The organism is Streptomyces violascens, from assembly GCF_014649955.1.
GTDB classification, from domain to species: Bacteria; Actinomycetota; Actinomycetes; order Streptomycetales; family Streptomycetaceae; genus Streptomyces; species Streptomyces violascens.
In genome coordinates, this window is sequence record NZ_BMUA01000008.1 from 1 (window position 1) to 111,225 (window position 111,225).

109 protein-coding genes, 1 tRNA gene and 9 pseudogenes (1 of these 119 only partly in view) are annotated in these 111,225 nt (G+C 70.2%); 48 read left to right on the forward strand and 71 right to left on the reverse strand.

Annotated elements, in window-relative coordinates; genetic code table 11:
* The first annotated feature begins 165 nt into the window (after nt 1-165).
* From IE206_RS17815 to IE206_RS17830, 4 genes are all read left to right on the forward strand, one after another.
* Nucleotides 166-477 (forward strand): pore-forming ESAT-6 family protein, encoded by a 312-nt coding sequence (locus IE206_RS17815; protein ID WP_189963151.1) that lies wholly within the window; start codon nt 166-168, stop codon nt 475-477.
* Between the two features lie 82 nt (nt 478-559).
* A complete protein-coding gene (locus tag IE206_RS17820; RefSeq protein ID WP_189963152.1) occupies nt 560-952 on the forward strand; it encodes a DUF6507 family protein in 393 nt (130 codons plus the stop codon).
* On the forward strand, nt 945-3,572 hold the full coding sequence (locus IE206_RS17825; protein WP_189963153.1) for a hypothetical protein: 2,628 nt from the start codon (nt 945-947) through the stop codon (nt 3,570-3,572). The genes IE206_RS17820 and IE206_RS17825 overlap by 8 nt, the downstream gene beginning before the upstream one ends.
* Before the next feature lie 26 nt (nt 3,573-3,598).
* Nucleotides 3,599-4,459 (forward strand): immunity 49 family protein, encoded by an 861-nt coding sequence (locus tag IE206_RS17830; protein ID WP_189963154.1) that lies wholly within the window; start codon nt 3,599-3,601, stop codon nt 4,457-4,459.
* Nucleotides 4,460-4,932: 473 nt separating this feature from the next.
* Here the strand turns inward: IE206_RS17830 and IE206_RS17835 are convergent.
* From IE206_RS17835 to IE206_RS17895, 13 genes and pseudogenes are all read right to left on the reverse strand, one after another.
* Nucleotides 4,933-5,460 (reverse strand): annotated as a pseudogene (locus IE206_RS17835) (IS3 family transposase); the annotation flags it as partial.
* 221 nt (nt 5,461-5,681) lie between these two features.
* Complete coding sequence (locus tag IE206_RS17840) at nt 5,682-5,849, reverse strand: hypothetical protein (protein ID WP_189963156.1); 168 nt, start codon at nt 5,847-5,849, stop codon at nt 5,682-5,684.
* A gap of 86 nt (nt 5,850-5,935) precedes the next feature.
* Nucleotides 5,936-6,394 carry a hypothetical protein gene (locus IE206_RS17845; protein ID WP_189963157.1) on the reverse strand — a complete coding sequence of 153 codons (459 nt, stop codon included), beginning with the start codon at nt 6,392-6,394 and terminating at the stop codon, nt 5,936-5,938.
* A gap of 72 nt (nt 6,395-6,466) precedes the next feature.
* Nucleotides 6,467-8,285 (reverse strand): annotated as a pseudogene (locus tag IE206_RS17850) (VWA domain-containing protein).
* The gene (locus IE206_RS17855) at nt 8,237-8,485 is read right to left on the reverse strand and encodes a pyridoxal-dependent decarboxylase (protein ID WP_226600003.1); all 249 of its coding nucleotides are present in this window, start codon (nt 8,483-8,485) and stop codon (nt 8,237-8,239) included. The pseudogene IE206_RS17850 and the gene IE206_RS17855 overlap by 49 nt, the downstream one beginning before the upstream one ends.
* 62 nt (nt 8,486-8,547) lie before the next feature.
* On the reverse strand, nt 8,548-8,934 hold the full coding sequence (locus tag IE206_RS17860; RefSeq protein WP_189963158.1) for a hypothetical protein: 387 nt from the start codon (nt 8,932-8,934) through the stop codon (nt 8,548-8,550).
* 83 nt (nt 8,935-9,017) lie between these two features.
* The gene (locus IE206_RS17865) at nt 9,018-9,458 is read right to left on the reverse strand and encodes a hypothetical protein (RefSeq protein ID WP_189963159.1); all 441 of its coding nucleotides are present in this window, start codon (nt 9,456-9,458) and stop codon (nt 9,018-9,020) included.
* The gene (locus IE206_RS17870) at nt 9,361-10,806 is read right to left on the reverse strand and encodes a golvesin C-terminal-like domain-containing protein (RefSeq protein WP_189963160.1); all 1,446 of its coding nucleotides are present in this window, start codon (nt 10,804-10,806) and stop codon (nt 9,361-9,363) included. The genes IE206_RS17865 and IE206_RS17870 overlap by 98 nt, the downstream gene beginning before the upstream one ends.
* A gap of 471 nt (nt 10,807-11,277) precedes the next feature.
* On the reverse strand, nt 11,278-11,973 hold the full coding sequence (locus tag IE206_RS17875; protein ID WP_189963161.1) for a hypothetical protein: 696 nt from the start codon (nt 11,971-11,973) through the stop codon (nt 11,278-11,280).
* Nucleotides 11,970-12,461, reverse strand: coding sequence for a hypothetical protein (locus tag IE206_RS17880; protein WP_189963162.1), 492 nt, complete (start codon nt 12,459-12,461; stop codon nt 11,970-11,972). The genes IE206_RS17875 and IE206_RS17880 overlap by 4 nt, the downstream gene beginning before the upstream one ends.
* Nucleotides 12,458-14,854, reverse strand: coding sequence for a glycoside hydrolase domain-containing protein (locus IE206_RS17885; RefSeq protein ID WP_226599699.1), 2,397 nt, complete (start codon nt 14,852-14,854; stop codon nt 12,458-12,460). Before IE206_RS17885 ends, IE206_RS17880 begins: the two co-directional genes overlap by 4 nt.
* A gap of 51 nt (nt 14,855-14,905) precedes the next feature.
* Nucleotides 14,906-15,106: an MbtH family protein gene (locus tag IE206_RS17890; protein ID WP_189963163.1), complete on the reverse strand. Its 201-nt coding sequence runs from the start codon at nt 15,104-15,106 to the stop codon at nt 14,906-14,908.
* A gap of 43 nt (nt 15,107-15,149) precedes the next feature.
* Complete coding sequence (locus tag IE206_RS17895; protein WP_189963164.1) at nt 15,150-19,097, reverse strand: non-ribosomal peptide synthetase; 3,948 nt, start codon at nt 19,095-19,097, stop codon at nt 15,150-15,152.
* 265 nt (nt 19,098-19,362) lie between these two features.
* On the opposite strand from IE206_RS17895, the gene IE206_RS17900 reads away from it, so the two are divergent.
* Nucleotides 19,363-20,136: an AfsR/SARP family transcriptional regulator gene (locus tag IE206_RS17900; RefSeq protein ID WP_226599700.1), complete on the forward strand. Its 774-nt coding sequence runs from the start codon at nt 19,363-19,365 to the stop codon at nt 20,134-20,136.
* A 965-nt stretch (nt 20,137-21,101) separates the two neighbouring features.
* The gene (locus tag IE206_RS17905) at nt 21,102-22,793 is read left to right on the forward strand and encodes a recombinase family protein (protein WP_226599701.1); all 1,692 of its coding nucleotides are present in this window, start codon (nt 21,102-21,104) and stop codon (nt 22,791-22,793) included.
* On the opposite strand, the gene IE206_RS17910 is transcribed toward IE206_RS17905, so the two are convergent.
* Together IE206_RS17910 and IE206_RS17915 are read right to left on the reverse strand one after the other, a co-directional pair.
* Nucleotides 22,758-22,842, reverse strand: a tRNA-Leu gene (locus IE206_RS17910). The two genes, IE206_RS17905 and IE206_RS17910, sit on opposite strands and share 36 nt — an antisense overlap.
* Nucleotides 22,843-22,941: 99 nt before the next feature.
* Nucleotides 22,942-23,409 carry a hypothetical protein gene (locus IE206_RS17915; protein WP_189963167.1) on the reverse strand — a complete coding sequence of 156 codons (468 nt, stop codon included), beginning with the start codon at nt 23,407-23,409 and terminating at the stop codon, nt 22,942-22,944.
* A gap of 165 nt (nt 23,410-23,574) precedes the next feature.
* Between IE206_RS17915 and IE206_RS17920 the strand changes: the two genes are divergently transcribed.
* The gene (locus IE206_RS17920) at nt 23,575-24,891 is read left to right on the forward strand and encodes a DUF2254 domain-containing protein (RefSeq protein ID WP_189963168.1); all 1,317 of its coding nucleotides are present in this window, start codon (nt 23,575-23,577) and stop codon (nt 24,889-24,891) included.
* Between the two features lie 132 nt (nt 24,892-25,023).
* On the opposite strand, the pseudogene IE206_RS17925 reads toward IE206_RS17920, so the two are convergent.
* A pseudogene (locus IE206_RS17925) lies at nt 25,024-26,064 on the reverse strand (aldehyde dehydrogenase family protein); the annotation flags it as partial.
* Between IE206_RS17925 and IE206_RS17930 the strand changes: the two are divergent.
* Nucleotides 26,021-26,227, forward strand: a complete 207-nt coding sequence (locus tag IE206_RS17930; RefSeq protein WP_189963646.1) for a thiamine pyrophosphate-dependent enzyme — start codon at nt 26,021-26,023, stop codon at nt 26,225-26,227. The pseudogene IE206_RS17925 and the gene IE206_RS17930 sit on opposite strands and share 44 nt — an antisense overlap.
* Nucleotides 26,228-26,241: 14 nt before the next feature.
* A complete protein-coding gene (frc, locus tag IE206_RS17935) occupies nt 26,242-27,486 on the forward strand; it encodes a formyl-CoA transferase (RefSeq protein WP_189963169.1) in 1,245 nt (414 codons plus the stop codon).
* Between the two features lie 341 nt (nt 27,487-27,827).
* Here the strand turns inward: frc and IE206_RS17940 are convergent, their stop codons facing one another.
* On the reverse strand, nt 27,828-28,508 hold the full coding sequence (locus tag IE206_RS17940) for a GntR family transcriptional regulator (protein WP_189963170.1): 681 nt from the start codon (nt 28,506-28,508) through the stop codon (nt 27,828-27,830).
* Nucleotides 28,509-28,795: 287 nt separating this feature from the next.
* The gene (locus tag IE206_RS17945) at nt 28,796-29,251 is read right to left on the reverse strand and encodes a hemerythrin domain-containing protein (protein ID WP_189963171.1); all 456 of its coding nucleotides are present in this window, start codon (nt 29,249-29,251) and stop codon (nt 28,796-28,798) included.
* A gap of 230 nt (nt 29,252-29,481) precedes the next feature.
* On the opposite strand from IE206_RS17945, the gene IE206_RS17950 reads away from it, so the two are divergent.
* Both IE206_RS17950 and IE206_RS17955 read left to right on the forward strand, forming a co-directional pair.
* Entirely contained in the window at nt 29,482-29,832 is a 351-nt protein-coding gene (locus tag IE206_RS17950) for a hypothetical protein (protein WP_189963172.1), read from the forward strand.
* A gap of 63 nt (nt 29,833-29,895) precedes the next feature.
* Entirely contained in the window at nt 29,896-30,816 is a 921-nt protein-coding gene (locus IE206_RS17955; protein WP_189963173.1) for a DUF6891 domain-containing protein, read from the forward strand.
* Between the two features lie 75 nt (nt 30,817-30,891).
* On the opposite strand, the gene IE206_RS17960 is transcribed toward IE206_RS17955, so the two are convergent.
* On the reverse strand, nt 30,892-31,830 hold the full coding sequence (locus tag IE206_RS17960) for a beta-ketoacyl-ACP synthase III (RefSeq protein WP_189963596.1): 939 nt from the start codon (nt 31,828-31,830) through the stop codon (nt 30,892-30,894).
* Between the two features lie 319 nt (nt 31,831-32,149).
* Here IE206_RS17960 and IE206_RS17965 point away from each other — a divergent pair.
* The 7 genes and pseudogenes from IE206_RS17965 to IE206_RS17995 all read left to right on the forward strand — a co-directional run.
* Nucleotides 32,150-32,734 (forward strand): annotated as a pseudogene (locus tag IE206_RS17965) (ketopantoate reductase family protein); the annotation flags it as partial.
* Nucleotide 32,735: 1 nt separating this feature from the next.
* A pseudogene (locus tag IE206_RS17970) lies at nt 32,736-33,101 on the forward strand (4Fe-4S binding protein); the annotation flags it as partial.
* A gap of 56 nt (nt 33,102-33,157) precedes the next feature.
* Nucleotides 33,158-33,997 carry a formate dehydrogenase accessory sulfurtransferase FdhD gene (gene fdhD / locus IE206_RS17975; protein WP_189963174.1) on the forward strand — a complete coding sequence of 280 codons (840 nt, stop codon included), beginning with the start codon at nt 33,158-33,160 and terminating at the stop codon, nt 33,995-33,997.
* A 197-nt stretch (nt 33,998-34,194) separates the two neighbouring features.
* Nucleotides 34,195-35,031, forward strand: coding sequence for a polysaccharide deacetylase family protein (locus IE206_RS17980; RefSeq protein WP_226599702.1), 837 nt, complete (start codon nt 34,195-34,197; stop codon nt 35,029-35,031).
* Nucleotides 35,032-35,166: 135 nt separating this feature from the next.
* A complete protein-coding gene (locus IE206_RS17985; RefSeq protein WP_189963176.1) occupies nt 35,167-36,786 on the forward strand; it encodes a purple acid phosphatase family protein in 1,620 nt (539 codons plus the stop codon).
* Nucleotides 36,787-37,246: 460 nt separating this feature from the next.
* Entirely contained in the window at nt 37,247-38,935 is a 1,689-nt protein-coding gene (locus tag IE206_RS17990) for a globin domain-containing protein (protein ID WP_189963177.1), read from the forward strand.
* A gap of 79 nt (nt 38,936-39,014) precedes the next feature.
* A complete protein-coding gene (locus IE206_RS17995; protein ID WP_189963178.1) occupies nt 39,015-39,623 on the forward strand; it encodes a pyridoxamine 5'-phosphate oxidase family protein in 609 nt (202 codons plus the stop codon).
* Nucleotides 39,624-39,680: 57 nt separating this feature from the next.
* Here the strand turns inward: IE206_RS17995 and IE206_RS18000 are convergent, their stop codons facing one another.
* The 3 genes from IE206_RS18000 to IE206_RS18010 form a co-directional block, all read right to left on the reverse strand.
* The gene (locus IE206_RS18000) at nt 39,681-40,085 is read right to left on the reverse strand and encodes a thioredoxin domain-containing protein (protein WP_189963598.1); all 405 of its coding nucleotides are present in this window, start codon (nt 40,083-40,085) and stop codon (nt 39,681-39,683) included.
* A gap of 4 nt (nt 40,086-40,089) precedes the next feature.
* On the reverse strand, nt 40,090-40,260 hold the full coding sequence (locus IE206_RS18005) for a cysteine hydrolase family protein (RefSeq protein WP_189963179.1): 171 nt from the start codon (nt 40,258-40,260) through the stop codon (nt 40,090-40,092).
* A 136-nt stretch (nt 40,261-40,396) separates the two neighbouring features.
* Nucleotides 40,397-40,804 carry a MarR family winged helix-turn-helix transcriptional regulator gene (locus tag IE206_RS18010; protein ID WP_226600004.1) on the reverse strand — a complete coding sequence of 136 codons (408 nt, stop codon included), beginning with the start codon at nt 40,802-40,804 and terminating at the stop codon, nt 40,397-40,399.
* Between the two features lie 250 nt (nt 40,805-41,054).
* Here IE206_RS18010 and IE206_RS18015 point away from each other — a divergent pair, with 250 nt between their 5' ends.
* From IE206_RS18015 to IE206_RS18025, 3 genes are all read left to right on the forward strand, one after another.
* Nucleotides 41,055-41,987, forward strand: coding sequence for a quinone oxidoreductase family protein (locus IE206_RS18015; protein WP_189963180.1), 933 nt, complete (start codon nt 41,055-41,057; stop codon nt 41,985-41,987).
* An 89-nt stretch (nt 41,988-42,076) separates the two neighbouring features.
* Nucleotides 42,077-42,298 carry a hypothetical protein gene (locus IE206_RS18020; protein WP_189963181.1) on the forward strand — a complete coding sequence of 74 codons (222 nt, stop codon included), beginning with the start codon at nt 42,077-42,079 and terminating at the stop codon, nt 42,296-42,298.
* A 229-nt stretch (nt 42,299-42,527) separates the two neighbouring features.
* Nucleotides 42,528-42,992: an asparagine synthase-related protein gene (locus tag IE206_RS18025; RefSeq protein ID WP_373300936.1), complete on the forward strand. Its 465-nt coding sequence runs from the start codon at nt 42,528-42,530 to the stop codon at nt 42,990-42,992.
* 103 nt (nt 42,993-43,095) lie between these two features.
* Here IE206_RS18025 and IE206_RS18030 read toward each other — a convergent pair whose 3' ends face one another.
* Nucleotides 43,096-43,437, reverse strand: a complete 342-nt coding sequence (locus IE206_RS18030) for an ArsR/SmtB family transcription factor (protein WP_189963183.1) — start codon at nt 43,435-43,437, stop codon at nt 43,096-43,098.
* Between the two features lie 143 nt (nt 43,438-43,580).
* On the opposite strand from IE206_RS18030, the gene IE206_RS18035 reads away from it, so the two are divergent.
* Complete coding sequence (locus IE206_RS18035; protein WP_226599704.1) at nt 43,581-44,789, forward strand: MFS transporter; 1,209 nt, start codon at nt 43,581-43,583, stop codon at nt 44,787-44,789.
* A gap of 195 nt (nt 44,790-44,984) precedes the next feature.
* Here the strand turns inward: IE206_RS18035 and IE206_RS18040 are convergent, their stop codons facing one another.
* Nucleotides 44,985-46,034 (reverse strand): bile acid:sodium symporter family protein, encoded by a 1,050-nt coding sequence (locus IE206_RS18040; RefSeq protein WP_189963185.1) that lies wholly within the window; start codon nt 46,032-46,034, stop codon nt 44,985-44,987.
* 151 nt (nt 46,035-46,185) lie between these two features.
* Between IE206_RS18040 and IE206_RS18045 the strand changes: the two genes are divergently transcribed.
* Entirely contained in the window at nt 46,186-47,061 is an 876-nt protein-coding gene (locus IE206_RS18045; RefSeq protein ID WP_189963602.1) for a LysR substrate-binding domain-containing protein, read from the forward strand.
* Nucleotides 47,062-47,206: 145 nt separating this feature from the next.
* Here the strand turns inward: IE206_RS18045 and IE206_RS43420 are convergent.
* Nucleotides 47,207-47,533, reverse strand: a pseudogene (locus IE206_RS43420) (Lrp/AsnC ligand binding domain-containing protein); the annotation flags it as partial.
* A gap of 144 nt (nt 47,534-47,677) precedes the next feature.
* On the opposite strand from IE206_RS43420, the gene IE206_RS18055 reads away from it, so the two are divergent.
* Both IE206_RS18055 and IE206_RS18060 read left to right on the forward strand, forming a co-directional pair.
* Nucleotides 47,678-47,896 (forward strand): hypothetical protein, encoded by a 219-nt coding sequence (locus IE206_RS18055; RefSeq protein ID WP_189963186.1) that lies wholly within the window; start codon nt 47,678-47,680, stop codon nt 47,894-47,896.
* Nucleotides 47,897-48,210: 314 nt separating this feature from the next.
* Nucleotides 48,211-50,010, forward strand: coding sequence for an AMP-dependent synthetase/ligase (locus IE206_RS18060; RefSeq protein ID WP_189963187.1), 1,800 nt, complete (start codon nt 48,211-48,213; stop codon nt 50,008-50,010).
* Nucleotides 50,011-50,074: 64 nt separating this feature from the next.
* Here the strand turns inward: IE206_RS18060 and IE206_RS18065 are convergent, their stop codons facing one another.
* A complete protein-coding gene (locus tag IE206_RS18065) occupies nt 50,075-50,221 on the reverse strand; it encodes a hypothetical protein (RefSeq protein ID WP_189963188.1) in 147 nt (48 codons plus the stop codon).
* Between the two features lie 156 nt (nt 50,222-50,377).
* A complete protein-coding gene (locus IE206_RS18070; protein WP_189963189.1) occupies nt 50,378-50,710 on the reverse strand; it encodes a hypothetical protein in 333 nt (110 codons plus the stop codon).
* Between the two features lie 331 nt (nt 50,711-51,041).
* Between IE206_RS18070 and IE206_RS18075 the strand changes: the two genes are divergently transcribed.
* Nucleotides 51,042-51,359, forward strand: a complete 318-nt coding sequence (locus IE206_RS18075) for a VOC family protein (RefSeq protein ID WP_189963190.1) — start codon at nt 51,042-51,044, stop codon at nt 51,357-51,359.
* A gap of 83 nt (nt 51,360-51,442) precedes the next feature.
* On the opposite strand, the gene IE206_RS18080 is transcribed toward IE206_RS18075, so the two are convergent.
* The 12 genes from IE206_RS18080 to pqqA all read right to left on the reverse strand — a co-directional run bounded on the left by IE206_RS18080 (nt 51,443) and on the right by pqqA (nt 64,894).
* The gene (locus IE206_RS18080) at nt 51,443-53,524 is read right to left on the reverse strand and encodes a PQQ-dependent sugar dehydrogenase (protein WP_189963191.1); all 2,082 of its coding nucleotides are present in this window, start codon (nt 53,522-53,524) and stop codon (nt 51,443-51,445) included.
* 11 nt (nt 53,525-53,535) lie between these two features.
* Nucleotides 53,536-54,819: a family 8 glycosyl hydrolase gene (locus tag IE206_RS18085; protein ID WP_189963192.1), complete on the reverse strand. Its 1,284-nt coding sequence runs from the start codon at nt 54,817-54,819 to the stop codon at nt 53,536-53,538.
* Between the two features lie 12 nt (nt 54,820-54,831).
* Nucleotides 54,832-55,848 carry a chitinase gene (locus IE206_RS18090; RefSeq protein WP_189963193.1) on the reverse strand — a complete coding sequence of 339 codons (1,017 nt, stop codon included), beginning with the start codon at nt 55,846-55,848 and terminating at the stop codon, nt 54,832-54,834.
* A gap of 256 nt (nt 55,849-56,104) precedes the next feature.
* Entirely contained in the window at nt 56,105-57,928 is a 1,824-nt protein-coding gene (locus IE206_RS18095) for a discoidin domain-containing protein (protein ID WP_189963194.1), read from the reverse strand.
* On the reverse strand, nt 57,925-59,544 hold the full coding sequence (locus IE206_RS18100) for a glycoside hydrolase family 28 protein (protein ID WP_226599706.1): 1,620 nt from the start codon (nt 59,542-59,544) through the stop codon (nt 57,925-57,927). The genes IE206_RS18095 and IE206_RS18100 overlap by 4 nt, the downstream gene beginning before the upstream one ends.
* Before the next feature lie 58 nt (nt 59,545-59,602).
* Complete coding sequence (locus tag IE206_RS18105) at nt 59,603-60,391, reverse strand: Tat pathway signal sequence domain protein (protein ID WP_189963196.1); 789 nt, start codon at nt 60,389-60,391, stop codon at nt 59,603-59,605.
* Nucleotides 60,392-60,398: 7 nt separating this feature from the next.
* Nucleotides 60,399-61,613 carry a glycoside hydrolase family 88/105 protein gene (locus IE206_RS18110; RefSeq protein WP_189963197.1) on the reverse strand — a complete coding sequence of 405 codons (1,215 nt, stop codon included), beginning with the start codon at nt 61,611-61,613 and terminating at the stop codon, nt 60,399-60,401.
* A gap of 58 nt (nt 61,614-61,671) precedes the next feature.
* Nucleotides 61,672-62,784 (reverse strand): pyrroloquinoline quinone biosynthesis protein PqqE, encoded by a 1,113-nt coding sequence (gene pqqE / locus IE206_RS18115; protein WP_189963198.1) that lies wholly within the window; start codon nt 62,782-62,784, stop codon nt 61,672-61,674.
* The gene (pqqD, locus tag IE206_RS18120) at nt 62,781-63,095 is read right to left on the reverse strand and encodes a pyrroloquinoline quinone biosynthesis peptide chaperone PqqD (protein ID WP_189963199.1); all 315 of its coding nucleotides are present in this window, start codon (nt 63,093-63,095) and stop codon (nt 62,781-62,783) included. Before pqqD ends, pqqE begins: the two co-directional genes overlap by 4 nt.
* Nucleotides 63,092-63,754 carry a pyrroloquinoline-quinone synthase PqqC gene (pqqC, locus tag IE206_RS18125; RefSeq protein ID WP_308433935.1) on the reverse strand — a complete coding sequence of 221 codons (663 nt, stop codon included), beginning with the start codon at nt 63,752-63,754 and terminating at the stop codon, nt 63,092-63,094. Before pqqC ends, pqqD begins: the two co-directional genes overlap by 4 nt.
* A gap of 53 nt (nt 63,755-63,807) precedes the next feature.
* Nucleotides 63,808-64,764, reverse strand: a complete 957-nt coding sequence (gene pqqB, locus IE206_RS18130; RefSeq protein WP_189963201.1) for a pyrroloquinoline quinone biosynthesis protein PqqB — start codon at nt 64,762-64,764, stop codon at nt 63,808-63,810.
* Between the two features lie 10 nt (nt 64,765-64,774).
* Nucleotides 64,775-64,894 (reverse strand): pyrroloquinoline quinone precursor peptide PqqA, encoded by a 120-nt coding sequence (pqqA, locus tag IE206_RS18135; protein WP_189963202.1) that lies wholly within the window; start codon nt 64,892-64,894, stop codon nt 64,775-64,777.
* Between the two features lie 350 nt (nt 64,895-65,244).
* On the opposite strand from pqqA, the gene IE206_RS18140 reads away from it, so the two are divergent.
* From IE206_RS18140 to IE206_RS18155, 4 genes and pseudogenes are all read left to right on the forward strand, one after another.
* A complete protein-coding gene (locus IE206_RS18140; protein WP_189963203.1) occupies nt 65,245-66,081 on the forward strand; it encodes an aldo/keto reductase in 837 nt (278 codons plus the stop codon).
* A gap of 237 nt (nt 66,082-66,318) precedes the next feature.
* Nucleotides 66,319-67,701 carry a S53 family peptidase gene (locus tag IE206_RS18145; protein WP_189963204.1) on the forward strand — a complete coding sequence of 461 codons (1,383 nt, stop codon included), beginning with the start codon at nt 66,319-66,321 and terminating at the stop codon, nt 67,699-67,701.
* An 81-nt stretch (nt 67,702-67,782) separates the two neighbouring features.
* A pseudogene (locus IE206_RS18150) lies at nt 67,783-68,252 on the forward strand (RICIN domain-containing protein).
* Nucleotides 68,253-68,275: 23 nt separating this feature from the next.
* A complete protein-coding gene (locus tag IE206_RS18155) occupies nt 68,276-68,974 on the forward strand; it encodes a hypothetical protein (protein ID WP_226599707.1) in 699 nt (232 codons plus the stop codon).
* A 37-nt stretch (nt 68,975-69,011) separates the two neighbouring features.
* Here the strand turns inward: IE206_RS18155 and IE206_RS18160 are convergent, their stop codons facing one another.
* Entirely contained in the window at nt 69,012-70,082 is a 1,071-nt protein-coding gene (locus IE206_RS18160) for a S1 family peptidase (RefSeq protein WP_444545509.1), read from the reverse strand.
* A 371-nt stretch (nt 70,083-70,453) separates the two neighbouring features.
* Nucleotides 70,454-71,395 (reverse strand): AraC family transcriptional regulator, encoded by a 942-nt coding sequence (locus IE206_RS18165; RefSeq protein WP_189963206.1) that lies wholly within the window; start codon nt 71,393-71,395, stop codon nt 70,454-70,456.
* A gap of 106 nt (nt 71,396-71,501) precedes the next feature.
* Here IE206_RS18165 and IE206_RS18170 point away from each other — a divergent pair, with 106 nt between their 5' ends.
* Nucleotides 71,502-72,365 (forward strand): NmrA family NAD(P)-binding protein, encoded by an 864-nt coding sequence (locus IE206_RS18170; protein WP_189963207.1) that lies wholly within the window; start codon nt 71,502-71,504, stop codon nt 72,363-72,365.
* 138 nt (nt 72,366-72,503) lie between these two features.
* Here the strand turns inward: IE206_RS18170 and IE206_RS18175 are convergent, their stop codons facing one another.
* The 3 genes from IE206_RS18175 to IE206_RS18185 form a co-directional block, all read right to left on the reverse strand.
* A complete protein-coding gene (locus IE206_RS18175) occupies nt 72,504-72,902 on the reverse strand; it encodes a hypothetical protein (protein WP_189963208.1) in 399 nt (132 codons plus the stop codon).
* Nucleotides 72,903-73,047: 145 nt separating this feature from the next.
* Nucleotides 73,048-73,779, reverse strand: a complete 732-nt coding sequence (locus IE206_RS18180; RefSeq protein ID WP_189963209.1) for a class I SAM-dependent methyltransferase — start codon at nt 73,777-73,779, stop codon at nt 73,048-73,050.
* A 22-nt stretch (nt 73,780-73,801) separates the two neighbouring features.
* Nucleotides 73,802-74,113: a 4a-hydroxytetrahydrobiopterin dehydratase gene (locus IE206_RS18185; protein ID WP_189963210.1), complete on the reverse strand. Its 312-nt coding sequence runs from the start codon at nt 74,111-74,113 to the stop codon at nt 73,802-73,804.
* Nucleotides 74,114-74,193: 80 nt separating this feature from the next.
* Between IE206_RS18185 and IE206_RS18190 the strand changes: the two genes are divergently transcribed.
* Nucleotides 74,194-75,189, forward strand: coding sequence for an NAD-dependent epimerase/dehydratase family protein (locus tag IE206_RS18190; RefSeq protein WP_189963211.1), 996 nt, complete (start codon nt 74,194-74,196; stop codon nt 75,187-75,189).
* Nucleotides 75,190-75,361: 172 nt separating this feature from the next.
* Here IE206_RS18190 and IE206_RS18195 read toward each other — a convergent pair whose 3' ends face one another.
* Nucleotides 75,362-76,474, reverse strand: coding sequence for a sensor histidine kinase (locus tag IE206_RS18195; protein ID WP_189963212.1), 1,113 nt, complete (start codon nt 76,472-76,474; stop codon nt 75,362-75,364).
* Between the two features lie 337 nt (nt 76,475-76,811).
* A pseudogene (locus IE206_RS18200) lies at nt 76,812-77,528 on the reverse strand (response regulator transcription factor); the annotation flags it as partial.
* A 247-nt stretch (nt 77,529-77,775) separates the two neighbouring features.
* Here IE206_RS18200 and IE206_RS18205 point away from each other — a divergent pair.
* The 3 genes from IE206_RS18205 to IE206_RS18215 are packed head-to-tail and all read left to right on the forward strand — an operon-like array spanning nt 77,776 to nt 79,819.
* Entirely contained in the window at nt 77,776-78,456 is a 681-nt protein-coding gene (locus IE206_RS18205) for a glycosyltransferase family 2 protein (RefSeq protein ID WP_189963606.1), read from the forward strand.
* Nucleotides 78,453-79,163: a TIGR04282 family arsenosugar biosynthesis glycosyltransferase gene (locus IE206_RS18210; protein WP_189963213.1), complete on the forward strand. Its 711-nt coding sequence runs from the start codon at nt 78,453-78,455 to the stop codon at nt 79,161-79,163. The genes IE206_RS18205 and IE206_RS18210 overlap by 4 nt, the downstream gene beginning before the upstream one ends.
* Nucleotides 79,157-79,819: a class I SAM-dependent methyltransferase gene (locus IE206_RS18215; RefSeq protein ID WP_189963214.1), complete on the forward strand. Its 663-nt coding sequence runs from the start codon at nt 79,157-79,159 to the stop codon at nt 79,817-79,819. The genes IE206_RS18210 and IE206_RS18215 overlap by 7 nt, the downstream gene beginning before the upstream one ends.
* 100 nt (nt 79,820-79,919) lie before the next feature.
* On the opposite strand, the gene IE206_RS18220 is transcribed toward IE206_RS18215, so the two are convergent.
* Nucleotides 79,920-81,917 (reverse strand): putative Ig domain-containing protein, encoded by a 1,998-nt coding sequence (locus tag IE206_RS18220; protein ID WP_226599708.1) that lies wholly within the window; start codon nt 81,915-81,917, stop codon nt 79,920-79,922.
* Between the two features lie 567 nt (nt 81,918-82,484).
* Here IE206_RS18220 and IE206_RS18225 point away from each other — a divergent pair.
* Nucleotides 82,485-83,306: a TrmB family transcriptional regulator gene (locus tag IE206_RS18225; protein WP_189963216.1), complete on the forward strand. Its 822-nt coding sequence runs from the start codon at nt 82,485-82,487 to the stop codon at nt 83,304-83,306.
* Between the two features lie 76 nt (nt 83,307-83,382).
* Here IE206_RS18225 and IE206_RS18230 read toward each other — a convergent pair whose 3' ends face one another.
* Complete coding sequence (locus IE206_RS18230) at nt 83,383-83,790, reverse strand: hypothetical protein (protein WP_189963217.1); 408 nt, start codon at nt 83,788-83,790, stop codon at nt 83,383-83,385.
* The gene (locus tag IE206_RS18235; RefSeq protein ID WP_373300937.1) at nt 83,790-84,941 is read right to left on the reverse strand and encodes a molybdopterin-dependent oxidoreductase; all 1,152 of its coding nucleotides are present in this window, start codon (nt 84,939-84,941) and stop codon (nt 83,790-83,792) included. Before IE206_RS18235 ends, IE206_RS18230 begins: the two co-directional genes overlap by 1 nt.
* A gap of 206 nt (nt 84,942-85,147) precedes the next feature.
* Between IE206_RS18235 and IE206_RS18240 the strand changes: the two genes are divergently transcribed.
* The 3 genes from IE206_RS18240 to IE206_RS18250 all read left to right on the forward strand — a co-directional run bounded on the left by IE206_RS18240 (nt 85,148) and on the right by IE206_RS18250 (nt 87,865).
* The gene (locus tag IE206_RS18240; RefSeq protein ID WP_189963219.1) at nt 85,148-85,537 is read left to right on the forward strand and encodes a VOC family protein; all 390 of its coding nucleotides are present in this window, start codon (nt 85,148-85,150) and stop codon (nt 85,535-85,537) included.
* 108 nt (nt 85,538-85,645) lie between these two features.
* Nucleotides 85,646-87,058 carry a glycosyltransferase family 87 protein gene (locus IE206_RS18245; RefSeq protein ID WP_189963220.1) on the forward strand — a complete coding sequence of 471 codons (1,413 nt, stop codon included), beginning with the start codon at nt 85,646-85,648 and terminating at the stop codon, nt 87,056-87,058.
* 3 nt (nt 87,059-87,061) lie between these two features.
* A complete protein-coding gene (locus IE206_RS18250; protein WP_189963221.1) occupies nt 87,062-87,865 on the forward strand; it encodes a helix-turn-helix domain-containing protein in 804 nt (267 codons plus the stop codon).
* Here IE206_RS18250 and IE206_RS18255 read toward each other — a convergent pair.
* The gene (locus IE206_RS18255; RefSeq protein ID WP_373300938.1) at nt 87,855-88,232 is read right to left on the reverse strand and encodes a nuclear transport factor 2 family protein; all 378 of its coding nucleotides are present in this window, start codon (nt 88,230-88,232) and stop codon (nt 87,855-87,857) included. The two genes, IE206_RS18250 and IE206_RS18255, sit on opposite strands and share 11 nt — an antisense overlap.
* Before the next feature lie 130 nt (nt 88,233-88,362).
* Here IE206_RS18255 and IE206_RS18260 point away from each other — a divergent pair, with 130 nt between their 5' ends.
* Both IE206_RS18260 and IE206_RS18265 read left to right on the forward strand, forming a co-directional pair.
* Nucleotides 88,363-89,022 carry a histone deacetylase gene (locus tag IE206_RS18260; protein ID WP_189963222.1) on the forward strand — a complete coding sequence of 220 codons (660 nt, stop codon included), beginning with the start codon at nt 88,363-88,365 and terminating at the stop codon, nt 89,020-89,022.
* A gap of 153 nt (nt 89,023-89,175) precedes the next feature.
* Entirely contained in the window at nt 89,176-89,730 is a 555-nt protein-coding gene (locus IE206_RS18265; RefSeq protein ID WP_189963223.1) for a GNAT family N-acetyltransferase, read from the forward strand.
* A gap of 50 nt (nt 89,731-89,780) precedes the next feature.
* On the opposite strand, the gene IE206_RS18270 is transcribed toward IE206_RS18265, so the two are convergent.
* Nucleotides 89,781-90,635, reverse strand: a complete 855-nt coding sequence (locus tag IE206_RS18270; protein ID WP_189963224.1) for an NAD-dependent epimerase/dehydratase family protein — start codon at nt 90,633-90,635, stop codon at nt 89,781-89,783.
* A gap of 139 nt (nt 90,636-90,774) precedes the next feature.
* Here IE206_RS18270 and IE206_RS18275 point away from each other — a divergent pair, with 139 nt between their 5' ends.
* A complete protein-coding gene (locus tag IE206_RS18275; RefSeq protein ID WP_189963225.1) occupies nt 90,775-91,632 on the forward strand; it encodes a helix-turn-helix transcriptional regulator in 858 nt (285 codons plus the stop codon).
* A 98-nt stretch (nt 91,633-91,730) separates the two neighbouring features.
* Here the strand turns inward: IE206_RS18275 and IE206_RS18280 are convergent, their stop codons facing one another.
* The 10 genes from IE206_RS18280 to IE206_RS43425 all read right to left on the reverse strand — a co-directional run bounded on the left by IE206_RS18280 (nt 91,731) and on the right by IE206_RS43425 (nt 99,445).
* A complete protein-coding gene (locus tag IE206_RS18280; protein ID WP_189963226.1) occupies nt 91,731-91,880 on the reverse strand; it encodes a hypothetical protein in 150 nt (49 codons plus the stop codon).
* A 59-nt stretch (nt 91,881-91,939) separates the two neighbouring features.
* Nucleotides 91,940-92,275: a hypothetical protein gene (locus IE206_RS18285; RefSeq protein ID WP_189963227.1), complete on the reverse strand. Its 336-nt coding sequence runs from the start codon at nt 92,273-92,275 to the stop codon at nt 91,940-91,942.
* A gap of 203 nt (nt 92,276-92,478) precedes the next feature.
* Nucleotides 92,479-92,673 (reverse strand): antitoxin, encoded by a 195-nt coding sequence (locus IE206_RS18290; RefSeq protein WP_189963228.1) that lies wholly within the window; start codon nt 92,671-92,673, stop codon nt 92,479-92,481.
* 96 nt (nt 92,674-92,769) lie between these two features.
* Nucleotides 92,770-92,937, reverse strand: coding sequence for a hypothetical protein (locus IE206_RS18295; protein WP_373300939.1), 168 nt, complete (start codon nt 92,935-92,937; stop codon nt 92,770-92,772).
* 105 nt (nt 92,938-93,042) lie between these two features.
* Nucleotides 93,043-93,840: an inositol monophosphatase family protein gene (locus IE206_RS18300; protein ID WP_189963229.1), complete on the reverse strand. Its 798-nt coding sequence runs from the start codon at nt 93,838-93,840 to the stop codon at nt 93,043-93,045.
* Nucleotides 93,841-93,873: 33 nt separating this feature from the next.
* A complete protein-coding gene (locus IE206_RS18305) occupies nt 93,874-95,145 on the reverse strand; it encodes an LmeA family phospholipid-binding protein (RefSeq protein ID WP_229853205.1) in 1,272 nt (423 codons plus the stop codon).
* Between the two features lie 122 nt (nt 95,146-95,267).
* The gene (locus tag IE206_RS18310) at nt 95,268-96,614 is read right to left on the reverse strand and encodes an amino acid permease (protein ID WP_189963230.1); all 1,347 of its coding nucleotides are present in this window, start codon (nt 96,612-96,614) and stop codon (nt 95,268-95,270) included.
* 69 nt (nt 96,615-96,683) lie between these two features.
* Nucleotides 96,684-98,807 carry a phage holin family protein gene (locus IE206_RS18315; protein ID WP_226599709.1) on the reverse strand — a complete coding sequence of 708 codons (2,124 nt, stop codon included), beginning with the start codon at nt 98,805-98,807 and terminating at the stop codon, nt 96,684-96,686.
* Nucleotides 98,808-98,891: 84 nt separating this feature from the next.
* Complete coding sequence (locus tag IE206_RS18320; protein ID WP_189963231.1) at nt 98,892-99,296, reverse strand: hypothetical protein; 405 nt, start codon at nt 99,294-99,296, stop codon at nt 98,892-98,894.
* Between the two features lie 44 nt (nt 99,297-99,340).
* Nucleotides 99,341-99,445 (reverse strand): NADH pyrophosphatase zinc ribbon domain-containing protein, encoded by a 105-nt coding sequence (locus IE206_RS43425; protein ID WP_308433936.1) that lies wholly within the window; start codon nt 99,443-99,445, stop codon nt 99,341-99,343.
* A gap of 106 nt (nt 99,446-99,551) precedes the next feature.
* On the opposite strand from IE206_RS43425, the gene IE206_RS18325 reads away from it, so the two are divergent.
* Both IE206_RS18325 and IE206_RS18330 read left to right on the forward strand, forming a co-directional pair.
* On the forward strand, nt 99,552-100,322 hold the full coding sequence (locus IE206_RS18325; RefSeq protein WP_189963232.1) for an MBL fold metallo-hydrolase: 771 nt from the start codon (nt 99,552-99,554) through the stop codon (nt 100,320-100,322).
* Nucleotides 100,323-100,351: 29 nt separating this feature from the next.
* On the forward strand, nt 100,352-100,987 hold the full coding sequence (locus tag IE206_RS18330; protein WP_189963614.1) for a DedA family protein: 636 nt from the start codon (nt 100,352-100,354) through the stop codon (nt 100,985-100,987).
* Between the two features lie 84 nt (nt 100,988-101,071).
* Here IE206_RS18330 and IE206_RS18335 read toward each other — a convergent pair whose 3' ends face one another.
* Both IE206_RS18335 and IE206_RS18340 read right to left on the reverse strand, forming a co-directional pair.
* Complete coding sequence (locus tag IE206_RS18335; protein WP_226599710.1) at nt 101,072-102,289, reverse strand: aminotransferase class I/II-fold pyridoxal phosphate-dependent enzyme; 1,218 nt, start codon at nt 102,287-102,289, stop codon at nt 101,072-101,074.
* Nucleotides 102,290-102,715: 426 nt separating this feature from the next.
* A complete protein-coding gene (locus IE206_RS18340; protein WP_189963234.1) occupies nt 102,716-103,423 on the reverse strand; it encodes an ANTAR domain-containing response regulator in 708 nt (235 codons plus the stop codon).
* A 93-nt stretch (nt 103,424-103,516) separates the two neighbouring features.
* Here IE206_RS18340 and IE206_RS18345 point away from each other — a divergent pair, with 93 nt between their 5' ends.
* Nucleotides 103,517-104,932 carry a PAS domain-containing protein gene (locus IE206_RS18345; protein ID WP_308433937.1) on the forward strand — a complete coding sequence of 472 codons (1,416 nt, stop codon included), beginning with the start codon at nt 103,517-103,519 and terminating at the stop codon, nt 104,930-104,932.
* Here IE206_RS18345 and IE206_RS18350 read toward each other — a convergent pair.
* A pseudogene (locus IE206_RS18350) lies at nt 104,889-105,677 on the reverse strand (RNA polymerase sigma factor SigF); the annotation flags it as partial. The gene IE206_RS18345 and the pseudogene IE206_RS18350 sit on opposite strands and share 44 nt — an antisense overlap.
* A gap of 311 nt (nt 105,678-105,988) precedes the next feature.
* Here IE206_RS18350 and IE206_RS18355 point away from each other — a divergent pair.
* The 3 genes from IE206_RS18355 to IE206_RS18365 all read left to right on the forward strand — a co-directional run bounded on the left by IE206_RS18355 (nt 105,989) and on the right by IE206_RS18365 (nt 108,344).
* Nucleotides 105,989-106,357, forward strand: a complete 369-nt coding sequence (locus IE206_RS18355) for a CBS domain-containing protein (protein WP_189963236.1) — start codon at nt 105,989-105,991, stop codon at nt 106,355-106,357.
* A 241-nt stretch (nt 106,358-106,598) separates the two neighbouring features.
* Entirely contained in the window at nt 106,599-108,071 is a 1,473-nt protein-coding gene (locus tag IE206_RS18360) for a bifunctional phosphatase PAP2/diacylglycerol kinase family protein (RefSeq protein WP_189963237.1), read from the forward strand.
* Nucleotides 108,072-108,176: 105 nt separating this feature from the next.
* On the forward strand, nt 108,177-108,344 hold the full coding sequence (locus tag IE206_RS18365; protein WP_053728731.1) for a hypothetical protein: 168 nt from the start codon (nt 108,177-108,179) through the stop codon (nt 108,342-108,344).
* A gap of 9 nt (nt 108,345-108,353) precedes the next feature.
* Here the strand turns inward: IE206_RS18365 and IE206_RS18370 are convergent, their stop codons facing one another.
* The 7 genes in view from IE206_RS18370 to IE206_RS18400 are tightly spaced (at most 4 nt apart) and all read right to left on the reverse strand, a layout consistent with a single transcriptional unit that may run on beyond the window.
* Entirely contained in the window at nt 108,354-108,710 is a 357-nt protein-coding gene (locus IE206_RS18370) for a gas vesicle protein K (protein WP_226599712.1), read from the reverse strand.
* Nucleotides 108,707-108,934, reverse strand: a complete 228-nt coding sequence (locus IE206_RS18375; RefSeq protein WP_189963238.1) for a gas vesicle protein — start codon at nt 108,932-108,934, stop codon at nt 108,707-108,709. Before IE206_RS18375 ends, IE206_RS18370 begins: the two co-directional genes overlap by 4 nt.
* Nucleotides 108,931-109,770, reverse strand: coding sequence for a GvpL/GvpF family gas vesicle protein (locus IE206_RS18380; RefSeq protein ID WP_189963239.1), 840 nt, complete (start codon nt 109,768-109,770; stop codon nt 108,931-108,933). The genes IE206_RS18375 and IE206_RS18380 overlap by 4 nt, the downstream gene beginning before the upstream one ends.
* Entirely contained in the window at nt 109,763-110,155 is a 393-nt protein-coding gene (locus tag IE206_RS18385) for a gas vesicle protein (protein ID WP_189963240.1), read from the reverse strand. The genes IE206_RS18380 and IE206_RS18385 overlap by 8 nt, the downstream gene beginning before the upstream one ends.
* On the reverse strand, nt 110,155-110,409 hold the full coding sequence (locus IE206_RS18390) for a gas vesicle protein GvpG (RefSeq protein ID WP_189963241.1): 255 nt from the start codon (nt 110,407-110,409) through the stop codon (nt 110,155-110,157). The genes IE206_RS18385 and IE206_RS18390 overlap by 1 nt, the downstream gene beginning before the upstream one ends.
* Nucleotides 110,410-110,413: 4 nt before the next feature.
* On the reverse strand, nt 110,414-111,130 hold the full coding sequence (locus IE206_RS18395) for a GvpL/GvpF family gas vesicle protein (RefSeq protein ID WP_189963242.1): 717 nt from the start codon (nt 111,128-111,130) through the stop codon (nt 110,414-110,416).
* On the reverse strand, nt 111,127-111,225 hold the end of the coding sequence (locus IE206_RS18400; protein WP_189963243.1) for a gas vesicle structural protein GvpA. The gene runs 321 nt beyond the window's last position; 99 of the gene's 420 nt are visible here — the last part of the coding sequence; its start codon lies off the right edge, out of view — the gene reads right to left on this strand; it ends in the stop codon at nt 111,127-111,129. The genes IE206_RS18395 and IE206_RS18400 overlap by 4 nt, the downstream gene beginning before the upstream one ends.

Sequence of the window (111,225 nt, forward strand, 5' to 3'; positions counted from 1 at the left end):
TCAACGGGTCGCTCCAGGACATCCTGGGCGGCCAGTCCGGGATGGACACGGCGTTCGGTACGGGTGATCACGAGCAGGAGTCCAACGCCCACCAGAACATGTCGGCGGCCAATTTCGACGCGGCCCGCTTCGGCGGACGCCACTAACCACGGGGGAGACACAGTCATGGGTCAGAATCTGGACCGGCTCAGCTACGACACCGGCGCCTCCACCGAGGTCCAGGGCGGTCTCGCCGGGATCGTCGGGCACCTGGAGCGCGTGCTGACCGACCGCGACCGCGCCGTGAAGGCCGCCATGGCCGAGTTCACCGCCGACGGCGTCTCGGACGAGTACCACGGCAAGGAACTGCGCTGGAACAAGGCCGCCCACGAGGTCCGCGAGATCATCCGCCTCGTCCGCGGCACCCTGGAACTCAACGACGGCACCGCCCAGTCCACCCTCTCCAAGGCCAAAGCCGCCGTCGACGCCATCGGCTGAGACGACACAAGCGACGTCTGTACAGATAGGACGGGCCTTTCGGGGCGCGGGGGTTGGGACAACAGGGAGCGGGGAGTTTGCGGTGACCGGGTGGGATGTCAGTCCGTCGGGTGTGCAGGGTGCGCTCAAGAAGACGGCGGTGTCGGCGGAGGATTTGTCGACGGCGGGGACGAATCTGAGTGACACGTTGCCGCGGACGGCGACGGCGGCGGGCACGGTGGCGTCGGGGTATACGGGGCCGGCGCTGGCGACGGGTCCGGTGGCTGCGGCGCTGGGTGAGTTCATGCAGCACTGGCAGAAAGATCTTCGGTACGTCGTGGAGCGCACGGGCAAGTCCTTGACCGGGGCGGCCGAGGCGACCACCGAGTACGCCAAGGGTGATCTGGCGATGGCCGCGCAGGCGCAGCACGCGGCCGCGCAGGAGCCGATACCGGCTCCGCCGGGGTTCTCGGGCAGGCGGCCCGAAGGTGAGTGAGCCCGAAGCGATTGTGCCCTCGGGTATCCCGCAGTTCACCGGTGACTTGGACAGTCTCGACCGCGACACGGCGCTCCTGAGTACGGAGGCCGGGGCGTTTCGCGATTCCGGGGCGGGGATCCACTCCAACTTCCAGGGTGTGGCGGCGTTCTACAAGGCGCCGGAGGCGGACCAGTTGTTCGCCACGACCGCGCCGGTAGCTGCGAAGACGGCATCGTTCGCGGGGCAGTTGGAGAAGGTGTCCGGTGCTTTGAGCGCGTACAGCCAGGAGGTGCGGCCGCTGGCGAAGAAGCTCGAAGACCTCCAGCGCCAGGCGTTCGCGTTCACCGCGAGCATCGAGGGCGACGACCACTGGCGGCGGGATGAGAAGAAGCGGGACCGCAATGACGGCCTGAAGGACGAGGTCCAGGCCACGTTGCAGGCGTTCTACGAAGCGGAGATCGCCTGCCACAACAAGATCACCGCGCTGGTGGGCGGCAGCACCCTGGTCCTGGGCAAGCTCAGCGGCGGGCAGATGCTGCCCAAGGGCACCAGCGCCTACGGGGCCGGCGCCGACGACCTCAACCACCTGGACAACGCCCCCTGGGGCAACTATGCGGAGCCCGAGTACACGGGTTTGAGCTGGCTGTACCACCAGGGCAAGAGCTTTGTGTGGGACGGCTTCATCGTCGACGGGATCTGGGGCACCGTCAAAGGCATCGACATCCTGCTCGGCTGCAATGGGTCGGACGCGGCGGGCGAGGCTTGGAAGGGGCTGGCCAAGGTCGTCACGGGCTTGGCCATCGCGATCACCCCGGGCGCCGGTGCCGTCTTCACAGCCGCCCCGGACAGCATGATGCCCGCCTGGTTCCGCGACTCCCGCACCGCGCTCAAGGAGACCGGCAAGGCGCTGATCGCCTACGACGAGTGGGGCAAGAACCCGTCCCGCGCCGCGGGCGGGGTCACGTTCAACGTGCTGACGACCGTGTTCACCGGCGGTGCCGGCGCGGCGGCCAAAGGCGGCGCAGTCGCCAAGACGGTTTCGGTCCTGGGCAAGGTGGGACGCGTCGTCGACCCGATGACGTACGTCTTTGAAGCGGGCAAGTTCGGCGTCGTCAAGGTCGGTGACCTGTTTGCCACTCTCAAGACCCTCAACTCGGGCGCCTACAACGACATCCTGTCCGGCGCCGGACACCTCCAGCCCGACGGCACTTACGTCAAATTCAGCGACGGGGTGCCCGTAGTCAAGGGCGACGTGATCGAGTGGCCGAACGGTAGTCGCCTCGACCTCAAGGAAGGCACGGTCACCCTGGCGGACGGCACGAAGTCCGCAGCTCGCATCGAGCTCTCGGTTGCCGACCGGGCTGCGCTGGAGAACGCGCTTCCTCGCCACGAGCCAGCGATGGCTGGTGGCCGCCCCGGGGACAGCGCGGCGGACCTTGTCGGCGGTCACTCACGGTCTGCGCCGAACGGCACGGGCAGCCATGCTTCCAGCGGCGCTGTCCGTGCCCATGGCCAAGGCTCTTCCCTGGGCTCCGATACCTCGTCAGCATCACGAGGGCCAGTCGTGTCCCACGGGGGCGATGCTGGCCATACGAACGGCCCGGTCTCGCATGACAGTGGGCATGGCACTAACGACGCGGGCAGTGGTGTACCGGATGGAATTCATCACCCGGACGGGGCGCATGGGAACGAGCGGCCACACAGCGGTGACACGTCATCGGATGGAGCGCCGCGTGAGCTAACCGGGCCGGAAGTCAAGGCGATCCAGGATGAGTTGGTCCGGAAGGCCAACGAAGATTCGAGCTGGCTACACGCGCACTATTACGAGTACACCGAAGGGGTATTCTATCGAAAGGATAAAGACTTCCTGGTCGACGGAGCTCCGCTTCCCGTTCTGAAGACTCTGCCGGATGGCAGTTTTATCAGCAAGAGCGATATGCCCGTTGCCCCAGGCGCCATAAAGGTGGACAGGGAAATCTATGGCATAGACACCGCACCGAAGCATGCCCTGCCGGATCTTCATAAGATCACTGCGGATCGCAATGCGGCGCACGTTGTAGAGATGGCTCAAAGGGCGGTGCGAGACAGCAAGTCTCCGGCCAATCTTGCTGCCTTGGAGGATGCGCTCGCCGCTTTCAGGGAGCAGGTCAGTGACAACCCCCGCCCGCCAAATAGTAAAGTGGCCGAAGAGATGGGTGAGCTGGCGGCCCGCCTTCACATAATGCCGACGGTGTACCCTGATGCCATTCCGGTCAAGCTTATGGAGACGGGGAATGGAGCCAATAGACTCGACAGCTTGTACGAGTACATGCGTGGAAATGAAGTCCACTACGTCGTAGTTGAAGAGAAAGGCCCCGGGGCTGACCTCGGATGGCGCGAGGGGAAGGCAGACCCGCCCGACCTCAGCAACCCTAAAGCCGGAGATAATGGCGGCGCCGAAGGTCTCATGGTCGAGCAGGGGACTCGAAAGTACCTGCGCACCATATTTGGTAAAATGGTGCTTCGTGGGGAGGATGTTCTCGCTGGGAAACTCAGGACGGCACTGGAGGAAGGCCGACTTGAATACATCCAGGTAAAAGCAAATATGCCCAATGGTGACAACTATGCGGGCGCCACGAAATGGCGATTCGTCACGTAGTGCTCGGTCGAAACGCAGGAGATGCAATGGTGACAATCAGCCGCCACTCTCTGACCTCGGAGGATTCCCCTCGCGAGTTCATGGAGAGGCTTTCAAGCCTCGCACAGAACACGCTTGACCGGATTGAGACCTCGGATTTTGAGCGTTTCGATGTGCTGACTTTTAATCTGGCGGTTGCGAAGGCTCGCTGCGGCCTCGACCCCAAGGTCTCCGATTTTTGGACTTGGGAGGCCTGGGTCAAGGCGATGCAGCTCGGTTCGGCGCTGTTCTCTGCCGGTGTAGCTCCCCAGGGGGAGTCGGTACATTTCCGTGTCGGTAGGGAGGAGAAGACGCTGCCCGCTCTCGGTCCGCGCGACTACCTCACCGCAGAAAACTGGCTGGACGCCTTCTACCTGACGGCCATCTGCCGGGAGAGCGACCGGATGCGGCAGTTGGCTTCGATCCCCATGTCGTTCCTGCGCGCAGAGGGAGCCGACGTCGAGGAATACCTCTTCTTGTGGGTGGAGGCATTGCAAAGCGGCGTCCATAGGGATAGCGAGAAAATGTGGGATTCTCTGCTTGCCGCCGCTAGGAAAAGTGCGCCCGAAGGGCTTCCCGAGCCTGAACGCACAAAAGCTCTGGAGCTCTTCTCTCCGCTGGTTGAGATGTTCCGGTACCTTATGGAGCGGGATGCCGACGGGTTCAACTCTGCCCTGGAGAGGGCCCTCAACTGGCACAAGGCGTACTGGTCGGAGAACGATCCAGCGAGTGTCGACGGTCTCGTCGCTCTGGCTCCACTCGCGCTCGCCTGCATCGCTCACGACGCCGGCATGGACATTGAGGTCGAGTCGGAATATATGCCGCAAGGCCTGCTGATCCCGGAATGGGTCGGCGAGATGGATACCTAAAAGAGGCGCCGTGGCTGGCCCCTCAGTGCACACCCAGGCCTTGGCTCTGGCTGTGGCCTGTGCGTGAAGGGCGCATATCTGGTGCTAACGGCCCCTTGTAGAAACTGCCTGATCGGGCCGACAAACACGAAAATTAGGTGAACGCCTCCTCTCCGTGCCGTGGAGACGCCGCCTAACATGATCTTGCGTTGCAGGTGTCAATAGCACGCTGGCGCCGAGCAAGGAAGGGACGCCTGGCGGTGGCGCAGCGACCGCATCGAGGTCGAGTCCGAGTACACACCAAAACATCCTTTAGGGCGCACGTGGGGCTGCGAGTGCGACAGGTGCCCCGTCTCCCCCACTCAGGCAGGGCATGTAAGGGAATACGGCTACGGTGGCGTCCACCGCATCGGCCCGTATGCCACCAAGTTCGACAACCCTGAGGACATGCTCCGGGCCCCGAACGGGCCTTGACCCCTGATCCTGAACACAGGTTATGCGGCTTCGGCCAGCGTAGTTGATGTTGTTCGGAGTTCTTGTTCGTAGACGATGGGGCTGAGGTGTCCGAGGCGGGAGTGGCGCAGGACGGTGTTGTGGCGGTGCAGCCAGCGGAAGAGGTCCAGGCGAGCCTCGCGCTCGTTGTTCCAGGCTCGGCGGCCCTGGAGGGTCTCTCGTTTGCAGGTCGCGTTGAACGACTCGGCGAGGGCGTTGTCCGCGCTGGTGCCCACCGCGCTCATGCTCTGGGTCACGCCTGCTGACCTGCAAGCTTCGGCAAAGGCCCGGCTGCAGTACTGGGCTCCGTGATCGGTGTGCATCACCGCGCCGGCGAGGCTGCCGCGGGTCCGCTCGGCCGCTTTGAGGGCGTCGACGACGAGGTCGGCGCGCATGTGGTCGGCGATCGTCCACCCGGCCAGGCGCCGTGAGCACAGGTCGATCACGGTCGCGCGATAGCGGAACTTCCCACCGGTCAGCGGGAGATATGTGATGTCGCCGACGTACTTCGTGTTCACCCTGTCCGCGGTGCGGGTCCCTTCGCCGAGCCCCGCATGGTCAACGGCTTCCGGTTACGGGTGCGGCGTGGTGGGTCAGCGGCGGTCTTCACCAGAGCGAGCAGTTCGGGCCGAGGCAGGCGGCGGCCAAGTTCGTCCAGGCGGCGTGGAAGGTCGTCGTCGAAGGGCAGGCTGAGCACGTCAGGGGGTGGCCAGGTTGAGCAGGCAGGCGGCAGCTACATCGGTGACATGGCTCAGCGAAGGCGGTGTGGCACAAGCTCATCGGTCTCACTGAGTTCGACAAGGAGCCGAGCGAGTTGCTCGTGCAGCCCTGCTGCGGGCGGCTCGAGTGCGGCTGCAACGAGACGGGTATAGAGCCCGGCCAACAGCAGCTGGACTGCGTGGCTGTAGTGCTCGTCCATGGTTATCGCTCCTGATTCGAGTGCGACGTTGGGGATGGGCGCTTGGGCCGTCCGCCCGAAGGCGGGCGACCCAAGGTTGTTGTGGGTCAGGCGGTTTCGCCGAAGCGGCAGGCGTTGGTGTGGCCGGGGTCGTGGGCGAAGGTGTCGGGGATGGGGCTGTTGCCGTGCAGGGTGGGGCCGGTGGCGAGGTGGGTGCCGAGGTCGGCGAGGTGGCGGATCTCTGCGACGGGTACGGTGCCGGTGCATTCGGGGCAGGGGCCGAGGAGTTCGAACGGCTCGTCGTCGTAGACGGGGTGGCGGGCGAGGAAGACGAACTTTTCGGCGGTGTCGGGGCAGGTGGCCGTGGCCAGGACGGGCTCGCCGGGGGTGGTGCGCCGTCGCAGCCAGTCAGGGGTGGTGATCTGATCCAGGCCGAGGCCGAGGGCAGCGAGTCGGATGGCAGTGCGGGCGTGTTCTTCGCCCCGGTAGGGGCCGTGCTGGCTGATGGCGGTGTGGTGGCGGATGTACACGGCGGCGGCGTGAGCGCGCTCAGCTAGCGATGCCATGGGATTCGGTCTCCTTCACTCCAAGGGGTGTGCGGGGGTACCGCCCCAGCTGAGAGCCGGGGCGGCGTGGGATCACAGATGGTGGGTGGTGGCCAGGGCTGCGATGGCGGCCTGGCCGATCGCGGTGGCCGCGTGGGCGGGGTCGGCGAGTTCGATCAGGGTGACACCGGGCAGGGGGCGGGGGTCGGGGGCGAAGGCGAGCCACAGCACCGCGCACCCGTCCGCGCGCAGGGCGGTGATGCGCTGGCTTGCCTGGGCGGCTTCATCGGGGCGGTAGCCGTCCGAGGCGATCACCAGCAGGCGGCCCGCCCCTGGCCGGTTAAGGTCTAGCGCGCCAGTCAGGGCGTCGATCGATTCGGCAAGGCTGTGGCCCCCGCCGCTGGCGGCGAACTGGGTTACGCGCGCGGGTGTCCGGCCGGGTGTGGTTATGGCGGTAACCGACCGGTCGTAGGTCACGGTGGCGCTGCGCGAGTCGGGGTCGGTGAGCGCGGTGGCTTTGGCCATGATCCAGGCGGCCGAGGCAATGGGGGCTGCGGCGATGTCCATGGAGCCGGAGACATCCACCGCGATGCCCACGCGCAGCGGCGGAGTGGGGTGGGGCCGGTAGGTGGTGCGAGTCCATGGGGTGGCGGTCGGGGTTGCGCCTGCGGCGAGCTGTGCCTGCCGGACGAGGGCCTGACGCATGTTCAGGCGCCCGGGCGGAGCCGCCGACGCAGTCATGATGGGGGTGCGTTCGCGGTAGGCAGCGGACCGTAGCGCCCTCGCCAGTTGCCCGGCCGCAGCCTTCTCTGCCGGGGTGGGCGGCCGGGTTCCGGACACCGGGGAACGGCGGCGCCCCGGGGCCGTTTTGCCCGGGGTGTGCGGGCGGGCGCCCGGTGCGAAGACCTTCTCGGCCAGCCGTGTGGCCTGACGTTGCCGCGCTGCGCGGCTGGCCCTGGCCCCGGCCCGCGCCTCGCGGGCGGCATCTACCCGGGCCTGGGCTGCGGCCTGCGCCCCCTCGTTCGCTCGCACCCGGCCCAGGACCGCACCTGCGGCCGCGGCCAACTCGCCTGCGTGCGGCCCTGGTTGGGGGTCCGGGGTGGGCTCGGGGGCTACGGGGTTGGCGTTGAGTGCCTGGCACCAGGCCTCGGCGTGGTTGAGCATGGCCTGTCCGTCGGTGTCGCCGGTGATGTGGGCGGCGGTCCAGATGGCGGTGAGGGTGGCCAGGAGGTCGGGGCCGAGGATCTGGGTGACGCTGTCGTGGACGGGTTCGGTTTCGTCGGGGTCGAGGATTCCGGCGTCCCGGCGGGTGAGGATCAGAGCAGCCGCCGTGGCCGCCACCGGTCACTGACGCTCTGAGTGCAGTCGGCCAGGATCAGGGTGTGGGCGGCGCTGCGCAGGAAGCGGCGGTCGCCCGGGCGGCGGTTGAGGTGGGCGTGTTCGGCGCGGGATTCCTCCAGCAACTGGGCCGCCGCGTCCAGGGCTGTACCGCGCGCTGCTCGGGTGGGGTGGTCCAGCGGCTGTGGGCGGCGTGCGCGGCCTCGTGGGTGAAGGCGCCCCAGGCCACCGGGTAGTTGTCCTCGTTGCCGGGCTGGGAGGGGTCGATGGTGTGCGGTTGCCGGGTGGCGAAGAGCGCGGTGTGGATTTCCAGCCGGGCCAGGGCTGGGTAGAAGGCGGCGGGGGCGCCGGAGCGGGTGGTCTGTTCGCAGGTGACGAGGACGTCCTCGCGGTCGGCTAGTTCGGGCAGCCGGTCGGTCAGGGCGGCCGCGATCCGCAGCCAGTGTCCGACCTGCGGGCCGGGGGGCGCCTCGTAGATGGGGCCGCCGTCGTCCTCCCAGCGGGCGTGGGCCCATTCGGCCTCGGTCAGGGCGGGCGGGGCGTACTGGACGTGGGCCTGGGTGTGTGCGGGCATGGCGGATAGCCGGCCGCCACTTGGGTGGGCGTCGCGCAGCCGGCACCGTCCCGGACGATCAGTGCGCCGGTTCCGAAGGGAGGGAACAAGGCCTTGTACGGGTCCAGCGTGATCGAGTCGGCCAGCTCGATGCTCGTGAAGAGTGCACGGCCGTACACAGTGAGCCGGAAGGGCCCGCCGTATGCCGCATCGACGTGCAGCCATACGTCGTGGGCACGCGCGGCCTCTCGATCTGGGCGATCGGGTCGACGGAACCGGTGTACTAGGCCTTATCGGGATCGCGCACCTCCATCATGAGGCGAGCGGCCGCGACGAGGGCGCCGGGGCCGAAGAGGAGCAGGTACAGGGCGATCATGTCGAGCTGGGTGGCGCTGAAGCCGGTGATGAGGGCGGCTTCCGCCAGGAAGACCGCGGCGAGCCACACGCGGCGCGCGGTCCGTGCTGTGGGAGCGAAGGGCGGCAGGGCCGCCAGGGCGACTCCGAACGCGCTGATGGCGAAGAAGCCGATGAGCGGACCGAGCACCATCATGAGGGCGAGGCAGGACAGCGCCACGATGGCGATGGTGCCGCCCAGGCGTCTGCGGGGGCCCTCGGCCCCTACAGCTGTGACAAGGCCGGCGATGGCGGCCAGCGCGATAAAGCTCAGCATGTGCTCTTCTCCTGGGGAAGGGTGAAATCCATGGGTGCCGCCCGCCCGCCGGGCAAACGGGCGGGCGGCACCGTCACAGCAGGTCAGCTGCTGTGCTCAGGATCGCTCTTGAGGTTTTTGTCCAGGCAGAAGTGCGCCTTGGAAGGATTGGTTCCGGCGTCGGCCGGCGGCAGGGAAGTGATGCTCCAGGGGTTGCCGCTCTTACCGGTGGCAGGGCCGCACGAGCCGAACGGGTTCGCCCACAGGGGGAAGTTCTCATTCGGGTCGGGAGCGCGGCTGAACCGCTCGAAGTCGCCCTTGTTGACCGGCTCCTTCGAGTTGCTGGGACGGCCCTCCAGGTCCATGGCCCGACCATTGTGGTACAGGTACTGGTCCGGCATGTGGCTGAACCGCAGCAGCGGGCGGTTGTTCTTCTGGATGGAGCCGTCAGCGCAGGCCTTGAAGTTCAGCTCCTGCCAGATCGGGGGCGCCTGGGTGAAGATCGACCCGGTGATCGGCGAGAGCGCGCCACCGGTGTTGAACAACGCCTTGAACGTCTCGGTCGCGACCTTGACCATGGCGTGCGGGATCTTCTTGTTGTCGTAGACCCGCTTCTGCCAGTCGTCCATCGCCTTGGACGCGGACTTGGCGCCGAGCATCGGCCGGTAGCCGATCGAGCCGCCGGAGGTATAGAGCGCGGCGACACAGCTGTTGTCGTCGGTCAGGGCCGCTGCCTTTCCGGCGTACGCGTAGGCGCGGCCGGGGAGGACACCGGTCTTGTTGGGACGGGGCGGTGGTCTTCTGTCCGTTGTGCTCGTTGAGATCCTGGGTGGTGTAGGTGAGGTCCGGCGGGGCGATGCCGTAGTCCTTCTGGAGTGCGTCGAAGGTCTCCATCAGGTAGCGCGGCAGATGCGTATTGCCGGTACGGTGCTCGTAGTTGACGTTCTCGCTGCCTTCGATGATCTTTCCGTCATCTCCGGTGACGAACGAGACGGCCGCCTTGGAGCGGATCTTGTACGACTCGTCGTCGGTGTCGAAGTGCGAGGGCTTGGTGGCACTGTTGGGCCGGTCCTTGTAGCTGTTGGCGAAGCCGATCCAGCGGGCCAGGCTATTGCCGTCGGGGTGCTTGACGGGGTCCGTACCGGCCTCGGTGATCTGGTTCTTCCAGCGCTGCATGGCCTGCTTGGACGCCTTGCCCAGGCAGGTCGGGTCATTGGCCGCGCCGGTGCACTCCTTGACACCGGCCGCGCCCGAGGCGAGCCCGTTGCCCCAGTCGTAGACCTTCTGACGGGTCTCGAAGGGCGAGTCGACGATCCAGGAGCTCGCGGTGTCGCCGTCGATGTTCTGGTTCTCGTCGAAGAGGGCGACCGCCTCGACGTTGTGCTCGGCGAACTTGCCCTTGATCGGGGCGACTGCGACGGCGTCGTAGGCGATGTCCTGGTCGCCGGTGCCGTCCGGGGTGATGCTGGAGAGCGTCACCTTCGGATTGCCCTCGAAGAGGAAGGCACCGAGCGAGACCCAGCGGTTCTTGCCGCTACCGCCCTGGTTCTTTTGGTCGATGATCCGGGTGCGCTTGCCCTTGGCCGTCTCGATCTCGTACTTGGCGAACTTGGTGTGTGCGCCGTGGTCGGGCAGATGGACCAGGACCTTGGCCGGGCCGGAGACCTTCTGGGAGAAGTTCCAGGTGCCGGTGACCTTCATCCGCTGGCCCTGGGCGTCGTCCTTACGGGTGTGGGTGAACCAGAAGTGGCTGCCGTAGCCCGCACCCAGTTGCTGGAAGTCGATCTTCGCGGAGTCGGAGGCGAAGCCCAGGCGGAAGGTTCCGCTGTTCTTCTTGGGCTGCGAGCAGCCCGGTCGGGCGATCGGGGTCCCGTCCGCGACGTCATCGACCACCAGGGCGTTGCCGGGCAGTCCGTCGGTGGTGCAGTTGGGCGGATAGGCGGTGCCGTCCGCCTCCTCCTTGTACGTGTCGTTGAAGCGGAACTCTGCGACAAGACACTCCTCGCAGTGCCGGGGACCTCTTCACGGGAAACCCGCTGACTGCGCTCTCTCATGCGCATGCTGCCGTGCCGGGAACTCGCACCAGCTCATCCTTCAGGCCACTCTGGGCCCTCTGCCCGGTGCGCGCCCCCGCGGAGAGCCCCGGGAAGCCGCCAGGTCTGTACGGCGACTATCGGGCATCTCGCCCGTTCAGGAATCTGCTCGCCTGCGGAATCGGTCTCGCAGGCCCTGGCGAGCCCATCGCCGACCGCTCACGGTCCGGTGGGCATGCATGCCGACGGGGTCGGCCGGGTTGCGGGCCGACCCCGTCGGCGTTGCCCGCACGGGGGTTGTGCGCGCAGTTACGGTGGTTGGGTAGGCGGGTCAGGCCGCCTGGGTTCGGGCGAGGGCGTCGGCGTCACGGCGGCGCTGGGGGGTGAAGGGGTCGATCGCACCCGCGCCGGCGCCGGGGGTGGTGTCCCAGGAGCGGATTTTCGCGGCGACCCGGGGCAGCTTCTTGTCGCCCGGCTTCACGTCGATCTGGAAGTGCGACTCCTTGGGAAGCTTTTCGTCGCCTCCCCAGCGCACGATGCCTTCGCAGTCCGCGAGGATGTCGCGGATCACCTGGATCTCCTGCGGGAAGAATCCGTCCTTGGCGCCGAGCGGGTAGGCCCCGGGGCGGATCGTGAGGGCCGTGCCGGAGAGCAGGTTGCTCTCGTACGCCGCGGCAACGGCGCGGTCGGTGGTGTGGCCGCTGATGTCCTCGGTCCGCAGCTCCGAGTCGAGCTCGTAGAAGAACCTGCGGGCCACATACAGCAGCACGGTCGCCGAGTCGCCACCGCGCAGCGAGACCGTGATCGGCGAGCCCTCGACCTTGTGGGGCGCGATGCCGTCGTGGTCGGTGACCGGCCAGCCGTTGGCCGAGGTGTCTTTGGACCAGGTCGAGGTCGCTTCGGAGGGCTGCGGCCGGTCGCCCGCATACGCGGTGCTGGGCAGGCCGGTGACCGCGAGGGCGCCGCCGACCAGACCGAGGCCGCCGGTGAGTATGCCGCGTCGGCTCGGGGTCTTGAACTTGCTCACTTCAACTGCTCGCCTTCTTCGGGGTGTTGGTTGGGGTTTTCCGGGCGCCCGCGCACCAGACGGCAGACGGCCAGGACAAGGCCGATGGCCATTCCGGCGAGGGCCGCGAAGATCACCACGTTCAGCCAGAGCGGTACCAGGTCGATATGAGTGCCATCACTCCAGCGGCACTCCCGGGACAGCGGGAACAACTGCTCCACGACGGTTGGTTCACCAGCGGGGCCCTCGTCCCGCATCGGGTTGCCCAGGGCCCGTACGCATGCCCCTGCGGTCCCGTTGGTGCCGAACCCGATCCACAGCCCCGGCACGTAGGCCGCGACCGCGACGCATACCGAGAGCACGGTCAGTTCCACCCCGGGGCGCGCTCCCCGGGGGGACAGCCAGACGCGGCGGGTGGCCAGGAGGTGCACCAGCTTGGCGCCGAGGAGGAAGACCGCCGGGAGTACCGCCACGTTCGCGACGATGAAGAGCGTGTCGGAGCTGATCACTTGGCGACCTTACGGGGATCGCCGTGGCGCATGGTGTAGGCGGCGCGCCGGCCTCCCTCGGCACCGACATGCGCCTGGAGCCGGTCCGCGAAGCCCAGCAGGAAGGCCTCCAGCTTGCTGTAGGCGAGCGCCCCGGGGGCGATGGTCGGGAAGCCGCCCGTGGAGTTGATCAGGTAGGTGATGCCCGCGATGATCACGCTGTCGTCCTGCTGGGCCAGCATGTTGTAGGCGACGTCGACGACGCCCTTGTTCGAGCCGTGGAAGCGCTCGCTGTAGTAGCGCTTGAACCGGGTCAGGTTTCCGCCGTTCACATAGTGGCCGCGGAAGGCGTCCACTATGTTCTTGCCGTCCTTGACGGCCTTGGCGATGAGATAGCCGTCAGCGTCCTCGATCAGGTCGCTGTAGCCGAAGGACGTCAGGACGTCGGGCTTGGCCAGACGGGCTTTGCAGTAGGCGCGGCCGTCGGGGTGCTTGTCGCTGTCCCGGCGCCACTCGCCGTAGAACGTCATCAAGTCGCCGCCCCAACCGCCCACGTCACCGCGGTTGGTGAGGTTGCCGCCCGGCTGGGCGATCCGGTAGTGGCCGCACATGGTCGCGAAAAGGTGCTCGGCGCCCAGCTCGGTGCCGGTGAAGCTGTCGATGAATAGCCCGCGCAGCTCCACCTTCTTGGAGCGTACGTAGTCGATGAAGCCCTGGTCGGCCGCGCCGAGAAGGGTCCGCCACGTGGTGTCGTTGTACTTCTTGTGTCGGATGAAGTCCATGACGAGAAGGTTGGGGTCGCCCTTGCCGTAGGCCTTGGCCAGTCCGTACAGGTTCTCGATGTAGGAGATGAAGCCGTCGGTGGGGGTGCCGCGGTCGTTGACCGAGTCGACGCCGAAGTCGGCGTCCTCCCGGTGCACCACACGGTCGAGGTCGAAGACGTCGCTGCCGTTCTCGAAGCGGAACTCTTTGATCTGGTTGAAGGCCCAGGCCTTCGGCAGCGGAAAGCCCAGGTTTCCGGAGAAGCCCCACGACATCCCCGAGACGAACGCCCAGCGCACATACGCCTCGCTGGTGACCCTGCCGCACACGTTCCGCGAGCCGTACACACCGGGTACGTAGTGCCCGCCCTGGGAGGCCAGCGCCGAACGCACACCGTAGAAGTAGGGAAGGATATTGCTGGTGATCTCCTCGTCCGTCGCGTCGTAGTCGACGGCGAAGTAGATCGTCGTGCCGCGGTTGAACCCGTAGTGCTTGGCACGCTCGTGCGCCTTCAGTCCGTGCTGGTAGCCGGAGCCGTAGGAGAAGTCGCCGAGCTTGCGGGCCCCGTACTGGAAGATCGGGAAGCAGCGCAGGCCGGCGGCGAAGATGTCCTTGAGCTCACCCGGCTTGATCGGCTTGTCGAGCGTGCCGCCCGGCTCCTCGTCCAGATAGCGGCCCACGCACTCGTACCCGGCCTTCTTCAGGGCCGCCGCACGGGACTTGGTGATGGTGAACCGGGTGTCGCAGGCCGTCGCCCCGCGATCCGGGTCGCCCATGGAGACGAGCAGCTGCGCCCACGTCTGGTAGTCGGCGTTGCCGGTCTTGAGCAGCGCGGAGAACTCCTGGAAGGCCCGGATGTAGGAGGCGAGTCCGGCATTGTACGAACTCGTGAAGGACGCCTCGCGCTTGGCGTCCTCGCCCGAGGTGGTGGTGTACCAGGCAGGGCCGTTGAATACGGCCGCCGCGGAGAGCAGCTGGACGAAGACGCCCGAGTCCCCCTGCATCAAGGGGTGCTGCTTCAGGCCGGCCTGGGTGGCTGGCCCGAAGTTGCCGGTGGCGTTGGCCTCGCCTACGCCGATCTCGTACTGGATGGCCTTCATCAGGGCTTTCTGCACGTCCCGGGAGAAGATCCCGTCGCAGGGGACGAGGTAGTAGGTGCCGTTGCCCCAGTACTTCTTGTTGAGCCACTGCTGGATGCCGCGGACCTTCTCCGTGCCGCCGGGGACGACGATGTACGCGTCCATGGTCAGCAGGCCCTTGACGACCTTGGGGGGAACGGCGCTGGTCTGCACGGGCAGCCCCATGTCCGCCTGCATTTTTCCGGACGCCTGCTGGGTGGGGATGCTGAAGGCGCCGTCGATGTCTCCGGCGTGGTAGCCCTTGCAGAAGAACGCCGACTGGACGATCTTGATGATGTTCTTGTTGCTCTCGGAGGTCTTGATGCCGCCGCGCTTCATGACCAGGCCGAGCGTGTTCGGGCCGAAGCTGTCGGACAGCGTGTCGAGGCCCAGTTCGATCTGGAGGGCGCGGGTGAGCGAGAACATCGTGGACCATCCGGTGCGTCCGTTCTCGGGGCACGCGTTGTAGCCGGAGCGGCCCTTGTATGTCGAGTTGACCCACTTCTGGGCCTTGAGCACCATCGCGTCAGCCATGACCGATGCCTTTCGGGAGTGTTGTGCGGGAAAGGAGGAACGAACCGGGGGCTAGGCCGCCGTGGCCGGACGGGGTCCGGGACAGCCGTCGCCGATGTGGTCCAGGCAGGCCTGACGGCCGGCCGGGCCATGCTCGACGGTCCAGCCAGCCGGTATGTCGGCGAAGGACGGCCACAGCGAGTGGTGGTCTTCGCCGTCGAACAGGACGTAGTAGCTGCCTTCGGCGTCGTCGAAGGGATTGATACGCGCCATGGAGAGGGGGCCTTTCAGCGGTGGTGCGGGCGTGGACGGCCGGTCAGCGAACCAGGGCAGCCGGGCGGTCCAGGAGGCGGTCGCAGAGGATCCGGGCCAGCTCGGGCGCCTGGTGCTTGACGAAGTAGTGGCCCGCGCCCGGGATGACGGACAGCTCCACTTGGGAGGTGAAGTGCTTCCAGTCCAGATGGCCGCTCTCATAGCCGACGGTGGCCGTGTCCGCGTCACCGATCACGACGTGGAACGGTGTCTGCAGCTGGGAGCCCCACTGGGTGCGGGCTTTGGTCTGGAAGCTTGCACCCTGCTGCATGTCGTGGCGTACGACGGCGAGCACGGTGCGCAGATCGGCGTCGTCGAGCGCGCCTTCGAAGCCGCCGAGCGAGCCGAGGAAGGCATGCAGCGAGTCGTCGGAACGAGTGTGGGCCGAGTCCAGGAGCGCCTGCGGGTCCGGGTCGGGGAAGGCGGCACCGGCGAAGACCGCCCTCGGCATCCTTCCCCGACGCTCCAACTCCCGTGCTACCAGAGCCGTCAGGGTGGATCCGGCGCAGTGTCCGTACAGGGCGAACGGCCCCCGCACCGACGTGGCGATCTCCTCGACGATGCGCTCGGCCGCCTCCTCCCAGGTCAACAGCTTCTCATCGGGTACGGACGGATCGTGTCCGGGCAGTGCGGCTGCCCACAATTCCAGCTCCGCGGGCAGATGGTCGGCGAGCGGCTGGTACGCCGTGGCGGCACCACCGCCGTAGGGGATGCAGACCAGGCAGAGCGCGGGGGCCACGCCGCGATCGGGCGTCAGGCGGTGCAGGACGGGCCGCTCTCCGCCGACCGCGCCGAGGTCGCGCAGCCGCTCGGCGAGCGCGCGGGGCGTCGGGCTCTTGAAGACATCGACGACCGACAAACCCCGGCCGATGCGCCGGGCGATCCTGACCGCCTTGAACGAATCACCGCCCAGGTCGAAGAAATTGTCGTCGATGCCGACCCCGGGCACTGCGAGAAATTCACCGAACGCAGCGACGACGCCCCGCTCCTCGACATCGCGCGGGGCCATGAGGAGGCTCGTGCGCTCCGGCGAGGGGGCAGGCAGCGCCCTGTGGTCCAGCTTTCCGTTGGCCGTCAGCGGGAGTGCGTCCAACGACACGAAGGCCGTGGGCACCATGTGGGCGGGCAGCCGCTCGGCGAGCGCCGCGCGTAGCCGCCCCGCATCCACCGCCTCGCCGGGTTTCGGGACTGCATAGCCCGTCAGCGCGGCATCACCGGCGGCGTCCTCGCGGACCACGACCCGGGCGTCACGCACCCCGTCGAGGTCCCTCAACTCGGCCTCGATCTCGCCCAGTTCGATACGGAAGCCGCGGATCTTCACCTGCTCGTCCGCGCGCCCCAGATATTCGAGCCGCCCCTCCGCCGTCCAGCGGGCCAGGTCGCCTGAGCGGTACATGCGCGAGCCCGCGGCCCCATAAGGGGCGGCGACGAACCGCTCAGCGGTCAGGCCCGGCCGGTTCAGATAGCCCCGGGCCACCTGTTCCCCCGCCACGTACATCTCACCGGTCACACCTACTGGAACCGGCTGGAGGCCGCTGTCCAGGACGTACACCCGCAGGCCCGGCAGACTGGTGCCGATCAGGCTGCCCGGCTCCCCGGCTGCCGTCGACGCGTCCAGCGCGCCATGGCTGACGTGGACCGTGGTCTCGGTGATGCCGTACATGTTCACCAGGACCGGCGCGTCGTCGGGATGGCGTGCGTACCACTCGGCGAGCCGGTCGAGATCGAGCGCCTCACCGCCGAACACCACGTAGCGCAGCGACAGCCGATCGCCGATCTCGGGGCGGTCCTGGTCTGCCCGCATCAACTGGTAGAAGGCGGAGGGCGTTTGACTGAGAACGGTCACGCCTTCGTCCGCCAGCAGGGCAAGAAAGTCCTCCGGTGACCGGCTGGTCGCGTAGGGAACCATCACCAGGCGCCCTCCGTGCAGCAGCGGGCCCCACAGTTCCCACACCGAGAAGTCGAAGGCGTACGAGTGGAACATGGTCCACACGTCGTCGGCGTGGAAACCGAACAGCGGGCGCGTGGAGGCCAACAAGGCGACGACGTTGCGGTGCGGCACCACGACGCCTTTGGGGCGGCCGGTGGAACCCGAGGTATAGATGACGTACGCCGGGTGCATGGCGGACAGCGGGGCGATGCGCTCGCCGTCCTGAAGGCCGGCATCGGACAGCGCATCCAGTTCCTCGCCGAGCCGGTGGTCGTCAAGAAGGACCGTGGGCACCCCGGAGACCGGGAGCCTTGCGCCGAGCTCGCTCGTGGTCACGAGCAGTTCGGGATCCGCGTCCCTGAGGATGTAGGCAATGCGACCGAGGGGATAGTCAGGATCGACCGGAACATATGCGGCACCCGACTTGATCACAGCCAGTACGGCCACGATCAGCTCGGCCGAACGCGGAAGCGCCACCGCCACGAACCGGTCGGGGCCGGCATCACGCGCGATCAGGTGGCGCGCCAGCCTGTTCACGCGTGCGTCGAGTTCACCGTACGTCAGCGAGGTGCCGTCCGAGGTGACGGCAACGGACTCGGGAGAGCGCCGGGCCTGCTCCTCGAAGCACATGGCCAGCGTGTGGTCCGGCACCGGCTCGGCCGGGTGGCAGTCGCCGCTCCACTCTCCGAGGAGGCGGGCACGTTCGGTGCTGTCCAGCATGTTGATCCGGCCCACCGGTCGGGTGGGATCGGCGACTGCCCGGCGCAGGAACCTTGCGAAATGCTCTCCGTGACGGTGGAGTTCGTCGGTGCGGTAGACGGCGGGGTTGGCGTCGATGTGCAGCCGCAGCCCGTCCGCGATCTCGTAGACCGCAAACATCAGGTCGTCGACCGGGCCGAGGGCGAGGTTGCGGAGCTCGGCCCGGTGTCCGCCGAACGACAGGTCGTAGTCGAAGCGAAGGACATTGACCTGCGGGCCGAACACGCGCCCGCCGTCCTCCAGCCTCCCGAGGTCGCGACGGAGGTCCTCGTATCGGTAGCGCTGGTGGCGCAGGACCTGCCCAGCCTCCTCGGCGACCTGCCGCACGAGATCGGCGAACCCGCGGTGAGGGCGGACCGACAGGCGCAGCGGGATAATGTTGGAAGCCATCCCCGGGGTCGCTCGCACGGTGGCCGCGCGGCGGCTCGGCACCGGCAATCCCAAGACGATGTCGTCGGCTCCAGTCATGCGGTGCACATAGGCGGCGACGACCGCGATGACTGCACGAGGCCAGTCGGTCCCCAAGGAATGCGCCAGTTCACGCAGCGCGTCGCGCTCGGCGGCGGGCACCTCGAAGGTCTCTCGCAGCAGCTCGTGCGCGACGGGGGCGACGCGCTCGCTCAGGGCGGGCACGTCCAGGAGGCCGGACATCCGCTCCAGCCAGAACGCCCGATCGGCGGCTCGATCGGGGGAGTCGCGGTAGTGACGGTCTTCGTCCACCAGCTCTTGGAGCCGCCCGAAGGGGCACGCGGGGACGGGCTCACCGGCGGCGAGCGCGGTGTAGACGGCGGCGGCCCGCTGCGCCACCAGCGAGGTGCTCAGTCCGTCGAAGACGAGGTGGTGCCAACGCTGGTACCACAGATGCAGGTCGTCGCCGAGAACAAGGATGGCCTGAGTGAACAGCGGACCGTCCGTCACATCCAGGGGCAGGCCCAGGTCCGCGCGCATCCACTCCTCGGCGGCGGCCCGCGGATCATCCGCACCCCGCAGATCGACCGTCGGGACGGGTACACAGTCGGCGGACCTCATCCTCTGCACGGGGCCGTCGCCGTCATCGCCACACCGTACGTGCACCGCCTCGGCCTCCGAGACCGCCCGCCGGACCGCTTCACCGAGCAGGGCGCGATCGATGCCTCCCTGGATCTCCAGGCAGTCTGCTAGGGCATAGACGGGGTTGCCCTGGGCGAATTCCTGTGCGTACCAGATGCCCGACTGTGCGGCGGTCAGGGGTAGTTCGTTGCCCGAAGTGCTGGTTGTTCCCATACGGATGAGCTTGCTCCAGCCCGCTCTCCACCCACTCTCGACGCGGTCTCCTCCCCCGAGATCCTCCATCACCTGCGAAAGGTAGTTACGTAGTACGTTTTACCTACGAAACATAGGAAATTGCACCGCAGTACACCGGAAGCTATTCTTCCGGCACAGGTAAAGAGACAGTCAAGAGATGTTGGCTGCGTATCGGTGGATCGGGGGGATCTCCATGAACAGGCATGCACCAAGCCATCAAGGGACGGACCATATACAGCTCTCCGTGCTGGGGCCCGTGACGGCGACCGTGGAACAACGGACCGCCGCGATCTCGGGGGCGCGGCAGCGCAAGACCCTGGCCTCCTTGGCGCTGTCCCTGGGGCAGGTCGTACCGGTCGACCAGCTCGTCCGTGACGTATGGGGTGAGAAGCCGCCGCGCACGGCCTCCGCGCAGCTGCAGACAAGCATCTGGATGGTGCGCCGCTCGCTGGCCGAGGCCGGTTCTGCGCCGCACGCCATGGTCTCCTACGCCTCCGGATACCAACTGGACCGCGCCTCCTGCGTGCTGGACGTCGACGAGTTCCGCTGCATGGTCCGCAACGCCAAGAAGGCCCACCAGGCGGACCGCCCTGCGGAGGCCTTGCACTCCTTGAACGAGGCGCTCATCCTCTGGCGCGGCCCGGCGCTCGCCGACGTCGACAGTTCCCCGCTGCGAGCCAGGGCGACCCGGCTGGAGGAGGAACGGCTTGCAGCCCTGGAACAACGGATCGCGCTGGAAATCGAGTTGTGCCACTTCGAGCAGGCGATCGGAGAACTCCTTGACCTGGTCGCCCAACACCCCTTCCGAGAAGGCTTCTACGCCAACCTGATGCTGGCGCTGTACTGGACCGGCAGGCAGTCGGAGGCGCTGGCCGTCTTCCGGGACGCGCGCACCACCCTGGCCACCGAGCTCGGCATTACCCCCGGGCCACGGCTGCGCGCGATGGAACAGGCCGTCCTCTGCCAGGACGGCGACACGCTGCGCGCGGCCATGGCGGGCGCGGGCATGGCGCACTGACGCCCAGCCGACGGCTCCCGTCCGACACAACTCGGCCAAGAAGTTGGTGGAGTTGCTGGCATCGGCCGGTTGCAGAAACGCGAAAGCGAAGGTCAGTGAGCCCCCGCCAGGCAGCCGCGAAGGGACGTCGTCGTGCGCCCAAAGGTGGGGCAGGGCGCCGATCGCCGTGCCTTGACCTCAGCAGCCGTTGCTCCCACGTAGGGGCTATTGAGATGATCCCGCAGGCGTTGCACAGCCATGTCGCTTGGCCGACTCTGCGGCAAAGGTGTTCAGAGCCTTGCGAACCACTGCGCTGTCGTTGGATACGGAGGTGAGCGCTTCGATGGTGTACAGCGCCTCACCCGTGCGGCAGGCCGCGAGAAGCGCTCATCCACCCAAGCACGGTCCTCCGCACCGCACCCGACTCCATCACATCCCCGTCCCCCATCACGCATCATCACCGGCTTCCAATGCTCTGCAGCCGGGAACCGACCCGGGCCGAAATCCGCTGACGGGCCGCCACCCAGCTTCGTGGCGCATTTCATGGTCCAAATTCTCCTTAGAGGGCAGCCATGCCCGTCTCTTGGAGATCACCGTGGACCAACCGATGCGCGCCTGCACTCCGAGACAGACCGGTCGGCAAGAAGAACCTGCAGAGCAGTGCTGCGATTGTCAGCCTGCTGCAGGGAAACACGCCGATGTCGCGTCCGGCTTCAAATCGGACGGGTCCAGGCTCCGCTGTCTGGCCACCGGTCAGGCAGGCCAGGTCGAAGTGGTACTCCCGCACGAGCCTCCCGCTCTCATGCCCGCGGCGGCGGCCGCACTCCTGCGCATTCTCGTGTCTGCGTACGAACACAGATCTCAAAGGGCCCCGCGCCTGCCCTGAGTCGCGCCTTGGTTCCAGCGGCCCCGAACTGGACCTTCTCGTCGACCAGAGGTACCACGGACGACCACCGGCCGCATCACTATCCCTGCGGGAGTACCACGTGACCCGATTCGCTTTCGCCGGACGCTGCTCTACCGAAGACCTCCAAGACCCCGAAGCCTCAAAGAACTGGCAACTCCTCCGCGCCAAAGGACTGATCGAACCAGTCGGCGGACAGATCGTGGCCGAGTACTTCGACTCCGGCCACTCACGCGCCCTGCCATGGAAGCGCCGGCCCCAAGCCGCCGCCCTCCTCCAGGACCTGCGCAACCCCCAGCGCGGCTTCGACGCCGTCGTCATCGGCGAGCCCCAGCGCACCTTCTACGGCAACCAGTTCGGAAACACCTTCCCCCTTTTCGTCCACTTCCACGTCCCCCTGTGGGTCCCCGAAGTCGGCGGGCCGATCGACCCCGACAACGAAGCCCACGAACTCGTCATGTCCGTCTTCGGCGGCATGAGCAAGGGTGAGCGCAACCGCATCAAGATCCGGGTGCGCACCGCCATGGCTGCCCAAGCCCAGCTCGAAGGCCGCTACCTTGGCGGACGCCCGCCCTACGGCTACACGCTGGAAGACGCGGGCCCGCATCCCAACCCGGCCAAAGCCGCCGACGGCAAACGGCTGCACCGACTCGTGCCCGACCACCCCGTGGCCGCGCCCGTCGTGCAGCGGATCTTCGCCGAGTACCTGCATGGCAGTGGATACCGGGCCATCGCCATCGGGCTCACCCACGACGGCATCCCCTCCTGCCCCTCCGCCCACGACCGGGCCCGCAACCCCCACCGTGCCGGCCTCGCCTGGTCCAATAGCGCCGTCGCCGCGATCCTCGCCAACCCCCGCTACACGGGCCATCAGGTATGGAACAAGCAGCGCAAGGACGAAGTGCTGCTCGACATCGACGACATCACCCTCGGCCACCGCACCAAACAGTCTTGGAACAAGCCCGACCAGTGGATCTGGTCCGCGCAACCGGTCCATGACCCCCTCGTCAGCCTGGACGACTTCAAGGCCGCCCAAGCCCAGCGCACCTCACGCCACGAGCGGCGCGACCACCCGCGGCCGCCGCGGACCACCACGCACCCCTACGTGCTGCGCGGGCGCATGCGCTGTTCAATCTGCCACCGCACCATGCAGGGCAGCTTTAACAACGGCCACCCCCACTACCGCTGTCGCTACACCACCGAATACGCCCGCACCACGGCCCTCGACCACCCGCCCACCATCTACGTCCGCGAGGACGCCGTACTCCCCCGGCTCGACGAATGGATCGCCCAGTCCTTCGCCCCTGCCCGGCTCGACCGGACCCTCCACGAGCTCCAGCGCAGCCAGGAAACCACCCTCACCACCGCACCCGCACTCGAAGTCGCCCGCATCACCATCGCCGACTGCGACCGCCGCATCGCCCACTACCGTGCAGCCCTCGACCGCGGCACTGACCCCGAACTCATCAGCGGCTGGATCACCCAGACCCAAGCCGAGAAAGCAGCCGCGCAACGCCAGCTCACCGAAACCGACCAGGCAGAGCGCACCGTGCTCACCGAGACCCAGATCCAGAATCTGATCGAACAACTCGGCGGCATCCACGCCGCCCTCGCAGCCGCCGCCCCCGAGGACAAACAGGAGCTCTACCTAGCCCTCGGTCTCGGGCTGACCTACTATGCAAAAGAGCGGATCGTGACCGTTGAGTCACAACCCGCTCTTCTATGTGCACATACTCTGTGTCCGAGGGGGGACTTGAACCCCCACGCCCGATAAAGGGCACTAGCACCTCAAGCTAGCGCGTCTGCCATTCCGCCACCCGGACTAGGTGTTGTCTTCGCGGTGTGTTCCCCGCGGCGACATAGAGAACTCTACCAGGGGTTTGAGGTGCTGTTCACCCGCATATTGCGTGGTCAGGCGAGCGTCAGGCCTTGTTCGCCTGGATCCAGTCGTCGTTCGCCTGCCAGGCGTACAGAGTGTTGCCCTCCATGTACGCGTAGTACAGGCCGCAGCGGGCCACCGCGCGCTGCTCGGCGTGCTGGGGGAACCAGGCCGACTTCATCGCCGGCGGTTTCGGGGCGGTGCCCGGCTTGTGCGGCGTGCACGCGGGCGGGAGGGTCGCCGACGGGAGGGTGGCCTTCAGGAGGCGGTCTCCGCCGGTCGTCTTCATCGCGTACTCGATGCGCTTCGCCTCGTCGGGGAGCCAGCGGGGTACGGAGACGCGGTCGCCCTTCGCCTCCTTGCCGGAGCTGTACGAGGCGGCCTCGTCGTGGCGGTTCTGGTACCAGTCCTTCGCGGCCGGCACCGCCACGACCGCGGCGAAGCCGAGGGCCACCGCCACCGAGAGGACGGTGAGGACGACGGTCCTGCTCCTGCTGCGGCCAGCGGACATGGCGTGCTCCCTTGGTCGGTTCGGATGCGTGCGCTTTCGTTGTCTTCCATTCTTCTGGCGCGGATGTACGGATTCGTACTCCGTGAGGACCAATGTGTGTACGACTGTGGGACCACACGGCGGCGTGGCGGCATCAGCACTGCGGCGCACGCCTAGCCTCGCCGGGTGAGCAAAGGCAAAGAATACCGGCGGCCGCGTGCGCTCTCGCCGTTGCGGGAGCACCTGCGGGACACCTTCTGGTTCGCGCCGACCGCGGCCATGGTGCTGGTCTTCGTGCTGTGGGTCGGGGCGAGCGAGGCCGACTCGGCCATCGTCCGGGTGCTCCAGGACCAGCAGGAGTTCGATGCGGTCGACGACCTCATCCGGATCGTCAACGACACCAAGCCCGTGATCAACACGGTGAGCTCGGCGATGATGACGTTCATCGGTGTCGTGTTCAGCATCTCGCTCGTGGCCGTGCAGATGGCGAGCGGGCAGTTCACGCCGCGGGTGGTCAGGATCTTCGTACGATCTCGGATCACCAAGCTGACCTTCGCCGTCTTCCTGGCCACGTTTACGCTGTCGCTGCTCGTCCTCACCTCCTTCGAGAGCGAGACCGACCCGCGCCTTGTGACCACCGTTCCCTTTGTGCAGAGCGTCCTCACACTGCTTCTGGTCGCGCTGAGCCTCTTCCTCTTCATCGCGTACGTGAACTCCACGCTGCGGCTCATGCGGGTGGGGCATGTCGTCGACCGGATCACCGGTGAGACCCTGCGGGTTGTGGACAGGATGCCTCGTGGGGATCTCGGCGGGACCGGCCTTGCTCCGGAGAGCGGGCGGGTCGGGTACAGCGGGGAGGCCGGCGTGCTGCGGGATGTCAATATCGCCCGGCTGGTGCGGGCAGCTCAGCGGCAGGGGGTCGTGCTGCGGCTCATTCCCCGGATCGGGGACTTCGTGGTGCCCGGTACTCCGCTGCTTTCGGTACACGGGAGCGATCAGGGCAAGGCGCCTTCGCGGGGCGCGCTGCGCTACACCGTTTCCGTGGGGGTGGAGCGTACGTTCCACCAGGACCTCGGGTTCGGGCTTCGGCAGCTGTCCGACATCGCCCTGCGAGCTCTTTCCCCGGCCGTCAACGACCCGACCACCGCCGTCCAGTGCCTCGACCGGATCGTGCAGCTGCTCACCGCGCTGGCGCACCGGCCGCTCGGGGCCGTGGGGCACCCGGACGGGAAGGGTGAGGTCCGGCTCGTCCAGGACGTGCCCGACTGGGCCGATCTCGTCGACCTCGGCTTCGCCGAGATCCGGCTCTGCGCGGTCGGAAACCCGCAGGTCACCCGCCGGATCATGGCGGGGCTCGACGATCTGCTCGGGCTCGTTCCCGAACCGCGCCGCGAGCCGCTGCTCCGGCACCGGGAACGCCTCGCCCAGGCCGTCGAACTCACGGTGCCGGAAGCCGCCGAGCGTACGTTCGCGTTGGAGCCGGACCGGCAGGGCATCGGGTGACACTGCCGTGCCAGTCCGGAGTGGTCGGCCCGGTCGCTACAGGATCAGCCCGGGCGATCGGGCCGGTCGTGACGGGATCAGCCCGGGCGATCGGGCCGGTCGTGACGGGAGCAGCCCGGGCGATCGGCCCGGTTACGGGATCAGTTGATACGCCGGGAAGTTGCCCGGGGCGCGCTCTCCCGCCGGGCCCTCCGTCACGGCGCGGACCAGGAGTTCGCCGCCCACGAACGCCCCGTGCCACGAGGCGCCGAAGCCGCCGAACAGCTCCTCGCGGTCGCCGCGCGAGCGGGGTTTGCCCCGGCCCACCTTGAACGCCCTTATGTGCGGGGCGAGTCGGTCGTACGTGTCCGGGTCGTCCGTCGACAGGGTGGCGACCAGCGCTCCGTTGGAGGCGTTCATCGCGGCGAGCAGCTCCGCCTCCGTGTCGACCAGGACGATCGTGTCGACCGGGCCGAACGGCTCCGCGTGGAAGAGGGGCGAGGACGGCGGCGGGTTCAGGAGGGTGACCGGGGGGAGGTAGGCGCTGGTGTCCTGGCCGGGCAGGAAGCGGCCGTCGGCCAGGGTCGCGCGATGCAGCGGGACCGCACCGCGGTCGATCGCCTCGACCACCTGGTCGCCGAGCTCCTTGGCCTTGGCCGCGTTGATGAGCGGGCCGAAGTCCAACGCGGGCAGGGCGTCTTCGGGGTGCTCCACGGCCAAGGGGTGGCCGGTGCGCACGGAGCGTACGGCCGGCAGGTAGGCGGCCAGGAACTGGTCGAACAGGGTGCGCTGGACGACGAACCGGGGTTAGGCGGTGCAGCGCTGCTTGCCGTAGTCGAAGAGTTTGGGGATGACGCAGGAGAGCGCGTCCCAGTCGGTGAAGTTCCAGACTCCCCAGGTGTTGAGGCCCTCCTGTTCCAGGATGTGCCGCTTGCCGAGGTCGGCGACGGCCGTGGCGATACGGGCGCCGGTGTCGCGGCCACCCACGAAGGACACGCAGCCGATTTCCGGGGAGCGGACGAGGGCCTCGGAGAGTTCGCCTCCGCTGCCGCTGACCAGCGTGATCGGGATTCCCTCGCGTACGGCGAGGGCGGCGGCCAGGGTGAGACAGGCGACGCCGCCGTCGGTCGGGGTCTTCGCGATCACCGCGTTGCCCGCGAGGGCCTGGACCAGCATCGCGTGGACCAGGACGTTCGCGCAGCTCCTCGGCGGCTACGGCGAGGAGGTCCGCGACCCCGCCGACATCGCGCCCGCGCTGCGACGCGCCCGCGAGTCGGGCAAGCTGTCGCTGATCAACGTGTGGGTCGCCCCGGATGCGTACGCCCCCGGAACCGTGAACCAGACCATGTACAAGTAGAGGAGCCCCCTGCCATGACAACGGCCCCTGCCACCAAGGCACTTGAGGGCGTGCGCGTCCTCGACATGACCCACGTCCAGTCCGGCCCCTCCGCCACCCAGCTGCTCGGCTGGCTCGGCGCGGACGTCGTCAAGCTGGAGGCACCCACCGGCGACATCACCCGCAAGCAGCTGCGCGATCTGCCCGACGTCGACTCCCTCTACTTCACGATGCTCAACTGCAACAAGCGGAGCATCACCCTCAACACCAAGACGCCGCGCGGCAAGGAGATCCTGACCGAGCTCATCCGCCGCTCCGATGTGATGGTCGAGAACTTCGGCCCCGGCGCGGTCGACCGCATGGGCTTCTCCTGGGAGCGGATCCAGGAGATAAACCCCCGGATCGTGTACGCCTCGATCAAGGGCTTCGGGGAAGGCCCGTACACCGACTTCAAGGCGTACGAGGTCGTCGCGCAGGCCATGGGCGGATCGATGGCCACCACCGGCTTCGAGGACGGGCCGCCGCTCGCGACCGTCGCGCAGATCGGTGACTCCGGAACCGGCATCCACGCGGTGGCCGGCATCCTGGCCGCGCTCTACCAGCGCGAGTCCACCGGGCGCGGCCAGCGCGTCCAGGTCGCCATGCAGCACGCGGTCCTCAACCTGTGCCGCGTCAAGCTGCGCGATCAGCAAAGGCTGGCGCACGGCCCGTTGCCGGAGTACCCCAATGACGACTTCGGCACGGAAGTTCCCCGTTCCGGCAACGCGTCCGGCGGCGGGCAGCCCGGCTGGGCCGTGAAGTGCGCGCCCGGCGGGCCCAACGACTACGTGTACGTGATCGTGCAGCCGGTCGGGTGGCAGCCGGTCACCGAGCTCATCGGCCGTCCCGAGCTCGCCACCGACCCCGAGTGGGCGACACCCGAGGCGCGCCTGCCCAAGCTGGGCAAGATGTTCCAGCTGATCGAGGAGTGGTCGTCGACTCTCTCCAAATGGGAGGCACTTGAGCGGCTGAACGCGCACAACATCCCGTGCGGACCGATCCTCTCCACCAGGGAAATCATCGAGGACGCGTCGCTGGCCGCCAACGAGATGGTCGTGGAGGTCGAGCACCCCGAGCGCGGCCGGTTCACCACCGTCGGCTCGCCGCTCAAGCTCTCCGACTCCCCTGTCGACATGGTCAACTCGCCGCTGCTCGGCGAGCACAACGAAGAGGTGTACGTCGGCGAACTGGGCCTCGGCGACGAGGAACTGCGGTTGCTCAAGACGAACGGAGTGATCTGAGCGATGGTGGGTGTCGAGGCACAGGGCCGCGAGGCGGTGCGGGCGCTGCTCGCCGCCGTACGGGCCGAGGGGCGCGACGCGCTCACTGCCCCGAGGGCAGGACGATCGCGGACGCGTACGGGATCGCCGTGCCGGGCGAGGTCCAGGTGCAGCAACTCCTTCCGCCGGGGCAGGAGGTGATCGTCGGGGGCCGCCAAGGCGCGCCGCGTGAGCCACCGCCTCGGGACATCACGGCCAACCCACAGCCCATCAGCCGGGAGGTGGTGTAGGCCCACATATCCGCGCGGCCGCCCCCGGAGCAGAGACAGTCCGGGGCGGCCGGCGCTGGTGGGCCGGGCGGGTCAGGCCCGCTCGGCGCGCTCGTGGTACGTCGTGCGCGTGTGCTCGGTGTGGGCGCGCATGACCTCCGTCGCCCGCTGCTCGTCGCGCGCCGAGATCGCCGCGATCAGATCCCGGTGCTCGATCCAGGACTGCTTGCCGCGCCGGCGGGCGACCGGCGAGTAGTACCAGCGCACCCGCCGGTCGACCTGGCCCGCGAGCTCGGCGAGCACCAGGTTCCCGGCGAGCTCCATGACCTTGGCGTGGAACGCGGCGTTGGTGGCCACGGCCAGGTCCACGTCGTCGTCCTCGACGGCCTGCTCACCCTTGGCGCACAGCTTCTCCAGGGCGGCCATCCCGGCCGAGCCGGAGTTGGCCGCGGCGAGCCGGGCCGCCTCGGCCTCCAGGAGCGTACGCACCGAGAGCAGCTGGTCGGCCTCCTCCTCGGTGGGCTCGTGGACGAACGCGCCCTGCGCGGGCCGCAGGTCGACCCAGCCCTCGGTGTTGAGCCGCTGGAGCGCCTCGCGCACGGGCTGCCGGGACACCCCGAGGTGCCCCGCGAGCTCGCTCTCGACCAGGTGCTGGCCGGGGCGCAGGGCCCGGGTGGTGATCAGCTCCAGGAGGGCCTCGTACACGCGCTCGCGCAGCGGCCCGGGCCGCTCCAGTTTGGGCACGGTTCCCTGCGGCAGTCCTGTGGACAACATCGGTTCCCCCTCCTGCACCACGGGCGGTCGGGCCGGTCATGGAAATTGGCTATCGTCTACAGTCTACCGAGCGCAATCCCTCCGTACGTTCCTCGTCCGAATTCGGTTGCACAGGTACGGGGAATTGGCCTGGATCCACCGCGAGGGCGGTCGCGGAGCCCACTTTTCCGCCGCTCTCGGCACGGCACCTCTCTTTGCGTCTCGGGTACTGGTCCCGCCGGCACGGTGGAGGGCTCCCGTCACCCCTCTCCGTCCGGTGGGCTGCCGAGGCCACGAGCCGGAGGCGGTCACTCTTCCGGATGGGACTCTCGCCAGGCGGCCATCGAGCGGTTCCACTCGTCGCCCGACAAGGCCGTCAGGGACGCCGGGAACAGGCCGTCCTCCTCACGGCTGATGTGCTGGTGAAGTTCCTGGACCATGACGTCGAACTCGTCCCGCCCCCCGGGCGTCTCCAGGTCCAGCGCGGGCAGTCTGGCGCTGTGATCCCGGTGCTCGTCCACCAGGACCGTGATGTAGTCCGCGTATTCGGGGTCCTCGCGCATCACGGCGAACAAGCCGTTCTCCTCGCCGCGCCAGTGGGAGTCCAGCTCCCGCACCATGAAGGCGATCAGCTCCCGGGCTCGCGCCGTGTCGCCCGCGGCGAGCGCCCGCTGAGCGTCCCCGGCCGCATCGGTGACGCGTTCGTGCTCGGCGATGAATTCCTTGATGAGCGGGATCTCGCGGCATCCGCAGTAGTGACACATGGGGTCATTTGTACGTCGATGGTGCCGGACACTCCCTGAGACAGCGCCGTCACCGCGGCCGGACCCATCGCGTCCACCCGATCAGCGCGACCCTCCTCAGGAGGGCGCCGGCGATGCCCCCCCCGGCGCTGGGCCCTGAAGGAGGTATGCAGCCCGGCAGTCGGGCAGTTGACGTGTTGGCCTTCTCCGCCGGGCGGAACTCGGACGGTCCGCTGATCGTCCTACAGCACATGCCTTCCACACTTGTTCTCGGTATCGACCCGCACACGGTCCCCGGCATGGACGGCGATGCCCTGCGCGCGGTTCTCGACAAGGAGCTGGCCCGCTTCGGCGAGCACGGCATCGACGCGTCGATGGCCCTGATAGCGCTGGACGATACGGCCGAGTCCACGGTGATCGGCGCGCTCACCGCGCATGCGTGGGACGTCGTCGTCATCGGGGGCGGGATCCGCAAGCCCGAGACGCTGCTCGTCTTCTTCGAGCTGGTCGTGAACCTGGTCCGCCGTCACGCCCCGGCGGCCGCGATCGCGTTCAACACCAGCGGGGGCGACAGCGTGGAGGCTGCCAGGCGCTGGCTCTGAACTCCCGGCCGCCCGACGCTTCGGCGGGAGGCACTGTCAGTGCCGCGTGCGACAGTGAACGGCATGCTTGCGATCACAGTGGAGACGGAGAACGGGCAGCGGCACACCAGGGCCACTGCCGGTCAACTGGCCGGGCTGGTGCGCCGGATCGGGGGTGAGGGCGACCGGTTCCTGGTGGTCCAGCGGATACCCGATCTGCCCGATGTGTTCGTCCAGGTGTGGCACGACGCGGGCGGCGCATACACGCTGGAGTACCGCGAAGGCGGGCCCGACCGGCACTTCGGGACGACACTGGAGGGGCCGGCCCCGGTGATCGCCGCCATGACCGGATGGGCCCGCGCGAGCGAGGACTGGAACGCCGGGCTCGACTGGGAGCGCCTGGATCTCGAACTCCCGGCGCCCGTCCCCCCGTTGGAGCTCGACGACGAGGATCGCGGGCTGCTCGAGGCACGGGTCCGTGAGGTGATCGTGGGCGGCTGTGCGACACGCGAAGAGCTGGCGGAGCTGGCCGAGGACTATCTCGTGACGGCCGGCTCCCGGCCCGTATCTCCCGAGCAGGCACGGGAGTTGACCGACCGGATGTGGCTGGAGCGTGTGGCGGAACAGGCCGCCTGGACAGAGGAGGAGACGGACCCGGAGCGGATCTCCCGGGCCTTCGCCGTTCTGGAGGCGGCCGGCCTCACGGCCCGGGAGCACTTCACCTGTTGCCGCTCCTGCGGCCAGTCGGAGATAGGCGGCGCGGGCGCGCCGGGCGCCCGCGGCTTCGTCTACTTCCACTCCCAGTCCACCGAGGCGGCAGCGGCCGGGCACGGACTGACGCTGCACTACGGCGGGTTCGACGGTTCACCGGACACCACCACGTCCGTGGGCCGGGAGGTCGTGGCAGCGCTGGAGCGGTGCGGCCTGTCGGTGGAGTGGGACGGCGACCCCGGTCAGGCCATCACCGTCACACCGCTGGACTGGCGCAAACGCCTCGTCGGCTGAGCCGAGTCGGCGAGGCCGGCCCTCGCGTCCCGGGCTCACCCTGGCGACCCGGCCCGCCCTCGCGCCCCGAGCCCGTCACGGGCAGCGTACGACCTGCCCCGCATACGAGAGGTTTCCGCCGAAGCCGAAGAGCAGGACGGGGTCGCCGGTGCTGATCTCGCCGCGTTCGACCAGCTTGGACAGGGCCATCGGGATGCTCGCCGCCGACGTGTTCCCGGATTCGACGACATCGCGGGCGATGACGGCGTTCACGGCGCCGATCTTGCGTGCGACGGGTTCGATGATGCGCAGATTGGCCTGGTGCAGCACCACCGCGGCCAGGTCCTCGGGGGTGAGTCCGGCGCGCTCGCACACCTCCCGGGCGATCGGCGGCAGCTGGGTGGTGGCCCAGCGGTAGACGGACTGACCCTCCTGCGCGAACACCGGCGGGGTGCCCTCGATACGTACGGCGTTCCCCATCTCGGGCACCGAACCCCACAACACCGGGCCGATCAGCGCCTCTTCGCTCGCCTCGACGACCGCGGCGCCGGCTCCGTCGCCGACCAGGACACAGGTGCTGCGGTCGGTCCAGTCGGTCACCGCCGTCATCTTGTCCGCGCCGATGACCAGCGCGCGCCTGGCGGTGCCGGTGCGCACCAGGCTGTCGGCGGTGGCGAGCGCGTGCGTGAACCCGGCGCAGACCACATTGAGGTCCATCACCGCGGGCGAGCCCATGCCGAGCCGGGCAGCGACCCGGGCAGCGGTGTTCGGCGAGCGGTCGACGGCCGTGGAGGTGGCGACCAGGACCAGGTCGATGTCGGCCGGGCCGAGCCCGGCACCCGCCAGCGCCTTCGCTCCGGCGTGCGCGGCCAGCTCGTCCACGGGCTCGTCCGGGCCCGCGACGTGGCGGGTGCGGATGCCGACCCGGCTGCTGATCCATTCGTCACTGGTGTCGACCAGCTCGGCGAGGTCGTCATTGGTGAGCACCTTGGCGGGCTGGTAGTGCCCGACGGCGACAACGCGCGAGCCTCGCATGCCGGTCATGACGGATCTCCTCGGTACGAGCATGGACGGTTGATCGGTACGGACAGGGACTGCTGACATCCGGAGCCATCCAGTCTTCGTGGCTACTGATGGGTACAGGGGCGCGAGACCCAACAGGATTCACTGCCGCACCTTTGGAGCCTTGTGTCAGCGTTTCGCCCGGGAGGAGCGGAACCGGAGTACGTCAGGCGTCTTGACCCCTCCGAAAGGCATACTGTAGACAATATTCTGTCGACGAATCCGGCTCCGAGTACCCGAGTTACCCGGCCTCCCTCCACCGACCCGGTCCCTCCACCGAACGGAGAGCCCCGTGAAAGTCGCAGTAGTCGGCACCGGAGCCATCGGCGCATATGTCGGGGCCGCGCTCCACCGCGCGGGCGCCGAGGTCCACCTCATCGCCCGCGGACCGCACCTGGCGGCCATGCGCCGCGACGGGGTGCGCGTCCTCAGCCCGCGCGGCGACTTCACCGCCCGCCCCGCCGCCACCGACGACCCGGGCGAGGTCGGCCCGGTGGCCTACGTACTGCTCGGCCTGAAAGCCAACTCCTATGCGGCGGCAGGTCCGTTGGTACACCCCCTGCTGCACGGGAGCACCGCCGTCGTCGCCGCCCAGAACGGCATCCCCTGGTGGTACTTCCACGGGCTGCCCGGTCCACACACCGGGCGCCGGATCGAGAGCGTCGACCCGGGCGGCGCGGTCAGCGCGACCCTGCCGCCCGCCCGCGCCATCGGCTGCGTGGTGTACGCGGCCACCGAGATCGAATCCCCGGGCGTCGTTCGGCACTTGGAGGGCACCCGGTTCTCCGTCGGCGAGCCCGACCTCACGATCTCACGGCGCTGTCTCGACTTCAGCGAGGCCATGCAGGCCGGCGGCCTCAAGTGCCCCGTCGAGCCTGTGGCAGAACACGTCCGCCATCGCGGTGGCCGGGCGGGGTTTCGGCGCCCGGATCTCGGCCGAGCACGACGCCCCGCTCACCGACTCGGCGTGCGTGTACTGCGGAAACTGCATCGAGGTCTGCCCGACGGGAGCGCTCTCCTTCAAGTCCGGGTTCGACATGCGCGCGGCGGGCACCTGGGACGAGGCGGCACAGACGGAGACGACCACCGTGTGCGCGTACTGCGGCGTCGGCTGCAACCTCACCCTCCATGTGCAGGACAATGAGATCGTCAAGGTCACCTCGCCGCACGACAACCCGGTGACCCACGGCAACCCGTGCATCAAGGGACGCTTCGGCTTCCAGCACGTACAGACACGAGACTGACCAGACAGGCAGACCGGACCGACGAGTCCGACGAGAGCGATCGAGGGACTGAGGACATGGGACGGGTCACCGAACGCCGCCGCGTCATTCGCATCCGGGACGGAGCGGTCTCGGCCCGCCCGGACACCCTGGTCGCCGAGGAGCCCCTGGAGATCCGGCTGAACGGCAGACCCCTCGCGATCACCATGCGCACGCCGGGCGACGACTTCGCGCTCGCGGCCGGGTTCCTGGTCAGCGAGGGCGTGCTCGGCGCCGCGTCCGAACTCCAGTCGATCGTGTACTGCGCGGGCGCCACGGCGGACGGGTACAACACGTACAACGTGGTCGACGTGAAGCTGGCGCCGGGCGTCGCGGTGCCGGACATCACCCTCGAACGCAACGTGTACACGACGTCGTCGTGCGGCCTGTGCGGCAAGGCCAGCCTGGACGCCGTCCGCACGCAGGCCCGCTTCCCGATCGCCGACACTCCCCCGGTCCGGTTGGAGCCCGAACTGCTCGCGAGCCTCCCCGACCGGCTGCGCGCGTCGCAGCGGGTGTTCGACCGGACCGGGGGTCTGCACGCGGCGGCGCTGTTCTCGCCGGAGGGCGAACTGCTCGACATACGTGAGGACGTGGGCCGCCACAACGCGGTCGACAAGCTGGTGGGCCGCGCTCTCCAGGACGACCGGCTTCCGCTGTCGCGCTGCATCCTGCTGGTGTCGGGCCGGGCCTCCTTCGAGCTCGCCCAGAAGGCGGTCATGGCGGGCATCCCGGTCCTCGCGGCCGTCTCGGCGCCGTCCTCGCTCGCCGTCGACCTGGCCGCCGAGTCCGGGCTCACCCTGGTGGGCTTCCTGCGCGGCAGCTCCATGAACGTGTACGCGGGGGACGAGCGCATAGCCCTGCGCTCGGGCGTCTGACCCGCCGCGACCGAGCGGCCCGGCCGGCGAGGAGCGCCCCCTGCGCCGGCCGGGCCTTCTGCCGCCCGCACCGATCCACGGCAGGGCCCGCCACGGCCCGTCGGACACGCCGCTTAGGCTGATCACGTGCGGCGAGCAGCGCTGCCTCGATCGGAGAAAGCGGCGCGATGAACGTGAGTCGGCGTACGGTGCTTGCGGTGGCGACGGGTGGACTCCTCACCGGCTGCTCAGGACCGGCGAAGCCCGCCCCGGCCACCCCCACTGCCACTGACTCGCCGTCCTCGTCGGCAACGCGTTCACCCGCCCCCTCCGCACCACCGGCCGGGCCGACCAGGGCCGAGATCGTCGCCCGCTACGGCACACACACGCCCACCAGCTGGGGGCTGACCGTGCCGGGAGCGCTCTCCCGGCTGCCGGCCGGCGGGAAGACGGTCGCGCTGACCTTCGACGCGTGCGGCGGCAAGGGCGGCAACGCGTACGACGAGGCGCTCATCGCGTTCCTGCGCCGGCGCTCGGTCCCCGCGACCCTGTTCATCAACTCCCGCTGGATCGACGAGAACCCGTCGGTCTTCAAGGAGCTCGCCGCCGACCCGCTCTTCGAGATGGCGAACCACGGCACCCGCCACCTCCCGCTCTCCGTCTCCGGGCGGTCCGCCTACCGGATACCCGGCACACGGAACGCGGGCGAGGTCTTCGACGAGGTCTCGGGCAACCGCGCCAAGCTCACCGGCCTGCTCGGCCACCCGCCGCGCTTCTTCCGCTCCGGCACGGCCTACTGCGACGACGTGGCCGCCAGGATCGTCACCGACCTCGGCGAGCGCTTCGCGAGTTTCGACGTCAACAGCGACGGCGGGGCGACCTTCACGCCCGCACAGGTGCACCAGGCCATGCAGGACGTACGCCCGGGCTCGGTCGTCATAGGCCACATGAACCATCCCCACGGCGGTACCGCCCGCGGGATGAGCGGCGCCGTGCCTCAACTCCTGGACCAGGGCTACGAGTTCGTGCGCCTTTCGGACGCCGTCAAGGCCTGAACGCGCTCGGAGCACCTATCTGCCGGGTTCCCGGAGCGACTGGTCGCGACCCTCCCCGAGCACCACGCGCTCACTCGGGGGAACGACGGCCTTAGGGTGCGGTTGGTCAACTTCCTTCCAGCCAAAGGGCGTTACATGCCGATCGCACGCAGATCAGTGCTGACGGGTTCGACCGCGGCCGCGGCCGCCACCGCCCTCGGCGCCGCAGGGCGCGCCGAGGCCGCCGACCCGTCGCAGCCCGCACCGCTCCCCTTGCTCCAGCGCACGCCGGGCCGTATCGGCGCGCCCGGCGTGGCGGGGCTGCACCTCCAGTTCGGCGCCGACCCCGCCACCGAGATGACCGTCTCCTGGATCAGCCCCCAGTCCGTGCACCGCCCGCAGGTGCGCCTCGGCTCCCCGGACGGCGGAACCGGCCGGGTGGTCGACGCCGAGACCCGCACCTACCGCGACGGGCTCTCCCGCGAAGAGGTGTACGTCCATCACGCCCGCCTCACCCGGCTTCGGCCGTACACCACCTATCTGTACTCGGCCGGGCACGACGGCGCCGCGCCGGAGACCGGCTCGTTCACGACGGCGCCACGCGGGCGCACCGCGTTCACCTTCACCAGCTTCGGCGACCAGGGCGCGCCCAATCTGCGCCGGGCCGTCAACTGGCCGACGGGCGGCGCCCCTTCGCCCTCGGGACGCTTCCCGCTCTACACCAGTAGCCAGGCCGGCACCGCGGCCTCCGCCGACATCGTGGCCGCGGTGGAACGGGTCGAGCCGCTGTTCAACCTGGTCAACGGCGACCTGTGCTACGCCTCCGCGGCCGGCGTCGTCGGCCAGAACCGCGTCGCGACGTGGGCGGACTGGTTCATCGGCAACAGCCGCTCGACGCGGCTGCGTCCGTGGATGCCCTGCGTCGGCAACGGGGAGAACGAGCAGGGCAACGGCCCCCTGGGCGTGACCGGCTACCAGACCTACTTCACGCTGCCCGGGTCGACGGCCTCCGCCGACCCGGAGACCCGGGGCCTGTGGTACGGCTTCACGGTCGGCGGAGTCCGGTTCATCAGCCTGGCCAACGACGACGTGGCGATCCAGGACACCGGCGACACGTATGTGCGGGGCTACTCGGACGGAGCCCAACACCGTTGGCTGGAAAGGGAGTTGAGGACGGCGCGCGCGGACGGCGGCATCGACTGGATCGTCGTCTTCATGCACCACCCGATGATCTCCAGCAGCCGCAGCGGAAGCGGCAGCGACCTCGGGATCAGACAGGCGTGGGGCCCGCTCTTCGACACGTACGGGGTCGACCTGGTGCTCAGCGGCCACGAGCACTACTACGAGCGCTCGCTGCCGGTCCGCGGCACCCTGCCGAACGAGGCCCGCACCCCGGTCCCGGTCTCCACGCGCACCGATGTCGCGGACACCGGCAAGGGCACCGTCCACATGATCATCGGGAACGGCGGCAACTTCGCGACCACCCAGGACGCCCTGTTCGAGGAGCCCAAGGGGCGCGTCGTCGTCGATCTCGGCAAGGAGACCGAGGGCCGCCATCGCAAGGCGGTCTTCGTCACCGAGGACGCCCCCTGGCGCGCCGTCCAGGACCGTGTCCACACCCACGGCTTCGCCGCCTTCGACGTCGACCCGGGCGACACCCGCACCGGCCGGACCCGTATCCGGGTCACGTACTACACCTTCGACGGCCCCTACGGAGACCTGACCCCCGTGGACACCTTCACCCTGGAACGGCCCCGCGGGGACGTACGGCACTGACGTACGAGGGCTCGGCCGACGAGGCGGACTCCGGCAGTGCGGGAAGTCACCCAAACGAGTGGGCGAATCGCCCCAGGTCCCAGCGATTTGCCCACGCGCCGATTTTTCATTTCCCACCCGCCATGGGACCGAATATGGGACATGTGCGACCCGGTTCGATTTCGGCAGGCCTGCCTGGAGTGTCCAAAGACCAGGGGTTGCGGTTTCAACCGCTGCCGGTATGGTCTAGTCCGACTCGGAGGAATGACCAACTCCGCAGTCCGGAAGGAAAGGTGGAACGGAAAGAACCGGGTGCCGACCACCAGCGAACGCAACGTTTGTCCACATGGGGGGATGCCGCTGACACCGCTGACACAGCGAGGCCTGTTCCAGAATTCAAAGGCAGCTCAAGGCAATCCAGAATTCCTTCCGCATCACGGAATGCGAAGACGACCGAAAGACGTGCGAGGCGAGGCAGATCATGGACGCTCCCACGACGACGGGCGACAACTGCTCTTCCGGCGGCAGCAATGGCGAGCGGGGTTGGTTCACTCCGCCGAACAAATCCTCTGCCGGTCCCAGCAGTCCCAGCAGGTTGCGGCAGGATGAACGCGAAGGTGGTGCGGGAAGTTCCGTTCATGTCGATACCGAGAACGGCCTGCCCCGCAGGACACCGAATCCCATTCGCCCGGTCGGCAACGCGGAAGAGCGAATACGCAGACCGGCGCCGCCCGAGCCACCTGCCGCGCCGACTCCCCTCTCCCGCCCCGAGGACGACCCGGGGTACGACGGGGACCGCGACCGCGCACAGGACGCGGACAACGCCGGTGAAGCCGGGCGGTCGCACGACGAGGCCGACCCCGTGGACGCGAGCCCGGACCTCGCTTCCGGCACCTGGCCCGCGGCAGCGGTTCACCCCACGCCGGTTCACCGCACACCGTCACCCGACACGACGGGCGCACCGGACCCCGACCCCCGTGGCGGCACGCAAGCCGGCCCCGAAGGCGGCGCCGACGCCGTGCCGAAGGCCGCCTCCCCCACCGCGGTCCTCATCCGGCGCACCATGGCGGAGATCGAGCCCGTGGCCGACAAGGTCACGTCCTACTTCTACGCGCTGCTCTTCGTCCGGCACCCCGATCTGCGCGCCCTGTTCCCCGTCGCGATGGACACCCAGCGCGACCGCCTCTTCAAGGCCCTGCTGACGGCCGCCGAGCACGTGGACGACGCCGACACCCTCGGCGACTACCTGTCCCACCTCGGCCGCGGCCACCGCAAGTACGGCACCCGGCCCGAGCACTACCCGGCTGTCGGTGAGTGCCTCCTCGGCGCGCTGGCCCGGTACGCGCCCGACACCTGGAACCCGGACACCGAGGCGGCCTGGATCCAGGCCTACACCGCCATCTCGCAGATCATGATCGACGCGGCAGCCGTGGACGAGGCCGCCTCCCCCGCCTGGTGGCACGCCGAGGTCGTCTCCCACGAGCTGCGGACCCCCGACATCGCGGTCGTGACCGTACGCCCCGACCAGCCCTACCCCTTCCTCGCCGGTCAGTACACGAGCCTGGAAACTCCCTGGTGGCCGCGCGTGTGGCGGCACTATTCGTTCGCGTCCGCACCCCGCTCCGACGGCCTGCTCTCCTTCCACGTCAAGGCAGTTCCGGCCGGCTGGGTGTCCAGGGCCCTCGTGCACCGCGCCCGCCCCGGCGACGTGATCCGCCTCGGTCCCCCAGCCGGTTCCATGACCGTGGACCACACCACGGACAACGGCCTGCTGTGCCTGGGCGGTGGCACCGGCATCGCCCCGATCAGGGCGCTGGTCGAGGACGTCGCCGAACACGGCCGCCGTCGCCTGGTGGACGTCTTCTACGGCGCGCGCAGCGGCAGCGACCTGTACGACATCGACCCGCTGCTGACCCTGGCACGCAAGCACCCGTGGCTGTCCGTGCGCCCGGTCGTCGCGACCGGCCCCACGGGCGGCCGGGCGAACAGCATCAGCGGTCAACTGCCGGACGCCGTACGGCAGTACGGGCCATGGCGGGCGTACGACGCGTATCTGTCGGGACCGGCGGCCATGGTGCGCAGCGGGGTGGACGCGCTGGTGGGAGCCGGCGTGCCGTCGAACCGCATACGGCACGACTTCATCGAAGAGCTGGTCATGGCGGGAGACTGAGGACTTGGCACCAGAGATCGAGCACGGCAGGGCCGCGGAGCATACAGGGGTACGGCCGGGGAGCGACGGCGAGCACCTGATGCAGCGTCACCTGGGTACCACCGAGCGGGCCGACCGCTTCTACGACGAGCAGGTCCTCGACCGGCTCAACCCGCACATGCGGGAGTTCGTGGCACGCCAGGAGATGTTTTTCCTGGCCAGCGCCGACCGCCGGGGCGAGTGCGACTCCACCTTCCGGGCCGGCCCGCCCGGGTTCGTCCGGGTCCTGGACGAACGCACCCTGATGTACCCGGAATACCGGGGCAACGGCGTCATGGCCTCGATGGGGAACATCGCGGAGAACCCCCAGGTGGGCATCCTGATGGTCGACTTCACCCGGGACCGCATCGGCCTGCACGTCAACGGCCGGGCCCGCCTCCTCCTGGACGAGGAGGTCCGCGCCCACCACCCCGAAATCCCCCCGGACCCGGCTCCCGGCCGCCGCGCCCGCCTCTGGGTGGAGGTAACCGTCCAGGAGGCCTACATCCACTGCGCCAAGCACATCCCGCACCTGCAGAAGGTCCCTCCGCAGCAACGCGCGGCCCGCGACTGGGGCACCGACGACTACCGCCGCAAGGGCGGAGACTTCTTCGGCGCGGCGGAACAGGCGGCCACGTCCGGCCGTGCCCGGCATGCCGACACCCCTTAGGTGTACTGACTCGGGCTCATGGGCGGCCGTCGGGGAGGAGCGTGGTTCGGCCACGCCTCAGCGGGCGCGCTTCCGTGTCTCGGAGGGGGGCGGGATCACCTGGAGGGCGAGCGTGGCCGGGGGTTCGGCGACGCCCGGGCCGCCTTGTTCCGCCCAGGCGAGGATGTCGTCGGTGGCGTCGTCGTCGAGGATCCAGCCGAGCCAGGTGGCGCGGGCGCCGCGCTGGCGGGCCCGGGACGAGGGCTGGACCACCATCACGTTGGCTTGGCCGCAGGGGCCCAGGCAGTCGGTGGTGCGCACCGCGATGCGGCCGTCCGAGGCGGCGGCCGCCGCCCGGAGCCGGGCGAGCTGACCGGCGTGGTCGGTGCCGGGGTTCTTGGCGGCGTCGCCGCAGCAGCAGCCCCGGCACACGACGAGGGTGCAGGGGCGTGAACCGGCTGCGGATATCGAGAACTTGGGCATGCGATCAGCCACCCACCGCACGGAAGGCGTCCGCCAACTCCCTTGCCACGTACGCTACTTGACGGCCGGAGCGCGGGGCGGGCGGCAGCGCCGCGATGCGGCTCATCGGATCGACGAGGACGAGCGCCGTGCGCGCGGGGTCGAGAGTGGCGGGCTCGCCTTCGAATGCGGTCATGTCGGCACCGTACCGGCCCTGATGATCTGGACCGTACGCCGGGGAGCTCTTCGGGCCACGAGCGGGCCACGAGTGGGCCCGGAAGCAGGTCGGGCGCGGGTCGAAAGCGGGCCACGACGGGTCGGAAACGGGTTCGTTATGCCTCGTGCAGGCGCGCCAGGAGGGCCATGAGGCGCCGGGCTTCAGCCGGGGCGAGCGGTGCGAGCAGCTGGGCGTTGGCCGTTTCGGCCGCGGCCGCGCAGCGTTCGACGAGGTCCCGGCCGGCCGGGGTGACGGTGACCGCGTTCTTGCGACGGTCCCTGGGGTCGGGCTCGCGGACGGTGAGGCCGTCGGCCTGGAGGTCATTGAGGATGCCGACCAGGTCCTTGGGGTCGATGGCCAGCCTGCGGCCGAGGTCGGCCTGCGCGATCGGGCCGAGTTCGGCCACCGCGGCCAGCACCGCGTGATGCATCATCTTCACGCCCTGCTCCGCCAGCGCCTCGGCGACCAGCCCCCGGCCGCGCGCCGCGACCCGGCCGATCAGCCAGCTCGGCAGCGACTGGATGCGCTGGAGCGGGGGGAGGTCCGGCTCGGGCCCGTCGGCAGAGGGCGCGGAAGGTGCCGCCTCAAGCCCCCCGTCATCGGCAGAGACGCCACTTGCCGGTACCGGATCGAGAGCACTCCCAGCCCTCCGAGTCCCACGAGTCATGCGAGCCATGTGCACAGCCTATCCCGAAAAAACATGGGACTTCCCAACGATTTGATTTACGTCTACCGTTGGAACTCCCAACGAATTGCCTACCCCGGAGGGTGCCATGCGTCGCGTCCGATACGAAGTCAACGGCGGCCCCGACGTCCTGTTCGTCGAGGACGTCGCAGCGCCCGAACCCGGGCCTGGCGAACTGCTGGTGGACGTCGAGGCGATCGGGGTGACCCTGCCGTGCGTCCGCAAGGTCCGCGAGGGCAGCGAACCGATTCCGCTGGGTGGCGAGATCGCCGGCACGGTGGCCGCGCTCGGCGAGGGCGCCACCGGGTTCGCCGTCGGCGACCGGGTGACCGGGCTCTGCTTCTCCTACGGCTATGCCGAACAGGCCGTCCTCCACCCGGCGATGACCTCGCGCATCCCCGCCCATGCCACCGCCGTGGACGCCATCGCCCTGGTCCGCAGCGGCCTGGTGGCACGCGGCGCCTACGAGTCGGCGCGCCCCGAGCCCGGCGAGTCGGTCCTGGTCACGGCCGCCGCGAGCGCAATCGGCACGATGGCTCTGCAGCTCGCGAAGGCGGGCGGGGCGAAACGGGTCGTGGCCGCCGTCAGTTCCGCCGAAAAGGCCGATTTCGCAAGGGAGTCGGGCGCCGATGAGGTCGTCCTGTACGGGGACGCGTCCTGGGGCGAGCCGGTCGACCTGGTGATCGACGCGGTCGGCGGCGAGCTGCTCACCCCGGCGGTGAGAGCGCTGTCACCGGGTGGGCGCCTCGTCGCCTTCAGTTCGGGCGGCGGCACCATCGAGGCGTACGACCTGCTCGTGGGCGGGAAGTCGGTCATCGGCTTCCAGATGGCCGTCATCGCCCGTAACAAGCCCGCGCTGTACGCCCGTTGGCTCGGCGAGCTGTGGGAGCTGCATTCTGCGGGGAAGCTGCGAACCCGCGTCGCGGCCGAGCTGCCGCTCGCCGACGCGGCCCGGGCCCACGAGCTGATCGAGTCCCGCCGCAACCTCGGGAAGGTGGTGCTGGTCACGGGGCGGGCTTGACGCCCAATGGAGCGATCTGTTTCTTGTCGAGGCGGCTTAACGACCCGTGCCATCTATGCACTTCCTGAATAACCGACACGAAGCGCGCCGTGAACAGCCCGCTCCCCTACTACGAATCCACAGCCCGGGCCCTGACCCGCGAGCACACCGACGACCTGCCCACGACCATCGACACCGTCCGCGGTCTGCTGGCGGCGAGAGAGGGGAACGGGTCGGCAGGACGGCGTCCGTGGCCCCGGAAGACGAAGTCGATCCCACGCGAGTGCGCCGCGGCCGAAATCCCCGACGATGAGGGCTACCTCGTATCGTGACTCGGAGTACACGGAGTTGTGTCGATTCGTTGCGTCGTTCAGGCGCGGGTCACCCGGCCGGGGAGTTGTGCTACGCCGCCGCCGTGTCGCCCCGCGCTCGATCTCCAGGAACGTGCGGTATCCGCCCTGCAGTTTGAGGGCTTCGATCTGTGCCGAGAGGACAGCTACGCCCAGGCGGTCTCGGAGACGCCGGACCGGCGAGGACGCCGTCAACCGGCGTATGCGGCAGATGAGTTATGTCAACCTGACCCGCTTCGTGCAGACCCTGCTGGACCGCAAGGACCGGATGAGCATGGCGGTCGGTCTTGAGGTCCGCGTCCCGTTCTGCGACCACCGGCTCGTCGAGTACGTCTTCAACACTCCCTGGGAGATGAAGTCGTTCGACGGGCGGGAGAAGAGCCTGCTGCGCGCCGCTACCAAGGACCTGCTGCCGGAGTCGATCGTCCAGCGGGTGAAGAGCCCCTACCCGACGACCCAGGACCCTGCGTACGAACTCGGCCTGCGTGCCTCGCTGCACGAGGTGCTCGCCGACCCGTCGTCCCCGGTGCTCCCGCTGCTCGACAACGCGGCGACCAGGGCTCTGCTGGAGCGCCCGGTCGGGGACATGAGCGCCCAGTACGACCGCTCGGGCCTGGAGATGGCGTTGGGGCTCAACTCCTGGCTCTCCGCGTACGACATCGAACTGAGCCTCTGAGCATCTGAGCCCCTCGGCCGCTCGGGCTCGGCAGCACCCTGCTGAAGGGCACCCGCCGGCCGGCGCCCAAGGACCCCGACGCCCGCTCCCGCGCAGTCCCCCGTCAGTCGCGGGAGCGGGCGTCGGCCGATGTGTAACCGCACTTCACGGCGAAGCCGAGGAGGTGGTCCAGCAGCCCGGGGAAGCGCTCCTGCAACTCCTCCAGACGCAGGGAGTTGTAGCAGCGCGTGCCCTCGGACCGCACGCGCAGCGCGCCTGCCTCGCGAAGGACCTTGAGGTGGTGGGTCATCGTCGACTTGGCGAGGGAACCGCCGAGTTCGCCCGCGGTGCGCTCCTTGCCGTCCGCGAGCGCGACGGCGATGCCCAGACGGGTGGCGTCGCTCAATGCGAACAGGACATCTGGCAGGCAGACGTCTTCGATCTCCGGATGGAAGTAGTGGCGCACCCGTCAAGAATCGCACAGCCGCTCAGCTCGCCTCCCGTTCCGCCCCCGCCGTGCGTGGCCTGAACGCATCGCTCCACTTGCCCCTGCCGCACCCGGCATCGCAATGTATTGATGTACCAGAACTATCGAACAATGGGGAATCAGTGAAACTCGTCTACCTGCTGGGCCTCGGAGCCTTCGCGCTCGGCCTCGACGCCTACGTCACGGCCGGCCTGCTGCCGTCCATCGCGGCCGACTTCGACGCGACCGTCTCCGCCACCGGCCAGATGGTCACCGCCTTCACCCTCGCGTACGCCATCGCTTCCCCGATCTTCGCCACCCTGCTCTCCGCGTCGCGGGTACGCACCGGGCTGCTGGCCTCCCTGGCCGTGTTCGCCCTCGCCAACGCAGGCTCCGCGCTTGCCACTTCGCTGCCCGTACTGCTGATCACCCGCGCCTTCGCCGGCGTCGGCGCCGGCCTCTACCTCGCCCTCGCCGCCTCGGCAGCCGCCTCGCTCGTCGACCGGGAACGCCGCGGCCGCGCGCTCGCCGTCATCATGGGCGGGATGAGCTCCGGCACCGTCCTCGGCGTGCCCGGGGGCGTCTACATCGCCCAGCACACCAGCTGGCGCGCCACACTGTGGCTGGTCTCCGGGATCGGCCTTGTTTCCCTCCTCGGCCTGCTGCTTCGCCTCCCGCAGCTCCCCGCCACCGAGACGATCAGTCTGCGCCGGCGCGCCCAGGTGGTGACCGACCCCCGCGTCGCCTCGGTCGTCGGCGTCTCCCTGCTCGCCGCCATTGCCAGCCTCGGTCTCTACACGTACTTCGTCCCCGTCATGGCCACCGGCGCGATGGGCGGCGTGGAGAACATCACCCCGTACCTCTGGGCCTGGGGCATCGGCGGCGTGGTCGGCAGCGTCCTCATCGGCTCCCTCGTCGACAAGGTGCGCCGCCCGGCCACCCTGGTCGTCGGCATTCTGATCATCCTGACCCTCTCTCTGCTGGCCTTCCGGCTCTTCGCCTCCTTCACCCCACTGCTGGCCCTGCTGCCCATCGCGGTGTGGGGCGCGGTCGGATGGGCGCTCCAAGTCCCGCAGCAGAACGACCTGTTGACCGCGCGCGGCGAGCGGGGCGGCCCGGTTGCCGTCGCCCTCAACGAGTCCGCCCTCTACCTGGGCAGCGCCATCGGCTCGGGCCTCGGCGGCGCCGCCTTCGCCTTCGGCTGGAGCGGCTCGGTCCTCCCCCTCTGGGCAGCCGGATTCGCCGCCGCCGCACTGCTCCTCCAGCTCACCGCCGTACGCGCCGCGGCCAAGAAGTCCTCCCCCGCCACCACGTCCAATGCCGTACCCGCGGCGACGTACGCGACGGACTGAGCGTCACGGCCGGTCCCGGGGACCCACGCGGTCCCCTGGACCGGCGGGCCCTGCAACCGGTGGACCCGCTCGGGTAGCGCGGCCCGCGAAGTCGCGCGCAAGCCGACCTTTCGCACGGCGACTCGCGCGCCACGTCGCCCGGTCCTGCTCGGTGACGCCCGGCTCGGCGCGGGCCGTGAACGGGAGGGCAGTCACTCAGCCCGCGACCCGCACACCCCGCTCGCCCCCGGCCCCCTCGCGGACCGCGCCCTCTCCCGGCTCCTGTTCGGCGAGCGGGTCGCGGGCCCGGCGCTTGGCGATCACCGCGCAGACCATCAGCTGCATCTGGTGGAACAGCATCAGCGGGAGCACCGCAAGCGAGGCCTGGGGGCCGAACAGGACGCTCGCCATGGGGAGGCCGGCGGCCAGGCTCTTCTTCGAGCCGGCGAACTGGATCGCGATCCGGTCGCCCCGGCCGAAGCCGAGCCGCTTCGCCCCGTACCAGGTCAGCGCGAGCATCCCGGCAAGGAGTACGGCCTCGACGGCGAGCAGCGCGCCGAGCCTGGCCACGCTCACCTGGTGCCAGATGCCGCGGACCATGCCCTCGCTGAACGCGCTGTAGACGACCAGCAGGATCGAGCCCCGGTCGACGTACGAGAGCACCTTCTTGTTCCGGACGAGGAACCCGCCGACCCAGCGCCGCAGGAACTGCCCGGCCAGGAACGGCACCAGGAGTTGCAGGACGATCTTCAGGAGCGAGTCCGCTGAGAAGCCGCCCCCGCTGTTGCCCAGCAGGCCGGCCGCAAGCAGCGGGGTGAGCAGGATTCCGGCGATGCTGGAGAAGGAGCCCGCGCAGATCGCGGCGGGTACGTTGCCGCGGGCGATCGAGGTGAACGCGATCGACGACTGGATCGTGGAGGGCACGAGGCACAGGAAGAGCAGACCGTTGTAGAGGTCCGGTGTCAGGACGAACGGGACGAGCCCCTTCGTCGCCAGGCCGAGCAGCGGGAACGCCACGAACGTGCAGGCCAGCACGGTCACGTGGAGTCGCCAGTGGCGCAGTCCGTCCATCGCCTCGCGGGTCGAGAGGCGGGCTCCGTACAGGAAGAACAGGAGCGCGACGGCTCCGGTCGAGGCGCCGCTCGCGACGTGGGCACCCGGCCCGGAGGCCGGGAGCAGGGCCGCGAGTCCCACCGTCCCGAGCAGCGCCAGTATGTACGGGTCGACCGGCAGCCAGGACGGCAGCTTCGGGGTGCGGCGGCTCATGTGCTCCACTTACGGTGCGTTTATGTGTCCGGCGGCGTGCGGACCCGGATCGTGCCCTCTCGATGGTGCTCCTCTTCCAGCCGATCGGGAATCCCGTACACCACTCTCACTGTCATCACGTTCCGCGATGAGCGGAGCTACCGTGGGCTCCATGTACGACGCGAACCAGCTCCGGACCTTCCTCGCCGTCGCCCAGACCCTCAATTTCACGCAGGCCGCGCGGAGGCTCGGGCTGCGGCAGTCGACGGTGAGCCAGCACGTGCGCCGCCTGGAGGACGCGGCCGGGCGGCAGCTGTTCAGCCGGGACACGCACAGCGTGCGGCTGACGGAGGACGGGGAGGCGATGCTCGGCTTCGCACGGACGATCCTGGCCGCGCACGAGCGGGCCGCGAACTACTTCACCGGGACGCGGCTGCGCGGCCGGCTGCGGTTCGGCGCCTCCGAGGACTTCGTCCTGACGAGGCTCCCGGAGATCCTCCAGTCGTTCCGCCGCGACCACCCCGAGGTCGACCTGGAGCTGACCGTCGAGCTGTCCGGCACCCTGCACCGGCGCCTTGAGGGGGGCCGCCTCGACCTGGTGCTCGCCAAGCGCCGGCCCGGTGACAGCCACGGCGAGCTGGTGTGGACGGACGAGCTGTGCTGGATCGGGGCGCCCGGGCTGCGCCTCGACTCCGAGCGGCCCGTCCCGCTGATCCTTTTCCCGCCGCCCGGCATCACCCGGGCGCGGGCACTCGAAGTCCTGGAGGAACACGGGCGTTCCTGGCGCATCGCCTGTACGAGCGGCAGCCTGAGCGGCTTGATCGCGGCGGCCCGAGCCGGCCTCGGCGTGATGGCCCACACCCGCGGCCTGATCCCGCCCGGCCTCGACCCTCTTCCGGCCCGAGCGGGTCTGCCGGAGCTCGGCGTGGTGGACTTCGTGCTGCTGCACAACCGGCGAGGCTCGGCCGCCCAGGAGGCGGCGGGCGCCCTGGCCTCGGCGATCCTGGCGGGCGGCGACCGGCTGCACGCGGGGCGCCGGAAGGGCTGAGCGCCTGTGTGTGCATGCCGTCCGCACGCCGGCGGGGTTCGGGCGCGGGCTCTGTGCCCTGGCGAATCGGCGCCGGAACGCTGAGCTGTTTGATGCGGCGCAGCCTCGTCGTCGTCTCGATGTGCTGGATGCCGTCGAGGGTGCCGAGCCGGCCGCTGAGGTAGGCGTAGAGCTCGGCCGTGCCGCGGGTCAGGACCGCCGCGACCAGGTCGGACGGGCCGGCGGAGGCCGCGACGAAGGCGACCTCCGGGTGGCGGGCGATGGCTTCGCCGACGCGGTGCAGGGCGGCGGGGGCGGCCGTGGTCCACAGGGTGGTGCCGACGGGGAAGCCGATGTCCTCGGGCCGGTACTCGACGTCGAGGTACAGGGCACGCGAGGCGAGCAGTGCGGCGAGCCTGCGTTTGACCGCCGACTCCGAGCGCCCGGTGGCGAGTTGGAGCTCGGGGTAGGTGGCGCGGCCGTCCCGTTCCAGCCTGGACGAGGGGCTCGTCGTCCGGTGTGACGCGGCCGGGGACGGCGGGCCGCGGCAGCTCCGTGTGCAGGGCGGCGGCCTGCGCCTCGCTGAGCGCGCCGGACTTCATGAGCCAGCCGTCGCTGCCCCCGAAGGCCCAACCACATGGTCTCCGAGCACATGGGGTCCGACCACACGGCGCTCGATCACATGGTGCGCGTCGCCTTCGCGTCCGGCTTGAACCTGGTGGCGGTGGTCGCGGAAACGGCCGGGATCGTGGCCGGCGTGCTGGTACTCGCGCTCGTACGCGCTCGGCGTGAGCCGCCCGCCGAAGACAGCCGGGACCTGGGGCGGGAGCACATGCCGGTGGCAGAAACCGTGTAGGCGCGGCACGCGTCGCCGGAGTGCGGTCCGGACCCGAACCCCGCACAGCCGTGGGCTGAGGGTGACCGGAGCGTACAGATTCCGTGGAGATTGCCTTCCGTAGAACCCGCCTTTGAGTCAGCAATGCGCCCGAGCGGTCCCCATGTGGGCCCGCTTCGGGCGCTGACCTGTGAAGACACCGTCCGTCTCGACTTGCAGGAGACCTCTGTCACCGAAACTCCCCGTGAGGTACGGTCACCGCGCTGTGCGGAGCGCCACCGGGGGTGGCCACCCCGGAGGGAGGCAGGTCATTGCGCGAGTTCACGGTCCCACCCATGGCGACGGCGCCTCAGGTCGGCGGGCTGGCGGACGCGGTCTTCGATCATGCCCTGGACGACCCCCACCGCGTATCCCTCTGCCGCAAGGACGACTCCGGCAAGTGGGAGGACGTGACCGCCTCCGCGTTCCGGGACCAAGTGTTCGCGCTGGCCAAGGGATTGATCGCGGACGGGGTGCGGTTCGGGGACCGGGTCGCCATCATGGCGCGCACCCGCTACGAGTGGACGCTGTTCGACTTCGCTCTGTGGACGATCGGGGCCCAGCCGGTGCCGATCTACCCGACGTCCTCCGCCGAGCAGGTCTTCTGGATGCTGCACGACTCCGAGGCCACCGCGTGTGTGGTGGAGCACGAGGACCATTCGATGACGATCGGCTCGGTCGTCGACCGCCTCCCCCACCTCAAACGCCTGTGGCAGCTGGACACCGGGGCGCTGGAAGAACTGCTCAGAATCGGTGGATCCATCGACGACGAGGTGGTCCATCGGCACCGGCGGGCCGTGACACCGGACTCGGTGGCGACCGTCATCTACACCTCGGGCACCACAGGACGCCCCAAAGGGTGTGTGATCACCCACGCCAACTTCATGTTCGAGACGGACATGCTGATCTCCCGCTGGGAGCCGGTGTTCCACTCCCGCCCCGGCGACGAGGCGTCCACGCTGCTGTTCCTGCCACTGGCCCATGTCTTCGGCCGCATGGTGGAGGTCGCCGCGATCCGGGGCCGGGTGAAGCTGGGCCACCAGCCCGCCCTCTCCGCGTCCGCGCTACTGCCCGACCTGCAGTCCTTCCGGCCCACCTTCATCCTCGCGGTCCCGTACATCTTCGAGAAGGTCTTCAACGCGGCCCGCCGCAGGGCCGAGGCGGACGGGAAGACGGGGCCGTTCGACAAGTCCGTCGACATCGCGGTCAAGTATGCGGAGGCCCTGGAACAGAAGGCCTTCGGCCTCGGGCCCGGCCCCTCGGCGGCGCTGCGGATGCAGCACCAGTTCTTCGAGAAAACGGTGTACGGCAAGGTCCGGGACGCGATGGGCGGGCGGGTGCGGCACGCCATGTCGGGCGGCTCCAGTATGGGCCGCCGGCTCGGCCTGTTCTTCGAGGGCGCGGGCGTCACGATCTTCGAGGGCTACGGCCTGACCGAGTCGACCGCCGCCGCGACCGCCAATCCCCCCGAGCGCACGCGGTACGGCACGGTCGGCCAGCCCATCCCCGGCACCACCGTGCACATCGCCGACGACGGAGAGGTGTGGATCCACGGCGGGCAGGTGTTCTCCGGCTACCTCAACGAGCCGAAGGCCACCGAGGCCGTGCTCCGCGAGGGCTGGCTGGCCACCGGGGACATCGGGGCGCTCGACGAGGACGGCTACCTCACCATCACCGGGCGCAAGAAGGAGATCCTGGTGACCTCGGGCGGCAAGAGTGTGTCGCCGGTCGCCCTGGAGGAACGGGTGCGAGCCCATCCCCTGGTCGCCCAGTGCATCGTGGTCGGCAACGACCGCCCGTACATCGCGGCCCTCGTCACCCTCGACCAGGAGGGCGTGGACCACTGGCTCGCCATGCGCGGCAAGCCCCCGCTCACCCCCTCCGAGCTCGTACGCGACCCGGATCTGGAGACCGAGGTACGCCGCGCGGTGGTCGCCGCCAACACCCTGGTGTCCCAGGCGGAGTCGATCCGCACGTTTCGGATACTGGCCCACCAGTTCACGGAGGAACACGGCCTCCTCACACCGTCCCTGAAGCTGAAGCGCCGGGCGATCGAGAACGCGTACGAGGTCGAGGTGGACGCGCTGTACGGGTGAGGGGGCGCCCGACCGGGAGTGAAGCCGGGCGCACTCGGCGCGGCAACAAGCCGATGTTTCGGCGCTACAAAATACCGATGTTGGTGAGCGGGATGTTCCAGTCGTTGCTCTCGGCATGGCGGCCCGGGTCGTCCTGAGCCGCGGCCGGCAGCGCGAACAGCATCAGTCCGGCGACAACAACGGCCAAGACGGCGGCGACACGACGCTTCACATTTACTCCTCGACGAGGACGGTAGCGCCCCACGCTGCTCCGAGCCGGGGCATGAGCACCGCATGCCCCGGCGCAGACGCGCGACGGGGCATGCAGCAACTGCCGAAAACCGGCATACATACAGAGAGTCGCCCTTGGGGCGTAGTGCGGTTGGGTCTACTGCATGCCGCCGTACGTGGCCACGGCGTTGGCCTGCGAGCTGGCCACAGCAGTGCCGCCTCCATAGGCCACGGCGTTGGCCTGCGAGCTGGCCACAGCGACGGCCCGCGGATAGACCGGGGCGGGAGCCGGGCCGGGTGGAGGTGCGTCATAGCCGGGGGCGGGCGCGTCGTAGCCGGGGGCGGGGGCGTCGTATCCGGGGGCGGGGGCGTCATAGCCGGGGGCGGGGGCGGGGGTGTCGTAGCCATCGGCGAAGCTGACTCCGACACCGAGGGCGGACAGCCCCGTAACCGCTGCGACTAGGACGGCAGCGCGCTGAAACTTGCGCATGGTTTGGCCCTTTCCTACCTGGGCGCGAAGCCCTGGGTTGATTGCTCAGCGTGAAGATATATATAAAAATCGCGGCAATCTGGGACCTTTGCCCTGCCATGTGTCGTGTCGGCTCACGGCGAGACAGCTCTCGACCTCTGTCCTGTGCAGGAAGCGGACGTTCGCTCAACATGGGCCGGGGTATATGGAGTTGGTCCGTCCGGGGCGGGACGAGGAGATTTCCCCTTCCCTGTCACACCCATCCGCCCGGCCGTGTCACGGCGGTGAGACGCAGAGACCGATACGGGCACCGACCCACCTGGCGGGTCCGCCGAGTGAGGGGAACGGCACCATGCCGACCAACGTCATGTACGTGACCGTCTACGTCACCGACCGGGACCGCGCCCTCGACTTCCACAGGGAGAAGCTCGGCCCGGAGAAGCGGCTCGACTTCCCGGGGCCGGGCGGACGCTTCCTCACCGTGGGTGCTCCCGGGGATGGGTTCGAGTTCATCCTGTGGTCGCACCCTGCGTCCGCGGGTCGGCCCGTCGAACCGGGCGCCACGCCCGGGCCGGTCATCCTGGAATCGGACGCCCTGCGCGCCGACTTCAAGGCGCTCCCAGAGCACGCGCCCCGCTTACGGAACAGCGCCGCTGGTGTGCCGGGGTGACACACCCCCGCACACCAGCGGGACCAGCTGGGTTTTCGGTCAACCCCCCTTAATTGCAGGGCTACTTGACCAGAATTGCCGGGCTACTTGATCAGCACCTTGAAGATCTTGTCCGAGCCGGCTCCCCCCGACCCGTTGTTGTCACCATTCGTGGTCGAGAGCCAGAACGCGTCCTCTCCCGGCACCTTGGTGACCGTACGCAGCCGGCCGTACGAGCCCACGTAGTACGCCGTCGGTGTACCCACGTTCTCCGTGTCACCCGTGATCGGGATGCGCCAGAGACGCTCGCCCTTGAGGGCAGCCATGTAGACGACGTTGCGGACGATGGCGATGCCGCTGGGCGAGGCCTGGCCGGTGGGCCAGCTGGCCTTCGGGTTGGTCATTCCGGCCGTGCTGCATGAGCCCTCACACGTCGGCCACCCGTAGTTGGCACCCGGCTTGATGAGGTTCAGCTCGTCCTTCTTGCTGTCGCCGAACTCGGCTTCCCACAAACGGCCGTTGCGGTCGAACGCGAGGCCCTGCGGGTTGCGGTGCCCGTAGCTGTAGACGTAGTTGTTGAACGGGTTGCCCGGGGCCGGCTTGCCGTCCGTGGTCATGCGCAGGATCTTGCCGTTGAGGGAGTTCTTGTCCTGGGCGAGGCTGGGCGTCTGGGCCTCGCCGGTCGAGGCGTACAGGTAGCCGTCGGGACCGAAGGCGAGGCGTCCGCCGTTGTGGTACCGGTTCTTCTTGATCCCCTGGAGCAGCACGGTGTAGTTGTCGAGAGCGCTCCCGTTGTACGTCATGCGCACGACGCGGTTGCCTTCCGCCGCGGTGTGCATGAAGTACACATAGTGGTTGGTGGCCCACTTGGGGTCGACGGCGACGCCGAGCAGACCGCCCTCACCGTCGGTGGTGACCGCGTTGGGAACGCTTCCCACCTGCGTCCTGGTCCCGTTCGGTGTCACCTTGTACACCTTGAAGCTGTCCCGCTCGGTGACCAGCGCACTGGAGCTGTCCGGCATCCAGTAAGTACCCCATGGAATGGTCCAGTTGCTGGAGAGCGTGGTGATGGAGGACGGGACTCCGCCGTCGGTCCGGCAGGTGGCCGTGGTGAAGGACACCGCGTTGCCGGGTGGTGACACATTGCCGCCCGCATCCTTGGCGACCACGGTCAGCGAGTACGGGCTGTCGCAGGCGAGGCCGGTCAGGGTGGTGCTGGTGCCGGGCGGGTTGCCGGTGACCGCCTTGTAGACGTTGTCACTGCTGCGCACCTCGTAGGAGGTGACACCCTTGTCGTCCGTGGAGGCGCCCCACTTCAGGTCCACGCTGTTGGCCGTGACGTTGGACGCGGTGAGGGTGCCGGGCTTGGTGGGCGGGGTGGTGTCGGTGCTGGGCAAGGTGGTGCAGTCGACCGCGGGGCTGGCCTGCGAGACGTTGCCGGCCGCGTCGCGGGCGAGCACCGTCAGGTTGTAGGTGGTGTGGGGGGTGAGCCCGGTGAGGTGGTCGGATGTGAGGCTCCCGTCCACCTCGTTGATCTTGTTGCCGTGCTCGTAGACGTCGTACTTCGCGACCCCCACATTGTCGGTAGAGGCGCCCCAGCTCAGCGTGAGAGCGCTCTCGGTGACTGCCGAACAGGTGGGTGCACCGGGCGGGGTGGGGGCCTGGGTGTCGCCGCCCGATGCCCCGTCGAAGTCGATGTAGTCGATGTTGGCGAGGCCGTCGGCGGTGGTCGAGGCGAGGCGGATCCTGTTGCTGCCCGCCTTGACCGCCACCGTCAGGGTGGAGTCGGCCCATGTGTCCCAGTTCGCAGTGGCGTCGAAGGCGCGGGCGGCGGATACGACCGTGCCGTTGACCGACACGTCGGCGGGACGGTTGGCCCCCGTGCCGTTCGCGTAGCGGATGGCGATGGCGGCGTTGCCCGCGGCGGCGGCGTTGACGGTGACCTCGACATAGGCGCCGACCGCATTGTTGGAGTTGACGAATCCGCTGCCGGAGTAGTTCTTGTGGTTGGTGTCGACGGTGCTGCCGGTCGAGCGGGTGCCGTTCTCCGCCTCGTAGCGGGTGGGCGCGGCGGAGGCCGGCTGCGGCGCCGCCTGCACCAGGCCCGCGCACAGCAGCAGCACGGCGGCCGCGGCCACCTTCCGGGCCCGGCCTCTCGCAGGACGTGGGGGTGTTGCGAGACGCATATGATCCTCCGTCAGGAACCTTGTGGCACCCAGTAGTCACCGGCCGCCACGATCATGGACTGGAGCTGCACGCTGGCGCCGTAGTAGAGCTTCGGATCCACCGGAGAGGCGGCCAGCTTGCTCCAGAGCGCGTCGAGCCAGGCCTGGGAGCCGGGGTCGGTGAGCGCGGCGACGGCGAAGGGCGCGGTGAAGGCCATGTCCTTGCCGCTGTCGAACGTCGAACCGTTGAGGTGGTAGCCGGTGACGATCTTGCCGGGGTCGCCGCCGGTCTTGCTCTTGATCCAGCCGTTGAGCTTGCGCGCCGAAGCGAGCGAGGCGGCATCCCCACTGGTCACCGCGTCCGCGCCGATTCGCCACGCGTCGCGGCAGGCGTTCCATCCGTAGTCGCCGTCGTGGGCGGATTCGAGCACCTTGCCCGGGGCGGGCTTGGGCGTGCTGTTGGTGTTGACGACGAAGTCGGCCAGCAGGCCGGTATTCGAGGCGTACTTGGACTGCTGAGAGGTGATCAGCTTCTGATGCGCGACGCGCACGGTGTCCCATGTCCCGTCGCCCGTCGCCGACTTGAAGGCCCGGAAGTGATCGGCCATCCAGTCCGAGGAGCGCGAGATCCAGTAGTGGGACTCGCCGGAGGTCGACCAGTCACCGAGCAGCATCAGGTGCGTGGTGGGATTCACCTCGCTCTTCTTGATGGCATTGATGTGCTTGACGGCGAGGCTCTTGTAGTCGTACGTCCCCGAGCTGCCCCACTGCCTGTCGGCGAGCAGCAGCCCGTAGGCGACGTCGAGGTCGCCGTCGGTCGCCGAGTCGGAGCCGTCGACACTCTTGCAGGACTTGTCCTGCTCGGCGGCGAGCAGCCCGGAGTTGTTCGACGAGGGGTGGGCGAGGACGTACTTGACCATGCCGTCGAAGATCTTCTTGGCATCGTTGTCGGCGCCCGCCATCAGCGCGGTGACCACCATGCCGTATCCCTGGCCCTCCCCCACATAGGGGTGGTCGGCGTCCGGCGAGAGCGTCTCGTACCAGCCGTTGCCGCAGTTCTGCTTCACGAACGCGGCCTTCCACGCCTCGTACGTGTCGATCACTTGCCGGTCGATCGCCGCCTGACTGCCGGACGGCTTCAATACCCCGTCCGCGTAAGGGATTTGATGGCTTCCGAAGGGGATGGCGGGACCGCTCGGTGCGGCGGTGGCATACGACGCCGCCGTCGCATACGGTGCGGCCGTCAGGGCGCCCGCGATGAGGCCCGCCGTCGCGGCAAGGGCCGAGAGCGCTCTCCTGCGCTGCTGATGCGTCATGTCGGCCCGCCCTCAGCCCGCGTACTGGGAGACGATTTTCGTGAAGGCGTACGGGGACTGACCGACCCCGCTGCACGAGTCGCCGGCGCTCCCGCCCCCGGAGCACAGCCGGTCGCGGTTGACCGCCCAGAACGTGAAGCGTGCCATGTGGTGCTGCTTGGCATAGCCGAGCATGGTCTGGAAGTCGCCGGTGGTGACGGTCTCGTCGGACTCGTCGGTCTTGCCGTTCATGGAGGACACACCGATGTGCCGGTAGGCGGCGTCGTCGCTGTAGCCGTAGGCGCTCTTCACCGCGGCCTTCAGGCCTTCGAGAGCGCTCACCGTGGCCGAGCCCATCGACCCGCTGTGGCTGCCGAAGTCGAACGGCATGATCGTCCAGCCGTCGTTGGCGAGCCCGGCGGCCGCCCCCTTCTTGATCAGGTCCTTGCCGTTGGAGTCGGGCCCGCTCGGCGTCGCCCCCATGGTCACGTAGGTGACGATGCCGGGGTTGTTGGTCTTGACGATCTTCAGCGCACTCACCACCCGCTGCCGCACGGTGGCGTTCGAGAACTCGGTGTCCTCGATGTCGATGTCGAGCGCCTTCAGGTGGTACGCGTTGATCACCTTCTGGTACGCGCCCGCGAGCGCCGAGGCGCTGGAGCACTTCTCGCCGAGCTTGTTGCCGCTCCAGCCGCCGACGGACACGACCACGTCGCCGCCCGCGCCGCGGATGGACTTGATCGCGCTCTCGTCGGAGCCGCCGGTCAGCGCGCGCGAACCGTCCCACTTCGGGTTGCAGCCGCCGTCGGACAGGATGAAGGCGAGCGTGAACCACTTGACGCCGGTCGCCGCCATGACATCGGTGGGCTTCTGCGGATTGCCCCAGCCGAGGTATTCGTACGGGGCGACCGCCATGGCGCCGGACGCGGCGGCCGCCTGCGGGGCATCGGCCGCACCGGCCTGGGGGACGGCGGCGATCAGGGGCAGGAGCAGACAGCCTACGCCTGCGAGGGCCGCGGTGAGGCGGCGCGGGGGTACGACAGTGTGCACGGGGGGGTTCCTTCCGTGGGGCTTACGGAGGCCTGCGGGATTGGTTGCCGGGGATTGCTCGAGGGGGTGCCGGGTGCGCGCGGGGCTACGGGGAACTTCGGGGTTGCGGAGCCGCTCAGGACCCCACAGCCGCCGCGTTAGGAAAGCTTCCTAACCATCACTGCATCGCAGCGCCTGGAGCGCTTGGTGTCAATGACTCGCGCGGGACCAAATCGCTTTACCTGTACACGAGTTGGGCCTTGGGGGGCAGGCGCTCTCAGCTCCGGTGCGGGCCAGGGGCGCGGGCCGGCCCGGGCGACGCGTAGGCGCTCCCGAGCCATGCCTCGTCGATCCGCAGCCGCTTGTAGCGGGCGGTGTCCGTCGAGGCCGCGTACGTGCTCGTCACCTCCAGGCGGACGTGTCCGGTGGAGACGGCCGGGATGTCGATGAAGGCGACTCCCCGCGCGCTCGGCAGGGTGCCGGACTTCACCGGGCTCCCCCAGTTCTTGCCGTCCGCGCTGACGTACACCTTGTAGCCCTTGATCCGCGCCGACTGCTCGGTGTCGGAGCGCGCGTAACTCACCGAGTCCTCACGCTGGTTGATGCCGAGAAAGCGAACGGTCTTCGCCGCATCCAGGTTGAAGTCGAGCCGCACCGGGAGGGTCTTGCCGCTGTCCCAGTACGTGAGGTAATCGCCGTCCGCGGCAGCCGCCGCGCCATGCCCGCTCGCCGAAGCCGAAGCGCTCATGGTGTAGTCGGCCGGGGCGATGATCCCGGTGCGCCCCTTCGTGGTCACCTTCAGGACGGTGTCGTAGGGATCCCATCCGGACAGGCCCGTGAGGCTGAGCGTGCCGCCGGACTGGGTGTACGAAATCTCCGCGCCCGTACGGAGGTTGGTCACCCCGGTCACCTGGTAGCCGTTGTCGCGCAGTTTGAGGGTGGAGGTACTGGGCGGGGTGATGACGTGGATGTACTGGAGGTTCGGGTCGGTCCTGCTGATGGTGGTGACACCCTGCGCGCCGTCGTTCCAGAACCCGGGCTTGAGGCCGCCGTACAGGTAGCCGCCGCCTTCGACGCCGTGCAGGGACTCCCAGATGGGCGCGAGGTAGCCGTCGGCGAAGTCGTTGAACGAGGCCTGGTTCGACGGGAACTTGCCGTTCACCTGGGCCGTTTCCGCCATGAGGGCCTTCACCGACGAGCCGGCGTTGGTGATCAGCCGTCCCAGGGTGAGCTTCTTGTCCACGGCAGGGTTGGAGCCGTCGTACCACCAGGCTCCGGTGGAGGGCAGCTTGAAGTCGGCCTCGGTCAGGCGGGGCTGCGCGGTGTAGAGCGCCTGCGGGTAGTCGTACGACGGCGTCATGCCCGTCTTCTGCTCGTTGCTGATCATGTCCATGATCGGCGTGTCTTCGTTGTTGTTGCTGAGCGTGTAGTTGGGGCGTTTCTGGTAGATCTGCTGGTAGAGGTTGTGGCTGAGCCAGTAGTCGTTGTCGTTGTCGATCCAGAAGCCGCCGAGGTCCGGATAGCGGTTCATGACCTCGAAGAAGTTGTCGTAACTGAACTGCCCGAAGCCGTCCCGGGTGGTCAGGTCGACCTTGCTGCCCTTGTAGGTCGAATAGCCGGCCGAGTCGAGCCACTCATGGCCTCCGTCGGCGTGCCACTGCGGGTCGTCCGTCATGTACAGGATGGTCTTGAGGCCCTTGGCCTTGGCGGCCGCGATCAGCTCGCCGAGGAAGTCGCGCTGGGTGGAGCAGCTGCCGGGGATCTTGGAGGGCCACGGGCGGGCGTAGCCGAGGCGGCTGTGGAAGGTGGCGAGGACGAGGTACTGGGCGTGCAGTTTCCGCGCCTCGTTCACCCAGTAGTCGGGGGTCCAGCCGCCGCCCGTGACGTCGGACTCCCAGGCGGAGCAGCTGGTGTGGGCGGGGGCGGTGCGCTCGCCCCAGTGCAGGAAGAGCCCGGAGGTGGAGGCGCGCAGGAAGTCCTGGCGCGGGTTCTGCAGATCGGCGCGGGCCGGGGCCTGCAGCGACAGTGCGCCGAGCATCAGGGCCACCACGAGCAGAAGTCTTGTGGCCAGTGGGCCGCGCCTGGCCGGGAGCGCTCTCATGCCGGTCCCTCCGGGTGGTCGAGGTGGGCCGCGTGATGCGCGGCGCGAGCTGCTCCGTCGGCGGCTTCCCGCGCACCGCAGGACTGGGTGGAGCCGGTGCCGCTGATGCGCGGGGCGCCGCCGGTGGTGTTCTTGCTGTCGGCGACGCAGTAGCCGCCGGTCACGTTCTGGAAGCCCAGGTCGTACGGGCTCTTGTCGCCGCGCTGGACGGTGAAGCGGGTGAACGTGACCGGGCCGCCGCCGTTGGCGATGACCGCGGGCCGCCCGTCGTCGGCACCGAACCGCACCGAACTGTCGGTGAAGGTGACGTGGTCGGCGTTGTGCAGGTACCAGCCGTAGGCGGGCCGGGTGCCTATGGAGTTCGGGTTGTAGTCCGTCGCGTTGTTGCTGGGCAGGGCGGTGGACATGGCGCCGGTGCCGCCCGGCAGGGTGAGGTGGACATGGGCGAACGTCACACCGTCGATGTGGTGCGTGCCGGACTCGCCCCACAGGGTCGGCGAGAAGGACGGGCTGTTGCCGGTTGCCGTGATGTCGTCGTACGTGATGCCGGAGAGGCGGCCCACACCCGGACTGTTGCCGCAGCGTTTCCTGGTCCCGGTCTTCAGCATGATCGGCGAGTGCACGTCGGTCATGGTGATGTCGCGGTAGTGGACGTCACTGATGTCGGCGCCGTCCATCGAGACCATGCCGAGCCCGGACTTGCCGGCGCCGTTGATCGTGATGCCCTGGAACTGGTAGTCGGTGAAGTCGCCGCAGGTCTCCGACCCGAACATCAGGGCATTGCAGCACTTCGCCGACAACTTGCTGTCGTGAACGGTCACATGACCATTCATCAGCTTGGCACCGAGTGCGTAGTCGCTCTTGAAGACGAGGGCGTCGTCGTTGGCCGCGATGGTGGCGTTGGTGACGGTGACGTGTGTCGTGCTGATGATGTTCCAGCCGTCGCGGTCGCTCGCCGTGTCGATGGTGAGGTGGTCCGAGGTCACGTGTGTGCAGCCGTTGATGAGTGCGGCGAAGTGGCCGCCTCGGCGCAGGGTGATTCCGCCGCCCAGGGTGAGCCCGTCGCAGCGGGTCAGCGACAGGATCTTGTCGGCCTGGCCGGGCTTGGGGTTGCCGGTGATGAGGTTGCCGCCGCCGTCGATGACACCGGCCCCGGTGAAGCCGATGTTGGTCAGCCGGTCACCGTAGATCATCGCGTTGTGGAAGTGACTGTGCCCGTCGTCCTGGTACTGGTCGTACGGGTTGGGCTCGGGTGCTTCGTACTTACCGGCGTTCGAGCCCTTCAGGGTGGCTCCGGAGTCGAGTTCCAGCGTGACGTTGGACCTCATGCGGAGAGTGTTCTGCGACTTGTAGGTGCCCAAGGGGAACCGCACGGTCCCGCCGCCCGCGGCGTTGGCCGCGCTGATGGCCTTGTCCACGGCGGGGCTGTCATTGGCGGAGCCGTCTCCCTTGGCGCCGTAGTCCTTGACGTTGAACTCGGGTGCGGTGTGCCTCAGTTGGGCCCCATGCGCTGGGAGCGTCACGGACGGTGCGGCGAGTGCGGAGGCCGGTAGGGCCAGGGCTGTCGCGGTGGCGGGTTGCACCAGTGCCAGTAATCCGGCAAAGATCAGCCCCACGAGTGTGGGCCTTCTTTTCGTGTATGGGCGCATGCAGGTGTCTCCCCCTGATGGATGGTCAGACGAGCTGGTAGCCGCGCAGGTTGGTCAGCAGCAGATATGTGTTCTGCAGGGACCCGGAGGTGTCGCCCAGGGAGCGGTAGATGCCCCACTTCGGGCGGACCCGGTCGGCGAGGAAGGTGTCGACGCCGGTCGCCGACTTGTCGATGACGGTGGTGCCGCCGCTCTTGAGGATCCAGCGCACCGAGCCCGCGGTCTTGTCGCCGACCTTGATCTGGAAGTCGACGTCGGTCCACTTGTCGTGGAGTGGATCGAGGCCGGTGCGGCCTATGAGGGTTCCGCTGATGGGGAGTTGGAGCTCGATGGTCTGCACCCCGTTCACGCGGCGCAGCGACTGCACGACGATCGGCGAGGTTCCGTTGCCGGGCTGCTTCATCTGCATGATGTGGGTGAAGGAGGTGGTGGCCTTCAGCGAGCTCGGGATGAACATGGAGTACGTGAGTCTCCAGGTCTGGCCGGGCAGCCACTTCAGGTACGAGTCGCCGTTGCGGAGCCCGGTGACCTCCTGACGCTGCCGGTCGGTCATGGTGTCACGGTCGACCGTGTGCATGGTGAAGCGGAAGTTGTCGCCCTCGGGGAGGATGTGGGGGTGACCGGCGGGGTGTGAGTCCGCCCGGTCGTCCTCGACCGTCTCGAAGGCCTTGAGCCCGCCGGTGGAGGCCGACGGCGCCCACTTCTGCTGCCATTTCTGCTGCTGGGATGCGGCATGTGCGCCGGCCCCGGGCAGTCCGGCGGCCGCCGCGCCACTCAGCGCGGCCGTGAGCAAGGTCCTGCGGGTGGGAGTCATCGGTGAGTCACCTCGGCCTGAGCTGTTCATTCATGATCAGGAAGGCGCCCAGGCCGTGGAAGTCGTTGGCTGCCCGGGTGCGCCCGACGTAGTAGGAGTAGTCGCCGACGTTGGTGCCGATGGAGATGTCGGTGAGACTGGTCCTGCCGTCCGAGCCCAGCGAGATCTTGGCGAGCACACCTTGGTAGCCGCGTTGAGCGACGGCCTCGAAGTGCTGGTCGATGTAGCCCTGTTGGACGGACCGGTCGAGGGCGTAGGTGAACATGCTGGAGCAGGAGGTCTCGGTCCAGTTGTCGGACTTGGCCCCCTTGTCGACGACCTGGAACCAGCGGCCGGTCTTCGGGTCCTGGTAGTGCTCAAGACCGCTCGCCAAGTTCCGCAGGTGGGTGAGGAGTTGTGCACGGCGCGGGTGATTTGCGGGGATGGCGTCCAGGACGTTGACGACGGCCATCGAGTACCAGCCGATGGCCCGGCACCAGTGTTCGGGGGCGAGCCCGGTGGTGGGGTCGGCCCAGCTCTGGGTGCGTGACTCGTCGTACGCGTGCTTGAGCAGTCCGTTGCCCACCTGCAAGTGGCTCCCGTAGACGGCGAGTTGCTTGGCCGCCTCGTCATTGGTGTACGCCGAGTCGTTGAACTCCTTGCCGTACTCGACGAGGAACGGGTTGACCATGTAGACACCGTCCGCCCAGAGTTGATGGGCCCGGCTGCTGGAGTCGGCGTGCCAGAATCCGCCGTCGGATGTGCGCGGGTAGGTGTTCAGCCGGTTGCGGATCTTCTGTGCGGCGATCCGGTAGCGGTCCTGCCCGGTCTCGTGGTGCAGGATGACCAGGAGCCGCCCGGCCTGCATGCTGTCGAGACTGTTGAAGCCCTGTTGGATGCCGCCCTTGCTGTCGACGAACCGGTCGACGTAGCTCTTGATGAAGGACAGCAACTTGGCGTCGTGGGTGCGCTGGTAGACCTCGTACTGGCCGTAGAGATACAGGCCGACCGGGTATGACCAGCCACCGATGGACATCGGGGTGAAGCGGGCCAGCGTCGACCTGGTCATGGCGACGGACCAGTCGGTGGCCTTCGGGTCCCGGGGCTGCGATGCGGTCGCGGGGGCGGTGGCCCCGAGGGTGAGACCGGCGACGGTGAGGAGTGCGGCGAGCAGGGTGCCCAGGCGCTTGCGGGGGCGGCGCTTTCGGGTGGTGTGCCACGGACGGGCCGTAGTCCTGGTCATGGTCACCTCAATTTCCTCAGGGGGAGGTGCGGGCGTGGTATCGGGGGCGGGCTCGTGTTCAGACTCGGTCGCCGCGGCCGGCGGCCGTGCGGAAGGACCGGGGTACGGCTGGGCTCGGGGCGCCGAGAGCGCTCTCGGAGACGATGCCGCGCAGGAGTGGGTGGTCAGGGGCAAGGTGGCAGGCCGGGTCGGGGCGGGCCGCGTCGCCGGTGAGGGCGTACGCCTGGCAGCGGCAGCCCCCGAAGTCGATGTCCCGGCGTTCGCAGGAGCGGCAGGGGTCGGCCATCCAGCCGGTGCCGCGATAGGCGTTGAAGGCGGGCGACTCACGCCAGATCCACTCCAGAGAACGCTCTCGCACGTTGGGCGGATCGAGCCCGGGCATCGCGGCGGCCGCCGGGCACGGCAGTGCGGTGCCGTCCGGAGCAACGGTCAGCGAGACCGCGCCCCAGCCGCCCATGCAGGGTTTCGCCGTGCCGTCGAAGTAGTCGGGCACCACCCACACGAGTTCGGTACGCCCGGCGAGCCTCGTCTTCCACGCCTCGACAGACTCCCGCGCACGCGTCAACTGGCTGCGGGAAGGCAGGAGTTGCTTCCTGTTGAGCAGAGCCCATCCGTAGAACTGGGTGTTGGCGAGCTCGATGCGGTCGGCTCCCCAGTCGAGGCCCAGGCCGACGATCGCATCCAGCACGTCGAGGTTGTCGCGGTGCAGGACGACATTGAGGCCCAGTGGCAGCCCTGCCTCGCGGACGACGGCGGCGGCCCGCGCCTTGTCGGCGAACGAGCGGCGGCGCCCGGCGATCCGGTCCGACGCCTGCGGGTCGGCATGCTGCACGGACAGCTGTACGGAACGCAGCCCGGCGTCGACGAGTGCGCCGAGGCGGGCCGCGTCCAGGCCGATGCCGCTGGTGACCAACTGGGTGTGAATGCCGGCCGTGTCGGCAGCCGCGACGATCTGCGGCAGGTCGGGCCTCAGCAGCGGTTCGCCGCCCGAGATGTGGGTCTGGACGACCCCCAGCTCACCTGCTTGGCACATCACTCGGCACCAGGAGCCGGTGTCGAGCTCACCGCTGCGGCGGACCAATTCCAACGGATTGGAACAGTACGCACAGTGCAGCGGGCAGCCGTGGGTCAGCTCGGCGAGCAGCGCCCAGGGTGGTTCGACGGGGGTCATCGCAACCAGCCCTCCTCACGCAACCTGCCGAGAAACAAAGGGACTTCGACGGCGACGGGCGCCTTGGGATGGCGCGCGGCCAGCTCCTCGACGATCCCCCGCACATCGCGCGCACCGTCGCAGAGCCGGACGATGCTCCCCGCCGGACCGTGCAGCACCACCACCCGCTCGGGCAGCACGAGCAGATCGGCTCCCCGCACCCGGTCGTGCCGCAGCAGCACATGCCGGGCGAGCGCGGGGCGCCAGGAGGGGTCGGGGTCGGGCACCGAGGCGGCCGGCGGGTGGGAACCCGGGGTGTGGGTGAGAGTCATCCGGCTCCCCCTGTCTCCCCGCGCCCGCCCAGCTCCACCGCGTCGAGCAGTGACCACAGCACGTCGCACTTGAAGGCGAGGGCGGCCACGCAGCGTTCTTGTTCCGCCCGGGTGCGGGTCCAGCCGCTGACCAGGAGCAGGGCCTCGGCACTGTCGCGGCTGCCCTGTTCCATACGGGTGCGGAAGTACTCCAGGCCGCCGGGCTCGATCCAGTCGTAATGGTCCCGGAAGGCGTCGATGCGGGTGCGCATGATGCCGGGTGCGGAGAGTTCCGTGAGCGAGGCGGCGACCGCGTCCAGGGCCGGGTTGAGCCGGCAGAAGTTGACATAGCCGTCGACGGCGAGGCGGACGCCGGGCAGGACCTCGGCGCCGGACCACATGCGTTCGCGGGTGATTCCGGCGGCCTCGCCGAGCCGGAGCCAGCGTTCGATGCCGCCCGTGCCGTGGGTCGGTCCGTCGTGGTCCTGGATGCGGCGCAGCCACATCCGGCGCAGGTGCGGCTCGTCGAACTTGGCGAGGATGTGGGCATCCTTGACGGGGATGTTCCGCTGGTACTGGAAGCGGTTCAGGATCCAGCGCCGCAGTTCCTCGCGGTCGAGGTCACCCTTGTGCATACGGACGTTGAAGGGGTGCCGGTCGTGGTAGCGATGCTCGACCACGGCACGTAGCTTCCGCTCGAACTCGCTGTCCGTCCACGGACGTTGAGGATCGCTCACAGTTCGATCACCATCCGCTCCGCGGCGACTTCCAGACCGCGCTCGGCGAGCCGTGCGTGCTGGGCGGCCGCGGGGTCGTTGAGGGGGTTGGTGTTGTTGAGGTGGGTGTAGAGGCAGCGGCCGGGGAGTGCGGTGAGGCGGCGGGAGGTGCCGTGCGGTCCGGCGATCGGCAGATGTCCCGTCGCGGTCGCCGTGCGGGTCGAGATCCCGCTGCGTACGGGCTCGTCGTCGTCCCAGAACGTGCCGTCAACGATGACGACGTCGGCGCTCCGTACCGCTTCGTCGAGCGCGTCGGACCAGGTGGCGATCGCAGGGGCGTAGACGGCCGTGGCGCCGGTGGCCGGTTCGTACAGCCGGAGCGCGACCGACCAGATGGGGTCGCCGGGTCCGGGGCCGGCCGCGTAACGGGGTCGTTTGGCGGAGACGGGGATGGCGCCGACCTGGATGGCGCCGGGGGCTGAGAGCGCGTTCAGCCGGCCGGCCGGCTCACGGCACCCCGTCGCCGCGGCCGCCGACAGCGCTTCCGGCTTCTCGCTCAGCTCGCGCCATTCGATGGCCGTGTAGGGACTGAGCACATCCCCGAGCCGTAGTCGGCCGAGGAGTGCGTCCCGTACGGGTGCGGTGGCCCGGACCACGAGGCCGTCCGCCTCGCGGAGCCGCGCGATGCCGAGGGTGTGGTCGAGTTCGGCGTCCGTGAGGATCACTCCGGCGACCGGGGTCTCGCGCGATCCGGGGTCCGGCAGCAGCGCGGGGACGGATTCGATCTGGTCCGCGATGTCGGGACCGGCGTTGACGATGTGCCAGCGGGATCCGGGGCCGCCCGACCTCACAGCGAGGGAGGCGTGCCGGCGGCGGCGCCCCGGGTGGGCGCGCGCCCCGGCACAGCCGGGACACGCGCAGTTCCACTGCGGGACCCCGCCACCCGCCGCGGTGCCGAGCACCTGCAGCAGCATGGCGCGGCGCCTACCGGTCGGCGTGGAAGTAGCCGGTGACTTCGAGTGCGGTCTCGACGACCGTGTACTCGGGGGCCTCCCAGGCCGCGACGGGCGCCGTTTCCTCCGATGTTTCCCGCGTGTCCTTCATGGGGTGTACCTGCCTTCCTGAGAGGTGGGGTTCAGGAGTGAACGGCGTGTGGCGCACCCATGAGCAGTTGGCTGAGCTGAGCCGACCTGGCGTTCATATGAGTGTCTGCCGTTCAGTTATGTGCCATAGCGTCGCGTCTTGTCGGGGCATGGTCAATGGTTCGGACCGAGAAGGTCGGAGCTGTATCGGCCATTCATCTTGAGCCGCGCATCCCGCGCTCCTGAACCGTGAGTCAGGAGCGGTACTGAACCGCAGGTCAGGTGCGATCGAGTGGGCGCGTTGGGAATGCGTTGCTCCACTCGTTCGTTGACCATGGCAGTACCAACCGACGACGTAAGGATCGACCGCTCGTGAGCAAGGTCCCCTCCATCCCCCTCAACAACGGCGTCGAGATGCCGCAGCTCGGTTTCGGTGTCTGGCAGGTGCCGGACGACGAGGCCACGAAGGCGGTCGCCACCGCCATCGAGTCCGGGTACCGGAGCATCGACACGGCCGCGATCTACGACAACGAGCGGGGCACCGGCAAGGCCGTCGCGGCCTCGGGGGTCGCCCGCGAAGACCTCTTCGTCACGACGAAGCTCTGGAACTCGGAGCAGGGGTACGACTCGACCCTGCGGGCGTTCGACACCTCGCTCGACAAGCTGGGCCTGGACTACGTCGACCTGTACCTGATCCACTGGCCGGTGCCGGCGAAGGACGCGTACGTCGACACGTACGCGGCGTTCGAGAAGATCTACGCGGACGGCCGGGCCAAGGCGATCGGCGTCTCCAACTTCCAGCCGGTGCACCTGGAGCGGCTGCTCGGCGAGACCTCGGTGGTCCCGGCCGTCAACCAGATCGAGCTGCACCCGCAGCTGGCCCAGGCCGAGTCGCGCGCGCTGCACGCCAAGCACTCCATCGCGACCGAGGCCTGGTCGCCGCTCGGTTCGGGCCGGGGGCTCCTGGAGGTTCCCACCGTGGTCGCGATCGCGCAGAAGCACGGCCGCACCGCGGCCCAGGTGGTGCTGCGCTGGCACCTCCAGATCGGCAACGTCGTGATCCCGAAGTCCGTGACGCCGTCGCGGATCAAGGAGAACATCGACGTCTTCGACTTCGAGCTCGACACGGACGACCTGGCCGCGCTCGCCGCCCTCGACGAGGGCAAGCGCCTGGGGCCGAACCCGGCGGAGTTCAACCTCGGCGCCTGATCGCACACACTGACCAGCGCCTGAAGAAAGGGGCGCCGTCCGACCGGGTCGGGCGGCGCCCCTTTTGTCGCTTATTGACTTTGGTTGGTCAGGTACCAACCAAGAATGTTCATTCAAGTGCACCACCCAGGCAAAGCGTTCGACATCAAGCGACAAATCCTCTTGTCCTGCCCATGACCTTCCCGATGGGATCGCGAAGACCGCCCCGCGCGGCTTCACCCCACTCAGGGAGCATTCATGCGCATAGCCCGCCCCCGGACTCGTACCGCAGCAGCGACAGTCGGGGCCACCGCCCTTGCCGCCGCCGCGGTGATAGCCACCCCGCTGTCCGGGTCCGCCACCGCCGCACCTGCCGTCCCGCAGGTAAAGCCCGTCCCGGCCATCACCGGGCAGCACCTCGCCCACTCGACCAGCGGGCCGCTCAGCACCGAGCAGTGCCAGGCCAAGTGGAAGATCGCCTGCTACGGACCGCTGCAGTACCGCCAGGCGTACAACCTGAACCCGCTCTACAAGGCGGGCATCACCGGCAAGGGCCGCACGATCGTGATCGTGGACTCCTTCGGCTCGCCGACGATCCAGCACGACCTGGACGTGTACAGCAAGCAGTACGGCATTCCCAGCAGCAAGGTCGACGTGGTCAAGTGGGGCAACGTTCCCAAGTGGGACCCCAAGAACAAGGACATGACCGGCTGGGCCGGTGAGTCCACGCTCGACGTCGAGATGGCGCACGCCGTCGCGCCGGACGCGAAGATCATCCTGGTCGAGACCGCGGTCGCCGAGACCGAGGGCGTCACCGGACTGCCCGAGATGATGGACGCCGAGAAGCACCTCATCGACCACGGCATCGGCGATGCCATCACCCAGAGCTTCGGCGCCACGGAGAACACCTTCCCGGGCTTCGACAAGGGTGACTTCTCCAGCATCAAGAACCTGCGGTACGCGTTCAAGGACGCGGCGGCCCACGGGGTGACCGTGCTCGCCTCCTCCGGTGACGGCGGCGCCACCGACAACACCGCGGACGGCAGCGGCTACTACAAGGAGCGCGTCAACTCCTGGCCCTCGTCCGACCCGCTGGTCACGTCGATCGGCGGCACCCAGCTGCACCTCGACGACAAGGGCAACCGCCTCAGCCCCGAGAGCGTGTACAACGACAACGGCTCGGGCGGCGGCGGTCAGTCGCACGTCTTCGAGCGCCCGTCCTTCCAGAACGGCGTGCGCGGCATCGTCGGCAACCGCCGCGGCACCCCGGACATCTCGATGGCCGCCGCGGTCAACGGCGGGGCCTGGGTGTACTCCAGCTACGACCCGACCGCCGTGGGCTGGGACGTGTCCGGCGGTACGAGCGAGGCGAGCCCGCTGTTCTCCGGCATCGTCGCCCTCGCCGACCAGGCCGCAGGCCACCGCCTCGGCAACATCAACGACGCGCTGTACTCGCTGTACAAGCACCAGGGCTACAAGCCGAGCAGCGGTCTCGTGGACGTCAACGACGGCACGAACAACAGCTACCAGGGCGTCACCGGCTACACCGCGGTGAACGGCTACGACATGGCGACCGGCATCGGCACCATCGACGCGGCCCACTTCGTGACCGCGCTGGCCCGCGAGAGCCGCCACCACTGACGGCACCGCACTGTCGCGTGACGATGCCGCCGCCCGGTTCCTCCGGGCGGCGGCGTTGTCATGACCGTATCCTTCGAGATCATGAACGACACCCAGAACCCCGCCCTGCCCGAAGGCCGCTACCTCGTACGCAATGTGGCCAGCGGGCTGCTCCTGGAGGTGTACGGGGGCGCCAAGGGCAGCGGAGCCAATGTGCAGCAGGGCAAGGAGAGCGGTTCCACGGCGCAGCAGTGGCACATCTCCCCCGTGCACAGCGGCGGCGGGCTCTACCATCTGGTGAACGTCAACAGCGGCAAGCGGCTCGACGTCGCCAACGCCTCCACCGAGAACGGCGCCAACGTCCAGCAGTGGAAGGCCAACAATTTCGGCGCCCAGGAGTGGCTCGTGGAACGGCACTTGGACGTGCCCGGCCGCGTCACTCTGGTCAGTTACATCAGCGGTCTGCTCCTGGAAGTCGCGGGCGGTTCCGCCGAGGACGGTGCGAACGTGCAGCAGTGGAGGACACCGACTCCCCTGGGCAGTGGTGGGAGTTGGAGCCGGTAGTCGGCTGAGCGGCTCGAGGAAAGGTACGAAAGTGAACCGGAGGAATGGGCCGGACCGGCGGGCCGTGCTGCTGGGCCTGGCGCTGGCCGCGCCGGTCGTGGCGGCGGGCTGCGGCTCGGGCCACGGCAAGAAGTCCGCGTCGAAGGGTTCCTCCTCGGCGGGCCCGGCCCCGTCCGACCCCGGGCGTGACACCACGGTCATGATCATCAGGCATGGCGAGAAACCCGGCTCCGGTGATCCCGGGTTCGACGAAGCCGGCAAGCAGGACAAGAAGTCGCTGACCGAGCGCGGCTGGGAGCGCTCTCGCGCGCTGCCCCGGCTCTTCCTCCCCAACGGCGTTGGCTCTCATGCCAGTTCCGGCTCGGCGCCGCTCCCCCGCCCCGCCACCCTCTACGCGGCGGCCGACCAGGGACCGGACGCCGGTGCGCACCGGATGCGGCAGACCGTGACGCCGCTCGCCAAGGCTCTCCACGTGCCGGTGAACACCGAGTTCGCCGAGGGCAGGGAAGAAGAGCTGGCCGCCGCAGCTCTCGCGGCGACGGCCCCGGTGCTCATCTGCTGGGAGCACTCCAGGATCCCGCCCATCGTCGAAGCGCTGGGCGCTTCCCGGGCCGGCGGAGTCCCTCAGGAGTGGCCCGACCGCTTCGACCTGGTGTGGGTCTTCACGCGCCGGGCCGGCACCTGGACGTTCCGGTCGGTGCCCCAGCACCTGCTGACGGGCGACGCCTGAGTCCCTGCCCGACCGGAACGTACTCGCAGGTCGTGCCTCAGCCGATCTGCGCTCCGTATGCCTGGAGCGCATCCGGTACGGGCTGGAAGAACGTCTCGCCGCCCGAGGAGCAGTCGCCGCTGCCGCCGGAGGTGAGGCCGAGCGCCGTGCTGCCGTCGAAGAGGGAGCCGCCGCTGTCGCCGGGCTCGGCGCAGACGGTGGTGTCGATCAGGCCGTCGACCTGGCCCTCCTGGTACGTCACGGTGGCGTTCAGGCCGGTGACCTGGCCTCCTTGGACCTGGGTGGTGGAGCCGCTGCGCTGGACCTGCTCGCCGACGGTGGCCTCGCCGGCACCGCTGATCGGCTGGGAGGACCCGTTGTACAGGTCGACCGCGCTCGGGTGGGCCACGTCGCTGGTGTAGCGGACGAGCGCGTAGTCGTGGCCGGGGAACGTGGAGGCCTCGGTGACCGCGATCTGTGAACCGCCCTGCTGGTCCGACCAACTGGAGACCGCGTTGCCGCAGTGCCCGGCGGTCAGGAAGTACGGCTGCCCGCCGACCGTGACGTTGAAGCCGAGCGAGCAGCGGGCGTTGCTGCCCCAGATCGCGTCGCCGCCCGCGATGAGCGGCTGGAAGCGTCCGGCCGTTCTCTTGAGGGTCACCGTGTCGCCGAGGCCTTGGACCACCTTGTTGAGCTGAGCGAGGCGGTCACCGGTGACGGTGCGGTCGGCCTTGACGACCATCGTGTTGCTGACCGGGTCCATCGACCATGAGGTGCCCGGTATGGACGCCCTGGCCTTCAACTCCTGTCGCGTTGCGTTGAGTTGGCTCAGAGAGTGCTTGACGGTGCGGGCTTCGGCTCCTGCCTTGCGGACGCTGTCGGCGGTCGCGCCGTCGACCACGTTCACGACGAGCTTCTTGCTCCGGGCGTCGTAGTACGAGCCTGCCGTGCGGCCCGCGAGAGTCGTGTCGATCCGGTGCGCCAGCTGCCCCGCCGTTGCGGCGGACTGCGGGGCGGCGGCCGGTGCGGGGGCTGCGTCGGCGCTCTGCATCGTCAGGGTCGCGCCGAGCGCCAGGGCTCCCGCCGCGGCGGTGGCCGCACGTCGGCCTGACATCCATCGCTGCTTCAACTCGAAACCTCCTGTGGGGGGTTGAGCCCGGCAACGGGTGTTCGCCGGGCCCGTCGGGCGCGATGACCAGGACGCGACGACCGGGATCCCGGCATGTGCCGGCGTCCGTGCCAACTCGCCGCGTCGAGTATCCGTACCCTCGGCAACCCGCAGCAAGCAACGAACTCGCCTGATACGTACGGGAGTTGGGGGCACTTGAGAGTGAGTAGGGGTGGTACGCGAAGGAATGCGAGCCGGTCGTGAAGGAACCGGAGCGGTTCGTAAGAGGGTTGAGGCGGTGTGGGACCGGTGAGGCAGTGGTTGGATCACTCCTGCCGCATGTCCCGATGGCCGGCCAGGATGAATTCGGCGGTGCGAGGCCGGCCGGACGTTCAGCCGGTTGGGCCCAGAGCCCGGTGTTCCTGTGGGCTGATGCCGCGGACGCGTTTGAAGGCGGCGCTCAGTGCGAACGCCCCGCCGTAGCCGACCTGGCGGGCGATGGCCTCGATGGTGGCGTCCGTCTCGCGCAGGCGGTCGGCGGCCAGGGCCAGGCGCCAGCCGGTCAGGTACGCCATCGGCGGCTCCCCCACGAGCTCGGTGAAGCGGCGCGCGAATCCCGCTCGGGACACCCCGCACTTCGCGGCGAGCGACGCCACCGTCCAGGGGTGCGCGGGGCTGTTCTGCAGCAACCGCAGCCCAGGTCCGACCACCGGATCACCCATCGCCCGGTACCAGGCGGGCGCGTCCGCGCCGGGTCGCGAGAACCACGAGCGCAGCACCGCGATGAGCAGCAGATCGAGCAGCCGGTCCAGGACGACGCTCTGGCCGGGCTCGTCGCGGGAGATCTCGTCGTCGAGCAGCGGCATGAGCGAGCAGTTCCACTCCCGCGCGGTCAGATGCACCACCGGCGGCAGCGCGTCCAGCAGCCGCCCGCTGATCTCGCCCTCCATCAGATATGTGCCCACCAGCATGGTGGCCGAGCCGTCCGGGGCGTTGCCCCAGGTGCGTACGCCGAGGTCCATGAAGTCCGAGAGCGGTTCTCCGCGCAGCGTGGTGCAGGTCTCGCCGGGACCGATCAGGGCGAACGGCGCGAGCTCCGGTGCGTGCGTGACGGTGTACGGATCGGGGCCGCGCACCACGACGATGTCGCCGGGGTCGATGTGCACGGCCTCGCCGTGGTCGGGCACGATCCAGGCCTCGCCCGCCGTCATCGACATCAGGCAGATCGGCGCGCGGTCCTCGATCCGTACGGACCACGGGGGTTCCATCACCATGCGCAGCAGAAAGGCCCCTCTGGCCCGCGGTCCGTCGAGCAGTCCGGCGAGTGCGTCCATGGGGCCAGCGTAGAACGCGCCGGTCGGCACGAGGCGTAGACGAACGCGTATGGGGATTGGCCCCTGGCGCATGGAGAGTCCAGGGCGGTCCGGCGACGCTGGACGCATGACGAACACGACGCAAGACACGCAGCGGACAGACGAGTTGACACAGCGGACGGTCCTGGTGACCAGCGGCACGGGGAAGACGGGGCACCGGGTGGTCGAGCGGCTGACCGCTCGCGGGGTGCCGGTCCGGTCGGGGTCGCGGACCGGTGAGGTCCGCTTCGACTGGGCGGACGACTCCACATGGGGCGCCGCACTATGTGGCGCGCACTCCGCGTATGTGGCCTACTACCCCGACCTCGCGGCGCCGGGCGCGGTGGACGCGATGCGCCGGTTCGGCCGGCTCGCGGCGGCGAACGGAGTGCGCCGGGTCGTGCTGCTCTCGGGCCGGGGCGAGCCGGAGGCGGCCCGCGCCGAGAGCGCTCTGCGTGAGGCGTGCCCGGACGTCACCGTGGTCCGCGCCGCGTTCTTCGCGCAGAACTTCAGCGAGGGCGCGATGGTCGAGGGCGTCCTTGCGGGGACGGTGGCCTTCCCGGCCGGAGACACCGCCGAACCCTGGGTCGACGCCGACGACCTGGCCGACGTGGTGGTCGCCGCCCTCACCGAGGACGGCCACGCAGGGCAGACGTACGAGCTGACGGGCCCGCGCCTGCTCACCTTCGCGGAGGTCACCGCCCAGCTCTCCCGCGCGACCGGCCGCGAGATCCGCTATGTGCCGGTGTCGGGCGCCGAGTACGCGGAGTTGCTCACCCGGTACGGCCTGCCCGCGCCGGACGCCGAGTGGCTGGCCGGGCTGTTCGGCATGCTGCTCGACGGCCACAACGCGTCCACGACGGACGGTGTGAAGCGCGTTCTGGGCCGCGAGCCCCGCGACTTCGCCGACTTCGCGAGTCGGGCGGCAGCGGCGGGCGACTGGCACGTATGACCCCGCCGGGCTCGGCGCCGGCGGGGCGGACGGGGGTCGGCCCGCCCGCGTCGAGCTGCGGGTTCGGTCAAACGGTGACCCCCGAGGAGAGGCGCTCTCATCGGGGGTCACCGGAAACGGCCAGCGAAGCCTCTGTGGTCAGAGGAGCTTCTGCGGGGCCTGGTACTGGTCGACGGGCGCGACGTTGCAGGCCGCCTTCGGGCCGCCGAGCAGGTGCCCGCCGATGCCCTCGCCCTCCGGCAGCGGCACCAGGCAGCGACCGTCGATGTTGATGAGCGGGGCACCGTAGGTGTTGAGGATGCCGCCCGAGTCACCGGCGATCGCGGTGTTGCCGTTGCGGGTTCCGAAGTCCGTGGCACCGCTGCCCATGCCACTCATCGTCGGGCCCGACCCCGCACGGGCAGCACGGATGCTGTCGTGCGCGTTGGTGGTGCTGTTCTCGGCCTCGGGACCGTTGGTGTGCGCCGACGCTGGTGCCGCGACAGCCATCATGGCGGCGGTGGCGAAAGCCGCGCCTGCCAGAACCTTCTTGATCACAGTGGTGCTCCTGGTGTGGAGGTGGACTCAGCGTGAGGGGCCCGTTCACACATGGTGCCGCCCCACATGGGTACAGAACTGCGCCCACCGCACGGAAGTTACTCTCTGTTACTCGTTCGGCCCAACGGTTGGCGCGAGAGCGCCCTCACTCCTTCCGCAGGGCGAGCAACCGGTACTCCGGGTCCGCCCGGGGCCGGTCCGGGTCCGGCAGGGCGGCGAGGGCGGCGGCCAGTTGTTCTGCGGGCGGCCCGGCCAGCGTGAACCAGGAGGCGAAACGGCCTCGCCGGACGGCGTCCGCGGCGGCGAGCGGGGTGCGGCCCTGGCCGTGTCCGGTGAAGCGGGCCTCGGCCACCGGGGTCAGGCCGTGCCGGGCGGCGTACGACTCGATCAGGTCGGCCCGGTCGGAGGGGATGCCGGTGCGGTGCGGGGTGAGCAGGGCGTCGATGTCGGAGCCGACGTCGTGCGCGGCGTCCTTGTCCACGGTGGTGATGAACACTCCGCCCGGCTTCAGTACGCGCGCCACCTCGGCCACGACGAACTGTGGCGCCATCCGGCCCAGGTGCAGCAGCCACACCGCGGTCACCGCATCCAACACCCCTGCCCGGAAAGGAAGTTGATTCACATCGGCGAGGACGATCCTGCGGCCGACGCGCTCGGTGGCGATGCTTGCCATGCCGTACGAGGCATCGGCCCCGAGGACGCGCAGGCCCGGCCGGTTCAGGCGCTGGGTGACCGAACCGGTGCCGCATCCTATGTCGAGCAGGGTGCGGGCGCTGTCGGGAACGAGTCCGAGGACGGCCTCGGCGGCGGCTTCGGCCCGGGGCACGCCGCCGCGCGTGGCATCGTAGCGGGCCGCCTCCGCGTTGTAATTCAGCACGCGGATCACTGTACGAGCGTGGTCACCCCGCGCCGTGGCCGGGGGCGATCTCCTCTACCCGGTGGGCGAGTTGGAAGTCCAGGGCGGTGAGGGCGCCGCCCGCGTCGTGCGTGTTCACGGACAGGGAGATCGTGTTGTAGCCGAGGGTGAGGTCGCTGTGGTGGCCGAGCTCCTCCTGGATCTGCGCCACATGGACCACCATGGCCGTCGCGGCGAAGTGGTTGACGAGCCGGAAGCTGCGGGAGATCCGGTCGTGGTCGTCCGAAAGCGACCAGCCGGGCAGCTCGCGCAACCGGTCCTCGATGTCCTTCTGCGACAGTGGCTCAACGGGCATGTCGAGATACTCCTTACGGGGTGGTGACATGGCGGGGTGGAGCGGTGACGCGGAGGCTCCACATCCGTAGCGTCTCCTCTATGCGAGTACTTGTCACGGGAGGCGCGGGCTTCATCGGCTCGCACATTGTCACAGCCCTTGCCGCACACGGCCATGAGCCGCTCGTCCTGGACCGGGCAGTCCGTCCGGGGGACGACGTCCGGGATCCGGACGTCGTCGCCGCGGCGCTGGTGGGGGTGGACGCGGTGTGCCACCAGGCGGCGATGGTCGGACTCGGCACCGGTTTCGCCGACGCCCCCGCCTATGTGAGCTGCAACGACCTCGGCACGGCGGTCCTGCTGACGGCGATGGCCGATGCGGGAGTGCGGGAACTGGTCCTCGCGGGGTCGATGGTGGTCTACGGCGAGGGCCGCTACGAATGCCCCGAGCACGGGGTCGTACGCCCGGGGCCCCGGCCGGCCGAGTGGCTCGACGCAGGGCGGTTCGAGCCCCCTTGCCCCTGCTGCGAGGCCGAGTTGAGCCCTGGCCTTGTCGCGGAGGACGCGCCGGTCGACCCGCGCAATGTGTACGCCACGACCAAACTGGCGCAGGAGCACCTGGCCGCGGCCTGGGCCCGGGCGACCGGCGGGCGGGCGGTGTCGCTGCGCTACCACAACGTGTACGGGCCGGGGATGCCCCGGGACACGCCCTATGCGGGGGTGGCCTCGTTCTTCCGCTCGTCGCTGGCGCGCGGCGAGGCGCCCCGCGTCTTCGAGGACGGCCGCCAGCGCCGGGACTTCGTGCACGTACGGGATGTGGCGGCGGCGAACGTGGTGGCGCTTGAAGCGCTCTCAAGCCGCCCGCCCGGCGCGCTCACCGCGTACAACACGGGCAGCGGGACCCCGCACACCGTGGGCGAGATGGCCCGGGCGCTGGCCTCGGCGCACGGGGGTCCCGCTCCTGTGGTGACGGGCGAGTACCGGCTCGGCGACGTACGCCACATCACGGCGGACTCGGCGCGGTTGCGCAGTGAACTTGGCTGGAAGCCGGTGGTGGGGTTCGCGGAGGGGATGGTGGAGTTCGCGGCGGCTGGGTAGGGCGGCCGCCGGTGTGTAGTGGGGGCCGAAGGTGCGGAGGGGGCGGGCTGCTTGCCTGCCTCCTCCGGTCCTCCGGCTTTCGGCTGCGGGCCGTCGGTGGCCGATCGCGCAGTTCCCCGCGCCCCCATGCGGCGCCTGCGCCGGAGCCACCGGCAGGGTGAGGCAGGGCCGTCTACGCCGGGGCGACCGGCAAGGTCAGTTCGAAGCGGCAGCCGCCTGCCACGTTGCGGACTTCCGCGCGGCCCGAGTGGGCTTCCACGATGCCTCGGACGATCGCGAGGCCGAGGCCCGCGCCGCCGGGCGGGGTGCGTGCCTCGGTGCCGCGCCAGCCGGTGTCGAAGACGCGGGGCAGGTCGTCCTCGGCGATGCCGCCGCAGCCGTCGGTGACGGAGAGCGTGACCGCGCCGTCCCGGTCCTCGGCGGCGACCGCGACCGTGCCGTCGGCCGGGGTGTGCCGGATGGCGTTGACCAGGAGGTTCGCGAGGACCCGGGTCATCTCCTTGCCGTCCACCTCGACGGGCACCGCGTCGACGCGCTCTCCGACGAGGCGTACCCCGTGTTCGCGGGCCAGCGGGTCCGCGCCCGCCAGCGCGTCGCCGATCAGGTCGTGGACGGACATGCGGGCAGGGTTGAGGGAGAGCGCTCCCGCGTGGATGCGGGAGAGTTCGAAGAGGTCGCCGACCATGGAGTTGAGGCGCTCGACCTCGGTTCTGATCTGGCGGAAGTAGCGGTCCGGGTCCTTGGCCATGCCGTCTTCGAGCGCCTCGGCCATCGCGCGGAGCCCGGCGAGCGGGGTGCGCAGGTCGTGCGAGATCCAGGCGACGAGTTCGCGCCGCGAGGTTTCCAGGGCCCGCTCCCGCTCGCGCGACTCGGTCAGCTTCGCGCTCGTGGCCGCCAACTCCCGGCTCAGCGCGGCGAGTTCGGCGGTGGCGGGCCCCGTGGGGGCGTCGAAGCTTCCACCGTCGCCGAACGAGCGGGCGGCCAGGGCGAGGCGGCGGCTGCTGGCTACGACCCTGCGGCCGAGCAGCAGCGCGGTGGCCAGTGAGGCGACCGCGGCCATGGCGACGACCACGGTCACCACCGTCAGGTCGTGGGAGTTCAGGAGCATGGCCCAGGCGACGGCGAGCGTGCCGGCCAGCATCGCGATGACCGCGACGGCCGCGACGACGGCCACGGACGCGGTGAGCGAACGGTGCCGCAGGAGGCGCAGAGCGAGCGCCCCACCGAGCCCGGCGGCCGCGGCGCCGAGGAAGGCGTACAGCGCGATGAGCAGCACGTCACCCATGGTCGCCTCCGCGGCGGACGACCGCGTCCGCGCCGGCGCTGCGAGGCTCGGCGTCGTACGGCTGGGCACCATGTGGCTGAGCACCATGTGGCCCTGGCCCATGTGGCCCTGGGCCATGTGGCCCTGGGCCATGTGGCCCTGGGCCATGTGGGTGGGCACCATGCGCCCCTGGCCCATGTGGCTGAGCACCATATGGCTCGGCACCATCCGGCTGGCGACCCGCCCCATGCAGCTCAGTCCCATGCAGCTCAGTCCCATGCAGCTCAGCCCCATGTGGTCGGCCCCCATATGGCTCAGCACCATGTGCTGCCACCCCCGCACCATGTGCCGCAGCAGCACTACCCTCCTCCGCCGCCCCCTCACTCTCCGCCTCGAACCGGTACCCCACCCCCCACACCGTACGAATCAGCACAGGCTTCGCCGGGTCCGTTTCGATCTTGCCGCGCAGGCGGCGGACGTGGACGGTCACCGTGGACAGGTCGCCGAACTCCCAGCCCCACACCTCGTGCATCAGGCGCTCGCGGGAAATGGCCTCGCCGGGGCGGGCCAGGAGGTAGGCCAGGAGGTCGAACTCCCTCAGCGTCAGGGCCAGTTCGCTGCCGTCCTTCGAGGCGGTGCGGGCGGCCGGGTCGAGGGCGATGCCCGAGCGGGACATGCGCGGGCCCGGGCGGGCGGTGGCGGTGCGGGCGCGGCGCAGCACGGATTCGACGCGGAGAACGAGTTCGCGCGGGCTGAAGGGCTTGGTCACATAGTCGTCCGCGCCTATCTCCAGGCCGAGGATGCGGTCGTCCTCGTCGCCCCGCGCGGTCAGCATGATCACCGGTATCGGGGCCGTGGCACGCAGTCGGCGGCACACCTCCAGGCCGTCCATGCCGGGCAGCATCAGGTCGAGTACCACCAGGTCGGGGCGGCGCTGCGTGGCCGCGCGCAGGGCGGAGGGGCCGTCGGCGGCGAGGTCGACGGTGTGGCCCGCGCGTTCCAGGTAGCCGGTGACGACCTCGGCGACGGTCGGATCGTCGTCGACGACCAGGATGCGGCTCTCGGTGCAGTGCATGGAATCCAGCGTCGCACCGCCCGGGGGCGTCCGTCTGCGCCGGGTGGGCCCCGGGCGGGCGATGTCCGCGTTTCGTAAGAACCTGATATCCGTTTTGTCTGGTTTGGATTCGTACGGTGAGGACGTGACTGAATCCCCCTCCGCTCCACCTCCCGCGTCCCAGTCCCAGTCCGAGTCCCAGTCCGAGTCCCCGTCTCCGCGACAGCCCCTGTCCGCAGGCCTTCCCGGACCGGGTGGTGCGGTGACCGTGGACGTCGTGCTGCCCTGCCTCGACGAGGCCGAGGCACTGCCCTGGGTACTGGCCCGGATCCCGGACGGCTGGCGGGCCGTCGTGGTCGACAACGGCTCGTCGGACGGTTCGCCCGACGTGGCGCGCTCGCTCGGCGCGACCGTCGTGCACGAGCCCCGCCGGGGTTTCGGCGCGGCCTGCCACACCGGGCTGCTCGCGGCCGAGGCCGAGTACGTCTGCTTCTGCGACTGCGACGCCTCCCTCGATCCGGGTGAGCTCGTCCCCTATGTACGGGAGGTGGCGTCCGGCGCCGCCGACCTGGTGCTCGGCCGGCGGCGGCCGCAGGGTCTCGGCGCCTGGCCGCTGCACGCGCGGGCCGGGAACCTGGCGCTGGCGCGGATGCTGCGGCGCCGCACCGGGCTGCGCCTGCACGACCTGGGGCCACTGCGGGCGGCGCGCCGCGAGGCGCTGCTCGGGCTCGGGCTCACCGACCGCCGCAGCGGCTACCCGCTCCAGATGGTGGTGCGCGCGGCCGACGCGGGATGGCGGGTGGCCGAGCACGCGGTGCCGTACCGGCCACGCACCGGGAAGTCGAAGGTCACGGGGACGTGGCGGGGCACCTGGCAGGCGGTGCACGACATGCGCAAGGTCCTTGCCGAGCCGCCCGTGACGGCGCCTACGTCGGCGGTTGCCCGATGAGCGGGGCGGCGGGCGGGGCAGTGTCGGGCACGACACTGATCGTCCTCGCGAAGGCACCCGTGCCCGGCCGGGTCAAGACGCGGCTCACCCCGCCCTACACCCCCGAGGAGGCGGCCCGGATCGCCGAGGCGGCGCTCGCCGACACTCTCGACGCGGTCCTCGCCACCCCCGTACGCAGGAGGCTTCTCGTGCTCGACGGCGAGCCGGGGTCATGGCTTCCGCCGGGCTTCGAGGTGGTGCCGCAGTGTGCGGGCGGCCTGGACGAGCGGATCGCGGCGGCGTTCGCGGCGTGCACCGGGCCCGCGCTGCTGATCGGCATGGACACGCCGCAGGTGAGTCCGGCACTGCTCGCACCCGCTCTGGCGGACCCCGGTCCGGGCGACGCGTGGTTCGGCCCGGCCGAGGACGGCGGGTTCTGGGCCCTGGGCCTCACCGAGCCCGACCCGTCGCTGCTGCTCGGGGTGCCGATGTCGGTGGCCGAGACCGGACGCGTCCAGCGGCAGCGGCTGTACGACGCCGGGCTGACGGTGCGTGAGCTGGCCAGGCTGCGGGATGTGGACACCGCGCGGGACGCCCAGCTGGTCGCGGCCGAGGCCCCGCAAGGCCGCTTCGCCCGGTCCCTGGCAGCCGGAACCCCTGCGATTCGGCCCCCCGCCGCCCAGCCCCCGCCAGCCGGCTCCCTCACTGCCGGGCCCCGCGCATGGTGAGAGCGCTCTCCGCCGCTGACCCGGCCGCCTGGCACGCCGACCCCTATACCGATGCGCTCCGCTCCGGGCGCGGCCCGCTGTTCCTGCGCAGGCCCGACGGCTGGCTGCTGCCGCTGGAGGTCGAACGCTGGTGTGCGGAACCGGACTTGGCGGATCGCACGGTGCTGCGCCGCTGCCGTGGCGCGGTCCTGGACATCGGCTGCGGGCCCGGCCGCCTGGTGGCCGCGCTGGCCGCCGAGGGGGTTGCCGCGCTCGGCGTCGACGTGAGCCCCGAAGCGGTCCGCCGCACCCGCGACTGGGGCGGCAGCGCGCTGTGCCGCTCGGTCTTCGACCGGCTGCCGGGCGAGGGGCGCTGGGACACCGCGCTGCTCGTCGACGGGAATGTCGGCATCGGCGGCGACCCGGCGGCGCTGCTCACCCGGGTGGCCCAACTCGTCGTCCCCGGCGGCCTGTTGCTGGCCGAGACGGCCCCGTACGAGATCGACGAGCGGATCCGGGTCCGGGTCGCCGATGCCAGCGGTGCGGCGGGTGGTGATTTCCCCTGGGCGCGGCTCGGCACCAACGCGCTGCTGTCCTGCGCCCGGCCCCTGGGCTGGCGTCCGGCCGGTCGCTGGACCGCGGCGGGCCGCCCGTTCGTCGCCCTTCGGCGCCGGTAGAGCCGGTGGAGGGTGCGTCCGCCTGAGCGCGGAGGAGGACGGGGACGTACGAAGGGGCGGGGCAGGGGATGAACCCCGCCCCGCCCTTCGCGTGTTCAGGTCAGCTCACGTTGAGGGCCGTGTCGTCGACGACGAACGACGTGGCCAGGCTGCTGTCCTCCACACCGTTGAACTTGAGGGTCACCGTCTGCCCCGCGAACGAGGAGAGGTCGAAGGACTTCTGCGCGAAGCCGGTGTTCTTGTCGAGGTTGGAGTAGCTCGCCAGGGTGGTCGAACCGGCGGTCACCGTCAGCTTGTCGTAGGCGGTGGAGCCGGTCGTCTCCTTGGTGTCGATGTGCAGGTAGTAGCTGAGGGTTGCGTGGCAGCCGGCCGGGATGCTCACCGTCTGGGAGAGCGTGTCGGTGTGGCTGTAGCCGTAGCCGTCGAGCCAGGCCTTCCACGAGCCGGAGTGCGCGGCCTCGCCACTGGAGTTGTCGATGACGCCCGCGGTCGCCGACCAGGGTGCGGCGCTGCCGGTCTCGAAGCCGGGGTTGCCGAGCAGCTGGGCCGGTGTGCAGTTGCCGCCCGTGGTGGTGACGTTCCAGGTGAAGGACGTCGAGCCGCTGGCGTTGGTGGTGTCCTTGGCGGTCACCGTCACGTTGGAGGACCCGGCGGTGGTCGGGGTGCCGGAGATCAGGCCGGTCGAGGCGTTGATGGACAGGCCCGCCGGGAGACCGGTGGCGCTGTACGTCAGCGACTGGCCGCTGTCGGAGTCGGTGGCGTGGATCTGGAGCGAGGCCGCCGTGTTGACCTGTGTCGACTGGTTGCCGGGATTGGTCACCGAGACGGTGTTGCCGGTGCTGGTGCCGCCGGTGAAGGCCGCGGTGCCGTTCGGGGTGCCGAGGCCGGTCGGGCCGTCGTAGCCGGTGCCCGCCTTGCACAGGTAGGCGGGGCTGCAGCTGCCGTTGGCGCCGGAGGTGACGTCGTTCAGCGAGCCGGTGTGGGCGTACGGGTAGGACGCCGGGTTGGTGTTCGCGGCCGGGGTGCCGGCGAGGGCGTACACGCCGGCGATGATCGGCGAGGAGGCGCTGGTGCCGCCGTACACGTTCCAGCCGCTGGCCTGGTAACTGTCGTACACCGCGAGGCCGGTGGCGGGGTCGGCGACCGCGGAGACGTCGGCGACGGTGCGCTTGGCGCAGCCGGTGTCCGTCTGCCAGGACGGCTTCGGGTCGTAGGCCGAGCAGCCCGAGCCCGCGCCCTGGCCGCCGGAGCTGGAGCCCCAGACCGACTCGGACCAGCCGCGGCTGTTGCTCGCGCGGCTGAGCGAAGTGCCGCCCACGGAGGTCACGTACTGGGAGGCGGCCGGGTACTCGACGCCGTATCCGCTGTCACCGGAGGAGACGGTGATGGCGACGCCGGGGTGGTTGAAGTAGGAGGCGTCGGAGCTCGGGTCGGTGGAGTCCTCGCTGCCGCCGTAGCTGTTGGAGACGTACTTGGCGCCCATGGTGACCGCGCGGTTCACAGCGGTGCCCAGGTCAGCCATGGACGGCTGGCTGGCCTCGACCAGCAGGATGTGGCACTGCGGGCAGACGGCGCTGACCATGTCGACGTCGAGGGAGATCTCGCCGGCCCAGCCCGAGTCGGCGGTCGGGTAGCTGGTACCGCCGTTCTCGTCGACCTTCTTGAAGCAGCCGTTCGCGGTGGTGCAGGCGGGCAGTCCGTACTGGGAGCGGTAGGTGGCCAGGTCCGACTCGGCGTTGGGGTCGTCGTAGGCGTCCACGATCGCCACCGTCGCACCAGCGCCCGCGCTCGACGACAGGGCGTAGGCGCTCTGCAGGTCGCTGGGGCCGTAGCCGGAGGGGGCGGCGGCCGTGGAAATGCCGAGGTGGTGCTGCACGTCGGTGCGGGCCAGGGCCAGGCAGGACATCATGCCCGCCTTGGTGGCCTTGCCGCACAGCCGCTGGGTGTTGGCGGGCTGAGCGCTGTCGGCCTGTGTGGCGGCACTCACGGACGGGGCCACGGCGATGAGTCCACCGGTGACCAGGGCCGCCGCGGACAGCGCGGCGGTGGCAGCCCGGCGGGTGAATCCGGGGAGGCCGAAGGGTCTCTTCGAGTACAAGGAACTGCCCTCCATGGGGGGTCGGTTCGCCGGATCGGGGCGAGCGGAGGTGCGGGGATGGAGCTCGATGAGCGGCAGGGCGGATCCGGCGCGTGCGGCAGAACATGGGCGGACGTTCGGCGGTATCCGTGCGGGGTGATCGGCGGTACGCGTGCGGCACGTCCAGCGGTACGTGTGCTGCGTGTACGGCACGTGTGCCGCGGGGGTGCGCTGCGAGCGGCGATGCGTGTGTGCGATCGGCGGTACGTGCGGCACGTTCGGCGGTACGTGGGTGCACGTGATCGGCGGGTGCGGCCTTGCCTGATCAGTGCATGACAGTGACACCTCGCGAAAGCTGCCACCCGCTCAAGTGGTGGCAGGGATGAAGGTAGCGACGGCCGACGGGGCCGACAACAGCTTTTGGCAAGCCCCAGGCAAAGCCTTTCCCTCGAAAAGGGATGGATCACCGATCCCGCCCGCCGGGGAATTCCCAAAGGATCACAGGGCTGCTCAGAGCCGGGTGTACGTGTATACGGTGGCGGGCAGCCGAGCGGAGGAGGACGTACATGGAGTCGGACGGGGATGCGCATGGAGCCGGATGAGGGGTCGGTCAGCGACCTGGTCGAGCTGGGTCTCTCCCGCTACGAGGCACGGGTCTACCTCGCCCTCGTCCGGCGCGACTCCTACACCGCGGCGCAGGTGGCACGGGAGGCCGAGGTGCCCCGGCAGCGCATCTACGACGTCCTCGACGGCCTGGTGCGGGCCCAGCTCGCGGTGGCCCACCGGGGGCGCGTCGCCACGTTTGCCGCGGTCGCCCCGGAGCTCGCCGTGACGCGCCTGATGAACCGTCAGAGGGAGTCTTTGGAACGCCTTGAGAAGGTGTCGACGGGACTCACCTCGCTCCTCCTGCCGCTGTGGGCCGACGGGAGGGCGCACACCGATCCGCTCGACTACATCGAAGTGCTGCGCGACCAGCGGCAGATCGCCGAGCGCTTCGCGGACATCCAGGAGCAGGCCGACTCCGAGCTGCTCACGTTCTGCATGCCGCCGTTCGTGGCCCCGGCCGCCAACACGTCCGGGATCAAGGCGACCCGGCGGCTACGGCGGGCCAAGGGCACGGTGCGGGCGGTGTACACGCACGACGCGCTGGCCGACGAGGAGGTCCTGGAGAACGTGCGGCGGTTCGCCGAGGCCGGCGAGGAGGCCCGCTTCACCCAGCGGCTGCCGCTCAAGCTGGTCATCGCGGACGCCTCGTTGGTGCTGTGCGACATGCCGGATCCGGTGGCGGGGACGGGCTCGACGACCGCCCTGTACATCGAGCATCCGGCACTCGCGGCCTGCCTGCGCCTGGCGTTCCAGAGCGTGTGGGAGGCGGCGGAGCCGATGCGGGCGACGGGAGCCGGGGACTGACCGAGGGGGCCGGAGGCCGACCGGGCGAGCCGGGGACCGACGAAGGACCCCGTTCCCGCGTCGGCCCTCCGGATCGTCATCGGCTCTCCGGATCGTCCGCCCTGCCCACCCTCCCCCAAGCCCAACGCCCCGCGCCCAGCAGCACCGCGAGCACGGCCACCGCCGCGAGGGAGATCAGCAGACCCCGCACGTAATCCAGCGGCAGCACCGAGGAGTTGGCCGTCGGCAGGGGGCGCAGCAGCACCGGGAGGGCGACCAGGGTGAGGCAGCCCGCGGCCAGCAGGGCGCCGCGCACCAGACCGCGGTACTTCAGGCCGCCGACCAGGAACCCCACGCCTACGACGAGCGGCGCGATCACCCCGTCGTGCAGGACGACGGCCCCGGCCAGCCAGATCAGCACGTCCCAGTGGGTGCTCTGGTCCCAGACCATCAGTGCGCCGAACGCCATCAGCGCGAGCCCCGCCGCGCCCACCACCGTGCGCATCACAGCACCTCCAGGCGGGTGACCCACTTGGTCTGCAGCACGCCGGGGCGGTTCGGCGCGATGATGCGGGCGGGGTAGCCGTGGTCCGGCGTGAGGGGCTGCCCGTTGAGCGTGAGGGCGAGCAGGGTGAGCGGGTCGTGGGCGTACTCCCGGCCCATCTCCATCACCCGGTACGAGCCGTACTTCTCCAGCGAGGTCACCCGCACCCGGGCGTCCGGCGGCGCGCCGGCCCGGCGCAGCAGGTCGGTCATGCGCACACCGGTCCAGCGCGCGGACTTGCTCCACCCTTCGACGCAGGCGATGGGCAGTACGGACGCGTGCTGGGTGATCGCGGACAGTTCGGCGAGGGTGAGGGTGTACGGGCGGGGGCCGTCTACCGTCAACAGGTAGGCAGCGGGGTCGACTTGGCCCACTCCGGCGGCCGCCGCGGTCTTGTTGACGGGGAGGCTCTGGGGCCCGTGGTCGGGGTGGCGTGGCGCGAGGACGTCGAAGGTCTTCAGCGGGGTGAAGGACTGGCCGACGGTGGTGAGGGTGACCGCGCCGACGGCGGCCGTCACCCCGGTCAGGAAGGAGCGCCGGTCGGGGCCGTCGGCCGCGGGCAGTGCCGGCGTGCCGGGCGACTTCCGGCTCCAATGCTCTTTGATGTCCGGGTACTTGACGGCTACATGGAGGGTCAGCGCCCCGGCGAGCAGCCACGCCACGGCGAAGTGCACGGGTACGAAGCTGAACGGCCACGGGTACCACTGCACCGTGTTCAGCAGTCCCGTGAGCAGTTCGAAGACCGCGCCGGCGACGAGGACCGCGACCGAGAGGCGCTCCAGTGCATGGCGGACGGAACGCACCGGCGGCCATGCGAACAGCCTCGGGTACACCGTCCACAGCTTGGCGAGCAGCAGCGGGATCGCGGCGATGCCGGACGCGACGTGCAGGCCCTGGGTGAGCCGGTAGCCCCAGCTGGGCCTGCTCGGCAAGTAGTCCGCCAGCCATCCGGGCGGGTGCTGGAGGTAGTGGCTGATCAGTCCCGTGCCGAAGCAGATCGCGATCGCGACACCCAGCAGGCGGCCGATGGAGGTCGCCGTACGTGCGTCGTGCAGTCGGCCCTTGAACACGGGCGGCCGCACTGCGGGAAGTCGTGGCTTCATGCCTCCCATCCCACCCCGGCAGACCCCCGTTCGGGGCGGCTGAACACCTTACGGTTCGCGAACGCCGCCGTCCGGCGCGGGAATGTGATGACGCAATCAATACCGTGACAGGGGCGCGGTCATGTGGTTAGGATCTTTGGGCAGCATCGCGTGTCGGTCACCGGCCGGGTGAGACATGGAGGTGTCTGTGAGATGCCTGTTGGAGGCATTCCACCGTGTCAGTACAGTTGAATCACACCATCGTCGCTTCCCGCGACAACCGGGTGTCCGCCGAATTCCTGGGCGACATGCTCGGCCTTGAGGTCGGCAAGGAATGGGGACCGTTCATCCCCGTCACGACCAGCAACGGCGTCACTCTCGACTTCGCCACCGTGCCCGAGGGCACCGATATCCCCGCGCAGCATTACGCATTCCTCGTGTCCGAGGAGGAATTCGATGCGGCGTTCCAGAAGATCAAAGATCTGAAGCTTCCGTTCTTCGCCGATCCGCACCGCCAGCACCCGAACGAGATCAATCACAACGACGGCGGCCGCGGGGTCTATTTCCCCGATCCGTCGGGGCACTGGCTGGAACTCCTGACCGTTCCCTACGGCGGCTGGCAGTAATCCGGTAGCCGAGTAATCCGCCCCCGCGCGCCCGGCAGAACCTTACGGTTCGCGGACAGCGGGGGCGGCCTGCCGTCCCAGGCGGTGCGGAGGTGCGAGGCTCGCGGGGTGACCCATGGACGTACCGCATGCACCGCCGCCCTGCTCGCCGCGCTCACCGTCGTGCTCGCCCTCACCGTCCTGCGCGACGGCTATGCCACCGACCCGGGCGGGCTCTCCTGGTGGTACGCGGCGGCCTGGCTGCTGTTCGCCGCTGCCGCCCGGTCGCTGCGCAGGGTGCCGGTCCGCCACCAGGCCGCGCTGATCGTCGCGGGCGGGATCGCCGTGGCCGCGACGGGCCTCCTGGCTCCCCCGCGCACGAGCACGGACGCCTACCGGTACGCCTGGGACGGCCGGGTGCAGGCGGCCGGGATCTCCCCGTACGACCACGCTCCGGCCGACCGCGAGCTGGCCGGGCTGCGCGACCGCTGGCTCTTCCCGACGGATCCGGCACAGTGCGCGCTGGCGGACCACGCCCCGGTGGACGGCGGCTGCACCCTCCTCAACAGGCCGTCCGTCCACACCATTTACCCGCCGGTCGCCGAGGCGTACTACCTGGTGGTGGACGAGATCGCGCCCGGTTCCGCCCGCCTGAAGCCGCTGCAGACCGGCGGCGCGCTGTTCGCGGTGGGCACCACCTTGTGCCTGTTGCGGATCGTCCGGCGGCGCGGTCCGGACGGGGCGGCGGGCTCGGTGCCACCCGTCGCGTACTGGGCGTGGTGTCCGGCCGTGCCCCTGGAGGCGGTCAACAACGCCCATGTCGACGTCCTGGCCGTACTGTTGACGGTCGCGGGGCTCGGCGCGCTGACGGGCCGTGCCGCGCTCGGGCGGCTGCGTGCCGCAATGGGCGGGGCGCTGATCGGCGCGGGCGTCGCGGTGAAGCTGCTGCCCGCCGTGGTCCTGCCCGCGGTCCTGCGACGGCGGCCGGTCACCGTACTCCTGTCGACAGTAGGCACGATCGCGCTCTCCTACCTCCCGTACGCGCTCGCCTCCCACTCCTCGGTGTTCGGCTACCTCGGTGGCTACACCGAGGAGGAGGGGTACGACGATCCCTCCGCGCGGGGCCGGTTCGCGCTGCTCCGCCTGGTGCTGCCCGACAGCTGGTCCCTGCCGGTCACGCTGGCCGCCCTGCTCGCGGTGACCGCGTACGTGCTGCGGCGCGGGAATCCCGAACGCCCCTGGTCCGGCGCCCTGTTGCTGCTCGGCTGGTCCTTCCTGCTGCTCACGCCGGGCTACTCCTGGTACGCCCTGCTTCTGATCGCCCTCGTGGCGCTCGACGGGCGGTGGGAGTGGCTCACCGTTGCCGCTGCGGGGGCGGCCGCGTATGTGACGACTCCGGCCGTGCCGGACTTCCCCGTACCGACGACGGCGTACGGGGTCGCGGCGGGCGCGGTCCTCGCGGCCTCGGCACTCCGGCGGCGCCGCAAGGGGCAGGACGCGGGCCGCTCGGAGGCGTTGTCACAGGCGCGGGTTAATGTCTGAGCTATGACAACTGCCGCACTGGAAACGGGAGTAGGGCCGATGCTGCGCGGCTGGCGCGAGCAGCGCCGGATCAGCCAGCTGGAGCTCGCGCTGCGCGCCGACTCCTCGGCCCGGCACATCAGCTTCATCGAGACCGGCAGGTCCCGGCCGAGCGAGGAGATGGTCCTGCGCCTCGCCGAGCACCTGGACGTGCCGGTCCGCGAGCGCAACGCCCTTCTCCTGGCGGCCGGTTACGCCCCGCACTACGCACAGACTCCGCTCGACGACCCGTCGATGAGTTCCCTGCGCGAGGGAATGGAGCGGCTGCTCCAGGCCTACGATCCGTACCCCGCGCTGATGGTCGACGCGACATACACGGTGCTCGCCGCCAACCGGGGCATAGAAATGCTCCTCGAAGGCGTGGCCGGGCATCTGCTGACACCGCCGGTGAACGCGATGCGGCTCACCCTCCACCCCGAGGGCCTCGCCCCGCGCATCCGCAACCTGCCGCAGTGGCGCGGCCACCTCCTGGAACAGATGGAACGGCAGATCGCGCTGCTGCGCAGCGAAACCCTGCGCGAGCTGTACGAGGAGGTCGCCGCCCACCCCGTGCCGGCCGGCGGGGAGCCGGGCGACGCCGGAGCCCACCCGGTGTTCCCCTTCGCGCTGCCGCTGCGCATCGAGCACGCGGGGACGGTCCTGTCGTTCATATCGACCATCGCCACGTTCAACACGCCGATGGACGTCACCGTCTCCGAGCTGGCCATCGAGACGTTCCTGCCGGCCGACCCGGAAACGGCGAAGTACCTTCAGTCGCTCATGCCGTAGCCGGTACGCGGTCCAGGAAACCGGCGACGGAGCGGATGCGGCCGTCCTCGGCGAGGGCGATCACGTCGAACCCGGCGACCGGGGCCGAGCCGTCGGCGACCGACACCAGCTCCCACCCGAAGCGGGCGATGTCGTGGTGGCCGTCGACCGCGCCGAGCAGCCGGAACTCGAACCCCGGGAACTGGGCGTGCGCCCCGGCGATCACGGCGGCGACCGCGTCGTGGCCCGCGACCTCGACGAGCGGGTCGGTGTAGGACCCGTCCTCGGTCCACGCCGCGGCGACGGCCTTGGCGATACCCTCGGCCGAGCGGGCGTTCCACGCCTCGAAGTAGCGGGCGACGGCGGTCTCGTAGCGGTTCTCGGACATGGAAATCAGCCTCCGTTGAAGTATGTGACGCCTGGTCAAAAACCCGGGACCCGACCGGAGTGCGCCGCCCGGGTCCCGATGTCCCCAACTCTGCCGGGGGGCGGCGAAGGGGTCGATTACCGCGGAGGTAATGGAGGTTGATGTGATCGGCGACAGCTCGGCCGTGGGCGGGCCGGACGGGATGGTCTGGTACGCCTCGTACGGCTCCAACATGCATCGCGACCGGCTCGCCCACTACATCGAGGGCGGGCGGCCGCCGGGCGCGGCCCGGGCGTATCCGGGCTGCCGGGACCGTCGGCTGCCTGCCCAGTCCGTGCCGGTTGAGCTCCGCGGGGCGCTCTACTTCGCGACCCGGTCGCCGGTCTGGCAGGGCGGCCGGGCCTTCTACGATCCCGACGCGGACGGCCGCGTGTTCGGCCGCGCCCACCTGGTCTCGGCGGGCCAGTTCGCCGACATCGCTGCGCAGGAGATGTACCGGGAACCCGGCGCGGACCTCGACCTCGGCGAGGTGCTGAGCACGGGACGGGCGGTGCTGGGCGACGGGCGGTACGAAACCCTGATCTGTACGGGCCGGCTCGACGGCCGGCCCGTGCTTGCCTTCACCGCCCCCTGGCGCATGGACGAGGTTGCCTGGACGGCGCCCTCGGCCGCCTATCTCGCACACCTGGCCAGGGGACTGCTGGAAGCGGGCACTTGGGACGAGGAGGCGGTCACCGCCTATGTGGCGGACTGCCCGGGCACGGCGGGCCTGTGGACCGCGCGGGCCGTCGCGGAACTCCTAGCGGACTGACGCCATCCGCATCGGCGAGCCGGATGCCCGCTCAACAACCGCCCGCGGTCCTTCAGTTGGGAAGATTGGCCCCCTCCGGATGCCGCTCGCCCCGCCTCCATACTCTTACGCATGCGGCCGGCGCGATGGACCGCGTTTTCGAGGAGGACAGGGATGACGGTGACTCTGCGGGTGGAGGCGACGGCGACGGCGGGCGGGCTCGTGCTGCGGCCCTGGCTGCCGGACGACGCCCAGGCGGTGATCGAGGCCTACAGCGACCCCGACATAGCCCGCTGGACGACCAGCCCGATGAAGTCCTCCGAGGACGCGCTGCGGTGGCTGGAGCGGCAGTGGGAGGGCAGGGAGACCGGAAGGCAGTTCAGCTTCGCGGTCTGCGAGGCCCAACCCGACGGCGGATACGGAAAGTTGCTGTGCGACATCTCCCTCAGGTGGAACGACGACGGCCGTGAGATCGGCGAGGTCGGCTACTGGACCTTGGCCCACGCCCGCGGCCAGGGCGTGGCCCCCCGTGCCCTGGAGGCGCTCTCGACGTGGGCCTTCGACGCCTTCGCGGGCGACGGTCTGCGCCGCCTCCAGCTGATCCACCAGATCGACAACCTCGCCTCGTGCCGCGTCGCCGAGAAGACCGGCTACCGCCTCGACCGGATCCTGCCCGCCTACCCGCCCTACCCCAGGGACGGCCACGTCCACGTACGCGACGCGGGCTGACCCTCCACCAGGGACGGCCACGTCCACGGCCGTTCCCCTCCCCGCGGGTGCTAGAGAACGCCCGCGTCCCGCGCCGTCCACACCGATGGGAAGAGTGGCCGGTAGCCCAGCTCATGGCGGATGCGGTCGGTCGACATCACGCTGTGCCACGGGTCGTCGACCTCCTTGTCGTACGCCTCCTGCGGCACCGCGAGGCCGTGCAGGACGAACAGGTCGACCGTCGTCACCGGGGTGTCGTCGGCGATGTTGTAGACGCCGTGCGCGCCCGCCGCGTACAGGAGGCGCCGCAGACCCTGGGTGACATCCACGTGGTGGCCCATGTGCAGGCGTTGCATGGCGGGCCACTTCGGCGCCCACTCCATCACGTCCGTCAGATGCGGGTCCCCGTCGCCGTACACGAACGGCAGCCGGCCGATGCGCAGGTCGTCGAGACCGTCCGTCGCCGCCAGCGCGCGCTCCGCCTCCCGCTTCGACTCGGGGTACGCGCCCCACAGATGGGTGCCCGGCACCGTCTCATCGCCCTCGACCAGCGGCCTGCCGCGCCCGGCGCCGTACACCAGCCCCGTACTGACCTGCACGAACCTCCGCACGCCCGAAGCCACCGCGGCGCGGCCGAGCTCAACGGCGGCGTCCCCGTTGACGGCCCGCGCCTCCTCGTCCGACACCCCGCGGAAGGCCGCGGCGACGTTCACCACGGCGTCCGCGCCGGCCGTCGCCCTGCCGAGGACGTCCACGTCCCGCAGGTCGCCGACGATCACCTCGGCGCCCAGGTCCGCGAACCGCTCGCCCCGTGCCGCATCCCGCACCAGGACCCGCACCCGGTCGCCCTGGGGCGCGCCCTGCAGCAGCCGCGGCACGAACCGCCGCCCGACCTGTCCCGTCGCCCCTGTCACCAACGTCAGCATGGCCGCCTCCTGGTTGTCGTAGCCATGCCTCACAGCGTGGGCGGTCTTCCGCCGCGCCGGGAGAGACGCGGTCATCCAGGGACCGCCACTCCCTGGATGAGCACTGGATGTGCGGCCGGTCCCGAGCGATCCTGAAGAGGTGAACCGAGCCGAACTCGCCGATTTCCTGCGCCGCGCCCGCACCCGGCTGGCCCCCTCCGACGTGGGCCTGGCCGGTGGGCCGCGGCGCCGCACACCGGGGCTGCGCCGCGAGGAGGTGGCGCAGCTCGCCGGGATGTCCGCGGACTACTACACGCGCCTGGAACAGCGTCGCGGCTCCCACCCCTCGCGGCAGATGCTGACGGCGCTGGCCCGCGCGCTGCGCCTCGACGACGCCGAGCGCGACCACCTGTTCCACCTGGCGGACGAGGAGCCGCCGCGGCCCGGCGTCTCCTCCGGGCACGTCCGGCCAGGTCTGCTCATGATCCTGGACCGGCTGCACGACCTGCCGGCGTCCGTGTACAGCGACTGGGGCGAGGTGCTGGCGCAGAACACGATGTCAGTGGCCCTGACGGGCGACTACACGGGCACGAACGTGATCCGCCGCTGGTTCACGGACCCCGCCACCCGGCTGATCACCCCGCCCGACCATCGCGAGATGCACTCCCGGGCCCATGTGGCGGGCCTGCGCGCGATCGCCGCGGCCCGCCCCGACGACCCGGGCCCGGCCGCCCTGGTGGCCGAACTGCGCGCCGGATCGGCCGAGTTCGAGGAGCTGTGGCGGGCTCACGATGTCGTGGTGCGCCGCCCGTCGCCGAAGCGCTTCCTGCACCCCGTGGTCGGCACTCTCGACCTCGACTGCGAGGTGCTGGTCGGCGACGGCCACGACCAGCAGCTCATCGTTCACTCGGCACGGCCGGGTACGCAGACATGTGAACGTCTGGAGCTGCTGCGGGTGATAGGGCTCCAGGACCTGTCCCCGGGCCCGGGTGCGTACAACAGCCAAGGCGTGTCGTAGGGGTCCGTCCGCCGCACGACGCCGTGCACGCACTCTCGCAGGACGGGCCGAAAGCCCCAGTAGGTCCACCACGAGGGCTTCCGGCCGTCGGTACGCGGCTAGCGCCCCTGGGGCTTCTTCCCCGGGCGCTCCTCCTGTTCCTCGGCCGCCTTCCCTCCCTTCTCGCGAGTACCGGTCCCGGCGGGCCGGATGCGGGCGGCCTCGGCTCGGATCATGGCGTTGAGCGCCGCGAGCGGATCGATGGGCATGGGTGAACCACCTTGCCGTGTGGGGAGTTGACTGACTGATCCGGTTCCGTGCGGAACGGTCAGCAGCGCAGCACCACACAGCGAACGCCCGTCGCCGCAGCGGGCCGACGGGCGTTGTCGTACGGGGTGGAGGGCGGCGACGCGGGATCCGGCCGCGGCTCCTCGGCCATCGGCGGGCGTACCGGTCGCGCGGGCCGGCCCGATGGAACGGGAAGTACCGCTTCGGCCGCGTCCTGGGTGCCCTCGTCCGACGGTTCGGGCGCGACGGACGCCGAGGCCGAATCCGCCGTCCGTCCCTCGCGCGCCTGTACGTCGGGCGCCGCCCCGAACAGCGCGCCGAGCACCACCAGCACCACGAGGATGCGGCGCAGGGCGGCGAGGGAGGCGGACGGCACGAGGACAGCTCTGCCCAGCTATGCCCGTTACGTGCCGATGCCCCGGCAGATCCGCTCTACCGAGTGACTCCTCTTGACGTATCGACCCGTCCTGGCGCATGGGGCACACGCCGGGCACCACGGTCCCGCCCCCGCTCGCGATCCTCGGGGGCCGACGAGGGCGGAGTCGTGGTCACGGCCGTGCTGGGTCCAGCTCTGGGGATCTAGCTCTGGGGAGGGGTGTCCTGCGGCTTGTCGGAGCCCAGCTGCTCGTTGATCTTCTGCTGGGCCATGTCGACCTGGCTCTGGTACTTGTTGCCGGTCTTGGCGTCGAAGGCGTCGCCGGCCTTTTCGACTCCCTGCCGCGCGGTGTCCTCGTGGCCCTTGAGCATGCTCTTGAGCTTGTCGAGCATCGACATATCTGCCTCCTTGCGGATGCTGGCACACCCAGCATCCGCGCATTCCCCCGGGTTCGCACCCCCAGACGCCTGCCGGACCGGGGGCGGGTAGGGGCGTCAGCGGCACAGAGCGGTGTCCACGGCCGCCTCTACGCGCCGCACGGCCGCTTCGTCGGACGGCTCGGCGGTCACCGCGACATACGCGCCCCGGCCGTCGTCGGTGGCGCCGCCCCGGGTCTCGTACCCCTGGATGTCGCCGCCGTGTTGGGGCAGTGATGAGCGCATGAGTACGGCTGCTCATGTGCTCATCAGGATGCCCTTGGCCCGGCGGACAGGGCGCGCGCGTGCCGCGCGAGGCGGCGTCACCGGGGCGTCGCCGAGGGCGCAGGACTACGCTCGGCCGCAGATCATCGCCATCAGCAGTTCGTGGGTCTCGGCATCGGCCGCCACCACGAGGCCGCGGCCCGCCGGGCCGACCGGGGCGCCGTCGATGCCCGTGACCACACAGCCGGCCGCCCGGCACAGGGCGATTCCGGCGGCGAAGTGCACGCTGTCCGAGAGATCGCCGCCGTCGGTGATGTACGCGGCTCGCTTGCCGGCCGCTACCCAGGCCAGCGCCAGTGTCGTGGACACCACCCTCGGCCGGAACCGGGCGACGAAGTCGGGGTGGGCAAGGAGGTCGGTGGCGCGGAACCCGGGCGCGTTCGGGAACGGCGGATCCAGGTTGACATCCACCAGGCGCGTGGCGGGCTCGGGCACCAACGGGGCATCGGCCCCCTCACTCCGCACCCAGGCCGTCTCGCCGTCGGTGCAGAAGACCTCGCCGCTGAACGGGTCGGCCACCGCCGCCGCCCCGTCGCGCAGCGCCACATTGACGGCCACGAGCATGCTGGCTACGGCGTAGTTCAGCGTGCCGCACAAGGGATCCACCAGCCACTGGCGCTCAGCGTCGGCGCCCCCGTGCTGCCCACCCTCCTCACCGAGCACCGCGTCTTCGGGGCGGGCGGCGCGGATGACGTCGAGGATCGCCTTCTCCGCCGCTACGTCGGCGGCGGTGGCGAAGTCCCCGGCGCCCTTGTCGATGCGGGCGAGCCGCTGCCCGTACAGGGTGCGCACCACGTCCGCGCCGGCGGCTGCCGCTGCTATGGCGACCTCGGCGTCGCCGGAACGTCCAGATGAGTTGATCATGCCGTGCAGACTATCGGCGTCCCTGCGGGGGTGTCAGTGGCCCTTGCCCACCGCAAGGCCCATTCCCGAAACCGTCGCCACGATGCCGTTCTTCTCGACGTGTACGCCGCGCAGTTGCAGGTCCTTCGCCTCCTTCGGCAGCGTGAAGGAGAAGGACAGGCGGTCGGAGAGCTCCGGGGGGCGCATCGCCATCAGGCCGGTGATCAGCTTCGGGTCGATGCCCACCCTGGAGAGGAGCCAGGGGTGGTCCGCCACCACATCCACGAGGTTGACCTGCATCAGCCGGTCGATGAAACGGGGGGTGCCCACCAGTTCGTGGAGCTTCGCCTCGTTCTTCAGCGCCGACTCGACGTCCTTGTCCGGCACTCCCAGCCGCTTCACCACCGCCGGTACCGAAAGGAGCGCCTTGACCCGTGCCGTGTCCCGGCTGATGAGTTCGGCGGTCTCGCGGTGCAGGGTCAGGCCGCGGTCGCGGCCCGGGCGGTAGGTGGCGATGCCGGGCATGTCGAGGCTCATGCCGTCGATGTCGGTGGACAGGCCCTGGTTGCCGACGAGGCGCAGCTGGGCCTCCGCGCTGACGTGCAGCTCCTGCCCGGCGATGCTCAACTTGCCGTCCGCACCCACCGAGTTGTCGCTACGACGGCTGAACTTGACCTGGGATGCGGCGAGTTCGCGGTTCAGGTCGTCGAAGGAGAGGGTGATGTCACCGTCCAGGTTGCCGACGACCGCGCCACTGATGTCGCTGGGCAGATGGCCCGTCAGCTCGATGTTGCGCGCGCTGGCCTGCACTTTCGCGAGGGACACGCGGTCGGCGGGCACATGCGGCACGGTGACGTCCACGCGTTCCAGGTGCTTGTCCAGGACCTGGGTGAGGAAGGGGAAGCCGTGGATGTCCACCTGGGGCGCGGCGGCGAGACGGAGGTCGTTCTGGATCGCCTGCTGCGCCTTCTTCTCGGCGTACATCGCCGCGCAGCGGTCCGCCAGGACGAGGAATCCGGCGCCCACCACGAGGGCGACGAGCAGCTTGCCCGCGCGGGGCACGGCCGCGAGCAGGCTCCCCCGGCTCCGGCGGCGGCGCCTGGCGCGGCGGCGCTGCGGCCGGGACCAGAAGTCGTGGTCGGGGTCGGCGTCCACCAGGCCGGAGGGCGCCTCGGCCGGTATCGCTTCCGGTATCTCCTCGGTGGCGCAACCGGGGTCGGTCCAGGGCTCCTCGGCCGGGCGGGGGTCGGGCTCGGGGTCGGCCAGGGCCGCGAGTTCGTCATAGGGGTTGCGGTAGCGAGCGTGCATGCGTGTGGGGGTTCGCATCACCTCATCCCACCACACATGATCCACTCGTACGCAACCCGCTACCGGCAGTACGTCCTGAATGGCCCGAACCCTGACGCCACCTTGGCCTCCACGCGGCGCCCAAGGTGGCGAACAACACGTCAGACGGCCGACTTCTCCTGGGCGTGCTGCTTGCGGGCCGCCATCCACGCATACACGAGGACGCCCGCGAAGAGGAACAGGACGCCCTGGTAGACCGCCTCGTACCCGGATCCGGCCACCAGCCACATCGAGAAGCCGAAGGCCAGCACGGCCAGGACCGCGTCGCGGATCAGGCGGGGGCGGTGCACGCGCTCCCCCTGGCCGGAGGCGAGGAAGTAGATCTGCGCGGCGGTCGACAGGAGGTAGGGCACGGTCGCCGTGAAGGTGGTCACCAGGACCAGGATCTCGAAGACCCCCTTGGATCCGGCCGTGTAGTTGTAGACCGTCAGGAGCGAGGCGAGGACGGCGGTGACCAGGACGCCGACCGTCGGGACGCCGCGTTTCTTCTTCCCGAACACCTGCGGGAAGAGGCCGTCCTTGGCGGCGGCGTACGGGGTCTGGGCGCTCAGCAGGGTCCAGCCGTTGAGGGCGCCGACCATGGAGACGAGGGCGGCGAGGGCGACCGCGGTGCCGCCCCACGTGCCGCCGAACATGGAGTTCACGGCGTCCGTGAAGGGGGCGGTGGAGCCGACGAGCTTGTCGTGCGGGACGGTGCCGAAGACGGAGAGCGTGCCCAGGAGGTAGATCACGGCGGCGCCCATGGTGCCCAGGATGGTGGCGCGGCCGACGTTGCGGCGCGGGTCGCGGACCTCTCCCGCGCTGACGGCTGCGGACTCGACGCCGAGGTAACTGAACAGCAGGATCGCGGCGGAGGCGGATATCGCGCCGAGCCCTGACTGGCCGCCGGTCTGGAAGGGGCCGAGGTTGGCGGGGTCGAAGAAGAAGAGGCCGCCGACGGCGACCAGGAGCAGCGGGGCGAACTTCAGGACGGTGGCGACGAGCTGGACCGCGCCCACGTACCGGGTGCCCGCGAGGTTGGCCAGGGCCGGGAGCCACTGGAGCAGCAGGGCCGCGGTGATCGTCGTCGCCTTGGATTCGTGGACGGGTATGAGCACGTCGAGGTAGCCGACGGCGGCGACCGCGAGGGCGGCGTTGGAGACCCAGGTGGTGATCCAGTAGGACCAGGCGGCGAGGAACCCAGCGAAGTCGCCGAAGGCCTCGCGGGCGTAGACGTACGGGCCGCCGGTCTGCGGGTGGCGCTCGGCGAGCCGTCCGAAGACGAGGGCGAGCGCGATCGCTCCGGCGGTGAGGACGGCGAACGCGACCAGGCTGATCGTGCCGAACGGGGCGACCGAGGCGGGCAGCAGGAAGATTCCGCCGCCGATGATGTTGCCCATGACCAGGGCGGTCGCGACCGGCAGGCCGAATTGCCGGGCGTGCTTGCTCTGGGTTTCTTGCGTGGTCATGGTGGGTGGGGGCGCCTCTCGTACGGGACAAACCTGACCATGGTCGGGTACGTGGGGCACCGCACAAAATCAGCTGGTTTTGTCCTGCCGAGTGAGGCCGCCAACCGGAAATGGTCCTTCCGGTCGGCCTGTTGACGGCGAATTCTCCACCCCGGCCAGAGCCTCGGCACCCACCGGGACCTGCGGCCCCTGGCCCTCCCGCAGCCAGCGGCGCAGGACGTGGTGCACCTGTTCCGCGCCGACGAGTTCCCCGCCGTCCGGCACCGGTTCGGTGAGGTCGAGCGGGGAGAGCAGGAAGGGGTGGGACTGCTCGCCGCCGAGTCCGCCGTGCGAGCCGATCTGCTCCTCGAAGGCGTGCACCTGGCCGGTGGCCGGGTCGTACATCGAGTTGACCATGATGTCGGCGGTGTGCGGGAAGGTGTCGGTGCGGCGGACCGCGTCGGCCGCACCGCGCCCGAATCCCTTCAACGGGCCTTTCCCGTCGGTGAGTTGGGCGAGTGGCACCTCCGCCCCTCCCCTGCCGATCACCACCGCTCCGTGCTCCTGGCTACGGACGAGGAGGAAGCCGATGCCGGGGTGGCTCGCCAGGGTCGGCAGGAGCGCCGGGTGGCGGCGGTCGATCTGCTCGCGGGTCATGCGGCCCTCGGCGTCGGGGAAGGAGATCAGGCCGAGGTTGCCGGAGGCGAGCACGACCGGTTCGGAGCCGGGCCCCGGCCGTGCTTCCTCGCCGTCCTCGACCGGCCGGTGCAGGGCGACCCGCACCGCGTACCTGGCCTCCGCGCCGCTGCGGGTGCGGCGGGCCCGGCGCGGCACGGGCAGCCCGCAGCCGGCCCGTACGAGATCCTTCAGGGTCAGTCCGTACGCGCCCTCGAAGGTCTCGCCGGGGCTCTGGCCGTGGTCGGAGAGGAGCACGATGCGGTAGCCGCGCGGGGCGTGCTGGGCGGCGCCCGCGATCAGGGCGATGGAGCGGTCCAGGCGCCGGAGGACCTGGTCGGTGTCCCTGCCCCGCGGCCCCGAGTGGTGGGCGACCTCGTCGTAGGCGACGAGGTCGGCGTAGACGGCGGTGCGTCCTGCGAGCATGTCGCCCATGACGGCGGCGACGACCACGTCCCGCTCCACGACCGTCGCGAAGGCGCGGATGAAGGGGTAGAGGCCGCCGCGTTTGATGCGCGGGGTCTCCTTGCGGATCCTGGCCCGGGTCGACTGGGCGATCTCGCGGCCGACCTCGGCGACGAACGAGCCCGCGGTGCGCACCGCGTTCGCGGGGTCGCAGAAGTAGGCGAAGTATCCGGCGCGGGAGCGGTTGCGGCGGCCGCGCCGGGCGGCCACCGTCAGGACCAGGGCGACCTGGTCGGCGCCGCCGGAGAACAGGTTGCCGCGGCTGGCTCCGTCGAGGGTGAGCAGCCCGCCGTCGCCGGTGCGCGCCACGGCCCGGCGCTGCAGTTCGACGGCGGAGGCGGGCCGGTTGGAGACCATCACCTCGCCGCTCTCCTTCTCGTACCAGCGGAAGGCCGGCACATCGAAGGTGGAGCCGTGCAGGATGCCGAGCTGACTCGCGCCGGTCTGGCTCGACCAGTCGGTACGCCACGGGGTGAGCCGGTGCGTGCCCTTGAGCCAGGTGGCGACGGTCGGCATGAGGCCCGCGTCGACGGCGTCGCGCAGCACGTGTTCGCCGACCCCGTCGAGCTGGAGGAAGACGATGCCCGGCGGCCGCGGCACCGGGCCTTCGCCGCGTCTGCGCCGGCGGCGGTCGGCGAGCCGGGAGAGGCGGCGCCGGTAGGCGTCGTCGTCGCGTACGGCCAGTGCGGTCGAGGTCGCCGAGGCCACCGCCGACATCACGGCGGCGACGATCACCGCGGTCTCGGGCTCGGCCGCGCCCCGGCCGGTCGGGATCAGGCGGAGCGCTATCAGCAGGAGCGAGCCGTTCAGGAAGAACACCAGCAGGCCCAGCACGAGCGCGGGCACCAGCAGGAACGCCCGCACCACCAGCGGCCACACCAGCGCGCCGAGCAGGCCGAACGCGCCCGCTCCCCAGGCCGCGGTGAGCGCGACCCGGGTGATGCTGTCGCCGTTGTCGGAGGTGAGCTTGAAGTCGGGCAGGATGCCCGCGAGCAGCATCATGGTGAGCGTCGAGACGACCCACACGACGATCACCCGCAGCAGGGCGCTGCCCGTCGTCCGCCATCGCCCCACGCCGCCCGCCTTTCGCCTTGCCGTTCCCTCACCACCCTGCCATAAGGGTGCAAAGGGTCCGCGGCGTCGTGCGGGCAGCGGCCGTCAGCAGCCGTCGTATCCGGCGGTCGGCATCGACAGGCGGCGGTGGATGTGGGCCTTCTTCGTGGCGTCGTAGGCGGGTTCGTCGAGCCCGGCCGTCTCCAGGCGCACACCGCGCCGCGCGCACTCGGCGGAGAACTCCGGCACGGACGTCAACGCCCTTGCCAGGACACGCTCGTTGGGCGCGACAAACACGTCGACGAGGCCCGCGTCCACATCCGCCCAGAGGCCGACGTGGTCCGGACGCAGACCGTAGAAAAGCAACTGCCTGGTGACTACGTAGCCTCGGCCGGCGGCCCACTTCGCGCACATCTCGTGCTGGCTTCGGGTGTCCACCAGGAAGGGATCGAGATCGAGTTCTTCGAGGGGGGTCAGGCTGGCGATCGCCGCCACACGTACGTCGTCCATACCGTCCCCCTGCATGAGCTGTCGGGGCCGACCCTACTCCCCGTTCACGGCGGTGAGGAGTATCCGCAGGAGTGGCAGATCTTCCAGCCGTCCTGGCTCACCGCCAGGACTCCTCCGCAGCGCGGACACTGCTCGGCGTGCATGGTCACGGCGCGTCTCCCCTCTGGTGCGGGATGACTACCCCGACACCCGTGGTTTGCGCGCGGGGAGATTTAGGCTCGTCGTCAACCATCGTCGAGCCGGGAAGAGGATTGCGTGCCGGTGGAGGTCACCTGGTGGGGTCATGCCACCTGCACGATCGAGGAGTCCGGGGTACGGCTGCTGACCGATCCGCTCTTCGCGCGCCGCCTCGCGCATCTGCGGCGGCGCCGGGGCGCGCTGCCGCCGCCCGAGGCGGCGGTGGCGGACGCGGTGCTCGTGTCGCATCTGCACGCCGACCATCTGCATGTGCCCTCGCTCGCGCGGCTCGCACCCGGCACCCGGCTGATCGCGCCGGCCGGGGCCTCGCGCGCCGTGCCGGGGCTCGGCAGGCTCGGCCTGTCCATCACCGAGGTACGGGCCGGTGACACCGTCGAGGTCGGGGCCCTGCGGGTACGGGCCGTGCCCGCCCGGCACGACGGTCGCAGGCTGCCGGTGGGACCGCACCGCTCCCCCGCGCTCGGCTACGTCGTCGAGGGCGGGGCCCGCACCTACTTCGCCGGGGACACCGGCCTGTTCGACGGCATGGCGGACGCCGTGGGGCCGGTGGATGTCGCGCTGCTCCCGGTGGGCGGCTGGGGCCCGCGCCTGGGGCTCGGCCATCTCGACGCGGGGCGGGCGGCCCAGGCGCTGGCCGCTCTGGGAGCGCTCTCGGCGGTGCCGGTGCACTACGGCACGTACTGGCCGATCGGCATGGACGGCGTGCGGCCGCACGAGTTCCACGCCCCGGGCGAGGAGTTCGTACGCCATGCGGCCCGGCTCGCCCCGAAGGCGGCGGTGCACCGGCTCGGGCACGGCGAGAGCGTACGTCTGGAGGCCGGGCAGTGACAGCGGGCCGGGCGGCCGTCGCGGGCCGGATGCTGGAGATGGCCTCGACGGTGACGCCGGAGACGACCCAGCAGGCCGTCGGCTACCCGACGCTGTTCGTGCTCGTGATCCTGGGGGCGCTGGTGCCGGTGGTGCCCACGGGGGCGCTGGTGTCGACGGCCGCGGTGGTGGCCTTCCACCAGACCGCCTGGTTCTCGCTGCTGCTCGTGTTCGGGGTGGGCGCGCTGGCCGCGTTCCTGGGCGATGTCGCGCTGTACTGGCTCGGGCAGCGCGGGGTGCGCTCGAAGAACGGCTCGCGCCTGCTGGCGGCGCTGCGCGGCCGGGCGGCGCCGGACCACCTGGAGCAGGCCCGGCGCAAGCTGAACGACCACGGGGTGGTCGTGCTCGTCCTGTCCCGCCTGGTGCCGGCCGGGCGGATCCCGGTGATGCTGGCCTGCCTGCTCGGCCGGATGCCGCTGCGGACGTTCGTACGCGGTGACATCCCCGCGTGCCTCGCCTGGGCGGGTGCGTACGGCCTGATCGGCATTCTCGGCGGCTCCCTCTTCGACGAGCCGTGGAAGGGCGTGGTGGTGGCCGTCGCCCTGACGCTGCTGATCAGCGGCGCGCCCGCGGGGTGGCGGCGGGTGCGGCGGGGGCGGGTGGCTGAGGGCGGCTCGGGCGGCTGAGACTTCTCGCACCGGCCCGGGGCATGCGACAGATCCCGGATGGCGCACAGCCCCTGGCAACCGGGGTGCCGGGTCGCTCACGGGTCAGCACAGTTCGGCGAGCACCGATGCGAAGCGGCTCAACTCGCCCTGCACGTGCGGGAGTTGGAGGGGATCGGCCGCGCCGAGGGAGTCCAGGCGCTGCTCGTCCGTCGAGCCGAGCAGCGGTCCGGTGGCGAGGCGGACGCGCAGGGCGCCGAGTTCGTCGCCGAAGCGGTGGCCGCCGGGGGCGGGGGCGGCGAGACGGGCCGTGAGGTAGTCCTCCAGTTCCATGGAGTCGGTGACGCCCAGGGCTGCGAGGCGGGTGCGGAACGGGCCGAAGTCGGCGTAGAGGTGGCGGCCCGCCTGCGGGAGGCGGGCCATGGCGCCGGCGTCGAGCACGAGGTGGTGGGCGGCGGCCGCGACACGGGCGTGCAGGGCGGCGGCCCGCCGGGTGCGCTCGACGACGGAGGCCGGTTCGGTGAGGGCGAGGGCGGCGGCCGCGGCGATGGGCGCGGCCACGACCGCGCCGAGCGCGGCGAGGACGTCCAGGGTGCGAGCCCGGTGCGGGGCGTCGGCCGCGGTGTCGGGGAAGCGGGCGACGGCGGCGGGCCAGCCGGGCGGGGTGAAGGCGCCGCCGAGGTCGGCGAGGACGGTCACGTCGTCGGGGCACATCGCGGCGGGGCTGATCGGCACCGTCTCGTGCGGGCGGTGCACGGTGTCCCGCCAGGTCTCGTCGCTGACGATGTGCAGCCCCTCGCCGACGGCCGCCTCGCACGCCTCCCGTACGGTCTCGGGCGGCGCCACGGTCGCGGTCGGGTCGTCGGCGACGCAGAGCAGCAGCAGCCGGGGCCGGCCGCCCTCGGCCCGCACCCGGCGAACGGTTTCGAGCAGCGCGTACGGATCGGGCACGCCGCCGCACTCGGCAGGCGTGGGCACGTGGTAGGCGGGCCGTGCGAGCAGCCGGGCCTGCGGGGTCCACCACGCCGGGCAGGGCCGGGGCATGAGCACGTCACCCTCGTACGCGCCGAGCAGCGCGATCAGGAGCGCCTGGGCGCCGGGGGCGGCGACGACCCGGTCCGGCGCGGTGGGCAGCCCGCGCCGCAGCCAGTAGCCGCAGGCCGCCTCGCGCAGGGCGGGCCCGCCGCCGGGCGGCTCGGGTTCGGTGCGCCCGGCGCCGTCCGCGAGCACCGCGGCGAGCTCGGGAAGCACGGGCAGCCCGGACCCGGGCGCGGGCGGCCCGTACCGCACGGGCCCGCGCCCTTCACCGTCCGTCCCCTGCATCCCGTTCCTCCTCGGGCCCTGTCCGGCACGAGCCATGCCTTTCAAGCCTTTATACGGAGGTTTGGGCCCGGGCGCCGCTTGTGCGGGAGCAGGAAGGGGGCTTTCGGTCGCGGCCCTCGGCCGGTGACCGCGTCGGCCGCATCGGTGGAAGCAGGGCGGTTGCGGAGTGCGATCGGCACGCCGATGAGGGCGAGTACGACGATCGCCGCCCCCAGCCCCCATGCCTGCAGGGGAGGCACCAGGGCTCCGGAGGCCAGGCCGATCAGGAGTACCGCGACTGCGGCGGGTGCCGCCGGGCGGGCCCCGACGCCGATGAGCGGAAGCAGCCCGGCGAGGACGGCCGGCATGGCGACGAGGGGCCGCCGCCGGCCACGGCCTGGAGCCGGGAGATGTTGAGGGAGCTGGGCGGCATTGCCTGACGGTGGGTCAGCTCTTGTCCGCCAGGGCCGAGAGTTCGGATTCCAGGCCTCGGCCCTTCGCGCGGACGACCGCCTCGGCCACGTCGGCGAGTTTGCGGTTGGTGCGCTGGGAGATGGTGCGCAGGACGTCGAAGGCGGCGTTCGCCTCGCAGGCCAGGACGTGCATCACTATGCCGCTCGCCTGGTCGATGACCGGGCGGGAGCGCAGAGCCGTCTCCAGGTGTTCGACCTCGGCGAGCGCCGCGCGGTAGCGGCGGTCGCGGAGCAGGCCGGTGGTGGTCTCCTTGGCCAGGATGCCCACCGGGCCGCACACGAGGTGCTCCAGGGAGCCGGGGCGGTAGCCGTAGACGCTGACCGTGACCTCGATGCCGGACCGGCGGAAGGGGAGGGTGACGCAGGAGCGTACGCCCGATTCGAGGGCCAGGGCGCGATAGCCGGGCCAGCGTTCCTCCTTCAACAGGTCCTCGGTGTCCACGGGTTCGCCCGCATCCAGCGCACTCGGGATCGGCCCGTCGCCGCAGGCGAGCTGGACGGAGGCGAGCGGCGCGAGGTCGGGGTGGGTGGCGGTGAGACGGCGTTCGGGCCCGCTGTCGGTTATCGTCGCGACCGCCCCGCAGCAGGCCGGTGCACAGCGCACGGACTGCTCGGCGAGCAGGGAGAGCCGCCGGGCGGTGCTGGTCGTCTCGGGTTCCTGGTGTTCCGGCTCGGGCAGCATCGGAAAAAACCTCCTCATCCTGCGGCTTCCCGGTCCGGGCCCCCCGAAACGGCAGGGGCTCCCGGCACCGGCCCGACGGGTTAGCTTTCTCCCATGACGCAGACGGAGGACGACTTCGGCGAGGAACTGGCGGATTTTGTCAGACGGGTGGGCGAGCTGCGCACCGCGCGCGCCCGCCCGGCCGGTGAGCAGTTGACGGTTCTGGACGCGGCGCTCTTCGAACTCCAGCATGTGGCCGAGCAGTTGTGGCCGCGATACGAGCAGATCCTGGCCGCCGCAGGGGCGCCCTCGCCGGTGGAACGGCAGGAACGTCAGCTCCTCAAGGCCCTGTTCCAGCGGCTTCCGCTGCCGGTCGCACTGGTCGACCGCGAGACCGTCGTCCGCCGGCTGAACTTCGCGGCGACCGGCCTCACCGGGGTGCGCGCCGGGTACGCCACCGGGCGGCCGCTCGCCGCGCTGCTCACGCCGGGCGACCGGGCGGCGTTCCGCTCGCAGGCCGCCGCGGTCGCCCGGGGCGAGGGTGACCGCGGGCTCACCGTCCATCTCCAACAGCGCCCGGAGGAACCCCTGTTGGCGACCCTGACCGCGCTGCGCCCGCCGGACGAGCCGCAGCCCGCGGTGCTGGTGGTGTTCCAGGCGGGCAGCGCCCGGGGCTCGGCCGCCGCTCCCCCGCCGCCCGAGGTTCCCGACCTCGCCGAGACGACCCGGCATGCCGAACTCACGGACGTGGTCGACCTCATGGCGTCCACTCTGCTTCAACTGCCGCCCGGCGACCGGGAGTCGGCGCTCTCCGGAGCCGCGCGCGTGCTCTGCGGGCGGTTCGCCGACTGGATCGTGGCCGACCTCGTCGACGGTGCGCTGCGGCGCACGGTGGTCCTCGGCCCGCCGGACCCGGCCGCGGCCCCGCTCCTGCACGCGGTGGCCGGCCAGGACCCGGCGAGCTGCCCGTTGGTCCTGGAGGCGGCACGGGCCGGCAACGGGGCGCTCCAGGTGCAGCCCGAGGACATCGAGGGCTTCGGCCACGACCCCTCGGGCACCCCGGTGCTCGCCCGCGCCGAGGTGTCGTCGCTGATGTGTGTGCCGCTGGGCGCGCCGGGGCCGGTGACGGGGGTGCTCACGCTGTTCCGCACCGGATCGGCGCGCCCCTTCTCGATGGCGGAGGGACAGGCCATGGATGTGATGTCCCGTCACATCGCGCTTGCTATGCGGCGTCCGACTCCTGACCAAATCCCTGACGAGTCGACAGATCCTGCTCCTTGCGCGGCAGTTGAGTCGCCTGCGGAGCCCGCGGAGTCCTGCGCGGCCGCGTCGCCCGCTGCGGCGCCGCCGCCCTCAGCTTCGCCCTCGACCGCTCGTCCGGCTTCGAGCGGGAGCCCTCACCCGTCAGGGGATCCGCGCCCGCCGCGGCCTCGTCCCGCGCAGCCGCGGCAGCCGGCCTCGACGGCCGACGGTGATCTTCGTGCGGATCCCGCAGGGCCTGGTCCCGCAGACGGCTGCAGCAGCGCGTGATCAGCCGGGACACGTGCATCTGCGAGATGCCGAGGTCCTCGGCGATCCGGCTCTGGGTCATGTCCCGGAAGAACCGCATGTAGAGGATCTTCCGTTCGCGCTCGGGCAGGCAGCTCAGGCCGGGCTTGACCGCCTCGCGGTCGATCACGGTGTCGAGGGCCGGGTCGGCGGTGCCGAGCGAGTCGCTCAGGGTGTATCCGTCCTCGCCGCCCGGGAGTTCGGCGTCGAGGGAGAGCGCGCTGAAGCTGTCGATGGCTTCCAGTCCGGCCTTGACCTCTTCCTCGGTCATCCCGGTGTGCGCGGCGAGCTCCGCCACGGTCGGCCGGGGAGACCCGGCGCTCGCGGCGAGTTCCTGGCTCGCGGCCCGCACCCGGCTCCTCAAGTCCTGGACGCGGCGAGGCACATGGAGCGTCCACATGTGATCGCGGAAATGGCGCTTGATCTCGCCGGTGATGGTGGGCACGGCGTAGCTCTCGAACGCGGCGCCGCGGGACGGGTCGTACCGGTCGACGGCCTTGACCAGGCCGAGGGCCGCGACCTGACGGAGGTCCTCAAGGGCCTCGCCCCGGTTGCGGAAACGTCCGGCGAGCCGCTCGGACATGGGCAGCCAGGCGCGGACGAGATCCTGGCGCAGGGCGTCCCGTTCGGGCCCCTCGGGCAGTGCCGCGAGCCGCTCGAAGGCGGCGGCGGTCCTGGGTGCGTCGTCGTGCGGGTGCTTGTGCTTCGCCGTGGTGTTGGTACGCATATGCGATCCAGCTCCCTGAAACGGTGCGGCGGATGGTTGTCACCGAGGGAGCCCGGCCGGGCAGCGTGGCACGCCCGGAGCGGACAGTCGCTCCCACGGACGTGCCTCCGGTCCGAAGCACGAGGTTCGCCTGCCCGGACCCTGCGGGGCCAAACGTGCGCGTTCGCCGAACGGCGCGGAAAGGGTGTTTCCCGGGGCGGGACCCCGGTACCCGGTCCGGGATGCGGAGACCGGGGGAAGACGGGTAAGGCCGACCGAACGTACGGATCCCCGCAGATCCCTACGGTTCAAGAGAATCGGGGCGCGCAGCCATGGCACATTTCGTGCGGGAAGTGATGACGGCGGGGGTCACCGCCGTGCCGCCCGATGCCTCACTGGTGGAGGCGGCGCAGCTGATGCGGGCCCAGGACATCGGAAATGTGCTGGTCACCCGGGCCGGCCGGGTCATCGGGGTGCTCACCGACCGGGACATCACGCTGCGGGCGGTCGCCGAAGGGGTCGATCCGCTGACCGTCAGCGCCCAGGCGGTGTGCACGCCCTCGCCGGTGTGCGTGGGCCCGGACGACGAGGTGGCGACGGCGGTGGCCTTGATGCGCCGCCACGCGGTACGACGGCTGCCGGTGGTGGCGGAGGGACGGCCGCTCGGCATGGTGAGCCTGGGCGATGTGACGGGCCACTAGGGCCTGTCCGGCGGATCTTGTCTGGGACGCGCGGCCCTGGCAGCCCAATGGGCCAGGGGGACCCCCACCGCGTTGTCGCGCCGACGCCGGGCGTGAGCGTAGCGGGGTCGGGGAACAACCCCGCCCGTGGGCAGCGGGGCGGCACGCGGGGCGACTCAACGGAGCGCGAAATCGCCCTCCCGGGCGGCCGAGCCCCAGGTGGGGCCCGGTTGGGCCGGGGGCGGCCGGGTACTCGCGGGCCATGACTCACTCCACCTGGCACAAGCGACTCGGCGCCCACGACCGGGCGCTGTTCCACTTCGCCGCGACCCGGCACTGGCCTGCCGCAGAGACCGTGCTGCCGCGGCTGAGCCGGGCCGCCAACCACGGCGCCCTCTGGTTCGCGGCGGCCACCGCGATGGGCGCGACCCGTTCGCCCCGGGCCCGCCGGGCGGCGTTGCGCGGCGTCGCCTCGCTGGCACTGGCCTCGCTGACGGTGAACACCGTGGCCAAGCACTCGGTGCGGCGGGCCCGCCCGCTGCTCGACGCGGTGCCGCTGGTCCGCCAGTTGAAGCGCCGCCCGGTCACCACGTCGTTCCCCTCCGGCCATGCCGCGTCCGCCGCGGCCTTCGTGACCGGCGTCGCCCTGGAGTCCCGGGCGTGGGGCGCGGCCCTCGCCCCGGTGGGCTTCTCCGTGGCAGCGTCCCGCGTGTACACCGGTGTGCACTATCCGGGCGACGTGGTGGCGGGCGCGGCCCTCGGGGTGGGCGCCGCCCTCGCCGTACGCGGGCTCGTGCCGACCCGCACCCAGCTCCCGCCGCCCGGCCGCCCGCGCGCCGACGCGCCCGCGCTGCCCGCCGGCCAGGACCTGGTGGTGGTCGCCAACCGCGCGTCCGGCACCGCGCTCGCGAAGGCCGCGCTGGTGCGCTCGGCCCTCCCGCTCGCCGAGGTCGTCGAGTGCGACCCCGACGACCTGCCGGCCACCCTGGAGAAGGCGGCCGGCCGCGGCCGGGTGCTCGGGGTGTGCGGCGGCGACGGCACCGTCAACCTGGCAGCGTCCGTCGCCGCCCGCCTCGACGTGCCGCTCGCCGTGTTCCCCGGCGGCACCCTCAACCACTTCGCCCTCGACCTCGGCATCGAGGAGGTCCAGGACACCTGCCGGGCGCTGGCCTCGGGCGACGCGGTACGGGTGGACCTCGGCCGGTTCCGGCCCGGCCCCAACGGCGCGGACGCCGGCTACTTCCTCAACACGTTCAGCCTGGGCGTCTATCCGGAGCTCGTACGGGTGCGGGAACGCTGGTCGCCGCGCATCGGCAGCTGGGCCGCGGGCATCCTCGGCGCGTACGAAGTGCTGCGCGGAGAACGACCGTTGAGGGCCGACCCCGGCGGCAGCCGCCCCGCGCTGTGGCTGCTGTTCGCGGGGAACTGCGTCTACCAGCGCCTGGGCCCCGCCCCCGCGCGCCGCTACGACCTCGCGGACGGTCTGCTCGACGTACGCGCGGTACGCGGCGGCCGCCTGCCCGGACTCCGCCTCCTCGCCGCCGCGCTGGCGGGCCCGCTGCACCGCTCCCCCGTCCACACCTCGCGCAGGATGGCCCGCCTCAGGATCCCGGGCCTGGCAGCGGGCACTTCGCTGGCGTACGACGGCGAGGTGGCCGCAGCGCCACGGGAGCTGACCCTGGACAAGCTTCCGGAGGCATTGACGGTGTACCGGCCGCAGGTCCTGCGCCCTTGAAGCCGCCTCCGGCCCGAACAGCGAAACAAAGACACAGAGCGTCAGGCTCAACTCCCGGCTTAGGCAAGGAATTCGGGGGAACTCGGAAGCAAGGAGGTACACATCATGGTCCCGATTCTTCTCGTCCTGCTCCTCGCACTTCTTCTGTTCGGTCTCGGCTTCGCGGTCAAGATTCTCTGGTGGATCGCGATCATCGTGCTCGTCGTGTGGCTGCTCGGATTCCTGATGCGTTCGACGACGACGTCCGGCCGGTCGCGCTGGTACAGGTGGTAGCGAAAAGGTTCAGGAACTCTCCCTCGGAAGCAGGGGGCCGAGCGGGCCGAGGTCGATGTTGAGATCTTCCGGGCGCAGCCCGAATTTCGACCTCAGCTCGCTCATCCTGCTTTCCAGGAGCATGAGCGTGAGCCCGATCCGCTCCTCCTGGTCCTCGGTGAGTTCACCGGTCTCGACGCGGCGCAGGGCCTGACGTTCCATCAATTGCCGCAGCAGTTCCACGACGGTCAGGACCAGCCGCGCGAGATCCCGCTCGACGGTGTCGGGGTCGAGCTCCACCCGGCGCCGGGGGCCGTCGCTCCGGCGCCCGTGCCCGCCGTTGTGCTTGCCGTTCACCACGTCCGCCCTATCCGCCCTCTGCGTCATACCGGCTCCTCGGACTCACCGAACTGGAACTCCTCGAAGGGGGACGGGACTTCGGCCCTGACCGAGCTCACCAGCGCGTTCAGGTCGATGCGTACGAGGTCCACGTCCGCGATCCGCAGCGTGAGGTCGCCCGTGATGACCACGCCGCCGGCGAGCAGCCGGTCGAGCAGGTCCACCAGGGCGACCTCGCGCTGCGCGAGGGCTTCACCGTCACCGCTGCTCACTGTTCCTCCCGACCCTCTCGACTCGCTTGGTCCACTTGGCCGTGCCCGTCGTCCGGCCCGCCGGCGAACGAGTACGGTGCCCAGGGCCCGGTCAGCTCCACCCGTACGCCCTCGATGTGCGGAATGAAGTCCCGTATCGCCGCGACGAAGTCCTCGCTCCGGTCGAGCGGCACCAGGTAGGCGGCATTGAGCACGTTCTCGCCGGGCTCGCCGGACAGGCGTGCGTTCTGCGGCCGGTGCAGCCGTCCGGCCTCGGCACGGTCGCACAGTTCGGCGTGCAGGGCTCGGGAGAGCGCTCCGGCCCGCCGCCAGATCTCGTCACGGGACTGGCGCTCGCCCAGCCGTCGGCGCAGGTAGTCCCGCCCGGTGGCCGCCTTCGGCTCCGGCGGATCCAACTCCCTCGAAGGGAAGGGCTGTTGGGCCTGGGCGTACACCTTGACGCCCCACTCGATGCGCCCGTCAAGCCGTTCGATGGCCCGTACGAAGCGGGCGCGGCCGGAGTCGAGCAGCCGCCGCACCCCGTTCTCGTCGCGGCACACCGTGGCGAGCCGGAGCGGCACGGGGCAGGTGACCGTGGCGAGCGCCGCGATCACCGCCTCGTGGGTGCGGGCGGTACGGCCGAGCCAGTCGAGATCCTCCAGGTGGGCGCGGAGCGGGCCGGCGTTGAAGTCCTCGGCGGGGACACGGCTCACCGCGGCACACAGGCCGCGGTGCTCGATCAGGCCGGGCGGTTTCCCGTCGAGGCCGCGCACCCCGTCGGGGAGCGCGGTGGCAAAGGGACGCGTCACGGCGTATACGTACAACAGCTCGTGTTCATGTTCACGAACGTCATTCATCGGTCACCGCACCTTGTTCCTTCTTCGCGCTCGCCGCCCTTTTCTCCCGGACCGCCCCCTCTGCCGCTTCGGCGTTCCGTGCCGATTCGAGTGCGGCGATCCTCTCCTTCAACTCGTCGTTCTCTCTGGCCAGTTCACGGCGGCGGGCGCCGGTGGAGAGTGCGGGGTCGTCCTCCCACCAGTCGATGCCCATTTCTTTCGCCTTGTCGATAGAGGCGACGATGAGCCGCAATTTGATGGTGAGGAGTTCGATGTCGAGGAGATTGATGCGAATGTCCCCGGCTATGACGATTCCCTTGTCGAGGACGCGTTCAAGAATGTCGGCGAGGTTCGCGCCGCTGCCGTCGGGCGGGTAGGCGTCGGGAAATCGGGCCGGGCTCGCCATCATTTCCTCCGGGGATCGGCGGCGGCGCGGGTGGGGTGTTCGAGGCGGTCGAGGAGCTCGTCCTCGCGGCGGTCGAATTCCGCCTCGTCCAGCTCACTGTCCATCAACTGCTGTTCGAGCACGGCGAGTTCGCGTCGCACGGTCGCGGGGTCGTAGTACTGCCGCTCCGCCTCCGCGGCCACCTGGCCGAGCACCCAGAAGGTGCCGCGGACGGGCGCCGCGGGAAGCAGCAGCAGCTCCTTCAGGAGACCCACGCGCTCACCCCGTGAAGCTGTAGGGCGGCAGCGGGCCGTGGACCTGGAGGACCAGGTGCGGGGCGCGCTCGCGCAGGGTGTCCACGGCGGCGAGGAACTCGGCGGTGTGCTCGCGCTTCACGAGGAAGGAGATGTTGGCCAGCCAGCCGGTGGACTGCGGACCGGGGCTCCGCTCCTCGGAGGCGTCCTCAAGGGCGCGCTCCACCATGACGGCGTCGGTCGCCTCGCGCTGCTGCACGGCGGCGGCGATGCGTTCGCCGAGCCGCAGCTTCTGTTCGTACGTGCCGCCGCCTGCTTTCCGGTTGGCGTCGCTCATGGCCCTCAACTCGGCGTTCTCCGCGAGGACTTGATGGAGCACGGCTTCTTCGTCGTGCGTGGCCTTCACGTTGTACTCGACCTTGCCGTCGAGCGCTTCGAGCCGCTCCAGATAGCGCTTCTCGTGCTCAGCGAGCACCGCCCGTACGGCGTCGTCGTCGGGCGAGACCCCGCCGAACCGCATGGGCAGCACGGGCCCGCCCGCGCCCGCCTCGGCGAGGACGTTCTGGTGCGCGAGCAGATCACGCCGCTTGGGCCTGAGCTCCTGGGGGGCGTCGCTGACCAGCGCCACCAGATCGCCCTGTTCGACCGTGCGGACCGGGCACGGCGGGTCGCCGATGCCGCCCATCCGCTCCGGCAGCCGGCCGTGGCCGCGGCGGGCGATGCCGTAGACGTACGTGGTCATTCCTGCTCCTCCTTCCGGCGCGACGCGGTGCGCCGGGCCCGGGGCCTCGGCTCCGGCTCGCTCTCCTCACGGGCCTCCTTGAAGGCGTCGGAGAT

Excerpts from the sequence above, each read along its gene's own strand:
- IE206_RS17815 (WP_189963151.1), top strand. The coding sequence starts at position 166 with ATGGGTCAGAATCTGGACCGGCTCAGCTACGACACCGGCGCCTCCACC.
- IE206_RS17830 (WP_189963154.1), top strand. The coding sequence starts at position 3,599 with ATGGTGACAATCAGCCGCCACTCTCTGACCTCGGAGGATTCCCCTCGC.
- IE206_RS17840 (WP_189963156.1), bottom strand. The coding sequence starts at position 5,849 with ATGGACGAGCACTACAGCCACGCAGTCCAGCTGCTGTTGGCCGGGCTC.
- IE206_RS17845 (WP_189963157.1), bottom strand. The coding sequence starts at position 6,394 with ATGGCATCGCTAGCTGAGCGCGCTCACGCCGCCGCCGTGTACATCCGC.
- IE206_RS17860 (WP_189963158.1), bottom strand. The coding sequence starts at position 8,934 with ATGCTGAGCTTTATCGCGCTGGCCGCCATCGCCGGCCTTGTCACAGCT.
- IE206_RS17885 (WP_226599699.1), bottom strand. The coding sequence starts at position 14,854 with ATGGCTGACGCGATGGTGCTCAAGGCCCAGAAGTGGGTCAACTCGACA.
- IE206_RS17890 (WP_189963163.1), bottom strand. The coding sequence starts at position 15,106 with ATGGCGCGTATCAATCCCTTCGACGACGCCGAAGGCAGCTACTACGTC.
- IE206_RS17895 (WP_189963164.1), bottom strand. The coding sequence starts at position 19,097 with ATGGGAACAACCAGCACTTCGGGCAACGAACTACCCCTGACCGCCGCA.
- IE206_RS17915 (WP_189963167.1), bottom strand. The coding sequence starts at position 23,409 with ATGTCCGCTGGCCGCAGCAGGAGCAGGACCGTCGTCCTCACCGTCCTC.
- frc (WP_189963169.1), top strand. The coding sequence starts at position 26,242 with ATGACAACGGCCCCTGCCACCAAGGCACTTGAGGGCGTGCGCGTCCTC.
- IE206_RS17940 (WP_189963170.1), bottom strand. The coding sequence starts at position 28,508 with ATGTTGTCCACAGGACTGCCGCAGGGAACCGTGCCCAAACTGGAGCGG.
- IE206_RS17945 (WP_189963171.1), bottom strand. The coding sequence starts at position 29,251 with ATGTGTCACTACTGCGGATGCCGCGAGATCCCGCTCATCAAGGAATTC.
- IE206_RS17950 (WP_189963172.1), top strand. The coding sequence starts at position 29,482 with ATGCCTTCCACACTTGTTCTCGGTATCGACCCGCACACGGTCCCCGGC.
- IE206_RS17955 (WP_189963173.1), top strand. The coding sequence starts at position 29,896 with ATGCTTGCGATCACAGTGGAGACGGAGAACGGGCAGCGGCACACCAGG.
- IE206_RS17960 (WP_189963596.1), bottom strand. The coding sequence starts at position 31,830 with ATGCGAGGCTCGCGCGTTGTCGCCGTCGGGCACTACCAGCCCGCCAAG.
- fdhD (WP_189963174.1), top strand. The coding sequence starts at position 33,158 with ATGGGACGGGTCACCGAACGCCGCCGCGTCATTCGCATCCGGGACGGA.
- IE206_RS17985 (WP_189963176.1), top strand. The coding sequence starts at position 35,167 with ATGCCGATCGCACGCAGATCAGTGCTGACGGGTTCGACCGCGGCCGCG.
- IE206_RS17990 (WP_189963177.1), top strand. The coding sequence starts at position 37,247 with ATGGACGCTCCCACGACGACGGGCGACAACTGCTCTTCCGGCGGCAGC.
- IE206_RS17995 (WP_189963178.1), top strand. The coding sequence starts at position 39,015 with ATGCAGCGTCACCTGGGTACCACCGAGCGGGCCGACCGCTTCTACGAC.
- IE206_RS18000 (WP_189963598.1), bottom strand. The coding sequence starts at position 40,085 with ATGCCCAAGTTCTCGATATCCGCAGCCGGTTCACGCCCCTGCACCCTC.
- IE206_RS18005 (WP_189963179.1), bottom strand. The coding sequence starts at position 40,260 with ATGACCGCATTCGAAGGCGAGCCCGCCACTCTCGACCCCGCGCGCACG.
- IE206_RS18015 (WP_189963180.1), top strand. The coding sequence starts at position 41,055 with ATGCGTCGCGTCCGATACGAAGTCAACGGCGGCCCCGACGTCCTGTTC.
- IE206_RS18025 (WP_373300936.1), top strand. The coding sequence starts at position 42,528 with ATGAGTTATGTCAACCTGACCCGCTTCGTGCAGACCCTGCTGGACCGC.
- IE206_RS18040 (WP_189963185.1), bottom strand. The coding sequence starts at position 46,034 with ATGAGCCGCCGCACCCCGAAGCTGCCGTCCTGGCTGCCGGTCGACCCG.
- IE206_RS18045 (WP_189963602.1), top strand. The coding sequence starts at position 46,186 with ATGTACGACGCGAACCAGCTCCGGACCTTCCTCGCCGTCGCCCAGACC.
- IE206_RS18055 (WP_189963186.1), top strand. The coding sequence starts at position 47,678 with ATGGTCTCCGAGCACATGGGGTCCGACCACACGGCGCTCGATCACATG.
- IE206_RS18060 (WP_189963187.1), top strand. The coding sequence starts at position 48,211 with ATGGCGACGGCGCCTCAGGTCGGCGGGCTGGCGGACGCGGTCTTCGAT.
- IE206_RS18070 (WP_189963189.1), bottom strand. The coding sequence starts at position 50,710 with ATGCGCAAGTTTCAGCGCGCTGCCGTCCTAGTCGCAGCGGTTACGGGG.
- IE206_RS18075 (WP_189963190.1), top strand. The coding sequence starts at position 51,042 with ATGCCGACCAACGTCATGTACGTGACCGTCTACGTCACCGACCGGGAC.
- IE206_RS18080 (WP_189963191.1), bottom strand. The coding sequence starts at position 53,524 with ATGCGTCTCGCAACACCCCCACGTCCTGCGAGAGGCCGGGCCCGGAAG.
- IE206_RS18085 (WP_189963192.1), bottom strand. The coding sequence starts at position 54,819 with ATGACGCATCAGCAGCGCAGGAGAGCGCTCTCGGCCCTTGCCGCGACG.
- IE206_RS18095 (WP_189963194.1), bottom strand. The coding sequence starts at position 57,928 with ATGAGAGCGCTCCCGGCCAGGCGCGGCCCACTGGCCACAAGACTTCTG.
- IE206_RS18105 (WP_189963196.1), bottom strand. The coding sequence starts at position 60,391 with ATGACTCCCACCCGCAGGACCTTGCTCACGGCCGCGCTGAGTGGCGCG.
- IE206_RS18110 (WP_189963197.1), bottom strand. The coding sequence starts at position 61,613 with ATGACCAGGACTACGGCCCGTCCGTGGCACACCACCCGAAAGCGCCGC.
- pqqE (WP_189963198.1), bottom strand. The coding sequence starts at position 62,784 with ATGACCCCCGTCGAACCACCCTGGGCGCTGCTCGCCGAGCTGACCCAC.
- pqqD (WP_189963199.1), bottom strand. The coding sequence starts at position 63,095 with ATGACTCTCACCCACACCCCGGGTTCCCACCCGCCGGCCGCCTCGGTG.
- pqqB (WP_189963201.1), bottom strand. The coding sequence starts at position 64,764 with ATGCTGCTGCAGGTGCTCGGCACCGCGGCGGGTGGCGGGGTCCCGCAG.
- pqqA (WP_189963202.1), bottom strand. The coding sequence starts at position 64,894 with ATGAAGGACACGCGGGAAACATCGGAGGAAACGGCGCCCGTCGCGGCC.
- IE206_RS18145 (WP_189963204.1), top strand. The coding sequence starts at position 66,319 with ATGCGCATAGCCCGCCCCCGGACTCGTACCGCAGCAGCGACAGTCGGG.
- IE206_RS18165 (WP_189963206.1), bottom strand. The coding sequence starts at position 71,395 with ATGGACGCACTCGCCGGACTGCTCGACGGACCGCGGGCCAGAGGGGCC.
- IE206_RS18170 (WP_189963207.1), top strand. The coding sequence starts at position 71,502 with ATGACGAACACGACGCAAGACACGCAGCGGACAGACGAGTTGACACAG.
- IE206_RS18185 (WP_189963210.1), bottom strand. The coding sequence starts at position 74,113 with ATGCCCGTTGAGCCACTGTCGCAGAAGGACATCGAGGACCGGTTGCGC.
- IE206_RS18190 (WP_189963211.1), top strand. The coding sequence starts at position 74,194 with ATGCGAGTACTTGTCACGGGAGGCGCGGGCTTCATCGGCTCGCACATT.
- IE206_RS18195 (WP_189963212.1), bottom strand. The coding sequence starts at position 76,474 with ATGGGTGACGTGCTGCTCATCGCGCTGTACGCCTTCCTCGGCGCCGCG.
- IE206_RS18210 (WP_189963213.1), top strand. The coding sequence starts at position 78,453 with ATGAGCGGGGCGGCGGGCGGGGCAGTGTCGGGCACGACACTGATCGTC.
- IE206_RS18215 (WP_189963214.1), top strand. The coding sequence starts at position 79,157 with ATGGTGAGAGCGCTCTCCGCCGCTGACCCGGCCGCCTGGCACGCCGAC.
- IE206_RS18225 (WP_189963216.1), top strand. The coding sequence starts at position 82,485 with ATGGAGCCGGATGAGGGGTCGGTCAGCGACCTGGTCGAGCTGGGTCTC.
- IE206_RS18230 (WP_189963217.1), bottom strand. The coding sequence starts at position 83,790 with ATGCGCACGGTGGTGGGCGCGGCGGGGCTCGCGCTGATGGCGTTCGGC.
- IE206_RS18235 (WP_373300937.1), bottom strand. The coding sequence starts at position 84,941 with ATGGGAGGCATGAAGCCACGACTTCCCGCAGTGCGGCCGCCCGTGTTC.
- IE206_RS18250 (WP_189963221.1), top strand. The coding sequence starts at position 87,062 with ATGACAACTGCCGCACTGGAAACGGGAGTAGGGCCGATGCTGCGCGGC.
- IE206_RS18255 (WP_373300938.1), bottom strand. The coding sequence starts at position 88,232 with ATGTCCGAGAACCGCTACGAGACCGCCGTCGCCCGCTACTTCGAGGCG.
- IE206_RS18260 (WP_189963222.1), top strand. The coding sequence starts at position 88,363 with ATGGAGGTTGATGTGATCGGCGACAGCTCGGCCGTGGGCGGGCCGGAC.
- IE206_RS18265 (WP_189963223.1), top strand. The coding sequence starts at position 89,176 with ATGACGGTGACTCTGCGGGTGGAGGCGACGGCGACGGCGGGCGGGCTC.
- IE206_RS18270 (WP_189963224.1), bottom strand. The coding sequence starts at position 90,635 with ATGCTGACGTTGGTGACAGGGGCGACGGGACAGGTCGGGCGGCGGTTC.
- IE206_RS18280 (WP_189963226.1), bottom strand. The coding sequence starts at position 91,880 with ATGCCCATCGATCCGCTCGCGGCGCTCAACGCCATGATCCGAGCCGAG.
- IE206_RS18290 (WP_189963228.1), bottom strand. The coding sequence starts at position 92,673 with ATGTCGATGCTCGACAAGCTCAAGAGCATGCTCAAGGGCCACGAGGAC.
- IE206_RS18295 (WP_373300939.1), bottom strand. The coding sequence starts at position 92,937 with ATGCGCTCATCACTGCCCCAACACGGCGGCGACATCCAGGGGTACGAG.
- IE206_RS18300 (WP_189963229.1), bottom strand. The coding sequence starts at position 93,840 with ATGATCAACTCATCTGGACGTTCCGGCGACGCCGAGGTCGCCATAGCA.
- IE206_RS18305 (WP_229853205.1), bottom strand. The coding sequence starts at position 95,145 with ATGCGAACCCCCACACGCATGCACGCTCGCTACCGCAACCCCTATGAC.
- IE206_RS18310 (WP_189963230.1), bottom strand. The coding sequence starts at position 96,614 with ATGACCACGCAAGAAACCCAGAGCAAGCACGCCCGGCAATTCGGCCTG.
- IE206_RS18320 (WP_189963231.1), bottom strand. The coding sequence starts at position 99,296 with ATGGACGACGTACGTGTGGCGGCGATCGCCAGCCTGACCCCCCTCGAA.
- IE206_RS18330 (WP_189963614.1), top strand. The coding sequence starts at position 100,352 with ATGCTGGAGATGGCCTCGACGGTGACGCCGGAGACGACCCAGCAGGCC.
- IE206_RS18335 (WP_226599710.1), bottom strand. The coding sequence starts at position 102,289 with ATGCAGGGGACGGACGGTGAAGGGCGCGGGCCCGTGCGGTACGGGCCG.
- IE206_RS18340 (WP_189963234.1), bottom strand. The coding sequence starts at position 103,423 with ATGCTGCCCGAGCCGGAACACCAGGAACCCGAGACGACCAGCACCGCC.
- IE206_RS18345 (WP_308433937.1), top strand. The coding sequence starts at position 103,517 with ATGACGCAGACGGAGGACGACTTCGGCGAGGAACTGGCGGATTTTGTC.
- IE206_RS18355 (WP_189963236.1), top strand. The coding sequence starts at position 105,989 with ATGGCACATTTCGTGCGGGAAGTGATGACGGCGGGGGTCACCGCCGTG.
- IE206_RS18360 (WP_189963237.1), top strand. The coding sequence starts at position 106,599 with ATGACTCACTCCACCTGGCACAAGCGACTCGGCGCCCACGACCGGGCG.
- IE206_RS18365 (WP_053728731.1), top strand. The coding sequence starts at position 108,177 with ATGGTCCCGATTCTTCTCGTCCTGCTCCTCGCACTTCTTCTGTTCGGT.
- IE206_RS18370 (WP_226599712.1), bottom strand. The coding sequence starts at position 108,710 with ATGACGCAGAGGGCGGATAGGGCGGACGTGGTGAACGGCAAGCACAAC.
- IE206_RS18380 (WP_189963239.1), bottom strand. The coding sequence starts at position 109,770 with ATGAATGACGTTCGTGAACATGAACACGAGCTGTTGTACGTATACGCC.
- IE206_RS18385 (WP_189963240.1), bottom strand. The coding sequence starts at position 110,155 with ATGGCGAGCCCGGCCCGATTTCCCGACGCCTACCCGCCCGACGGCAGC.
- IE206_RS18395 (WP_189963242.1), bottom strand. The coding sequence starts at position 111,130 with ATGACCACGTACGTCTACGGCATCGCCCGCCGCGGCCACGGCCGGCTG.